The sequence below is a fragment of the Actinomyces minihominis genome (assembly GCF_900187855.1).
GTDB classification, from domain to species: Bacteria; Actinomycetota; Actinomycetes; order Actinomycetales; family Actinomycetaceae; genus Scrofimicrobium; species Scrofimicrobium minihominis.
Genome location: NZ_FYEG01000001.1, coordinates 57,672 through 173,014 on the forward strand (window position 1 = coordinate 57,672; position 115,343 = coordinate 173,014).

Genomic DNA, 115,343 nt, shown 5'->3' on the forward strand with positions numbered 1-115,343 from the left:
AGGTGGTCAACCGGTCCGTCAAAGAAGCCCTGAGCCTGCGCAGCGTGCAGGTCAACACTCATGACACGATCCGCACCAGCGGCCTTGTAGAGGTCCGCAACAAGCTTGGCTGAGACGGGTTCGCGTCCCTTGTGCTTCTTGTCCTGGCGTGCGTAGGGATAGAAGGGAGCCACCACTGTGATGCGCTTGGCGGATGCCCGCTTGGCAGCATCAATCATGATGAGCTGTTCCATGAGCCACTTGTTGATCGGTGACGTCATGGACTGGATGATGAAGACGTCCGCACCGCGAACCGACTCACCGAATCGGAAGTAGATTTCTCCGTTTGCGAAGTCGTATGCGGAAGTTGGTATGACATCGCACCCAAGAGCGCTTCCGACCTGATCTGCTAGTTCTGGATGTGCACGACCACTGGCGAGAACGAGGCGTTTCTCTCCAGTTGTGATGATCCCGCTCACTTGCTTTCCCCTTAGGTTGCGCGAATTAAGCACTTCGCTCCGCCCCCAGGACTCGAACCCGGACTAAGGACACCAAAAACCCCTGTGCTGCCATTACACCAGGGCGGAAAGCAATCGCCATTGTGTCACAGGCTCCGCAAAGTCGAAAACTCCAGCTGTGGGCTAACCTTGCCGCGTGGCCCACCTACTTGGCGTCGAAGACGCGACCGTTTCCTTCCCTACTCACACCGTCCTCGATCACGTGACCTTCGGCATCAGCGAGGGGCAGCGGATCGGTATCGTCGGGCGTAACGGCGATGGCAAAACCACGCTTCTACGGCTAATCGCCGGTGAACTCACCCCCGACAGCGGTGCCGTGGTCCCCCGCAAGGACCTCCGGATCGGCTATCTGAACCAGAGGGATACCCTCCCTGCCGAGATGACGGTCGCAGAGGCGATCGTCGGTGACACTCCGGAGCACATCTGGGCGAGCAATCCCACAGTGCGTCAGGTCATTGAGGGCCTGGTTTCCGACCTCGAATGGGAGGGGACTGTCGGCGGTCTCAGTGGTGGTCAGGCCCGTCGCGTCGCCCTCGCGGCCCTGCTGGTCAGTGAGTGGGACGTCCTTATCCTGGATGAACCAACCAACCACCTCGATCTTCAGGGCACCGCCTGGCTGGCAGAACACCTCAGGACAAGGTGGACCAAGAACGCCGGCGCCCTCGTCGTTGTTACTCACGACCGCTGGTTCCTCGACGAGATCTCCACCCACACCTGGGAGGTACACGACGGGATCGTCGAACCGTTCGAGGGCGGCTACGCCTCCTACGTCCTGCAGCGCGTCGAACGTGATCGCATCGCGAGCGTCACTGAAACCAAACGACAGAACCTCATGCGCAAGGAACTGGCGTGGCTGCGTCGTGGCGCACCGGCCCGCACCGCGAAACCCAAGTTCCGCATCGACGCGGCCAACGCCCTCATCGAAGACATCCCTGCCCCGCGCGACAGCGTCGAGTTGAGCCGCCTGGCAACCTCCCGCCTCGGCAAACTTGTGGTTGACCTCGAGGACGTGTCCTTCTCTTACGACCCCGAGTCGGCCTCGTCCCGAGAGATTGTCCGCGACGTGACCTGGCGGATAGCTCCGGGTGAAAGGATCGCGCTACTTGGCGCCAACGGGGCCGGTAAGTCGACGATGCTCGGCCTCATCTCGGGCGCCCTCAAACCCACTTCAGGTCGAGTCCGTCAGGGCAAAACCGTAGAGCTTGCGATCCTCGACCAGCAGTTCTCCGCCCTCACCGAGATCGAGGACGAGCGGGTCCGAGAGGTGCTTGGACGAACCAAGACCAGCTTCGAGGTGGATGGGAAGGAAATGACTCCCGCCCAACTCCTTGAGCGGCTCGGGTTCAAGCAGGCCCACCTTCAGTCCCGGGTTGGCGAGCTCTCGGGCGGCCAGAAGAGGCGCCTGCAACTGCTCCTCATACTTCTCAGTCAACCCAACGTCCTCATCCTTGATGAGCCCACCAACGATGTTGACACGGACATGCTCACCGCCATGGAAGACCTGCTTGACACCTGGCCCGGAACACTCATCGTTGTCTCTCACGACCGCTACCTCCTGGAGCGCGTCAGCGATGTTCAGTTCGCAATCATCGACGGCGGCCTACGTCACCTACCGGGAGGGGTTGACCAGTACCTGTCACTGATTGCCAGTGGAGGCACCCCGGTCGTCACCGACCTCTCCCCCGATGACGTACCCGCCCAGTCGGGCGCGGAGCGCCGGGCGCTTGAGAAGGAGCTGGCATCCATCGAGCGCAGGATGGCAAAGCTAACTGAGCGGGCGGCGGCTGACCGGGAGGCGCTGGCTACCCTGGACCAGTCCAACTTCGCCCTCCTGGCGGAGAAAATGCAGCAGATTACCGCCGTTGAGGACGAGGTCGAGGAACTCGAGTTGCGCTGGCTGGAGGTCTCGGAGCAGCTCGGCTAGTCCCCCCGCACCCGTGCGACCAGTTCAAGGGCCGCGGTGAACTGCGCGAACTGATCGATCTCGGTTTTCAAGGGGAGCAGGACAAAGACCTTTGCCCTGTCCAGGATCTGCCTGTCGAGGTGCTGGCGTACCCGAGCTTCCGTCCTTAATCGCCCTGCCTTGAGCGCGAAACGAGCCAAAACCGCGAAAAGCCAGCCCAGGGCCAGACCGCCGACCAGAAGGGCCGTCGGGACCGGGAGCGGCCCCCAGTGCGGAAGCGTCGGAAGGGCAATCTTCAGCAGGTCCGCCACCCAGTAGAGGGTCAGCCACACCAATCCGACGGCTGCTGCTGAAGCTGCTCCCAGCTGAATACCCTGAGCGACCGTCCACCAAAGGGGACGGCGGACAAGAGTCCGCGGAATGCGACTAAGGTCCGAGTCGACTGCATCAACAAGGTCGGCGACGCCGTCCTCGACCCGCCGCACCACCCCTCTTTTCCACCTGCTTGGCAGTGCTTCCGACTCAGCGGCAGCGAAGCGTCGCACCACGCTACGAACCGCGGCCGTCTGGGTTTCCGAACGCACGATCGAGGTCGCCGCAGGTACGGAGCTACTTTCGCCTTCGCTAATATGCAGCCGACGGAGCGGGTCGGGACGAAGCGAACGCACCCAGCGCGTCCACACCCATCCGACAGAGCCAATCCCACGGTGGAAGTACGCCTCCCCCGCCGCTCGCGCGACACCGTTGCCACCCAGGGCCCCGCTTAGGGCGCGCACCAGCGCGCGAGAGTCCTTCATCGGGCCCAAGTCTCTGGGATTGCCTCCGTCATCTTCAACCCAGCGTAGAAGCTCGGTCGATTTCTGACGCAGGTCTGCCGCCAAACGCCGCAGGACCGCCTGCTTTTTCGACGCGATTTGGAGAAGCTTCGACCGCAACTCCATCAAACCCGTTCCGTCTGTCGCAGATGTCGCAAGAACCTCGGCGTTGAAGCGACTCTGTACCAGCATCGACCGGAGGTGCTCGACAACTCGATGTCCGTCCTCATTCGAAAGGGTGTCCACCTTGTTCAAGGCCACCAGCATTCCCCCGGACTGCTCCCTGAGGTGCTGGAGAAACTCCAGGTGGAGGACACCGTCGGCGTACTTCTGTGGGTCCACCACCCAGACGATCACGTCGGCACGTTCGATGAGGTACTCGGCCACCGCCCGGTGGTGGGTCACAACCGAGTCGATGTCAGGCAGATCGATGAGGATGAGGTCCGAGCCCGCCATCCAGGGAACATCCCCCACCTCGGCACGGTGATCAACCCCGAGCCAGTCGAGCAGGTCGTTGAAGCCCCCGCCGGAGACTGCCAGAGCCTCCGAGGTCGTGGGCCGGATGGCAGCCGTCCGCGCTAGTTCACGACCCATGATCGCGTTGAAGAGGGATGACTTACCGGAGCCCGTCGCTCCGGCAAAGGCGACAATGGTTGCCTCACTGTCCAGGCCGCGTCGCTGTTTCGTTCGGCTCAGCAGCGCTCGGGCCCCTTCGAGCCGCTCTTCGGGGACGTGGCCCCGGCCCAGCGTTACAGCCTGCTCGAGGGCCGTCAGCGCATCTGCCACGGAGACGCGACTCACCTCTCCCCCTCCTCTTCCAGGGCGCGGCGAACCGCCGCGAAACTGTCCCGAACTACCCCGGGCGATTCAACGCCTACCCCCAGCTCAGCCATCACCTTCTCAAAGACGGCCGCATCAGCTGCGAGGAACCCGGTGGTTCGCTCCACCAGGTCTTCGCGGGCCCGGGTTGCCATCCGGCGTACGGCGTCGTCGCCAAAGATGGCTTCAAGAACTCTTTGGGCAGCCACCGCGGTCCCACCTGCAACTGCGATCTCCGCACCTGTCAGGCCCGCGGTCGAAGCGAAAATGACGATGATGAGAGCAGCCCCAAGAACATTGACTCCGACGGCGAGCACCCGGGCCATTGCCCTCTTGTCTCGACCGGTTGTCGACACCAGTTCAACCAGCTCACGCTGCCATTCTCTAATCAGGCGGGCAGCGGCCCCCTCCCTCTCAGCACCCGTGCGCAAGTGGGTCTCCACCGCGGTGAGAAGCTTTTCGGAGTCCGGGTGCATCGCCCACTGCGACTCGATTCCGGCAATCATCTCCTCGGAAGTTGCGACCAGCGAAACTAACAGGGAGTCCTCGAGGGCATCCTCGAACCCGGCCATTGCAGGCGCAGCGCCGCGGGCCCTGATCCATCCTGTGACCCGGTCACGAAGTGAGGAGATACCACGTTCCAGGCGCCGCATCCACTCGCCTGTTCCGACTATTTCCTGCCACCTGCTAATGACCTCGGCGCGAAGGAGTGTGCCGTCCGCTAGGGACGCCGAGAAGTTGTGCTCTGCAAGGGAGAGACCACCCTTGACCGCGCTCTCCATGCGCGCGATCGCGGCGGCCTGCTCCTGAAGAGCCGCAACGATCTCTTCCTCGTTCGACAGCAGGGCCGAGGTCGCACCCTCGAGGGTTTGGCGCGCCACCCCCTCCCGGATCGTCGCGTCGACGGCAATGCGGTTGATCCACTCGCCCAGGGGAAGCAGGGCGGGTTCCGGAATGAACCCCTCTGGATCAAGAGCCTCCGCAATGGGAAAGACTGGCGTGTCTCCCAGCCCTGCCTCACTCAGGCGAGCGCGCAGGTCAGGAACGACCTCGTCCTCGACACCGATGGGGATGCGGTTGAGGACAACAGCGAGGACTATGTTACGGGCAGCGGCCTCGTGGAGAAGATTCCACGGGATCGCATCTGAGTAGCGCGCGGCAGTCGTGACAAAGATCCACAGGTCAGCGGCAGCCAGGAGTTGTCCCGCCAGAACTCGGTTGTGCTCCACAACCGAGTCAATATCCGGGGAGTCGAGCAGGGCTAGTCCGCGCGGCAGGCGAACGTGGGGGGCCAGCTGCAGTTGCGAGGGGGTCGTGTCTCCACCAGGCTCAATCGAAGCAGCCTCCCTCGAGCCCTCCTGGGCAACCCTCGGCAGGCCGGGAAGGATCCTCGGTCCTTCAAACCACTCGCCCTCACCCCCGGCATGCAGCAGAAGCGGATGGCGGGTTGTGGGCCGAATAGCCGTTGAAAGGGCAACCTTCTCTCGAACCAAAGAGTTAATGATGAGGGACTTACCCGAGCCGGTTGACCCCCCAATGACTGCCAGGAGGGGCGCATCGAGACTGCGGTAGCGCGGAAGGATGTAGTCTTCCAGCTGCTGCGCGAGGTCGAAGCACAGGGAAGCTACGACCCCCGCCGATGGGGTCGCAACAGGGAGGCTCACCGTCCGCAGGGCGTTTTGCAGGCGCTCTAGTTCTCGTGCAACTTGGATCACATCCGAACACTACTTCCTTCGCGCCCCGCGGCCTAGTTACCCGGCGATCATTTCCATTGCGACCCAACCAAGGCCTGAGCCGGGTACGGTATCTACTTGAAAGTTGCGATTGGAGAACCATGGAAGCCGTGTACACAGCCATTGCAGAGATGTTTGAGCTGTTAGGAACCCTCACGATGGTTTTGGGTTTCATTTTGGCAGCCATTCTCGCCGTGCGAGCCCTCTACCGCCATGAAGGTGGTTCGAAGGCCTTCAGCACCCTGCGTGTCACCCTCGGGAGCGCCATCCTTCTCGGGCTGGAGATCCTCGTCGCCGCGGACCTGGTCCGAACGATCACATCGAAACCCTCTATTGAAGAGGCAGTCATCCTCGGCCTAATCGTCCTGATTCGAACCATTCTCTCCTGGTCGATTCAGATCGAGATCGAGGGCGTCCTGCCCTGGAAACGCGCCCTCCTCGAGAGTGGTGGAAGCCTGCTGGTGAAGCAGGTCAAGGATGATCACGAGAAGCAGCGCGCCTACTCTGAGAATGCCCTCAACTCAAAGAGTTAGCTCCGACACCAGGCTGGAATATCCTCTTCAAGTCGAGCCCCTTCACTGGGACCCCACATGACGGCCGTTCCGGATACGCCTGGCAGACCCTCTAGTTCGCGGGCGAGTTCCTTCGCCAACTGCCTGCTGTCCGCAAGCGCCACCAGGGTCGGTCCCGATCCGGACATCATCCAGGTAACCCCGGCCCTTTCGAGAAGTCGGGCGGTCTCAGCAAGATCAGGACGCAGCTCGAACGCCGGTGCTTGGAGATCATTGATGAGGGCGGACTTCACCCCGTCTCCGGGAGCCGAGAGGGTCTCTTTCAGCCCCTGATCAATGGACTGCCCGGCCACCACTGAGGGCAGGGACCTGGTGGGTTTTCGCCCGGGTGCCTGATCAAAGCGTTCAAAAACATCGGGCGTGGAGAGCCCCGTGGAGGAGAAGACTGCTACCCACCAGCGGGACTGGGCGGTCGGGACCTGGGAACCGCCACGCAGGAGCTCCATGTGGTCGCCGCGTCCCAGTCCGAGGGCGACCCCGCCCAGGAGGCAGGCTGGGACATCTGCTCCGAGCGTCCTCGCCATCTCCTCTAGTCTCGCGGGTGTCAGATTGGCCCCGCTGAGCCTGTTTCCGGCAACCAGTGCTGCTGCCGCGTCGGCGCTTCCCCCAGCCATCCCTCCGGCGACCGGAAGGGTCTTGTGCACGGTGATCCGCAAACCGGGGGCATCAAGGTCAAAGAGCTTTGCTGCCCTGAGTGCCAGGTGTCGAGAGGTGTCCATCCGGGCAAACCTGGCGGTTCCCTCCTCGTCGAAGAGTGGATTGCCGAACTCCGAACAGGCCCTGTAGAGCAGGGTCTCGACCCCAACTCCGGGGCCCTCAGTCTTCGCGAGCACAACGTACTCTCGAAGACTGATTCCCTCGAAGACCGTTGTCAGCGGGTGGTAACCAGAGCTGTCAAGAGGGCCGGCAAAAAGCGCCAGGTTGATCTTCCCGGGTGCGGAGGCTATCACCCGTTTCATCGGTTCAACCAGACCTTAGCGATACTGAGGAACTGCTCAACCCCCAGGGACTCGGGCCGCGCCTGCGGGTCAACTTCGGCCTGCGCCAGAATCGCAGTCATGTCATCGGGGTTGGAAATGACGGGTTTGAGGGAGGAGCGGATCATCTTGCGCCTCTGCTCAAAGGCCGCATCGATGAGGCGGAATGTTGCCGCCCGGAGCTCCTCACTTCCCCGTGGTACTTCGAATGCCGTGAAACGTACCAGTCCCGAGTCGATATTGGGTCGCGGCCAGAACACATCCGGCCCGATTGTCCCAGCGTGTTCCGAACGTCCGTACCAGGCCAGCTTCACGGTCGGGGCTCCGTAGGTTTTGGAACCTCGCTTTGCGACCAGGCGGTCGGCGACCTCTTTTTGAACCATGACGAGGGCGGAGCGCAGGGTCGGAAGATCACGCAGGAGAGTGAGCAGAATGGGGACGGCAACGTTGTAGGGAAGGTTTGCCACCAGGGCGGAAGGGAGTTCGGGAAGTTCCTCAACCTGAAGCTCGGTGGCATCCCTGTTGATCACGGACAGGCGCCCGGCCCACTCGGGGTCCTTTCGCAACACGGTTCCGGGCAGCGCTTCTGCCAGCGCTCCGTCAAGTTCGACAGCCACAACCCTGACCCCGGCCTCGAGCAATCCGAGCGTCAGTGATCCAAGCCCCGGTCCGACTTCGAGGACACTTTCACCTGGCTGCACCCCGGAGCGGCTCACGATGCGTCGCACCGTTCCCGCATCGTGAACGAAGTTTTGTCCCAGTTTTTTCGTGGGGGTTACTCCATGCTGGGCGGCCAGTTCCCGGATCTCTACCGGGCCGAGCAACCGGGATGAAGAGGGTTGATCAGCCATGTTTCTCGAAACCCCTACCCACTGTCTTTGTCATGGGTTCAGGGTACCGGTTTGGCCCGACTCCACCACATTCCTATGGCTTCATAACATTTAGGTAACTTCCTTTCCGGATTCACAAATTCGGCTTGCAGGCATTTAGTTCGTTTGCTTTACTAATAGTGTTCGCAGGTAACCAGCAACGACAATGCCGTCCCCCTCAGTACTTTTGCAATGCGAGTTCAGAACTATCTGGAAGGAGTTGCCCGGTGACATTTCAGACCCCAACGATGACCGCAGGGCCCTCCGCTTCTGACCGCAAAGCGCTGCCCCACCACGCCCGTGAGCACAACCGGGGTCTTCTGGCACGCACGCTGTACGAGGGCGGACCGCAGAGCAGGGCCGACCTCGCCCGTGCCACCGGACTGGCGAAGGTGACCGTCTCCGACCTAGTTCAGGACCTTCTCCAAACCGGACTCGTCCGTGAACTGGGGACCCGACCCACCCGGGGTCCCGGCAAACCCGGGGTGGTACTAGATCTCGCGCTGGATGCTTTCCTCGTCGCAGCACTCGACCTCTCTGAGCACGACCGGGTTCGCGGTGCCCTCGTTACCATGGACGCCACCGTCGTGGAAGAGATCGTTGTCGGACGTGAGAACGCGATTGGTGAGGACGCTCTGGAGCTGGTTTACTCGACGCTTGAGGCCCTCATTGAACGCGCTGACCGTCCAGTCTTCGGCGTCGGAATCGGCACCCCCGGCCTCATCGGTGACGACGGAGTGATCACCTACGCCCCGAACCTCGGTTGGACGGATGTTCCGCTCCGCTCCCTGGTTGAGGAGCGCCTGGGGATTCCAACCGTGGTGATGAACGATGCCAACCTGGCCCTCCTCGGGGAGCGCCTGTACGGAGAGGGGCAGGACGACCTGCTCCTCATCAAGTTCGGACACGGCCTGGGCGCCGGCCTGATGCTCGGTGGAAACCTGATCCGCGGTTCGCGCCAGGCAGTCGGAGAAATCGGCCATCTCATCTCCCCGAACGACACGTTGCCCGGGCAGCCCTACAGCGCAGATAACGTGCTTGAGCGTTGGCTCGCCGTTCCCGACCTACGCCGCCACCTCGAAGGGGCACCTGATTCTGAAAAGGATGCGATCCTTCGCCAGGCGGGGCGCCGCCTCGGTGAGGTGCTGGCACCAATCGCCGCCATGCTCGACCTCTCAGAAGTCGTGCTGTACGGCCCCGAAGATCTCCTGGCTGGTTCCCTGCCAGAGGAAGCAATGGAAGTCGTGCGGGAATGCACCCTTCCTCAAGCAAGTCAGGATCTCCGGATCCGCCTGTGCGGTCATGACAAGCAGTTGGTTTTGCTCGGTTGTGCCGCCCAGGTTGTGACGACGTTCCTTGGAATCGCCAGAGGAACACAGTTCAGTAGTAAAACACAATGAAAGGAATTTACGATGAATCGTAAGCTCGCCACATTTGGCGCTGCCTTTGCGGTTTCCGCGCTCGCCCTCGCTGGCTGCTCATCAGGCGGAACCACCGATCCAGGCACGGACTCGCAGTCTGAGACCGATTCGGGAGGAGCCACTCAAGAGGGTGCTTCCGGAGACGTCAAGCTCTGGCTGATCGGTGGCGACACCCCAGACGAGCTTCGGACCTGGCTGCAGGATGAGTACGCATCGCGTACCGATGGCACCCTGAAGATCGAAGAGCAGACCTGGGGCGACATCGTCACCAAGCTGACCACTTCGATGCCCGACCCCTCGCAGACCCCGGATGTCACAGAGGTCGGCAACACCCAGTCCCCGACGTTCACCAACGTTGGCGCCTTTATGGAAATCGATGAAGACTTCTACAAGGAACTCGGCGGCGATGACCTGCTCCAGTCATTCGTCAAGGTCGGCGAAGTAAACGGCAAGAAGTACACCCTGCCCTACTACTTCGGTTCACGCTACGCCTTCTATCGCAAGGATATCTGGTCGGCGGCTGGCAAGGACGTCCCCAAGACCCTTGAAGAGTTCAACAGCTCGGTCGTAGAGATCACCGAGGCCAACCCGATGAATATCGAGAACTTCTCGGGCTTCTTCCTGGGTGGTCAGGACTGGCGTAACGGCATCTCCTGGATCTTTGCCAACGGGGGCGAAATCGCCGTCGATGAGGGTGGCACCTGGAAGGGCGCCCTGGATTCGGATGCAACCGTAAAGGGTCTGGAGCAGCTCCAGAACATCTACCAGAACGCCTCAAAGGCACCGAAGGACCAGAAGGACGAAGCTCCCTGGACCTTCATCAACGATGAGGACGTTGAGGCCAGCGATGACGGCGAGAAGCCCATTTCGCTCTCGGCAGCCACCATCATGGCACCGGGTTGGGCCCACTGGTCCATTGGCGACCTCGTCAAGAACGACGCGGGTGACATGGTTCGTGAGTGGAACGACGAGACCTTCGGTGTCTTCGCTCTGCCAGGCGACGACGGCAAGCCCGCCCCTGTCTTCGCAGGTGGCTCCAACATCGGTATCTCGGCTCAGACCCAGAACCCCGAAGGCGCTAAGGAACTCATGCGCATCATCTTCTCGGAAGACTTCCAGAAGATGCTCGGAGCCAACGGTCTCGGCCCGGCCAACCAGAAGTACGTTGACAGCCTCGGCGATGACATCTTCGCTAAGGCTCTGATTGAGTCCGCTTCGAACTCGAAGCTCACCCCTGCAGCACCGGGTTGGGCAGCTGTTGAAGCAGCCGAGATCATGGAAGAGTTCTTCTCGAAGATCAAGGATTCGACCGATCTGAAGGCCCTTGGCGCTGAGTACAACGCCAAGATGGATCCGCTTCTCAACCAGTAGTAGCAACTGACTGGTGAAGGGGGGAGGGTCCAACCCTCCCCCCTTCATACAGGCCCAAGCAGCAGAGGTACTCATGTCAACATCCGAAGCGATGGAAGTTTCCGTCTCAGGAGACGTCGCTCCCCTTCCTATTCCCGAAAAGCCAGCGGCGAAGAAGCGACGCAAGCAGGGATCAATCGCTCCTTACCTTTTGATCCTCCCCGCGATCCTCATCCTTTTGCTGGCGCTGGGATACCCGCTCCTGTGGCAGTTCATCACTTCCATGCAGAAGTTCGGACTGGCTCAGCAGTTTGGAACCGCGGCCCCCGAATGGGTCTGGTTCGACAACTACATCACACTCTTCACCGACCGCTACATGTGGCAGGTCGTGTTCCGTTCCGTCCTGTTCTGCTTCACAGCCGCTCTCTTGACCATGTTCCTGGGCCTTATGATCGCCCTGCTCATGAATGCTGTGAACAAGGGTGTTCTCATCGTGTTGCAGGTTGCCCTGCTCCTGGCATGGGCGATGCCCGTTGTCGCCGCCATGACAATCTGGTCCTGGCTTTTCGACTGGCGCCGCGGCCTGGTTAACTACATTCTTGTCGGACTTGGGTTCGACAACATGGCGGGCCACAACTGGTTGGCAGAGCCCATTACCTTCTATGCGGTAGCGGTCATCATCGTTGTCTGGATGTCGGTCCCCTTCGTGGCTTTCTCTATCTTCGCCGGCCTGACCCAGGTTCCCGAAGAGGTCCTCGAAGCAGCCTCCATGGACGGTGCCACCCGTGCGCAACAGCTCCGCACCATCATCCTTCCGATGATCAAGCCCGTCCTCGGTATCGTCTTCCTCCTCCAGATCATCTGGGATCTCCGGGTCTTCACCCAGATCAAGATGCTGCAGGACCAGGGGTCAATCTCCTCTGAGACGAACCTGCTGGGCACCTACATCTACCAGCTGGGGGTTGGCGGCGGTAACTATGCCATGGCATCCGCAGTTTCAATCTTCGTCCTCCTCCTGACGATCGCCCTCTCCTGGGCCTACGTGCGTAACCTCATGAAGGAGGAAGCATAATGACCACGGCTGTTGCAACAGAGAAAAAGATCAAGGGCGGCAACCGCATCCGTCCGGGCAAGGTTGCACTCGGCTTCGTCGGCGTCATTGTCGCGATCGTCTGGGCCTTCCCGGTCTACTGGATGGTCAACTCGGCAATGCTCCCGAACGTGGTTCTTGAGCGCTCCACCCCCACCTGGGTGCCGTTCGGTGGTTCCTTCAAGAACTTCACCGCGGTTTTCGAGCGGGGAACCTTCACAAGCGCACTGGGTATTTCAGTCGCAGTAGCGATGATCACCGTGTTTTTCTGCCTGATCTTCGCGTTCCTCGCGGCACTCGCAATCAGCCGCTTCCGTTTCCGCGGTCGCAAGTCCTTCATCCTGGCCGTTCTGCTCATTCAGATGCTGCCTGCCGAAGGTCTCTTTATTGCTCAGTACCGCCTCATGGGCACCCTGGGAATGCTCAACTCAATCGTCGGCCTGTCAATCATCTACATCGCCGCTGTCGTTCCCTTCACGGTCTGGATGCTGCGCGGGTTCGTAGCCGGTATCCCCGCCGACCTTGAGGAAGCGGCCATGGTGGATGGTCTGTCCCGCACCCAGGCATTCCTGCGGATTACCTTCCCACTCCTGGCTCCCGGCCTGGTCGCCTCGGGGGTGTACGCCTTCCTCCAGGCATGGAACGAGTTCACCGTTGCCCTGGTCATCATGCAGGACCAGGACATGCAGACACTGCCCCTGTGGCTGCGCTCGTTCGTGCAGCAGTCTTCCTCTCGCGCTATCGACTGGGGAGAGGTGATGGCGGCCTCAACTCTCGTTGCAGTTCCAGTTATCATCTTCTTCATGTTCGTTCAGGGACGCATGACCTCCGGTCTGGTCTCGGGCGCAGTTAAGGGATAATCAAGAGAACGGGGACCGGTCCGCGCCGCGGTAACCGGTCCCCGTTCCATATCCACAGCCTTTTTCCAGTCCTCCCTCACCCTAGGTAGCGCGCGTTCCATGACCCCCCCCACAGTCCTCGACTAACAACCACTTCATTGGCCTTGATATAGGTGGCACCAAGATTCTCGGGGTGCTGGTTGGGGCCGACTCCGAAAACGGCCCGGTAACATTCAGCGAGCTTGCTACCGCAACCCGCCCCTCGCTTCAGGGCAATCAGGGAGTACTTGACTCAGCTCTCAAGGTGATTTCTGCCCTTCTTGATCAGGCTGACCTTCCCATGAACCGCATCGGCGGTATCGGTATTGGCATCCCGGGTGCCGTCAACGCCTCCACCGGTATGGTTTACAACGCCGTCAACCTCGGGCTTGAGCAGCTTGAACTGCGTCGTGAGCTAGAAGACCGACTCGGAGTTCCGGTCACCGTCAACAACGATGTCAAGATTGCCGCGATCGGAGCTGCCCATGACCTCGGCCTCGACGGTTCTGTCGTCTACCTCAACATCGGTACCGGAATGGCTGCCTGCCTGGTCGAGGACGGAGAGATCTTTACCGGATCCACAGGTGTTGCCGGCGAGATCGGCCACCTCCCCGTCGATCCCGGCGGAGATCCTTGCGGCTGCGGCCAGGTCGGCTGCCTTGAGACCATCGCCTCGGGTTCCGCAATAACCCGCCTCTGGCCCTCCGATGCTCCGCACCCCTCAGATGAACTTCTTGCCGAACACCTGGGCGGCAACCCGGAGGCCACGCGTATCTTCCGCAGCTTCGCCTCAGGAATTGCGCAGGCGGTGCGGGCCATCGTCCTCTCCTATGACCCTGAAATGGTCATTCTGGGCGGGGGAATGCGCAAACTGGGGGAACCGCTCTCCGACGAGATCACCTCGACATTCGAAGGGTGGAGCGCCTCCTCCCCCTTCATCGCTTCCCTGAACCTAGGGGCGCGTCTCTCGATTCTGCCCCACGATTCAAACGCGGGAGCAACCGGAGCCGCTCTGATGGCTCATCAAATCACCACTGCCCATAGATCCGGCGAGAGTTAGTCATCAGGATCTGACAGGCCTCTTCAACCGACGCATCCCACAACTCTGCCATAAACCTCACGGTGTACGGCATGGTGTAGGAGGCGTTGGGGTTTCCACGGTAGGGAACGGGGGTCAGATAGGGAGCGTCTGTTTCGACGAGGACGAGCTCACGAGGCATCTCGAGGAAAGCCATTCTGAGTGAGTCATTCGCCGGGTAGGTGAGCATCCCCGAGAAGGAGGCGTACCAACCATTTTCCGCTAGCTCGCGTGCCATGGCGGCGTCGCCTGAGTAGCTGTGGAAGACAACCGCCTGGCCGGGCCAGGCGTCCTCCTTCAACACCCTGATGCAGTCTGCGTGCGCCTCTCGGTCGTGGACCTGGACAGGGAGTCCGTGGACAGCAGCAATCTCAAGGTGGGCCGAGAATGACTCACGTTGGGCTTCACGGCCCGGGCCCGCCGTACGGAAGTAATCCAATCCGGTTTCTCCCACCGCAACCACCGCGGGATCCGACACCAGTTGGGACAGCCGACCCAAGGCGTCGATGAGGGGAATGTGGTGTTCTTCAGTCTCGTGGGTGTAGCCGTCAGGAGACTTGTCAACGAAACCGGCATGGAGAGCTGCCTCATTGGGGTGAATCGCGAGGGCCACTCGGACCTGCGGATAGGTGGCCGCGAGTCCCAGAGTGGGCTCCCAGTCAAGAATCTCGCAACCCACGCTAATCAGAGAGGTCACGTTGACCTGTTCCGCTCGCGTCAGTTGCTCTTCCAGCGGCAACCGCACTCCGTCGACCCTGGGGATCTCGCCCTCGTGAACTGGAAGATGGGTGTGGTTGTCCATCACCTGTAACGGAAGACGCTCCCCCGCCGGGGGCCAACTGCGGGACTTCTTAGCCAAGTTACGCCCCTACTCCCACTCGATGGTGGCCGGTGGCTTCGGGGTGATATCCAGGACCACGCGGTTCACACCGGGAACCTCGGCTGTGATTCGGTCTGAGATCTCCGAGAGAATATCGAAGGGAATGCGGACCCAGTCGGCGGTCATCCCATCGGTAGACATAATGGGGCGCAGCACAATGGGATGTCCGTAGGTACGCTCCCCATCAAAGACACCAACCGAGCGAACATCCGCAAGTAGCACCACCGGGCACTGCCAGATGTGTTCATCCATTCCCGACTCAGTCAGTTCCTCGCGGACGATGTAGTCAGCGGCACGAAGTGTGTCGAGGCGTTCCTTATCCAACGTTCCCACCACGCGGACGCCAAGTCCGGGCCCCGGGAAGGGCTGGCGTGACACGATCGACTCAGGTACGCCCAGAACCCGTCCGAGGTCGCGTACCTCGTCCTTGAAGAGGGTGCGGAGTGGTTCGACAAGCTCGAACTGCACGTCATCCGGCAGCCCGCCCACATTGTGGTGGCTCTTGATGTTATTGACGCCCTCGCCAACGCCGGACTCAATCACATCCGGATAGATGGTGCCCTGGGCAAGGAACCGGTACTCGTGTTCGGAGCCGTGCGCCGCGGCCTCCAAATCTCGCTGGGCGTCCTCGAAAACCCGAATAAACTCTTCGCCAATGATCTTGCGCTTACGTTCGGGCTCTGCCACACCCCTGAGCTTCTCGAGGAAGCGCTCCTCAGCATCGATGGTGACCAGGTTGATCCCAAGTGCAGCTGCGAACTCTTCTTCCACCTGTTCGCGCTCCCCCTGTCGCAGCAGCCCATGATCGACAAAGACGCACGTCAGCTGGTCTCCGACAGCCTCGTTGATCAGAGCCGCCACCACCGAGGAGTCGACGCCACCTGAGAGGCCGAGAATGACCCTGTCCTGGCCCACCTGCTCGCGAACCTCGGCGATAAGCTGCGCTGCAATCGCCTCGGCAGTCCAGGTGGCTTCAATCTCAGCATCCTCGAACAGAACCCGCTCGAGGGCGGCGCGGTCAAACTCTTCCACGGGGACCTCGCGGCGTTCCCCTGAGGTAATGGTCGTAACCACCTCGTCATCGGCACCGACGAGGACCACGGGGAACTCAGCGGCAAGGGCGGAGAGGTCAAACAAGCCCGGCTCCTCGGCGGTTGGTTCAAGGACGGAGAGGTCACCTGCAAATATCAGCGCAGCGGGCTTCCTACCCAGCAGCTCTGCGGTTGTGATGTTACGGGGAACCACTTCTGAGTACACTTCGGCATCACGCACACGCCGCGCCAGAGTCTGGGCGTAGGAGGAGCCAAAATCGACGACAAGGACCGTGGGGTGTTCGTTGGTGCTCACATACGCAATTCTAACCCCACGGTCCCTACCAGTGATATTTCGGACTAGCTCTTCTGCCAGGAGGCCCACAGGGAGGCGTACTCTCCCCCGCGATCCACCAGCTCCTCGTGGCTGCCCAACTCAGCCAGGTTGCCGTCGATCATCACCGCGACACGGTCGGCGTCCTGCGCCGTGTAGAGGCGGTGGGCGATCGCCACAACGGTGCGGCCGTCAAGGACGCGTCCGAGCGAGCGTTCCAATGAACGGGCGGCCGTCGGGTCCATCAGTGAGGTCGCCTCATCGAGTACCAGAGTGTGCGGGTCCATGAGGACAATTCGAGCCAGAGCCAGCTGCTGGGCCCGCCCCGGGGAGAGCGGATAACCGGCCACCCCCACCCTGGTCTCAAGCCCATCCTCAAGATCTTCAACCCACGTCATCGCCCCGACTGCAGCCAGCGCCTGACGCATTTCCTCATCGCTTGCATCCGCCTTGGCTAGACGCATGTTGTCCGCCAGGGTCCCAACGAAGACGTGGTGCTCCTGACTGACGAGGACGACCTGCTTCTGCAGTTCTTCCTCATCAAGCTTCACCAGGTCAACGCCACCGACGGTGACCCTGCCGGAGGTCGGCGGATGAATCCCGGCCAACATGCGGCCAAATGTCGATTTTCCCGCCCCGGAAGGACCCACTATGGCCAGCGTCTCCCCGGGTACTAGGTTGAGGTCCACCCCGTGAAGGACATTGCGTCCTTCCGTGTAGGCGTAGGTGACGTCCGTTGCCTCCATGTGGCTGTTAGGGGGCTTCTCCCCAGTGGGGACACGATCGGGTTCAACAAGTTTGACCCCGAAAATTCTTCCCAGCGATGCCTGCGCAAACTGCATTTCATCCACCCAGAACGTAAAGTTCCAGATCGGACCGCGCAGCTGGTAGGCATACATTGCCACCGAGGCGATCTGTCCGGCGGTGACCAGTCCGAGGGGCATGAACCATGCCCCCAGAAGGACGACCAGAACGATCGGCAGTGTCACGAAGAAGACCAAGCCAACCATCAGGTAGACACGCTGCCAAGCCGTGTAGCGCTCCAGGCGCCACGCCTCTCGAATCGCCTCATCAATTCGGCGGTTGCGCAGTGGTTCGAGGCCGAGGGCATCAACCGTCTCAGCATTGTCGATCGTCTCAACGATTGCCCCCGACATTCTTGCCCAGGCACTGGCCTGCGCCTTGTAGGCGGGGATGGTTCGGGGCAGGTACCACCGAACCACGAAGTAGGTGGGGATGATGGCGGCCAACAGCGCGACCGACAGCAGTGGAGACTTCCACACGGAGGCGACAATCGTGACCACAATCGCCATCACCAGTACCAGAATCGCGGAGACGCCCTGGCGCACCATGAACTGAACCTTCTCAATATCCCTGGTGGTGCGCCCCAGAAGGTCACCCGTTCCGGCCTCTTCAACCGTAGAGAGCGGAAGCGTGGTGACCGTCTCCACCAGTTCTTCACGCATCTCAGCAAAGATTGTCTCGCCGAAAACCCGGGCGTGATATTCGGCGTAGAAACCTGTGATGGCGCCGATCAAAACCAGCAGGACTGAGATCGCCACCATGGTTCCGACGTACTGGGAGGTCGTTCCCGCCCGGATGTTATCGATGATGTCACCGAGGATCCAGGGAAGCCCAACCGCCGCGGTGGCAGCCGTAATCTGCAGGAACAGGATCAGGATGAATGCGCCCCTGCGCCGGCGAATGAGCTTTGAGAGCTCACGAATGATCTGCCTGGTGTTAGCCACGGGAAGTTTCATCTGTCTCACCTGCCTCTCTGTCAACAATGGTGCGGTAAAGCAGTGCCCCGGGATCGCCTGCCGCAGCGGCGGCCTTAAGCTCACCGTGGGTGCCGCGGGCGCACTCCAGACCGTCTTCGTCGAGGACCACGACCTCGTCGCACTTTTCGAGCCAGAGCGGAGACGCACTGATAACAACGGTGGTCTTCCCTGCTCTTTCGTCACGAATGCCGGCCGAAATGCGCTCTTCCGTGTGTGAGTCGACAGCCGAGGTCGGTTCCACAGCCACCAGAATCGGGGCGTCGGCATAGATGGCACGTGCTAGGGCAACGCGTTGACGCTGCCCTCCGCTAAGGTTCCGGCCCCGCTCAGCAAGCCATCCGGCCATACCCCCGGACATGGAATCAAGGACGTCCCCCGCGTCGGCGACCCGCATCGACTCCCCCAGGCGAGGATCATCGGGAACCCGGTCCGGACGGAACAGGGTACCTTCCTTACGGGCGGCCTCCTCAAGGTGCTCGCGGTAAACCAGTTCGGTCACGCCGCGTTCATCGGGATCCCGTGCCACGACTCCGCGAAGTCCGGCGTGCAAGGTGCCGCGGAACAGCTGCGCGTCGTCCTCGGAAAGAAGGATGCCTTTCCGAACTGTCGTCAGGGGGAGCCTGCGCAGATCTGTTTCGCCGATGCGAACCTCGGCCTCGTCACTCACTCGGGCAAGGCGCTTAGCAAGCGCGGCTGAGAGGCTGGGAGATGGTGCCACCACCGCGGTGAGGACACCGGGTTGAATGGTCACTCCACTCGTGAGGTCGACCAGGGGCAGGGAGCCAAAGTTTATCTCGCCCATCTCAAGTAGTCCGGCATCATCCGTGAGTAACTCTTCGTTTGTCGGGGGTTCCACCGCGGAGAACTCCGTGAGTTTTTTGGCCCCCACCCAGGCGCGACTTCCCAGGTAGGCAGCCTGCCCCGCCACCGCAAATGGGGTCGAGAGAAACGCGGTCATGCCCGCGAAGGCCACCAGCTCTCCGACGCTGATAACTCCCTGGAAGGTCAGGAAGGCCCCGAGACCTGTCACTACTGCAATGAAGAGCTGAGGAACTGAAGTTCGAGTTATCGTCAGGGCGGCCTGGTTGCGCGCCACCTTGATACCGGCCGCCTTGACCCGCTGCGACTGCTCCCGATACTGGATGTTGTAGTAGGTCTCTCCACCCACTCCACGCAGAACCCGCAGCCCCATCACGGCATCGGTGGAGATAGTGGTGAGCTTGCCCTGCTCCTCGCGCATGTGCGCGAACTTCTTCTGCATCGGTTTGACCAGTAGTGCGATGGAGATGAGGGCGATCGGCAAGCCGATGACGACCACCGTGCCAAGAAGCGGCGACATATTGTACATAACGATGGTGACCACGATGATCGCCAACACGGAGGAAACGACCTCGGCGACAAACATCACCGCGGCACCGACCATGTCGGAGTCATTGATTATTCCCGTGACAACGTCACCCGCCGGTTTGTCCTGCTTGGCGGCGCGACCAGCGCGTGAAATGCGGTGTGCTACCGACCGAGCCGGGCCAAAACAGCCGTTGAGGAAGGTGGCAATTTCACCCATCTGGTTGGCCCCGTCACCCAGGGACATAACCAGGATCAAGCCGGTGAAAAGGCCCAACCAAGCCCATGTCGGTCCGGAGAGACCATTGTTGATCGCGGAATCGATCGAAGTTCCGAGGACGGCGGGAAGCAGCGCCCCAATCACCGTTCCGATACTCAAGGCGACTGTCTGCACCGCGATGGGACCGCGGCAGGCCTTCATCACCGAAAGGAGGTAGCCCCTCTGGGTGGTGCCGTAGAAAAGCGGGGTTCCCCGGGGGGCCTGAAGCATCTTGGGCCAGTGCCGAGGGGTGGTTCCGAGCGGAGGCAGAGTGACCTTGCTTTCCTTTGCACGGTCGTGGAGGAACTGAACGGCCGGGGAATCTTCTCCGTGGCGGGCACGACTACTGCGTGCTGAACTTTGCTTACTCAAGATATGCCTCTAATTGAAAGCTGTGCCTAATGGTCTTAGTTGACGTGCATATATGCCCTCGTAGGCCCGCATGGCAGGGCAAAAACCGAGGTGATACGTCTGTCCTGAACGCCCCTGTCGAATGCGACGGGCGGCGCGGACTACTGGAAGTTTTGAGACATGCTGACAAGATTACGCATGCCCCGGGGCGCCTGACAAATTTCGTCTGCGGGATACGATAGGAGGGCAAATACCTCACCTACAGGTAAGTCTCTTTGGTCGCTCCATTTTCAGTTCGGCCAGTAAGGAAGAATTGTGTCGTCACGATTGATCGTCGTCGGTAGTTCTGCAACTGCCACCGCAGACCAGGTCTTCGAAGACCTTCAGGCAGCGCTTGAAGGCGGCTCCCTCGGCGGAGATGTGGCAGTTCTCAACGCCACCGCCGGCCAGAATCTGGCCGATATCGTCAAGAACCCGTCGGCAAGCGTAACCACCGCGGTGATTTCTCTGCGATCGGCCCAGAATGATGCCCTGGTGGTCCGGGGGCTCTCAGCAGTTCCGGCCCCGTCGTTCGACGTCCTCGGTTGGAACCTGGATGTGGCTGCCAGTGCCAACCTGACCGTAATCTACGCCCTCGACGGGTCGGGAATGAACGCGGATCTCTTGGCTCAGGAAATCAACACTTTCACGGCTCGGGCCAAGGAGCACCACGCCACCGTCGCGGCAGTGGTGCTCGCGGGTGCCCGCGGCTCCGATGTCACTGGAGTGTCGGTGCCCGTGCTGCACTCCCCCGTCACCGAACCTGATCTTGCTGTGATCGCCGAGGCCCAGATCTCCGCCCTCACTCCGCTTGCATTCCAGGATGATCTCATGAAGCGCGCGGGCGCCTCGCCACAGCGCATCGTTCTTCCAGAGCCCGAGGACGACCGCATTCTCTACGCCACCGACGCACTTCTGAAGCAGCAGGTTGCGGACATTATTCTCATTGGCGATGAGGACGCAGTTCGCCGTCGCGCCCTCGAACTTGGACTGGACATCGCAGCCGCCCGGGTGGTTCCGACCTCGGACCCCACCCTCGCTGAGAAGTACGCGGAAGAGCTGGCTCGTCTGCGTGCCGCGAAGGGCATGACGGTTGAGGACGCCCGCAAGGTCGTAGCCGACACCACCTACTTTGCCACCATGATGGTGCAGATGGGGGATGCCGACGGAATGGTCTCCGGTGCAACACACACCACCGCGGACACCATCCGCCCCGCCTTCCAGATCATCAAGACCGCCCCGGGCACAAAACTGGTCTCCTCCTCATTCCTCATGCTGCTTGAGGATCAGGCCATGGTCTTCGGAGACTGTGCGGTGGTGATCTCACCGACCGCTGAGCAGATGGCACAGATCGCCATCTCATCAGCCCGGACAGCGCAGGCTTTCGGAATCGATCCTCGCGTGGCAATGCTCTCCTACTCGACGCTCGGGTCCGGTTCCGGGGCATCCCCCGACCTCGTCACCGAAGCCACTGAACTAGCCCGCGCCGAGGCGCCGGACCTGGCCATCGAAGGCCCCCTGCAGTTTGACGCAGCCATCGATGCCACCACCGGGAAGCAGAAGGCCCCCCAGTCCTCCGTTGCCGGCCGTGCCAATGTCCTCATCTTCCCGGATCTGAATGCAGGAAACATCGCCTACAAGGCCGTGCAGCGCACCGCCGGAGCGGTGGCGGTCGGACCGATCCTGCAGGGGCTGCGCAAGCCCATCAACGACCTCTCCCGCGGCGCCAAGGTTGAAGACATCATCAACACCGTCGCAATCACAGCCGTTCAGGCCCAAGCAGAAGGAAGCAAGTAATGCCCCAGACCGTTCTAGTCATCAACTCTGGTTCCTCGTCACTGAAGTACCAGCTGATTGATCCCGATTCGGGGCACTCTCTGGCCCAGGGCCTCGTCGAGCGAATCGGCGAGGATATCGGTCATATCCACCACCGCTACTCGGTGCACGATGTCGATATCAACGAGCCACTCCCCGATCACGCCACAGCCATGAAGCTGGTTCTCGATCTCTTCGAAGAGGTCGGCCCTCCCCTGGCTGAAGCCAACATCGTTGCCGTTGGTCACCGCATCGTTCAGGGCGGGCGCTACTTCAACGGCCCAGCCCTGGTGGATGACCGCGTTGAGCGTCTGATTGACGAGCTCTCGAGCCTGGCACCACTGCACAACCCGTCCGCGCTGGTTGGCATCAAGGTCGCCCAGGACCTGCTTCCTGAGATCCCCCAGGTCGCCGTATTTGACACAGCCTTCTTCCAGGATCTCCCCGCCGAATCGGCGCTCTACGCCCTCGACCGCGATGTCGCCGAACGCTACTCGATTCGTCGTTACGGTGCTCACGGCACCTCTCACCGCTATGTCTCCCACCGTGTCTCCGAAATCCTCGGAGGTCGCGATCTCAAGCAGATCGTCCTCCACCTCGGTAATGGCGCTTCTGCCTCGGCCATCATCGGCGACCGCGCCGTTGATACCTCCATGGGCATGACCCCACTCGAGGGCCTGGTAATGGGAACGCGCACCGGCGACATTGATCCCGCTGTCGTCCTCTACCTGCAGCGAGTGGCGGGAATGAGCGTTGATGAGGTCGATGAGCTGCTGAACCGCCGCTCCGGGATGAAGGGTCTCACCGGCGATAACGATATGCGCCAGGTGCGCGACATTGCTCGTTCCGGTGACCATAGCGCCCGCAAGCGGGCGCGCGAGGCCCTCGACGTGTACGTCAACCGCATCGTCAAGTACATCGGTGCCTACACCGCAGAGATGGGTGGCTTGGATGTCATCACCTTCACCGCGGGGATTGGCGAGAACGACATCGACCTGCGTCGTGAGGTCTGTGCCCGCCTGGAGCCGCTGGGAATCCTCATCGATGAAGAGGCCAACAACCAGCGTCCCCGCCACGCAGTGACGATCTCGCGCAAGGGTTCGGTTGCCCGCGTCATGGTCGTTCCGACCAATGAGGAACTTGCCATTGCCACCCAGGCCATGACGGTGGTCTAGAGCCGTGGCTAAACGAGGTTGTCTTTACGAGCATGGGATGGCTCGAGTCGCAGGTGTGACCCTTCCGGTTCACCTCGCTGATCCCGCGGCGAATGCGCGGGAGATTATCGCTGCAGCCCGGGAGTGCCATGAGGACTCCGTGGCCGTGGCTGTCTTCCCCGAGCTATCCCTGACGGGCTACTCCATTGATGACCTCGTGTTTGGTGAACCGCTTTTGCAGGCGGTTACGGAGGGGGTCGACGAGATCGTCAGATCGTCCGTCGACCTCTTCCCCATCCTGGTTTTCGGTGCTCCCCTGCAGCTAGGGGACCGACTGTTCAACTGCTCCGTGGTTGTCCACAGGGGGCGCATCCTCGGCATCACCCCCAAGTTCCACCTGCCGAACTACTCGGAGTTTTACGAGGGGCGTTACTTTTCTACCCTCGACAGCCTTGACGAGGTTCACCCGGTCATTTGGGTCGGGCGTCTAGTCGAGGCCAACCCGGCTGACGAAACTGCCTTCCCATTTGGATCATTCCAGGTACGGGCTGATGACCTTCCCGGCTTCCGCCTTGCCACCGAGATTTGTGAGGACGTCTGGGTTCCGGTCCCCCCGTCTTCCGTTGCCGCCCTGCAGGGGGCAACCATCATCGCCAACCTGTCGGCCTCGCCGTTCACGGCGGGGCGAGGGGATACGCGCCGCTCACTGATTGCCGGCCAGTCGATGAGTTCGGTGACGGCCTACATCTACAGTGCGGCCGGCTTTGGTGAATCCACCACCGACCTGGCCTGGGATGGGGAAACACTGATTGCCGAGGACGGAACCATCCTGGCCGAGTCCAAGAGTTTCGCTCCCCGAAGGAAAATCACAGTTGCCGACATCGACCTCGATCTGCTGGTTCACAAACGCAGGTCGCGCAACACCTTTGCGGGGAATGCCAAAATCAGCGCTGCCGGAGAGTCCCCGGCTGTCGTGAACATCCTGCTGGATATCCCGCACTCGGATATCGGACTGCACCGCACCGTGGCGCGGTTCCCCTTCCTGGGTCAGGCAGAGCGCGACGATCAGGCCGAGGAGGCGCTGGAGATCCAGGCCAGCTCCCTGGTTCGCCGCATGACCTCCATCGGTACCGAGAAGCTCATTATTGGCGTCTCCGGAGGACTCGACTCCACCGTGGCACTGCTGGTGGCGGCACGTGCCATGGATTGGCTGGGTCGTCCTCGTACCGATATCCTCGCCTACACCATGCCCGGGTTTGGAACCACAGAGCGTACCCGCAGCAATGCCGAACTGCTCTCCACCCAGCTGGGCGTGACCTTTACTGAACTGGACATTCGTCCGGCGGCCACGGCAATGCTGCAGGCCATGCACCACCCATTCGCCGCGGGTGAACCGGTCTACGATGTGACCTTTGAAAATGTCCAGGCCGGCCTGCGCACCGACTACCTCTTCCGGCTGGCTGGTCAGCACCACGGCATCGTGGTCGGCACCGGAGACCTCTCAGAACTTGCACTTGGTTGGTGTACCTTCGGTGTTGGTGACCAGATGAGTCACTACGGGGTCAATGCGGGTCTTCCGAAGACGATGATCCAGGAGATCCTGCGTTCCGTCATTGCCAGCAATGAGTTCGGAGAGGTAGCGACCGGGGTCCTGCAGAGCATTCTTGATACTGAAATCTCCCCCGAACTGGTTCCCGGAGTCGACGGGGATGGCCAACCTACCGAGCACTTTATCGGCCCCTACGAACTGCAGGACTTCACACTCTTCTACGTTCTTGGCTCCGGATACGGTCCGGCCAAGATTCTCTTCCTGCAGGAGGCCGCCTGGGGTGAGAAGTACTCGAGGTCGGAACTGGTGAAGTGGTTGGGGGTTTTCTTCAGACGCTTCTTCAGTAACCAGTACAAGCGCTCGACCCTTCCGAATGGTCCAAAGGTAATGAATGCCGGCTCATTGTCGCCGCGCGGTGATTGGCGCATGCCCTCGGATGCCGTAGCCGCTGCCTGGTTGAATGAAGTGGCTGCCCTCGAGGCAGAGAAACAGGGAAAGTAGGGGCCCGGTGGGTGTACTGGTTTTTGTCCTAGCACTGGTTTTCGCGGTCGCCGCTGGCGGCCTTTTCATGGTGGCGCGAGTCTCGCAGCCGCGTAAGCGCGCCTACTTTACGGGCGCGGCAGGAGTCGCCCTGATTCAAGCACTCACCTTCGGGGTCATGGCCACCTACCCGGCAATGCAGCTTCCCGGCTACATCATCATTGTTGCCCTTGTCGGTGTCGTCCTGGTTCTGGGGCTGGTCTACCTGGGGAGCAGGGTCTCCCGGTAAATCTCTGCGATAGCAGTGATGCCCCGCTGATTTCAGCGGGGCATCACTGCCTTCAAAACCCGGGGAACCTAGGCCTTCTTAGGGGCGGTCATCGAGTACACGTCGAGCGCAACATCAAGCTGCTCAGGTGTAACCTCTCCGCGTTCGACAAAGCCGAGGTCCTCTACAGCCTCTCGGACAGTCATGTCCTGCTTGACCGAGTGCTTGGCGATCTTAGCGGCGTTCTCATAGCCGATGAGTCGGTTCAGGGGGGTCACGATTGAGGGTGATGATTCCGCGTAACGACGGCAAGCCTCAACATTGGCGGTAATCCCGTCGACGCAGCGGTCCGCGAGGGTGCGGGTGACATTGCCCAGAATGTTGATCGACTGCAGGAGGTTGGACGCGATCACGGGCAGCATGACCAGCAGGTCGAAGTTACCCTGGGAGCCGGCAAAGGCTATGGCTGCATCATTACCGATCACCTGGGCGGCAACCATGACTGTTGCCTCCGGAAGAACCGGGTTCACCTTGCCGGGCATGATGGATGATCCGGGCTGCAGGTCCGGCAGGTTGATCTCACCGAGGCCGGTGCGCGGCCCCGAACCCATCCAGCGCAGGTCATTGGCAATCTTCACCAGTGAGACCGCCACGGTGCGCAGGGCACCTGAGAGCTCAACGAGGGAGTCCTGGGCGGCCTGGGCCTCAAAGTGGTTGTGAGCCTCGGTGAAGGGCAGTCCGGTGTTTTCCGCAATCAGCTCGATGACCCGGGCCGAGAAGCCAGCCGGGGTGTTAATTCCCGTTCCGACTGCCGTGCCGCCGAGTGGTAGCTCAGCCAGGCGAGGCAGGGTGGACTCGACACGCTGAACCCCGTACTTCATGGCCTGGGCGAAGCCCGAGAACTCCTGCCCCAGCATGATCGGAGTGGCATCCATGAGGTGGGTTCGTCCCGACTTGACGACATCCTTGAACTCAATGGCCTTGCGATCAAGGGACTCTTCCAGGGTCTTCAAACCTGGAAGAAGAACCTCAACTACCGCCTGGTAGGCGGCGATGTGGATCGATGAGGGGAAGACATCATTTGAGGACTGTGAAGCGTTGATGTGGTCGTTGGGGTGGACCGACTTACCAAGGATCGACGAGGCCAGGTTAGCAACGACCTCATTGGTGTTCATGTTCGACGAGGTACCCGACCCGGTCTGGAAAATATCAATGGGGAACTCTTTGTCGTGCTTACCTTCGATGACCTGGTCGGAGGCTTCAACGATTGCCTTCGCTACCTCATCATCGACCACACCCAACTCGGCGTTGGCGAGGGCGGCGGCACGCTTGATCTGTCCAAGGGCCGCGATGTGGTGCGGGTTGAGGGTCTCTCCTGAAATCGGGAAGTTCTCTACCGCGCGCTGGGTCTGAGCGCTGTAGAGGGCGTCCCTCGGGACCTTGACCTCACCCATGGTGTCGTGCTCGATACGGTACTCCGCCATTATTTTCTCTCCTTGAAGTTACTTCATCTTCTAGTTTGGGGGCCGCGTGGTGCGGCCGGTGTCTGTGTTCAACCCGGGTCTCAGGTCGGTCGGTATGGGCTCACTACCACCTCGACCCTCTGCAGGTCTTTGACTTCGGCGTATCCCGTGGTGGCCATGGCCCTTTTGAGGGCGCCGACAAAGTTGAGGAAACCGTCGTCGCGAACGGAGGGTCCGTAGAGGATCTGTTCAAAAGAGCCAACGGTTCCAACCCGGGCCCTGTGCCCCCTGGGGACCTCGGGGTGGGTTGCCTCTGAACCCCAGTGCCAGCCCCGTCCAGGAGCCTCGGTTGCGCGTGCCAGCGCTGCCCCGAGCATGACCGCGTCGGCTCCGCACGCGATTGCCTTGATCATGTCTCCGCTGCGCCCCATGCCCCCGTCTGCGATGACGTGGACATAGCGACCCCCGGACTCATCCAGGTAATCGCGACGAGCTGCCGCAACATCCGCAATGGCGGTTGCGTTCGGGGCGTGAATCCCCAGGGACTGACGCGTCGAATGGGCTGCTCCCCCACCGAATCCAACCAGCACACCTGCGGCACCCGTCCTCATCAAGTGGAGGGCGGCCGTGTACGTGGCAACCCCACCGACAACTACCGGTACATCCAGTTCATAGATAAAACGTTTCAGGTTGAGGGGTTCGGCGCGGCTGGAGACGTGTTCAGCAGATACCGTTGATCCGCGAATCACAAACAGTTCGATGCCCGCTTCAACGGCCGTGCGCCAGTAGCGCTGGGTGCGCTGCGGTGAGAGGCGTCCCGCAACCGTGACACCGGCTGCCCGGATCTCTTCCAATCGCTGGCCGATCAGGTCATCCTGGATGGGGGCGGAGTAGATCTGCTGCAGCCGCTCTGTAATCAGCTCGTCTGGGAGTTCTGCAATCTCCTGAAGAAGCGGCAACGGGTCCTCATACCGAGTCCAGAGCCCGTCAAGATCAAGGACCCCTACCCCGCCCAACCGACCGATCTCAATCGCGGTCTGCGGGCTCATTACCGAGTCCATTGGAGCCGCCAACACCGGAATATCCAGGTGGAAGGCATCCAGCTGCCACGAAACATTAACATCTTCAGGATCGCGGGTACGTCGAGCCGGAATGAGCGCAATGTCATCGAGACTGTACGCCCTGCGGCCCCGCTTACCCCGTCCGATTTCGACCTCATAGCTCACGGACTACAGTCTATGTTCTTCCTCATCCTTAATCGGGGGACCTAGGGCGGTTGTCGAACTTGTCGGATCCTTGGGCGACAATGGGGGTATGGAAGATCTAGAAATGCTGCTGACCCCCGGCGGGTCAACCCGGACCCTGCCCGATGCACCGTGGGCAGGCTTCGACACAGAGACTACGGGTATCAGTCCCCGCTCCGACCGGATCGTCACCGCGGCTGTCGTGACATCTGAACCTCAGCAGCGCTCATCATTTCGGTCTCGAACCTGGCTGGCGGATCCCGGGGTCCCGATTCCCCCCGCGGCCTCTCGGATCCATGGCATCACCACCCAGCATGCCCAAAGCTACGGCGTTCCGATAGCTGAGGCGGTGGATGAGATCTGTGAGGAGCTGGCGCGCCAGGTGGACTCCGGGGCGGTCATCGTCGTTTTCAACGCCGGCTACGATCTCCCCCTCCTAGAGGCAGAGGCCAGGCGGCACGGGGTGCAAACCCTGGCGCAGCGTCTAGGCGGAGAGATCATGCCCGTGGTTGACCCCCTCGTCCTCGACCGGGCACTCGACCGGTACCGCCGGGGCAAGCGAACCCTTTCTGACCTGGCAGCCGTTTACGGGGTGGGCGTACCCGATGACACCCACCAGGCACACGTTGATGCCGAGCTAACGCTGAACCTGCTCAACGCCATGGTTCACAAGTACACCCGGTTGCAAGAGATCACGATCTCTGAGGTTCATAGCTTTCAGCAGGAAAGTCATGCGGCTTGGGCAGAGAACTTTGAGCAGTATCTGCGCAAGCAGGGACGCACGTCCTCGATTAGCCGCAGCTGGTTCTAAAAGGTGTGTTGAGTCCTGTAGTTGGGAGCTTGAGCCGTGATGGCAATGTCATGGGGATGCGATTCCTTCAGACCTGCCGAGGTGATCTGCATCAGTCGCCCACGCTCCTGCAGCTGCGCCAGATTCGGGCACCCGGTGTAGAACATCGACTGAGAAAGTCCGCCCACCAGCTGGTTTACGTTGGCGGCAAGGGAACCGGCGTAGGGCACCTGCCCCTCGATTCCCTCGGGCACAATGTCATCGTCGCTGGCCACTTCGGCCTGGAAATAGCGGTCCTTTGAGAAGGACTTCCTTCCTCTTGAACTCATGGCAGCCATCGACCCCATGCCGCGGTAAACCTTGTACTGTTTGCCGCCACTGAAAATCAGGTCCCCCGGGGCTTCCTCACAGCCGGCCAGTAGAGAGCCAAGCATGACGGTTGAAGCCCCCGCCACAATCGCCTTCGCAATATCGCCCGAGTACTGCAGACCCCCGTCAGCGATAATCGGGACTCCGGCAGGTGCGCAGGCCCGCGAAGCCATGTCGATAGCGGTGATCTGTGGGACCCCAATGCCCGCAACGACACGGGTGGTGCAGATCGAACCCGGGCCCACCCCGACCTTGACCGCATCGACGCCGGCATCCACCAGCGCAGCCGCGCCTTCTTCGGTCGCGATGTTACCCCCGATCACGTCGATTCCCGAGAAACCCGAGTCGTTCTTAATGCGGCGAATCATCTCGAGGGCGAGTTCTGCTGCCCCATTGGCTGTATCAACGACTAGGACATCCACCCCGGACTCCGCAAGCGCCTCGGCGCGTTCTAGGGCGTCTCCCCAGTAGCCAACTGCCGCACCGACCAACAGGCGTCCCTGGCTGTCCTTGGAGGCAGCGGGGTACTGCTCGGTCTTCACGAAGTCTTTGACCGTGATCAAACCGGCAAGGCGGCCGTCCTCGTCAATCAGCGGTAGCTTCTCAACACGATGCTGGCGCAGAAGGGCTTTCGCATCCTCCCTGCTGATGTTAGCCGGGCCGGTAATCAGCGGCATCGGGGTCATGCACTCACCGACCGTCAGGGTGGCCCACGAAGAGTCAGGGATGAACCGTAGGTCCCGGTTGGTGATGATCCCGAGAAGGCGCCGCTTCTCATCGACTACGGGCAGTCCCGAAACCTTGTACTTTCCGCATAGGGCATCGAGCATCTCAATGGTGGCGCCAGGCGTGACTGTTACCGGATCTGCAACCATTCCTGATTCGCTACGTTTCACCAGGCGAACCTGATCGGCTTGGTCCGCAATGGACAGGTTGCGATGGATGATGCCCAGGCCGCCGAGCCTCGCCATGGCGATGGCCATTCGTGATTCTGTCACGGTGTCCATAGCAGCAGAAAGAAGCGGGATTCGAATTGAGAGGTTCCGGGTTACAGCCGCGGTGGTGTCAACTTCCGATGGGACTACCGCAGTCACCTCCGGAAGAAGCAGTACATCGTCGTAGGTCAACCCGGTTCCAGCAAATTTGTCTGTGCGGTAGCGTGCCATGGCCAGATTCTATCTGCGTCCCCTCCGAAACCCCCATCCCGGACGGGGAGAATGACCAAGTGAACAGTCTTGAAAGGTCCGTGTCATCGAGGCTTCATGGCCTCGATTAGATCCGGCCTGTCCGGCAGTTTTTGAAGGGTTTTCGCACTGCGTTATGCAGCAGGAGCGGAGTCATATACTGGCTGTTCACACCTTCTTTGGGCAAAAAATACGCCCTCAGCGCCAATTTCATGCCAGATACGACAACCTCCTTGTAATTCAGCGCCGTTATTCAATATGCTTTCAACCGTTACTGAACGTTCGAGGACGCACGGAAAGTGCCTGTCGACGAATAGTTGACTAGGGAAGTTGGCGTTAAATGGCTGAGATTGCACATCTACCGGGACCTCTCATTGACAAGTGGGAATGGCAGTACCGCGGAGCTTGTCGTGAGATGGACACAGAGATTTTCTTCCACCCCGAGGGTGAACGGGGACCGTCTCGCAGACGTCTTGCGGCTGAGGCCAAGAAGGTCTGTGCCACCTGCCAGGTGATTGAAGAGTGTCGCAACCACTCGATCCTCTCCCGCGAAGCCTATGGGGTCTGGGGGGGCTTGACCGAAGAGGAACGTCGCCGCATCATCCGAGCCTCTGACGAAAAGGCCCGTCTCAGCTCTTAGTCCGAAGGCTGCTCCCAGCAGGCTTAAGCAGGAAAGGTCCGACCGAATCTCTCGGTCGGACCTTTCCTTTTGCCCTGTTAGACCAGCTTGGCCAGAACATCACGGGCGGAAAGAATCAGGTAGTTCTCACCCGCAACTGTGACTTCGTTGCCCCCATAGCGGCTGTAGATCACGGTATCGCCCACCGCGATGTCCATGGCGACACGGTTGCCCGAATCATCAATGCGACCCGGTCCAGCGGCGACAACCTCACCCTGCTGGGGCTTCTCGGTTGCGCTGTCTGGAATGACAAGTCCTGAAGAAGTCGTCTTCTCCGCGTCTCCGGTCTTAATGACCACACGATCTTCTAGCGGCTGAATGGAGATCGACATCGTCGCACTCCCTTTCTCACTGTCGTTACGTACGTTCTCAGTCGGGCTCACGCCCCGGGGCCCTGCCGTCGCGGGGGTCAGGACCTCAAACTGATCGAAGAGGCCCTCTTAGACCTCTCCCATCGTCAGTTAGTCTAGGCGCGGCCTGGCACTCAAACAACCTGAGTGCCAACCATTTGAGCCGACTCCCCCAAGGGCGAACACCGGGGAGTCCGGCTGACAGATTTACCGGTCACCACGGCTGTGCATGGGGCAGACTTGGGTCCTGAGAGGAGCATCTCAGGATTCTCTCAAACAGTTGTCAACCGGCCCGGAGGTTCCTCGATGCCCCTCGAGTTCGCTGAGTCAGAGCGTTCTTCCATCGGAGTGGAGTGGGAACTCCAGCTGGTGGATAAAGACTCCAATGATCTCCGTCAAAGCGCTGACACCGTGATCGCTGAGGCTCGAAAGTACCCCGAGCTCTCACCGCATATTCACCGGGAAATGCTCCTCAACACCGTTGAGGTCACGTCCGGTAAGCGCAACACGGTCAATGAGTGCATGGAGGACCTTCGTTTCGGGGTGGCGTCACTGCGGGACTTCACGGACCCCCTGCGCATTGACCTCGCTACCGCCGGAACCCACCCCTTCGCGCGTCCCGCCTACCAGAGGGTCACCGACTCACGTCGCTATGCCGAGCTGGTTGATCGCACCCAGTACTGGGGTAGGCAGATGCTGCTTTACGGGGTGCACGTTCACGTCGGGATTGAGGATCGAAGCAAGGTTCTACCGATCATCAATGCCCTGGTCACGCGTGCCGGTGTCCTTCAGTCCCTCTCTGCTTCCTCCCCGTTCTGGGCGGGAGAGGACACCAGCTATGCCTCGAACAGGGCCATGATCTTCCAGCAGCTTCCCACCGCGGGGATGACACCCCAGTTTCACCGGTGGGAAGAGCTCGAGCGCTACCACGACGGAATGTTGAGGACCGGCGTCATTGACTCCTTTGATGAGTTGCGCTGGGATATTCGCCCCTCTATCGGCCTCGGGACAATCGAACTGCGCATATTCGACGCCTGCACCAACATCCTTGAGGTGGAAGCTCTCGCCTCCCTCTCCCACTGCCTTGTCGACTACTACTCGCAGATGATTGACGCCGGTGAGAAGCCGCCCGTGATCCCCCAGTGGTTTGCAGATGAGAACAAGTGGCGCTCAGCCAGATACGGAATGGAAGCCATCCTCATTTTGGATGAGGACGGCAACGAGGAACACATCCGGGACATCGTTGAGAAAATGCTGGTTGACCTAGCGCCCACCGCTGAGAAACTCGGCTGCTCCGACGGGCTCTCAAAAGTTCGTCAGATCCTCACCTTCGGGGCTTCTTACCAGCGTCAGCGCGCCGTGGCGGAAGCCAACCCTAAGCACGCATTCGATGACGTGGTCGAGCTGATGCGCGCCGAGATGGGCGCCGACTCTCCCCTCTCGCCACAGGCGTTCTCGGAAATCCGTCAGGCGAACACCCGCCACAAGGGAGCGGGGCGCAGGATCTAGGAAACGTAGATTTCCGAGAGGTCCATTGAAGAGTCTGGACCGAAGTTTGCGGGCGAGGGCGAAGCCCCCGCCTCAACCAAAAGGGCCCCAATGGCAGCGATCTGGGCTCCGTTATCCGTGCAGTAGCGCATGGGAGGGATGCGGACCTCAACCCCCTTCTTCGCAGCGCGCTCGGCAAGGAGCTGACGCAATCTCGAGTTGGCAGCGAACCCTCCCCCCACAACGATGGTGTTGCACCCCTGCTCAACCGCGGCGCGAACTGCCTTTGCTGACAGCGAGTCATTAATCGACTCGGAGAACGCGGCAGCCACCTCTGCGTGGTCGGCATCGGGATTCTGGGTCAGGTGTCGTGAGACTGCGGTCTTGAGGCCGGAGAAGGAGAAGTCGTACCGGTAGCGGTCCTTGTCCTTACCTGCCCCCAGCCCCCGGGGGAACCGCAATGCAGCCGGGTTCTCGGCTGAAGCTGCCAGTCGGTCCATGTGGGGACCCGCGGGATAGGGCAGTCCGAGCAGTCGCCCGACCTTATCAAAAGCCTCTCCGGCTGCATCGTCGAGGGTGCCGCCCAGCTCTGTCACAGAACGGGCAATGTTCTCGATGAGGAGCAGGTTGGAGTGCCCCCCGGAAGCCACCAGACCAATGAACCGGTCGGGAAGACGCCCGTGTTCGAACATGTCGATGGCCAGGTGTCCGATGACGTGATTGACGCCGTAGAGTGGCACGCCAAGTGAGGTCGCCAAACCCTTCGCGGAAGTGATGCCCACGGTCAGAGAACCAACCAGGCCGGGGCCGGCCGCACAGGCAATCGCGTCGACCTGGTTCAGGGTGACGCCCGCCTGGTCGAGGGCGGTGTCAAGAGCGGGCATGAAGCTCTCCAGGTGCGCTCGCGATGCAATCTCAGGAATAATCCCCCCAAAGCGGACGTGCTGATCCATCGAGGTGGCCGTAACGTCCGTGAGAAGTTCCGTGCCGCGGACGAGGGCGATCCCGGTCTCATCACAGGTGGATTCAATGCCAAGAATTAGGGGTGCAGAGTTCACGCCCAAATCCTACCGCTCCCGCACCCTGGAGAACCGAGGTGATAGCCACACCAAAGGTGAGATTGGCGTAGGTGCCGACAAGAAGTGGGTGGCAGAACCTTTCGGTTCCACCACCCACTAACTTCTATTGCGTCCGCCTGGGACAGCCGCTTTCTAGTAGCCCTTGAATGAGGCCTTGGTGAGCTGGCGGTTCAGCGTCGAAATGACATCCAGTGGGATTTCCTTCGGGCACACAGCACTGCACTCACCAATGTTGGTGCAGTTACCAAAGCCTTCGGCATCCATCTGGTTCAGCATGTTCACCACGCGGCTCAGGTTCTCAGGTTCACCCTGCGGGAGCAGGCCGAGGTGGGTGACCTTGGCCGCGGTGAACAGCATCGCCGAAGCGTTCGGGCAGGCCGCAACACAAGAGCCACAGCCAATGCAGGCCGCGGCCCCAAAGGCCAGGTCAGACTTAGGCTTGGGTACCAGAGTGACATTGGCATCGGGAGCTGCGCCAGTGTTCACCGAAATGTAACCGCCCGCCTGGATGATGCGGTCAAACGCGCTGCGGTTGACCACCAGGTCCTGAACGATGGGGAATGCTGTGGCGCGCCACGGCTCAATGGTGATGGTGTCACCGTCGTTGAAGGACCGCATATGCAGCTGACAGGTGGTGGTGACCTCGGGTCCGTTGGCGATACCGTCGATGACGATACCGCACTGACCACAGATGCCCTCACGGCAGTCAGAGTCAAATGCGACGGGATCTTCGCCGCGAGCAAAGAGCTCCTCATTGAGGATGTCAAGCATCTCGAGGAATGACGAATCCTCGGATACTCCCCGGACCTCATACTCGTGGATCGCGCCCTCTACGGTGGGGTTGGCCTGGCGCCAGATACGTAGTTTCAGGTTCACTTGTAGCTCCGCTGCTTCAGTTCAATGTTCTCGTAAACGAGGGCTTCCTTGTGGAGAATCGGCGGGTTGTTCTCGCCGGTGTACTCCCAGGCTGAGACGTGGAGGAAGTTCTCATCGTCTCGCTTTGCTTCGCCCTCTTCAGTCTGGTGCTCATCACGGAAATGACCACCCGCGGACTCCTCACGGTTCAGAGCATCTATACACATCAGCTCACCGAGGCCGAGGAAGTCAGCTACGCGACCCGCCTTCTCCAGTGACTGGTTCATCTCACCAATCGACTTTCCGGGAACACGCAGGTCGGTCCAGAACTCCTTGCGAAGTTCACGGATCAACCCGATTGCCTTGAGGAGCCCCTCACGGGTGCGGGACATACCGCAGTACTCCCACATGATGTGACCCAGTTCCTTGTGGAACGAGTCGGCAGAGCGAGTTCCATTGATGCTCATGAGGCGATCAATCTCTGCCTGAGCAGACTCCTTGGCTTCGACAACCGCCGGTGAGTTTTCGTCAATCTTCTCAAAGTAGGCCGCCTCAGCCAGGTAGTCACACATGACTGCTGGCAGTGCGAAGTATCCGTCGACCAGACCCTGTAGGAGGGCGGAGGCGCCAAGTCGGTTGGCACCATGGTCAGAGAAGTTCGCTTCACCGGCGACGTACAGGCCCGGAATCGTTGATTCGAGGTCGTAGTCGACCCAGGTACCACCCATGGTGAAGTGGACGGCCGGGTAGATGCGCATCGGAACCTCGTAGGGATCCTCTGCAGTAATGCGTTCGTACATGTCAAAGAGGTTGCCGTACTTAGCCGAAACCGCATCCTTGCCGAGGCGGTCGATCGCATCCTGGAAGTCCAGGTAGACGCCGCGGCGCTCACCGTTGACCTTCGGGCCAACACCAAGACCGGCATCGCACATGTTCTTCGCCTGGCGTGAGGCGATGTCACGGGGAACCAGGTTGCCGAACGCCGGGTAGATGCGTTCGAGGTAGTAGTCGCGATCCTCCTCTGGAATCTCGCGAGGGTCCTTGTCGCAGTCTTCGACGTTCTTGGGAACCCAGATGCGCCCGTCATTACGAAGTGACTCTGACATCAGGGTGAGCTTGGACTGCTGGTCACCGTGCTGCGGGATGCAAGTCGGGTGAATCTGCGTGTAGCAGGGGTTGCCGAAGAAGGCGCCCTTCTTGTAGGCCCTCCAGATTGCCGTGGCGTTGCACCCCATCGCGTTCGTCGACAGGAAGAAGACGTTGCCGTAACCGCCCGTGGCGAGGACGACTGCGTCAGCCGTGTAGGTCTCAAGTTCTCCGGTTTCCATGTTGCGGCAGACGATGCCACGAGCCCGACCGTCAGAGACAATCAGCTCAACCATCTCGTGGCGCGGGTGCTCACGAACGGTTCCGGCAGCAACCTGGCGCTCCAGTGCCTGGTAGGCGCCAATCAGAAGCTGCTGACCCGTCTGGCCACGAGCATAGAAGGTACGTGAGACCTGGACGCCACCAAATGAGCGGGTATCAAGGTAGCCACCGTACTCACGAGCAAACGGAACGCCCTGGGCCACTGCCTGGTCGATGACGTTCATCGAGCATTCTGCAAGTCGGTAGACATTGGATTCACGGGCGCGGTAGTCGCCGCCCTTTACCGTGTCGTAAAACAGCCGGTAGGTGCTGTCGTCATCGTTGCGGTAGTTCTTGGCCGCATTGATGCCGCCCTGTGCCGCGATGGAGTGCGCGCGCCTGGCCGAGTCCTGGTAGAAGAAGGCATCGACGTTGTAGCCCTGCTCACCCATCGAGGCGGCAGCCGAAGCACCTGCCAGACCGGTACCGACCACGATGATGCTGAGCTTGCGTCGGTTAGCCGGGTTGACCAGCTTGACCTCTGCCTTGCGGGCTTTCCACACCTCAGACAGAGGAACATTCCTCGGTGCCTTGGTGTCTTCGATGGGGTCACCTAGTCGGTAGAGACCATCAATAAGAGTTGCGTCAGTCATTTTCCTAAATCCTCTTTTGCGCCCTAGTTAATGACGCCAACGGCGATGAACAGCGGCGGAAGCATGAACATCACAAAGATGGCCGCTGCGACAAGGCCGGAGAGCCACAGCATGAACCTGCGGGTGTTCTTACGCACCCAGCCCATGGTCTGGAACGCCGACCAGAAGCCGTGTCCCACGTGTGCGGTCACCAGGGCCATAAAGACCAGGTAGAGCACAAACACCCAGGGCTGCTGGAACGATGCAACAACCATCTCGTAGGGGGTCGCCTCGCGGGTAAAGCCGGTGGTGATCGTGAGGGTGGTGAACTGCAGCAGGTGGAAGACAATCAAGAAGATCAGCAGAACACCCGAGATCCTCATCGTGCGGGCCGCGTAGGCGTCAACCGCACTCTTCTTCACCGCGTACTGGTGGCGTCGGGCCTTCTTCGACTTCGACCAAACGTGGAGCGCTGCGAAGATATGCACCAGGACCGCGAGGACCATCACGGCCCGGAAGACCCAGATAAATCCGCCCTTGGGGAAGATCGGGTAGAACGCATCTGACTTCAGCCAGTGCGCGTAGTGGTCATAGGCTTCAGGCCCAATGAAGAGCTTGAGGTTGCCATAGGCGTGGAACAACAGAAACAGAATGAGGAAGAGACCGGTGAGGGCCATCAACTGCTTTACGAATACAGTTGTGGTCCAAGCGCGCCGCCTCTTCGTTGCGACAGTATTAGTGGCCATGAATCAAACCATACGGAGCGGATCCACAGTTCACCCGGGACCTTTTGGTCACATGACTTCCCCCGGGATGTGATCCACGTCAAAACCGCTAGTTTGTGCGGAAATCTTGGGACGTTTCCCCTTTTTCGTAGCTCCCGGACACGCCCATACCCGGGCTCACCGAAGATCGATTCAGCCCTGTTTACGCAACATTGATTTAGGGAAAAAGAGTCCTGGCTCTCAAAGCTTGATCCCCATCCTCACCGCATCCTCGAGTGGCGCGCGGTAGTAATCTCGGATTAGTCCCAGGTCTCGGAACCCCAAACCCGTGTAGAGGCTCCGGGCTGGAAGGTTCGAAACCCTCACCTCAAGGAACACCTCCTCCATCCCGCTGTCCTTCGCGCGGGCAAGTAGGCCTTCCACTAGGTGGCGACCAACTCCCCTCCCTCGTTCTTCATCACGGACGGCCAGGGTCATGAGATCTCCCTCGACACCGCCCTTCACTCCCCCGTACCCGATTAGTTCATCAGCGCGAAAAGCCCCCAGGTAGTGGCTCCAGCGCCCCCCGATCTCAACTCGAAGGACCTCAAGCGACCATGCCTCCCGTGGAAACACAGACACTTCAATGTCGCGCACCGCCTCCGCGTCATCAACCGTGAGGGTGCGATAGATGATCTCCACTCAGGCGGTCCCACCGTGGATATCAGGGCGACGCAGGTAGAGGGGTTCCAGGGTCAACTCTTTACCAAGGCCCCGCTGCAGTCGGTCCTCTAGAATGTCCGCCAGCACGGCGGCATCCAAGTCGAGCGACTTGGCACCCACCGAAGCCAGCACTTCTTCAAGGTGGGCCGGGCGGGTCCCGGAAAAGTACACCTCAGCCTCGCTGTCACCGACGATGGACAGCGCATTCTCTAGGTTTCCAACCCGGGGTTCAACCACCGTCTGGATCCCGCTCTCCCCGAGGGCGAAGAGGGCCGAGTAGACCTCTTTCCTGCGGGCATCCGTGAGGACCAGGACCTGTCGACCCACTACCTCAGCTCCGCCGCCCAGCATCTGCCACGCCACTACCTCAAGGCTGGGGATGCCATACACGGGAACATCGAGACCCCGGGCAACAGCAGCCGCGAACGCAATCCCCGCTCGGAGTGCCGTGAACGGTCCGGGGCCAACTCCGACCGCTACCCGGTCAATCGCAGCCTCACGCACCCCGCCGTCGATACCGGCCTCTGCAACCACCTGCTCCAGCAGGACCCCGAGGCCCTCAGCCTGGTGCCGCGGATCGGTGTCGACGGCTCGCGCCAGCGCTGCTCCGTCCTCAACAAGAGCGATGGTGGCGTTGACCGAGGTGTCGATGCAGAGTGTGCGCATGGCGTCTCCCTAATCGTTGGGTTGTGGCAGCTAGTTGGCGGTCGCGGTCAGCCAGGTATCCAGGCGGTCCCTGGTCCCCGAACCCGTTGCGGACACGGTGATGAGGCGTCCGTCCTCGTCATCAAAGTTAATTTCGATAACGAAGCGATCCTCACTGAGGTGATCCACCTTTCCGCTTCCCCATTCGACCACCGTCACCGCGCTGTCAAGGGAGGTTTCGAGGTCGATAGTCTCCATGTCGAGGTCATCACCAACGCGATAGGCATCAACATGAATGAGGTCGGGTCCCCCACCGAGGGAACGGTGGACGCGGGAAACAATATAGGTCGGAGAGGTGATCCGTCCCCGCACCCCCAGGTGCTCACCAAGGCCCTGAACCAGGGTTGTCTTCCCCGCCCCAAGGTCACCGATGAGGACGACAAGGTCCCCCGCGGCGAATAGGTCTGCGAGACGAGTGCCAAAATCCCGCGTCTCCTCCGCGTCCCGTGCGTGGAAGGTTAGCGACTGTCCGCTCATGCTCCGGTCCCATCGTTGGTGGCTAGGAAGTCGTAGTTGATCTGCTCGGGCGGGTCGACGAAAACTCGGACAATGTGCTCTGGTAGGCGCGAAAGGATCTCATAGTGGATGGTGTCGCTGACACGCGCCCAGTCATCCACCGAAGTTTCTCCGCGGGCCGGGTCCCCGAAAAGAACAACGGGATCCCCCACCTGGGCCGGTGTGGTGGCAGCCGTCCCGAGATTGATCATGGCCTGGTCCATACAGACCCGACCGATGAGGGGGGCATCGATAACGCCCTCGGCTGTTTCAACCTGGACGCTGACCCTGTTCGAAATGCTGCGGGGAACACCGTCGGCATACCCCACCGGGAGCAGTCCGATCCAGGTCGGTTCCTGAGCCTCCCAGGTGCCACCATAAGAGACTCGCGTTCCCGGCTCTACAAGTTTGACCTGGGTAATAGTGGTGGTGAAGCGCCCGGCGGGGGTCAGACCAAGCTGCGCCGAGGAGGCCGCCTGCGGGTTCGGAGAGAAACCGTAGATTCCGATCCCGGGTCGGACCATATCGAAGCGCGCCTCCGGGTGCCACAGGGTGGCAGCCGTTGCACCCAGGTGACACACCTCGGGGTTGAGGCCCGCGGAAAGAACGGACTCCCGGTAGTCCGAGAAGCGCCTGATCTGGCCTTCGGTAACGGCTCTACCGGGCCCAGAGGGATCGTCGGCCTCGGGAAGGTGGGCAAGCAACCCCACCACCTCAATCTCCCCCCGATCCTGAGCCTTCCGAGCCAGTGCCGCCAGTTCTGGAAGCTCAACCTCGGTGGCACCGCCGCGGGACATGCCGACGTCAACATTGAGGTGGACCCGGTTCGGGCGCATTTTCACGCCCTCGTCCTGGGCCACGGCGTAGGCTGCGTCGACGGCCTGCTGAAGCTGTCCCACCGTGGAGACCGAAACATCGAGACCCGCCTCGTGGGCAGCCACCCAGTCCGTGTCAGGAGCACCGATCCAGGTGAGGATCCGGGACTCCTCCCTGGCGATTCCTGCAGAGTCGAAGTCCTTTCGCAATGCAAGCGCCTCGGGGATGCGCGAGACGGCAAACCAGTTGACGCCCTCATCAAATGCTGCGAAAGCCACCTCTGTACGGCCGAAACCATATCCATTTGACTTCACCACCGCGAGCAGCGGGACACCTCCGGCGTGCTCTCGCAACGCGCGAACATTAGCGCGCACTGCTCCAAGGTCAACGGTGATACAGGCTGGGTAGTGATCGGGTTCCAAGGTTTCCACCCGGCCCATTATTCCACCGCCTTTAGGCAACATCGAGCGTCTTTGCCACTCCGAGCAGAAGGGCACCCACGACCAGGACTGCCACCCCTATGGAGATCGTTACCATTTCCTTGCGGGTCCTCTTCTCTTTGAGGATGAGGATGCCTCCGAATGTGGCGATAATGACGCTCAGTTGCGAGAGCGAGAAGCCGACCGCGACCCCGACCTTTATCTGTGAAAACTGCATAATCACCACACCCACGCCCCAGATGATCCCCGGAATGAAGGCGCGAAGGGTGTACTTACTGAGCCTGGTATCGACCCTTCCCAGTTCCTTTGAGAAGAAGGGGAAGGTGAGGACGAAGCTGGCGAGGACGACACCTACGGTCTGGAAGAAAAACGAACGAAGGGGATCGACATCCCAGAAGCGAATGATGATGGGGAAGGCAATAAAGAGGCCGGTTGAGATCAGGGTGTCAATGATCCCAGAGAACCACTCTTCGGGGCGTCCCGCTGTCGGCTTCTTGGTCTCGGTCAGGGCGACGGGGTCCCGTGAGTCCACCACCGCCATCGGGAGATAGGGGGCAGCGACCACGTCGTCGTCAGTGTCAGCCCCGTCCTCCTCACTCTGTTCCCAGGAGGTGAGGACGGCGCCGAAGATAACCAAGGCCAGTCCCACAATGCCCACCGGAAGGGCCATGGTACCGAGCCATTCTCCGAAAAGAAGGATACCGAGCAGGGAGATTCCGAGCAGCTGCCCACCGGTGGTTAGGGGCATTACCCGAGAGACACCAATCTTGTGGAAGGCCCTGATCTGAAAGTACGTGGCCAGGCCAACCACCAGGCCGGCACCAAAAGAAACCAGAATGGTGGTGGCATCCGTGTTGAGCCCCATGAAGAGGGCGAGTATCGTTCCGACCACCAGCGAACCCGTGGCTAGACCGAGAGTCTGCTGCCTGCTGTCCCCACCCGATTTCATGAGCACGATACCCATGGAACCGTAGAGAAGGGCTGGGACCAGGGCGAGCAGGAAGTACAAGTTCAACAACCTTTCTGAAGGACGGAACCGAAGGTGGTCGGGACTGAGTTCGCGATCTGTGACGCCGTGATAGGCATTCCACCGCGGCCCGTGGGTAACCGCTCCGAGAACCCGGCTGCCTGAGCGGCGGCTAATCCATGCAATCCTACGGCGGCAGCCGCGGCCCCGCTCATGAGAGTGGGGGTGAGATGCGTGCCTTCCCGCTCAACCTGCTGGCTCAGCGCGGCGAGGAGGGCCGCGATAACGCCGGCCAGCACATCGCCCGATCCAGCAGTAGCGCCCCAGCCGCACGGGGCCGAGTAGGTGTAAGTGGGCCCACCGGGGACTGCGACGCAGGTGGTGGCACCTTTGAGGACCACGAGACAACCGGCAAGCTTCGCCAGGTCCCGCGCACCGGCGACCACGTTCCTGTCCAGCTCCTCCCTCGACCTCTCCTCCCCCAACTGCTTGAACATGGCGGCGCCCTCCCCGGTGTGCGGGGTCGCCACCACCAGGGGGTTTTGCCCCACCCACTGGCGGATCCCCAGAAGTGCTCCCGCGTCAACAACCAGGGGTCTTGGACCCTCGGCCCACTGCCCCGCCACCGCCTCCGCCTGAAGGACCATCGAGGAGTCCCAGCCGCTTCCGATAACCGCCACATCCGCCCGACCGGCTCCGACCACCACTTCGGGGAACGACTGAAGGACCAGGTTTTCACACCTTTCAGGGCCCGCGTAGCGGACGAGGCCGGCTCCCGCACCGAGCGCACCGTGCACCCCAAGCACCGCGGCTCCCGGATAGGTTGGGGATCCGGTTGCCAGCAGAACCGAACCGCGGCTGTACTTGTTATCGTTCGGGCCGGGAACCCGTAGCTGTTCCGCGATAAATGCCTGGTTGATCTCGATCATTTCGCCTCCGTAGTCCAAGGGTAGGCATATGCGGGATACTTGGGCCGTGATCAACGTTGACGTGGGCCATCACAGCCAGAGCCCCTTTGAGCATTTTAGTCGTGACCAGTGGTCGGCTCTCGCCTCGCAGAGCCCACTGCCACTTACGGAAGACGACGTAGAGGCCATCGCCTCACTGGGTGACCCCATCAACCTCTCTGAGATAAATGCAATTTACAGGCCGCTCTCCGCCCTCCTTCAGCTCTATGTCGATGGGACCTGGCGAACGAGGGCGGCCAGACGCTCCTTCCTCCACGAGGGATCCCACAACACCCCGTTCGTGATCGCCGTTGCTGGGTCCGTCGCAGTCGGTAAGTCAACTGTTGCGCGACTCCTACGCCTTCTTCTTTCGCGGTGGGCCCGCACCCCACGCGTCGACCTGGTTGCCACAGACGGCTTCCTCCTGCCGAATGCCGAGCTGAAGCGTCGCGGCCTCCTCGAACGCAAGGGATTTCCAGAGTCTTACGACAGGGTCGGCCTCATCGATTTCGTAGCTCGGATCAAGGCGGGTCATGAGAGCGTTACCGCCCCCGTCTACTCGCACGTCACCTACGACATTGTGGAGGGCGAGTTCGTGACCGTGAACCGCCCGGACATCCTCATCGTCGAGGGTCTCAATGTTCTTCAACCGGCTCGCATCGGTCCTGAAATACCCGGGGTCGCACTCTCTGACTACTTTGACTTCCAGCTCTACGTTGATGCCGACCCCGAGGATATTCGGGCCTGGTACGTGGACCGCTTCCTGCAGCTTCGCCACACCGCGTTCTCGGACCCGAGGTCGTACTTCCGCAACTACGCCAAGCTAACGGACCGACAGGCGCACGAAACGGCACTCCGGCTGTGGAACACGATCAACATGCCGAACCTGGTGGAGAACATTGAGCCCACCCGCCCTCGCGCCACAATGGTGCTGCGAAAAGCCGCTGACCACAGCATCCAGGATGTGTATCTCCGGAAGATGTAGCCAGCGGCTTCGCAACGCGGTTGGGACTAAAGCGTGAGGTGCTTCTTCACGGCATCTCCCAGCAGCTCGGCAAGACCATCGGCCTGCAGCTGGGTTGGTGCCTCCACCATGACTCGAACCAGAGGTTCGGTGCCTGAGGGTCGCATGAGGACCCGGCCCCCATCTCCCAGCAGACGCTCAACGAACCCGACGGCCTCGACAATCTCGGGGTGATCCAGCCCGTTGCGATCGATTCCCGAGACGTTCAGGAGGGTCTGGGGCAGACGCGGGATGTCCGACACAAGCGCAGAGAGCGACTTACCGGACATCTTGACCATGCGCGCAATCAGCATGGAGGTAAGGATGCCGTCTCCGGTGGTGGCGTACTCGGCAGCAATAACGTGACCGGACTGCTCACCGCCAAGGGAGAACCCGCCCTCACGCATGGCTTCGAGGACGTACCTATCGCCTACTGCGCTCTGAACGATGGTGATACCTTCGGCTTCCATCGATTTGACGAGGCCGAGGTTCGACATCACCGTCACCACCAGGGTGTCATTGTTCAGTTTGCCTTCGCTGCGGAACTGGCGAGCTAGAGCACCCATGATCTTGTCCCCGTCAACCAGGTTCCCTGAGCCATCGACGGCCAGGCAGCGGTCGGCATCGCCGTCATAGGCGACACCAAAGTCGGCGCGCGAGGCAACTGTGGCAGCTTGAAGTTGCTCCGGGTGGGTCGAACCACAGTTGTCATTGATGTTTCGACCATCGGGGGACGCATTTATAACCACCACGTCCGCACCACTGCGGCGCAGTGCCTCGGGGCCGAACACCGAAGCGGCACCGTTGGCGCAGTCAACGGCAATTCTTAGCCCGGTGAGGTCGGTTCCGCAGGACTCTACCAGGTGGTCAACATAGCTCTTTTCAGCCAGGTCGTCGTCGTACCAGACCTCACCCACAGCGGCGCCAATCGGGCGGTCCCAGGGCTTATCAAGAAGGGCCTCAATCTCATCTTCAATGGCATCTTCAAGTTTGAACCCACCGCGGGCAAAAAACTTGATGCCGTTGTCAGGCATCGGATTGTGGGAGGCCGAAATCATCACACCGAGGTCGATTCCCTCTGCCGTGGCGGTGACGTGAGCCACCGCGGGGGTGGGGACGACTCCCACGCGGATCACATCCATTCCAGCTGCCGCTAGACCGGCTGCTAGAGCGTGATCCAGGAACTCACCCGAGATACGGGTGTCGCGACCGATGATGGCCCGGGGGCGACGTGAGCCGCGCGCCTTCTTATCAGTCTTGCCGATTCGCCTTGCTGCCGCCTCACCAAGTGCGAGAGCCAGCTCCGCTGTGATATCGCGGTTTGCCAGCCCGCGGACACCATCGGTACCAAATAGTCTGCCCATCTTCAGCCCTTCTTCTGTTGGTCCCCTACGAGGCTACCCCCGGTGGACCGATCGTTTAAGTATAGAAAGTCCCCGACACACAGGGTGTCGGGGACTTTCCAAAGTGTCTCGAGTACTCGACTGTAACGATTAACGCTTCGAGTACTGGGGTGCCTTACGTGCCTTCTTGAGGCCTGCCTTCTTACGCTCTACAGCGCGGGCATCTCGCGTAAGGAATCCGGCCTTCTTCAGTGCGGGACGGTTGGCCTCACGGTCAATCTCGTTCAGCGCACGGGAAACACCAAGACGCACTGCGCCGGCCTGACCCGAGGGGCCACCGCCGTGAACACGAGCGATAACGTCAAAACGTCCCTCGAGGTCGAGCAGAGCGAACGGTGAGTTCACCAACTGCTGGTGCAGCTTGTTCGGGAAGTAGTTGTCGAGCTTACGACCATTGATGGTCCACTCGCCGGTGCCGGGAACCAGGCGCACACGGGCGACTGCTTCCTTACGGCGTCCAAGCCCTGCGCCCGGTGCGGTGATCGAAGCGCCAGCGCCGGGAGCTGAACTCTCAGATTCAGATGTGTACGAGCTGGGAACGACTTCCTCTTCCAGCTCCAAAACTTCGGTGGTCTCAGCCACGGTTCTCCTAAAAAGTCTCTGCCGTCGGCGCCCGAGTTACTGGGCGACCTGCTTCAGCTGGTAAGGGGTGGGCATCTGAGCGGCATGGGGGTGCTCAGGACCCGCGTAGACGTGCAGCTTCTTGATCTGCTGACGACCAAGAGAGTTGTGAGGAATCATGCCCCAAACAGCCTTCTCAATCGCGCGCTCAGGGTGCTTGTCCATGAGGGTGCGGTAGGACACCGTCTTCAGGCCGCCCGGGAAACCGGAGTGGCTGTATGCCATCTTCTGATCAAGCTTGTTGCCCGTGAGGACGATCTTGTCTGCGTTGATCACGATAACGTAGTCGCCCATGTCTGCATTGGGAGCAAACGTCGGCTTGTGCTTGCCACGGAGCAGCGTGGCGACCTGGGCGGAGAGACGTCCGAGGACGGCATCAGTTGCGTCGATGACGTACCACTTCTTGTCCGCATCGCCAGGTTTCGGTGAGTAAGTGCGCACCTGTCTAGCCTTCAATTCTTTTCATTTGGAACGGAGTCTCACACTGCCAGCGGGCGGCGGCCGGAGTCCCTGTTCACTTTAAAGTCACCGTTGCGTGGAGCAGACATAAGTCCGGATTTCACGGAGCGTCTGGCGTATAGAACGAGTGGGAGGTGTTCAGTACACGGACCACACAACAGCGTCCAGTGTATAGACCGGTGTTCACAACGGTCAAAGGTGCCCGAAAAATGTGCCTGACTCCTCAGTCGCCTCACCCACTTAGCAACCACAGTCTTCCGCCCCCGGGAGAGTGCGCAGACGGCGCGCCCGACCAGACTGAAGTGCCCATTCCGTCTCCGGCGGATAGCTCACACCTAGAAGTGTCAGTCCCCGGGCGGGAGCAACGGGAACACCGTGTCCTCGCGTGGGTTGGTCGACCAGGGACCGGGCCCACGCGGCGGTTTTCGCCCCGCGTCCGACCTCGACGAGGGCGCCGACAAGGGACCGCACCATCGAGTGACAGAACGCATCGGCCTCGACGTGGACTTCGACGGCACCGTCCGCCTTACGCTCAACATCTAGTCGACGCAGGGTACGGATTGTTGTCGCGCCCTCCCGCGGCTTGCAGAAGCTAAGGAAGTCGTGTTCACCAAGCAGTTGTTGGGCTGCATCCCGCATCTGATCGGTACTCAGGGGTCCGGTGCTAGTCCACCAGTGGTTGCGCCGAGTGAGCGGATCCCGCGACTCGGCGGCGTCAACAATGAGGTACTCATAGGAACGCTGCAACGCTGAGAATCGGGCATCAAAGTCCCCTGACACCTGGGAGACCCGGGTGAGAATGACATCCGACTCTCCCTTCGCGAGGATGCCGCGGGACAGCTCAGCGCCCTCAAGCACCCTTCGCCAGCGCTCCGAGTAGGACGCTCCCAGCAGCGCATTGAGGCGGTCACGAAAAGCTCTTAGGTCGCCCTCTGTAAAGTTCCCGAGCGCTCTCGGGAAGGTCGGCAACCCCTCGCCGTTGACCTGGCCCACGATGTCCAGGTGCGCCACCTGCGCCCTGGCGTGGACGCCGGCATCAGTGCGTCCCGCAACAGTCAGTCCTGCCGGTTGGCGCAGGATGGTGGCGAGGGCGGCTTCGACCTCACCCTGAACCGTACGCAGTCCATCCTGCTTGGCCCAGCCGTGAAAGTCAGTGCCGTCGTAGCGAAGATCAAGGCGAAGTCGTCGAGTCTGATCTATCATCACGCCCCCCTTCCCCTCCTAGGTGCGGCAGCTCCCAGGCCCGTACACCCCCGAAAATCCCCGCTTCGTTACGAACGAAGATGATGTTCTCTGAAAGGGAGTTTCGCGGGGGCATGATAATCCGGGAGGCATTTCCGCCCCCAACGTATAGGCGGTCCCACATGTAGACCGGACGGAAGCCATCGATAACCCGGCGGATTCGCCGAGACCAGTGGGCGTCGCCCAGTCGAAGCCGTTCGTGCTCTCCAATGTAGTCGTCATAGGTCAGTCCCCAGCGGACCAGACCCTGCGAGAGCTCAGCATGGGGGGCCAGGACCCCCGAGTTGAAGACTGCGTTCCCGAGGCCGGTTCCCAGGGTGATGATCATTTCGAGGCCGGTCCCTGTGATGACTCCGGCCCCCGCCACCTCAGCATCGTTGAGGACCAGGGCAGGAAGCCCAAAGGCCTCCTCAATAGCACCCTTCATATCGAAGCCCTGCCACAGGTCCCGCAGTTCTGGCAGCACCTTCGAACGGGGGCCGTCCCTGGTGATGTAGTGCGGGGTGGCTATGACACGTCCGTGGCGAATCATCCCCGGCATTCCCACCGTGACACGGTTGGCCGCGGGGAGAAGTTCAGCGATCTGGACGATCGTTGCAACCAGCAGCTCAGGCGACAGCGGATACGGCACTCGGCGGCGAACGGGGGTGCTCACAACGGTGCCGAACTCATCCACCACGGAGCCCTTGATGCCACCCCCACCGCAGTCAATGCAGAGGGTGAGAGAACGGTTGCTTGCCATGACACCAACCTACCTTCCCACCAAGCTAACTCTGACCCATGGGAGCACTGCCAAATGAAGATCGCCCGGATCCAAAGGAACCGGGCGATCAACTTGATACGTGAGTTACTTGTCGTCTTCTTCGACAGCTACCTCTTCGGTCGGGGCGACCTCGTCGACAACTACCTCTTCGACAACGGGCTCCTCAACGACAGCTTCGGCAACCGCTGCAGCAGCGATGTTCTCAGCAGTCTTGACCGTAGCCTTCTTGACGACTGGCTCAAGAACAACCTCGATGACGCACATGGGGGCGTTGTCGCCCTTGCGGTTGCCAACGTGGGTGATGCGGGTGTAACCGCCATTGCGAGCCGGGTCGATCTCAGGGGTCAGAACATCGAACAGTTCGTAAACTGCGTCGCGATCCTGGATCTTCTTGGCAACGATACGTCGATCGTGGATTGAACCTGACTTCGCCTTGGTAATCAGCTTCTCAAAGTAAGGCTGAAGAGTCTTCGCCTTAGCCTGAGTGGTCTTCAACGAACGGTTGTAGATCAGCTGGGTCGAAAGATTCGCCAGAATCTTCTTCTGGTGTGACGCGCTGGCGCCGAGCCGGGGGCCCTTCTTAGGAGTGGGCATGAATGCTCCTGAATAAACTTAAAGTTGGATCAAAAAGTGGTTGGGCTAGAGGCCCAGATCATCACTGAAGATGGACTCTCCGGCTTCGCCACCCTCACCGGGCAGTACCGAGTCCTTGAGGGCCATCCCGAGGCCCGCCAGGGCCTCCTTGATTTCCTCAATCGACTTGGTTCCGAAGTTACGGATGTCGAGCAGGTCAGCCTCGCTGTGAGCGACCAGTTCACCGACGGTGAGAATACCGCGGCGACGCAGGGCGTTGTACGAACGGGACTGCAGGTTCAGTGTTTCAATCGGCAGCGCCAGGTCCGCAGCCAGGGTCTCATCGGTGGCGGCAACGCCAATCTCGATTCCCTCGGCCTCGACGTTCAGGTCGCGTGCCAAACCGAACAGCTCAACAAGTGTCTTACCCGCCGATGCGACAGCATCACGAGCGGCGATAGACGGCTTCGTTTCCACGTCGAGGACGAGGCGGTCGAAGTCGGTTCGCTGCTCAACACGCGTCGCCTCAACACGGTACGTAACCTTGAGGACGGGCGAGTAGATGGAGTCCACGGGGATCTCGTCATAAGAAGCATCAAAGTGCTTGTTCTGAGCCGATGAAACGTAGCCACGGCCACGCTCCACAGTCAGCTCCGCCTCCAGCTTGCCGCGCTCATTCAAAGTCGCGATCAGCAGGTCCGGGTTGTGAATCTCAACGCCGGTCGGAGGGGTGATGTCTGAGGCAAGAACAACGCCGGGACCTGATTTACGCAGGTACATGACCACCGGCTCATCATTGTCCGAAGACAGAACCAGCTGCTTGATGTTCAGGATGATCTCAGAAACGTCTTCCTTCACACCCTCAATCGTCTCGAACTCGTGGGGTACGCCTTCGATACGGAGTGAGGTGACTGCAGCGCCCGGAATGGACGACAGCAGTGTGCGACGGAGAGAGTTGCCAAGCGTGTAGCCAAACCCAGGCTCAAGAGGCTCCAGGGTAAAGCGCGAACGATTATCGGAAATGACTTCTTCAGTGAGGATTGGTCGCTGTGCAATAAGCACGTTGATTCCTTTCTTCTCGGTGACCGCTATATGACACCGAGGGCGGATCCGCGCGGGGCGGGAAGTTACCTATGAGATGTTCCCGAGGGCGGCCGGAGCCGCCCACGGGAGGAAGTCAACTAGCCGCGTCGACGCTTGGGGGGACGGCAACCATTGAATGCCTGGGGGGTGACATCCTGAATGGTGCCAACCTCAAGCCCAGCTGCCTGAAGCGAACGAATTGCGGTCTCGCGGCCCGAACCCGGACCCTTGACGAAGACATCAACCTTCTTCATGCCCTGTTCCTGGGCACGGCGCGCAGCTGCTTCTGCAGCAAGCTGAGCGGCGAAAGGAGTCGACTTACGTGAACCCTTGAAGCCAACCTGGCCGGAGGAGCACTGTGCAATCACGGCACCGGTGGTGTCGGTGATGGAGATGATCGTGTTGTTGAACGTCGAACGGATGTGTGCCTGTCCGTTGGTTACGTTCCTACGCTCTTTACGACGCGGCTTACGCGCGGTCGTGGCGCGGGTCTTCTGTGCCATGTGTTCTACCTACCCGTCTACTTCTTCTTACCGGCGACAGTGCGCTTCGGTCCCTTGCGGGTACGTGCGTTGGTCTTGGTGCGCTGTCCGCGTACCGGCAGGCCACGACGGTGGCGCATGCCCTGGTAGCTACCGATCTCGATCTTGCGACGAATATCGGCCTGAACTTCGCGTCGCAGGTCGCCTTCAACTTCAAAGTTGGCGTCAATGTACTGACGAAGGGCAACCAGGTCTTCTTCCGAGGTGTCCTTCACGCGCAGGTCGGGGTTGATGCCCGTTGCCGCAAGCATTTCTTTCGAACGGGTACGGCCAATGCCGTAAATGTAGGTAAGCGCAACCTCAAGCCGCTTGTCGCGGGGGAGGTCAACGCCGGCGATACGTGCCATGTTCCTTTTGCTCCATTGTTTTCGAAGGTGTCACTTTCTCTACTGCGACATTGCTCTTACGCGCAGCCCCGGCCTTCGAACCGAGGGTCCCCGGACATTTGTCCGGTTCGAGAAAGCACTTCCATTGCCACCCGGTGACCCGGGCGCCATTCTGACCTAGGTCAGCCCTGGCGCTGCTTGTGGCGGGGGTTCTCGCAAATCACCATGACGATGCCGTGGCGACGAATCACCTTGCACTTGTCACAGATCTTCTTAACGCTTGGTTTAACTTTCATTGCTTTTCCTTTGTCGCTGACGCGACTGTCGAGGCCTCTTCCCCCGAAGCAATGCTCCGAACGAAGTTAACCAACCTGGCCTTACTTGTACCGGTAGACGATCCGTCCCCGGGTCAAGTCATATGGGCTGAGCTCTACAACTACGCGGTCATCCGGCAGTATTCGGATGTAGTGCTGACGCATCTTTCCAGAGATGTGCGCCAGAACGATGTGTCCGTTTTCGAGTTCGACACGAAACATCGCATTGGGAAGTGCCTCAACAACATTTCCTTCGACTTCGATCACGCCATCTTTTTTTGCCATAAAGTCCGCAAGTCCTTAACTTAGCCAGTGGCATCCAAAATGAGTATGCCCGACTGTTTAGCCTAGTCGAGTAATCCCAGTCGAGAAAAGAGCAGGGCCGTCCGAGTTAGCGAACTCACGAAAGTCGCTGGTGTCTAGACAGTGAAGTCTGTGATTGGGGTAATCCCGTAGGGCGCCAGGGCCGTGGCTCCGGCATCAGGGGATGTCAACACTGAAATTCCCTTAGTACCGATGGCGACCGTATGCTCCCAGTGGGCCGCATCCGTACCCTCAATCGTCACAACCGTCCAGTCATCGTCGAGGACTGTCGAGGACGAGTCCCCCGCGATTACCATCGGCTCAATGCAAAGTGCCATACCGGGAACGACCTTTGGGCTGCGACCGCGGGTGCGGTAGTTGTAGACGGTGGGATCCTCATGGAGGTTGTTCCCAATCCCGTGCCCGGTGTATCCCTCAATGATCTCCGGCGTCCACCCCTGCTCTGCCTTAATCCCGGGGGCTCGCTCATCAACGAAGTCCTCAATCGCGGCACCGATGTCATTGATCCGCCGGGCCTTCGCGACAGCTGCGATTCCCGCCCACATCGAACCCCGCGTCACCGCCGACAGGGCGCGGCGTCGTTCGAGGTCGACGGTACTGACACCGTCAACGATCTCGGTGGAGTGTTCGCCATTCACAAACCCCGCGTCGGTGATGTGGCGGTCCCCCACTATCACCGTTACCGCGGCGTCACCGTGCCACTTCTTGCCATCGCGAACCACGTAGGCGCCACAGTCGTATGACACGATGTCGCCCAGCTGCAAGGTGCGTGAGCCAGGGATCCCGTGAACGACCTCGTCATTCACCGAAATGCAGACAGTTGCTGGAAATCCCTGATAGTGGAGGAAGTTTGGCTTAGCGCCGGCGCGTGCCACAACCTGCGCCACGACCTGGTCAAGTTCCGCCGTGGTCTTTCCCGGCGCCGTGGCCTCGATTAGTGCCGAGTGAATGGCAGCGACAACCTGCCCGGCTTCACGCATGTACTCCAGCTCAACATTCGACATCACAGTCGGTCGCCTCACTTGCTGCACAGCCCCTTTGAGGACAGGACAGCCAGGATATCCTCGTGGATCTCCTCGCGTGTCTTAGCGGCATCCACGACCTCAAGAAGGTCCTGATCCGCATAGTAGGTGGCAATCGGCTCTGTGAGCTCGTGGTAGTCCTGCAGTCGCTGCACGAAAACCTCAACTCGATCATCCGAACGTTTTTCAATGCCGGCGCGCATCTGAAGTCTCTCGACAACGACTTCCTCAGGGGCCTCAAGTTCGATTACGACATCTAGTGAGACACCGCGCTTGGCAAGCAGATCACGCAGTGCGTGCGCCTGGTTCAGGTTGCGGGGAAAGCCGTCAAGGATGAAGCCGTCCTCGACATCCGGGGCGGAGAGTCGCGCATCAACCATCGGGACCGTAATTGAGTCGGGGACAAACTTACCGCGAGAGATGTAGCTGTCCGCGAGGCGACCCAACTCTGTCCCCTCATCGATGTTGCTGCGAAAAATCTGTCCGGTTGAGACGGTCGGAATACCGAGCTTCTCTGCCAGCCAGGTGGCCTGCGTTCCCTTGCCTACTGCAGGTGGTCCCAGAAAGATCACCCTGGTCACTTGAGGAACCCCTCATAGTGATGTTGCTGCAGCTGAGAGTTAATTTCTTTAACCGTTTGGAGGCCAACGCCAACCATGATCAGCAGGGTCGTGCCACCGAACGGCATCTGACCGGGACCAAGCCTCAGTGGAACCATCAGAATGGAAGGAAGGATCGCAATGATCGCCAGGTAGAGGGCACCCACCGTGGTGATTCGGTTGATGACATAGCGCAGGTAATCAGCGGTTGGCTTACCAGCGCGGTAGCCCGGGATGAACCCGCCGTAGCGTTTCATATTGTCCGCGACCTCATCCGGGTTGAACGTAATCGAGGTGTAGAAGAACGCGAAGGCGATGATAAGCAGTGCGTTCATCACCATGTACCAGCCGTCCTGGCCGGAGAAGTTACGACCGATCCACTGGACCCATGCCGAGTTCGGATCCCCGAACTGGGCGATCAGAGGCGGCAGACCAAGAATAGAGGTCGAGAAGATCACGGGGATAACACCCGCCATGTTGATCTTGAGAGGAATGTAGGTGGTCGTTCCACCGTAGGTTCGGCGTCCAACCATGCGCTTGGCGTACTGAACAGGGATCCGTCTCTGGGCCTGCTCCACGTATACAACCGCGACAGTGACGGCCAGAATAATCAGAAGGATGACCAAAACGGTGGTCCAACCACGGGTCAATCCGATGTCCCACAGCTGCATCGGCATCGTGGAAACAATCGAGGTGAAGATCAGCAGAGACATACCGTTGCCGACACCGCGTTCGGTAATTAGTTCACCGAACCACATGATGACGGACGTGCCTGCGGTCATGACCAGAACCATGAACAGGTAGGTCGTAAACGTCGCATTAGGAATAACGTCGCTGGCACAGTTCGGGAACATCTGGCCCGAAGCAGCCATAGAAATCATGGTGGTGGACTGTAGAACAGCCAAGAAGATCGTCAGGTAGCGGGTGTACTGTGTCAGCTTTGACTGACCCGACTGTCCTTCAAGATGAAGGTCCTGCAGTCGGGGAACAGCGACCCTCAGCACCTGGATGATGATCGAGGCCGTAATGTACGGCATGATCCCCAGCGCAAAGACTGAGAGCTGCATAAGCGCGCCACCGGAGAACAGGTTGAACATGTCCAGAAGGGACGTTGACTCCTGTTGCGCCAAGCAGGCGTTGACGTTAGAAGCTGACACTCCCGGAGTGGGAACGAACGTCCCAAGGCGGTACAGAGCCATGATCAACAGCGAGAAGAGGATTTTCCGTCGTAGATCAGGCGTGCGGAATGCCTGTGCGAAAGCCTTGAACACACGTCCTCCATGCCCCAAAAGGGGTGAATAGCCAAAATTGCGCAGTCGTCTAGTCATCAAGACTAACTGCAGAGCAGGTTCACGTTACCTGCTTCGACGAAACAGGCACAAATTATGTGGAAAAAGTGGAGGGCGTCAAACTTCTGACGCCCTCCACTCTCTACTAGCGAGCGACTAGGGAGCCGCCTGCTTCCTTGATTTTTGCCTCAGCGGAAGCCGACCACTTGTCGACCTCAACCTGAAGCGCTACGTTGAGCTCTCCCCCGCCCAGAACCTTTACAAGTTCGCCCTTGCGAACCAGGTTCTTTGCGACGAGATCCTCGACGGTAACGGTGCCACCCTCCGGGTATGCCTCAGCCAGGGTATCCAGGTTGACAACCTGGTACTCGACGCGGAACGGGTTCTTGAACCCGCGCAGCTTCGGCAGACGCATGTGAAGGGGCATCTGGCCACCCTCGAAACCGAGGGGAACCTGGTAGCGAGCCTTGGTACCCTTGGTACCGCGACCAGCGGTCTTACCCTTGGAGCCTTCACCACGACCCACACGAGTGCGAGCCTTCTTGGCGCCCGCAGCAGGGGCCAGGTGGTGCAGCTTCAGGACTTCACCCTCGGCGGGCAGGTTAGCGTTCTTCTTCTTAGTTGCCATACCTACTTCGCCTCCTCTACTTCAACCAGGTGCCTGATGGTGCGGATCTGACCGATGACAATCGGGGTGTCCTCACGTACAGTCTTCTGACCGATCTTCTTGAGACCCAGGGACTTTGCAGACTCCTGGATGTTCTTCTTCTGACCAGAAATGGACTTCTTAAGAGTGATCTCAAGTTTCGCCATTAGTTGCTCACCCCCGCAGCTGCCTTCTTGGCTTCTGCGTCTTCAGCAGCAGCCTTCTTCTCAGCAATTCCCTCGGCGCGTGCGCGAAGCATTGCGGCGGGAACGACGCGTTCCAGCGGCAAGCCACGGCGTGCGGCGACGGCTTCGGGCTCCTCTAGCTCCTTCAGTGCAGCAACAGTCGCCTTGACGATGTTGATGGCATTGGAGGAACCAAGGGACTTGGTGAGGACGTCGTGGATACCAGCGCACTCGAGTACTGCGCGGACCGGACCACCGGCGATAACACCGGTACCCGGAGCGGCAGGACGCAGCATGACGACGCCTGCGGCATCCTCACCCTGAACCTTGTGCGGGATCGAACGGCGAACCATCGGGACACGGAAGAAGTTCTTCTTTGCCTCTTCTACGCCCTTGGCAATAGCCGCGGGAACTTCCTTGGCCTTGCCGTAGCCGACGCCAACCATACCCTCGCCGTCACCGACGACCACGAGTGCGGTGAAGGAGAAACGACGTCCACCCTTCACAACCTTCGACACGCGGTTGATCGTTACGACGCGCTCCAGGTACTGGTTACGTTCCTGTTCACGGCGGTTGTCACGACGGCCTTCACCGCGGCCACCACGGCCCCGGCCCTGACCTGCTCCATCGCGGCTCTGGCGCGCGGAGCTGTCCTGATCGTTATTACCTCGCTGCTGTGCAGCCATCAGATACTCTCTCTTCCTTAACTCGCGCCTACAGCTTCAGGCCGCCCTCGCGGGCGCCTTCCGCTACTGCCGCAACTCGGCCGTGGTATGCGTTTCCGCCACGGTCAAATACGACCTCTTCGATGCCGGCTTCCTTGGCACGCTGAGCGATAAGCTCACCGACCTTGCGGGCTTTATCAGTCTTCTTGGCGTCATCGCCACGCAGTTCGGGCTCCATAGTGGAGGCCCAGACCAGCGTCTTGGCTTCGACGTCGTCGACTACCTGAACGAACATGTGACGGTTCGAGCGGGTAACAACGAGACGGGGACAAATGGCTGTGCCGCTGACCTTAGCGCGAACACGCTGGTGACGGCGCCTACGAGCAACGAACTTGCCCTTACCTTTAACCGCGTAAGCCATCACTTACCCGCCTTTCCGACCTTGCGACGTACAACTTCGCCCTCGTAACGAATGCCCTTGCCCTTGTAAGGCTCTGGCTTACGAAGCTTACGAATGCTTGCGGCAACCTCGCCGACCTGCTGCTTATCGATGCCCGATACAACGACCTTGGTCTGGGAGGGAACTGTAAGTTCGATTCCAGCAGCAGGCTCGATGATAACCGGGTGCGAGAAGCCCAGGGCGAACTCGACGTTGGCGCCCTTCTGGGTCGCACGGTAACCGGTACCGACGATCTCCAGGGTCTTGGAGTAACCATTGGTTACGCCTTCGACCATATTTGCAACCAGGGTGCGGTACAGACCGTGCAGCGATCGTGCATCGCGGCTATCAACCGCGCGCTCGATCAGGACTTCGCCACCCTCAACACGAGCGGTGATGGGCGAGCGCAGCTCCTGAGTAAGGGTTCCCTTGGGACCCTTAACCGTGACGATGTTTCCGTCAACATTTACTTCTACACCAGCGGCAATAGCCACCGGCTGCTTACCGATACGTGACATTCGCTTTCCCCTTACCAGACGTAGGCAACGACTTCGCCGCCCACGGCCTTGTCAGCCGCCTGGCGGTCGGTGAGCAGTCCGGACGAGGTCGACAGAATCGCCACGCCCAGGCCACCACGCACCTGCGGGAGGTTAGTGGACTTTGCGTAAACACGCAGACCCGGCTTGGAAACGCGCTTGAGGCCGGTGATGGCACGCTCACGCTTGTTTCCATACTTGAGGCTGAGAACCAGGGTCTTACCGACGCGGGCATCCTCAACCGAAACAGCCTTTATATAGCCCTCTTTCAGAAGAATCTGCGCGATGGCATTCTTCAGCTTCGAGTAGGGCATCGACACAGACTCGTGATGAGCCTGGTTCGCATTGCGCAGACGCGTCAGCATGTCTGCGATTGGATCAGTCATTGTCATTTTGGGGCGGACCCCTTCCTCGACGCGGTTTCCTTGAACGGGCTTTCAACCCGTGGACCTACGTCGTAAGTTTTACCAGCTGCTCTTCGTGACGCCCGGGAGATCACCCTTGAGGGCCAACTCACGCAGGCAGATGCGGCACAGGCCGAACTTGCGGTAGACCGATTGGGGACGGCCGCAACGGTTGCACCGGGTGTATGCGCGAACTGCAAACTTGGGCTTGCGGCGCGCCTTGATCTTGAGCGATGTCTTTGCCATCGTTTAGGCCTCCTTGAAGGGGAAACCGAGTTTACGCAGGAGCTCGCGCCCCTCCTCGTCGGTATCCGAGGACGTGACGATGGTGACGTCCATACCGCGAACACGGTCGATCTTGTCAACGTTGATTTCGTGGAACATGGACTGCTCGGTCAAACCAAAGGTGTAGTTACCGTGTCCGTCAAACTGCTTGGGTGACAGACCACGGAAGTCACGAATTCGGGGAAGCGAGACCGACATGAGGCGGTCGAGGAACTCCCACATACGGTCGCCACGAAGGGTGACCGAAGCGCCGATAGCCTGGCCTTCGCGCAGCTTGAACTGAGCGATCGACTTCTTGGCACGGTTGATGCGAGGCTTCTGTCCGGTGATGGCCTGAAGATCAGCGATTGCACCATCAAGTGCCTTCGCATCACGAGCAGCTTCACCGACACCCATGTTGACAACCACCTTGACGGGCTTGCCAACCATCATGACGTTCTCAAGCTTGAACTCTTCAATAAGTTCACCCTTGATCTGGTTCTCGTACTTTTCCTTCAAACGGGGGCTCATGCGTCAAGCTCCTTACCCGGGGTAATGCCACGACGGCTTCCGCCACGGGCGACACGAACACGAACGGTCTTCTTCTTACCGTCGCGCTCGATGACGTCCTCACGGAATCCAACGCGAACGGGCTTGCCGGTCGACGGATCTACGAGAGCAATCTTTGCGATCGAGATAGGTGCTTCAGAGCTGATAATTCCGCCCTGATCACCAGAGGCGCCCGGACGAACGTGACGGGTCTTCAGGTTGACACCTTCGACCAGTACGGTTCCTTCCGAAGGGAACACCTTGATGACGCGACCCTGCTTGCCCTTGTCACCGGGAGCGAGCGGCTCGAAGCCCTCAGCCTCACGGCGATCGTTGCGTGCCTGCATTTTCTTGGGGTCCGAGGTACGGCCCCGGACGACCTCTACCAGGTCACCCTTTTTGATCTTCGCGGCCATCAGATCACCTCCGGTGCGAGCGAAACGATGCGCATAAACTTCTTCTCGCGTAGTTCGCGACCAACTGGGCCGAAAATACGCGTGCCACGAGGTTCGGTGCCATCTGTCTTCAAGATGACTGCCGAGTTCTCGTCGAAACGGATGTACGAGCCATCCGAGCGACGTGACGATTTCTTCGTGCGGACGATAACCGCGCGGACTACCTCACCCTTTTTGACGTTTCCGCCGGGGATGGCGTCCTTAACGGAGGCGACAATCGTGTCGCCAATGCCCGCGTAGCGCCGACCTGAGCCGCCCAAAACACGGATGCAAAGAAGTTCCTTTGCTCCCGTGTTGTCAGCGACTTTAAGTCGTGACTCCTGCTGGATCATTCCTTATGACTCCTGTCGTCGTGCTGGTTCTCTCCGGTAAACCGGAGAGCCTGGCCGAACGGATTTGGTTGCTTGGAAAATGCTAGTGCAAGGTAGGGCCAAAGGAGACTTCCTTTGGCCCACCTCACTACTTTGCCTTTTCCAGGATCTCGACTACTCGCCAGTGTTTCGTGGCTGACAGCGGTCGGGTCTCCATGATGCGGACGAGGTCGCCCACGCCGCATTCGTTGTTTTCGTCGTGCGCCTTGACCTTGACGGTCTTGCGAAGCACCTTGCCGTACAGCGGGTGCTTGATGCGGTCCTCAAGGACCACAACGACGGTTTTGTCCATCTTGTCGCTCGAGACAATGCCTCGGCGAACCTTGCGCTGATTACGCTCAGCAGCAGTTGAATCTGCCATCTCTTCTAATCCTCGCTACCGGGCGCCGTGCGGAAACCAAGTTCACGCTCACGTGCAATGGTGTAAATGCGGGCGATGTTCTTGCGAACTGCCTTCATGCGACCGGAATCTTCTAGACCACCGACAGCCTGCGAGAAACGCAGGTTGAACAGTTCGGCCTTGGCGCGCTCGAGCTCCTTGCGAAGCGCGGCGTCATCCATGGCGTCCAGATCCGCTGTGGTCAATACGTTGTCAGCCATCAGTTCTCCACACCCTCACGGACTACGAAACGGGTCTTCATTGGAAGCTTGTGGCGCGCGCGACGCATTGCCTCGCGTGCCAGGGGCTCCGAAACACCACCCAGTTCGAAAATGATTCGACCGGGCTTGATCGGGGCAACCCACCATTCGGGTGAACCCTTACCGGAACCCATGCGGGTTTCAGCAGGCTTCTTGGTCAGGGGGCGATCCGGGAACACGTTGATCCAGACCTTGCCACCACGCTTGATGTGACGGGTCATGGCAATACGAGCTGCTTCAATCTGACGGTTGGTCAGGTAAGCGTGCTCGAGAGCCTGGATACCGAAGTCACCGAAGTGCAGCTCGGTGCCGCCCTTAGCCATACCCTTACGGTTTGGACGGTGCTGCTTGCGGTACTTTACTCGACGGGGAATCAGCATCTGCCTCAGGCCTCCGTAGCGGTCTCAGCGACCGGAGCCTGCATGTCCGCGTCAACGGATGCAACCTGGTCGGCAGCCTCGGTGTTCTGACCGGCGTTGCGAGGAGCGCGTTCTGCGCCTTCCCCACGTCCACCACGACGACCCGGGCCACGACGATCCCCGCGACGGTTACCACCGCGGTTAGCCTGCTCAGCCTGGGCACGAGCGAACTCACGTTCGGTCATGTCACCCTTGTAGATCCATACCTTCACGCCGATGCGGCCGAAGGTGGTGCGGGCTTCGAAGAAGCCGTAATCAATGTTGGCGCGCAGCGTCTGCAGGGGTACACGACCCTCGCGGTAGAACTCGCTGCGTGACATCTCAGCACCACCCAGACGACCGGAGCACTGGACACGAATGCCCTTGGCGCCGGCACGCTGTGCGGACTGGATTGCCTTACGCATGGCGCGTCGGAAAGACACGCGAGCCGCGAGCTGCTCGGCAACACCCTGGGCAACCAGCTGGGCATCGATCTCGGGGTTCTTGACCTCAAGAATGTTCAGCTGAACCTGCTTGCCGGTGAGCTTCTCGAGGTCCTGGCGGAGGCGATCAGCCTCGGCGCCACGACGCCCGATAACAATGCCCGGACGAGCGGTGTGCAAGTCAACACGGACACGGTCGCGAGTACGCTCGATCTCAACCTTGGAGATACCTGCGCGCTCGAGGCCATCGGAAAGAACCTCGCGGATCTTCACGTCCTCGTCAACATAGTCGCTGTAGCGCTGACCCTTGGTGGTCGAGTCCGAGAACCACCGCGAACGGTGTTCGGTGGTGATCCCCAGGCGGAAACCAGTGGGGTTTACCTTCTGGCCCATCTAGCGATCCCCTCTCTTCTCATCTTTAGTTCCAACAACCACGGTGATGTGGCTGGTGCGCTTCAGAATCGTTCCGGCGCGGCCCTGGGCACGCGGCTGGAAACGCTTCATAGTCGGGCCCTCATCGACATAGGTCTCGAGAACCCACAGGTCGGCATCCTGAATGCTTTCGCCGTTCTTGTCAGCAATGACCTTGGCATTGGCAACTGCCGAATGCAGGATCTTGTTGACATCGCGGGCTACACGCTGGGGTGCGAACTGCAGCATATCGGCTGCCGCCAGGAAGGACTTTCCACGGACCTCGTTAACGACCCGTCGTGCCTTCTGCGGCGTGACGCGAACGTAGCGCGCCTTCGCCTTGGCTTCCATCTTCTAGCTCCTTGCTTCCCCAGCGCCTAGCGGCGCCGGCCCTTACGGTCGTCCTTCACGTGGCTGCGGAAAGTACGCGTTGGCGCGAACTCTCCGAGTTTGTGTCCAACCATCGACTCCGTTACGTAAACCGGAACGTGACGACGGCCGTCATGGACTGCGAAGGTCAGACCCAAGAAATCCGGGGTGATCATCGAGCGGCGGGACCAGGTCTTGATGACCTGCTTGGTTCCCTTTTCTACCTGCTCGTCAACCTTCTTCTGCAAGCTCGGGTCTACGTAGGGACCCTTCTTCAAACTACGTGGCATGTGTCCAGCTCCCTATCAGCGCTTCTTGCCCGTGCGACGGCGGCGGACGATCAACTTGTCACTCGGCTTGTTCGGACGACGGGTACGACCCTCCGGCTTGCCCCACGGGCTAACCGGGTGACGACCACCCGAAGTACGGCCTTCGCCACCACCATGTGGGTGATCGACCGGGTTCATAGCAACACCACGAACCTTGGGACGCTGACCCTTCCAGCGAGCACGACCAGCCTTACCAAGCGAGATGTTTGCCTGCTCTGCGTTTCCGACGGAACCCACGGTTGCACGGCAATCCATGTCAACGTTGCGGATTTCACCGGAGGGAAGACGCAGCTGTGCAAAGCGACCTTCCTTAGCGACCAGCTGGATCGAAGAACCAGCTGAACGAGCGAGGCGAGCACCCTGGCCGGGGTTGAGCTCCACTGAGTGGATCACGGTACCGAGGGGGATGTTGCGCATCGGCAGGTTGTTACCAACCTTGATGTCGGCCTTCGGGCCGCTCTCGACAACCTGGCCAACCTTTACACCCTGAGGTGCAATGATGTAGCGCTTCTCGCCGTCTGCGTAGTGCAGCAGTGCGATGTTCGCAGTGCGGTTCGGGTCGTACTCAATGTGAGCAATGCGTGCCGGTACGCCGTCTTTGTCATTGCGCTTGAAGTCAATCAGACGGTAGGCCCTCTTGTGACCGCCACCGCGGTGACGTGAGGTGATACGACCGTATGAGTTGCGGCCACCACTCTTGCTCAGAGGGCGAACCAGCGACTTCTCGGGGTGCGAACGGGTGATCTCGGAGAAGTCCGAGACGCTGCCGTGGCGACGACCAGGAGTCGTCGGATTATATTTGCGAATTGCCATTTTCCTCTACCCCTGCGCCTTAGATCCCGGACTGACCGAAAATGTCGATGGAACCTTCGCGGACAGTGACGATTGCGCGCTTGACATCCTTGCGACGGCCAATACCATCACGACGGCGGAATGCCTTACCCTGGCGGTTCTGAGTAGCAACCTTCTCAACCTTGACGCCAAAGACCTCTTCGATCGCGTTCTTGATCTCAGTCTTGTTGGCTCGTGGGTCAACTTCGAAAGTGTACTTACCGATGTCCTGGAGAAGTGAGGACTTTTCGGTCACCACTGGCTTCAGGATGATATCGCGCGGATTCTTGGTTGATTCGAGGCTCACTTGTCGTCCTCCTTCTCAACGCCTGCACCAACACGGGCGCGAGCATTGTTGACGCGCTCCACGTAGGAGTTGAGCGCAGCTTCCGTGAACACAACGCGATCTGAATCAACCACGTCGTAGGTGTTCAGCTGGTCAGCCCACACGATGTGTACACCTTCAATGTTCTTGAAGGAACGTGCCGTGACCTCTGCCAGATCCTGGTCGCGATCAATGACGATCAGGACCTTCTTGGCGTCAGTGACTGCAGCCAGGGTTGCAATAGCAGCCTTGGTTGACGGTACATCTGAGGAAACCAGTGCCGAGAAGACGTAGATCGCGTCGGTACGGGCGCGATCCGACAGTGCGGAACGCAGTGCGCCTGCGATCATCTTCTTGGGGGTGCGCTGCGAGTAGTCACGGGGCTGCGGGCCGTGTACGACGCCACCACCCTTCCACTGCGGTGCGCGGATCGAACCCTGACGAGCCCGGCCGGTACCCTTCTGGCGCCACGGCTTCTTGCCGCCGCCAGAAACCTCTGCGCGGGTCTTGGTCGCGTGGGTGCCCTGGCGTGCTGCTGCACGCTGCGCCTCAACGACCTGGTGAATCAGGGGGATGTTCAACGCGACGTCAAAGATTGAACCCGGCAGGACAACAGTTGCCTTCGTCTTTGCGCCTTCGGCGTCAAATACCGGAAGAGTCCGGTCTTCACCTAGCTTGATGTTCTGTTCCATCGCTTAGGCCCCCTTTGCAGCGGTACGTACCATAACAACGGCCTTGCGAGGGCCGGGGATGGCGCCCTTGATCAGCAGGAGACCGCGGTCGGTGTCAACACCCTGAATAGTCAGGTTCTGAACCGTGCGCTTGTCGCCACCCATACGGCCGGCCATGCGCTGTCCCTTGAAGATTCGACCCGGTGTGGAGCATGCGCCGATTGAACCGGGCTTGCGGTGGATCTTGTGGGCACCGTGGGATGCAGGGCCACCGGCGAAGCCGTGACGCTTCATCACACCTGCGAAGCCCTTACCCTTGGTGTTGCCGGAAACGTCAACCTTGGCACCAACCTCAAAGGTATCCGCAGCCAGTTCGGAACCCAGAGCGAACTCTGTGGCACCCTTGGTGCGGAACTCAGCGAGGTGACGCTTAGGGGCGACTCCAGCCTTTTCAAAGTGGCCAAGCAGGGGCTTGGTCACGCGGCGAGGATCAATGTCCTCAAAGCCGATCTGGACGGCGTTGTATCCGTCGTTCTCTTCGGTACGCACCTGAGTAACGACGTTCTTGCCAACCTGCACGACCGTCAGGGGAACGACCTTGCCGTTCTCATCCCAGACCTGGGTCATGCCGAGCTTACGGCCGAGTAGGGCCGCAGTCTTGGTGTCAGTAGTCATTCCGATGTCCTCAGAGCTTGATTTCGATGTTCACGTCTGCAGGCAGATCGAGTCGCATGAGCGAGTCGACGGCCTTAGGCGTGGGATCAATGATGTCGATGAGCCGCTTGTGCGTGCGCATCTCGAACTGCTCGCGGCTGTCCTTGTACTTATGTGGCGACCGAATAACGACAAAAACGTTCTTCTCGGTCGGAAGCGGTACTGGCCCCACAACAGTGGCGCCGGCACGCTGCACAGTATCTACAATCTTGCGCGCAGAGCTATCGATGACCTCGTGGTCATACGACTTCAGCCGGATGCGGATCTTTTGTCCCGCCATGCCGTCTACCTCTTCTCGTACAGATTTTCTTCCACCGACCCCCGCATTCGGGCGTGTCCAAAATCGGACACACACTATTGCGGCACCCAGATTGGCTCTGGTTGGGCCAAGTGTCTTGTCTAAAGAACTCTGGCGCCGGGATCCGCTAAAGCCGACTTGTTTTTCCCACGTCTTGAACCCTGGTTTCTGTGAACAGCCGCAAGCGGCTGCACACTAAGAATGCTTCCTGTTGAAAGCTGGGTTGTGGAGTATTCCCGTCGGCCAGGCTCTGGTACCCGGGCCTTACCTTCCTGCTATTTTCCACTCTCGAGGGGGCTGTTGAACAGTCCCAACCGAGTGCGTAGATAACATTCCGGCGCACCCTACTTTCGCAGGGCAGCTTGGATAGTTTGGCACGGTTTTCCAGTCGGCGCCAACTTCCTGTTACGAGATTCACGCCACCGGAGACCCGCTTCGGCCCCAATGCTCCCGTCTCGGGCGTGTCGCGCAGTGCAATCTCGGTTGATGTCGAGTTATGCAGGCACCGGTGCCGCTGATGGCGCCAGCCTGCTTCCCACCCTTGTCGAGGACGCTATCGTACCCTCGGCGACCACTCTCGACCCCCGGTAGAGGACTAGCGACTGGCCCGGGGCGACCCCCCGAATCGGCTCCGCAAGCGTAACCACCAGGTGCTCCCCGGCGCCCTCGACCACCTGTACGGAGGTGATCACAGACGGTGTTCCGTGGGCTCGGATTTGGGCGGTCAGTACCTCGGAAGGCACTTCGTTCAGTCCCCGCCCCCCCATCGTCGCCCCAAAGGCAACCTGGGCTTCCTGGTTCACTTCCAGTTCGGATGGACCCGACTGCCACACCAGGTTGCGGGTGGTGATGGTGTCAACCGAGAGAAGCGTCGATTCACCCACCACAACCGTGTTGGTGGAGGGATCGGTCTCGAGGACGTACCTGGGCCGACCCGATTCCGAGGGGCGACCAATGCGCAGTCCCTTACGCTGACCAATAGTGAAGCGGTAGTACCCATCATGCTCACCGAGGACGTTGCCCTCGGTATCAACGATGTCGCCCGGGGCGGAGCCCAGGTGCCTCTCAAGGAACCCGCCCGTGTCACCGTCTGGGATAAAGCAAATGTCATAGGAATCCGGCTTGTTTGATACCCCCAGTCCACGAAGTTCCGCCTGCTCACGAACCCAGGCTTTGTCCGGAGCTTCACCGAGCGGGAGGAGCACGTGTGAGAGGTCCTCGCTACCCATCACCGCCAGGACATAGCTCTGATCCTTCAATTCATCGTTGCCCCGGTGCAGCTCCGGGCCCGATTCTCCGTGAATGAGCTTGGCGTAATGACCGGTGCAGACCGCATCGAAACCGAGGGCGAGACCTCGCTCTAGCAACTCTCTAAACTTAACGAACTCGTTGCAGCGCACACAGGGGTTCGGGGTGTGCCCGGCCCGGTACTCACTAAGAAAGTCGTCAATCACAGCGTCCTCAAACTGCTGTGAGAGATCCCAGACATAGTAGGGAATCCCCATGATTTCGGCTGCCCGCGCGGCATCCTGTGAGTCCTCGAGGGAACAGCAGCCCCGCGAACCCACGCGACATGCCTGCGGTTCGCTCGACAGTGCCATATGAACAGCTGTGACATCGTGGCCGGCCTCGACAGCCAGCGCGGCGGCAACCGCTGAATCCACCCCGCCTGAAAGAGCCGCGAGTACCCTCACCGCCCACCTCTTTTCTCTGTCTTTCTAAAGTTAACTGCAACCAGGTTGCGCAGACTACCTGCTGTCAAACCGATCCATGCGCTGGGCCTGTTCGAGGGCGTGCGGCAGCGCACCAAGGAACGCATCGATATCGCCCGTAGTAGTTGTTTTCCCCAGCGAGACCCGCAGGACCCCTCGCGCCTCGCGGTCGTCCCTTCCCATGGCCAGCAGAACCGAGGAGGGTCTGGTGACACCGGCGTGACAGGCGGAGCCGGCCGAGACATGAACCCCCTGGCGGTCCATTTCCAGGAGTAGAACCTCCGGGTGGGACGTCGGAAGGCTCAGGTGCACGATTGAGGGCACTGTGTTGGCGGAGGTGGTCAGCGTGACACCCCGTGGAAGATGGGAAACCAGGTAATCACGGTGCTGCTTCGCCTTTTCGGCGCGCTCAGCCACCTCTGCCACCGCCTCTTCCGCGGCAATGCTCAATGCAACCGCCCCTGCGACATCGGGGGTACCGGACCGTCTGCCACTTTCGTGTCCCCCACCGGGTCTGTCAGTAACCAGGTTGACCCCGCGCTTCACAAGCAGCGCCCCCGTACCGACCGGTGCCCCAAACTTGTGTCCACCGAGGGTGAGAAGGTCGAGATCAAGCTGCGCAAACGATAGTTGGAGGTTTCCGACGGCCTGGGTGGCATCGGAGTGGACCCGTGCGAGAGGCGCGAACTCTCGCACCCATGACACCAGTTCGGAAAGAGGTTGGACCACCCCGGTCTCCGAACAGACCAGACCCGCGGACGCCAGTGCTAGCCTGCGCTCACCGACAAGGCCCTCGAGCCCCTCCAGTTCAATGACACCTCGGCTATCGACAGGAATGACCTCCTGCGCTATCCCGAATGCCTGCAGGGCAACCTTCTGCTCCCGTACCGCCGGGTGCTCCACCGCCGAGGTCAGCCAGATCCACCTGCTAGTTCCCCCCGAACTCACGCCCTGATCACGGACCGAGCGGGCGCCGCCGGTTACTCCAAGCGCCGCAGACTCTGTAGCACCCGAGGTGAAAATCACCTCGGGTCGCTCGGCACCCAGGGCCACCGCAAGGCGCTCACGGGCATCCTCCAGGAGCAGCCGAGCAGCCCTACCCCCGGCATGTAGAGAACTGGGGTTACCGGGTGTGCTCGACAGCTTCTCCGCGGTCTCAAACCAGGCGAGCCGCGCAGACTCCCGCATCGGGGTGGTCGCAGCATGATCCAGGTAGACCGGCACCATCGGATATCTCGTTGATGCTCGGGTTTAGCCGAGCTGCTCGAAGGTCTCAAGAAGCTGCGGTACGACCTCGTTGAGGTCACCGACCACAGCGAAATCCGCCAGCTCTAGAATCGGGGCATCCGGGTCGTCAACCACGGCCACGATCACCTCGGATCCGAGCATGCCGCAGGTATGGTGAACGGCCCCCGACACACCCAGCCCGATGTAAAGCTTGGGCGCAACCGTAACGCCTGTCTGGCCAATCTGCGCGGAACGCTCCACCCAGCCCTCATCGCAGGCAACCCGTGTTGCACCAACCGCGCCACCGAGGGCATCAGCCAGCTGCTCCACCAGCGTGAAGTCACCGTCAACACCCCGGCCACCAACCACGACGACATCCGCGTCACCAAGACTGATGCGGGTCCCCTTAGGCTCACTCCGAGTTGAAACAACCTCAACCCCGAGGGCTCCTGGCGAAAGTTCAGCGGCGATTGGCACCACCACTCCCTCACCGGCCGGACCCTCATCAGGCCCAACACCGGAGTTCAGAGCAAGCACGGGGAACCCATGAGTGACATGGAAGGCAGTCGCCCACGATCCACCCAACGCCGACTTCTCAGCGACGATACGCCCGTCATCGACACGCAGGCTCGAAACATCAACGGCCCCACCCGCTGCCGAGGTGGCAGACAGCATGGCGGTTACAGCCCTACCCAGGTAGTTCGAGGTAGTGAGGACAGCGCCCGAGTTACCAAGCTGGGTGAGCGCTATCCGCGCTACATCAGCGACCGCCGCGGGAACCGCGGGCGAGTAGCCGCTTGCTTGCGGAACATAGACTGTTTGGGCTCCGCCAGCGCGGCATCCCTCTTCGTCGACCTCCGGGGAAACACTAAGTGCAACCACCGGCCCCTCGGTCAGGGTGGAGGCAAGGTGCAGCAGCTTCGAGGATGCCGCGGAAAGTGTGGGGACAGACTCGGTCCTGTCATTTTCAACCAGGACCAGAATGGGCTGGGTAATGAGTTCCATTGCGCTCCCCTACAGCTCTACTCGATCGGTAATGAACTCGGCAAGCAACCGTCCCGCGTCCCCCGAGTCCGTCACAACCACCCCGGCTTCACGAAGCTTCGGGTCGGCAGCGAGCACCTCGATGGAACTCAGCGTGATGCCATCCAGGTCAATCCCGGCCTCAGCAAGCTCATCTACCTCCCAGACATCAAGGGGCTTGGAGCGTGCGGCACGTAGCTCTTTAAATGACGGGTAGCGAGGCTCGTTAATCTGGTCGGTCACCGACACAACAACGGGGGTCGCGGACCGCAGGACATCTTCATTTCCGTCCGCCCTACGCTCAATCGTCACAGCCGCCGGCGAACCACCTTCGACCTGCATACTGTGTGCGAGGTCGAGCAGGGGCCAGCCCAGGTGGGTTGCCATCGCGGGGGCCACCATCGAGGTCATACCGTCGAGGCTGGCCATACCGGTGATCACCATGTCAACCGGTTCTTCACCCGCAAGCGCCGCCACTACAGCCGCGAGAACGCGAGCGGTCCCGAGTGCATCCGCACCCGCCAGAGCCTCATCCGTGACGAGGACGGCGCGATCAGCCCCCATCTGCAGGGCTCGTACCAGCGCATCCTCGGATTCTTCGGGCCCCATGGTCAGCGCGATGACCTCTCCGCCCAGCTCCTCTACCGTGGAAACAGCGGCCTCAATGGCATACTCATCAAGTTCATTGAGGACATCGTCCTCACCCCGAACCAGACGTCCCTCTTCGATACGCCGATCCGAGTCAGCGTCAGGAACGTGCTTCACGCACACAACGATTCTCATGACTCCAGTCTGCCACGCACGAATGTCTGATAGTTCGTGAGATCTGGCGCTTGAAGCGAAAAACTGGGGCAAGATTAGAGAGTTGAGCGCTGCGTCTTAGAATGGCAGTCCACCTGTACTTACCGAGCGGAATGACATGACACCAACCTTTGCCAACCGCCCCAACGAGACCGTAATACTGCCCTCGTCGACCCCGATTCCGGCGGCCAACCCGAACCCCAACCGGATCGGAGTCTGGGAAAACCCCTCGGGCGGCCTGGATATCTCGGTGGTTGCGCCACACGCATCAGCGGTTGACTTCTGTGTTATCTCCGGAGAGGGCGCGGAGCGCCGGGAGCAGCGCTGGACTCTGAGGGGCCCGGTTCAGGGCATCTGGCACGGTCACCTCGATGGCAAGGGGGCCGGAACGATCTATGGGTTCAGGGCATTCGGGACATGGGATCCCGATGCGGGCCTCTACTACAACCCCTCCAAGTTCCTCATTGATCCGTACGGACGGGCAGTTGTGGGCTCACCTGAGCTGAGCGCCGCCCTGCACGCCCACCACGTCGATCATGAGATGTATCCGACAACCTACCCGCTGGCTCAATCAAACCTGAACTCGGCTCTCTTTGCCCCGGCCTCCGCTGTTGTCAGTAGTAACTTCTCCGTTTCCCCCCGGCCCCGCATCGACGGGGACAAGGTCGTGCTTTACGAACTGCACGTCAAGGGGTTCACAAAGAACCTTCCCGGGCTTCCCGAGGAGCTGCGGGGCACGTACGCCGGCCTCGCCCACCCGGCAGCAATCGAGTACATCAAATCACTCGGCGTCACCACCCTTGAGCTGCTGCCCGTTCACGCCAAGATGGATGAGCCCTTCCTGACCGATCGGGGTCTAACCAACTACTGGGGCTACTCGACACTGGCTTTCTTCGCCCCCGAACCGTCGTTCGCCACCGCTGCGTCTCAGGCGGCCGGCCCACAGGCGGTTGTTGATGAGTTCCGCGGCATGGTCTCACTACTGCACAACGCCGGCCTTGAGGTCGTACTTGACGTGGTCTACAACCACACCTGTGAGGGCGGGGACTCCGGACCGACCCTGTGCTGGAGGGGTTTGGACTCTCTCATGTACTACCGCAGGGTTAAGGACCGCCCCCGCCACATGATTGATGACACCGGCTGTGGAAACACGCTGAACTTCTCCGAGGAGAAGGTTGTGCAGATGACACTGGACTCACTGCGCTACTGGGTTGAACACATGGGGGTGGATGGTTTCCGCTTCGATCTCGCGGTCAGCCTGGGACGCCTTGATACCGGCTACACGGATTTCCACCCCTTCCTGGTGGCGGCTGCCGCAGACCCCGTGTTGCGCGATGTCAAGCTGTTTGCCGAGCCGTGGGATCTGGGAATGGGTGGCTGGCAGACCGGCAACTTCCCCATTCCCTTCGGAGAGTGGAATGACCGCTACCGCGATTCCATCCGTAAGTTCTGGCTCACTGACTTCCAGCAGCAGTCAGCCGGTCGTCCCGTCTCAGGACCCAATGATCTCGCCACCCGACTGTCCGGTTCCGCGGATATGTTCGGCTGGCGCTCCGGTGCGAAGCGGGGACCACTCGCTTCGGTCAACTTCCTGACGGCGCACGATGGATTCACACTTGCCGACCTCACTGCCTACAACCACAAGCACAACATGGCAAACCTGGAGAATAACCAGGATGGCACCAACAACAACCACTCCTGGAACCACGGGGTTGAAGGCACCCCTGCCGCCTTCCTCATGAACCCCGACCTGGCGGATTCAACGGGTGTGGTTGAGGAGCTGTCTTATGTTCGTGAGAGGTCGAGGCGCAACCTGCTCACCACCCTGCTGGTTTCCGCAGGGACACCCATGATCACAGCCGGGGATGAGTTCGGTCGTACCCAGTACGGCAACAACAACGCCTACTGCCAGGACTCCCCTATCTCCTGGGTCGACTGGGAGCTTGATGAGTCGCAGGAGGACTTACTCTCCTGGTCCAAGTACCTCATTGCCCTTCGGAGGTTGCACCCCGTGATGCGCCCCACCACCTTCGCCCACGGCTCAGTCATCGCTGGCGACACGCTGCCCGATGTTTCCTGGTTCAACCGCAAGGGCGAGCCCATGAGTAATGACGGTTGGTCGCAGGCGAAGAACCGCATCTTCCAGATGCGTCGTTCGGGCCGGTTCCTGGGTGATGTGGACGCACTTGTCGTTGTCAATGGCACCCTGAACACTGCAAAAATCACCCTGCCTGAGAGCCACGGCAACGAGTGGGTACTGGTGGCTGACACATCCTGGCCAACCCCCGCTCACGGGGGAATCGAACAGGCCGAGAAGGCTCTGGAGCAGGGTGAAGTCATTGCCATTGGCGGCAAGGAGGCCATGGAACCTCAGTCGCTAGCTGTTTACTTCTCAAGAAGTAAGTAGTTTCCGACCACTACCTACTCGAGCCCCTGGAAGCCAAAGCGGAACTCCAGGGGCTCCGTGGTTCCCACCAGGTACTCGGGGTGGGGGCGAGCCCCCCACGTATCATCTCCGGCTACGCCCCTACGCTGAAGTGCGGGTCGCAGGTAGGTGTGACTGACCGGTGGCAACTCGTGGTGATGTGCCGCGTTCTCTACTTCAAACGGCGACCAGGGTAGGGCTGAGAGCTCCATGGGGGTCACACTGGAAAAGCGCAGTCCCGCACCCGTTGCTCCGGTGATTTCAGCCCAGCGCACCCCGGTGTGGTTGCCTGCTTCCTGAGGACGCAGGTAGGGCGTGAGTTGGGAGGTCACATCGGCCTCGTAAACCCCGAGAAATGCGCCACCCCGTCTGTCCTGCTGGCTCTCGGCTGCTCCCTCGCCGTACCAGCGCAGACTCTCCAGTTCAGGAGGGCATGTGAAGATCATCCCAAACTCCGGGAGGTCGCCCATTTCCCCGGCAGGATCGAGGCGCAAAACCACATCGATGTGCCCGTCCCCCGCCACCGAGTACTCAACCGTGCACGAAGTGGAGGGGAATGTAGGAAGAAGGTAGGTGTAGGTGACGCGGATAAGACCGTGGTCTTCAACCACCTCGGGGTTGGTCGGTCCCGGCACAAACTTGGCGTACCTGGAAGCCAGAAGCCACTGCCCGTCTTCGAACGGGGCGTGCCAGGCGCGCTCATTCGAGGTCGGAGCATGCCAGAAGTTGGGCATCGGGATCCGGTCCAGCAGCTCGGGGCGCGCCCCAGGTTCTGTTCCGTAACGGTAGGAAACCAGGCCGCCGTAGAGGCGTGAGAAGAGCGCATGGAACCTCTCTCCCTGCACCCCAATGTTGTGGATTCCATTGATCAGGGTCGGAACGGGCGCTGTTTTCTGTCGCCGGGAACCGTCCCCCACCAAGATGACTGCCTGCTCGCGCGCCACCTCAAAACCAGGTGCGCCCCAAACTGTCTTCTCTCGGAGACGGAAGGAGACATCCACCGTATACTCGCCCTCTTCAAAGGGAGCCCAGACGGGAAGTTGATAGGAAGCTGACGCCCCCGGTGCGACATCGGTTGGGAACTCGGCCTCGGCAATGACCCGCCCCTCTTCCGCGACCGTCACCACCGCATCAAAGGCGGAGGTCGAAGTGAAGTTGAATCGATTGGTCACTGTTACCGCGCCGTCCTCAATGGCGCAGTGGATCCCCTGGTACAGGTACTTGACCTCCTGTGTTCTGGGCGTCGGGCTGCGGTCTGCGAAGAAGATGCCGTTCCCGCAGAACTCAGCGTCGTGGGGCCGATCTCCGAAATCACCCCCGTACCCGAGGTAGGAGGTCCCACTGGACGAAACGGCAGGCAGTGCCTGGTCTGCGAAGTCCCAGATGAAACCACCCTGGAAGAGGGGTTCCCTATAGGCAAGGTCCATGTAGCGATCGACCGCCCCAAAAGAGTTACCCATGGCATGAGCGAACTCGCAGAGGATCATCGGCTTCTCGCGGTTCTCCCGGAGGTGTTCTTCAACTTCGGCCGCGGGCCTGTACATCTCGGAATGGACATCCGTGGACTGCGGATGGCGGTCGTCCCAAGCCACCCCCTCGTAGTGGATGGGACGACTGTCGAGTTTGCGAAGGTAATCTGCGGTCTTTAGGAAGTTCAACCCACCCAGGGACTCATTCCCGAGAGACCACATCACCACGCTGGGATGGTTCTTGTCCCTCTCGTACATGTTGGCGGCCCGGTCCAGCAGGGCCGGTAGCCAGTCGGGGTTATCCCCCGGGACCGCGTCCTCCAGGGCGCGCCCCCCAAACTTGATGTCCTCCCACAGGCCGTGCGTTTCCACGTTCATCTCATCGATGACGTAGAAGCCGTACTCATCGCACAGTTCATAGAAGAAGGAGTTGTTGGGATAGTGGCTGGTCCGGATGGCGTTGGCCCCCACCTGCTTCAGCAGACGCAGATCGACCTCGGTTTCCTCCCGCGTAAAAACGCGACCATTCTCGCCAAACTCGTGCCGATTGACGCCTCGGAAAACCACCCGCTGCCCGTTGATCTTGAGTAGACCGTCCTCGACTGCAAACCGGCGTACACCGACACGAAGCGGGATGAACTCAATGACCGTTTCGTCGGCGTCCAAGACCTCGAGATACCCCTCGTAGAGGTGGGGGTCCTCCGCGCTCCACATGCGGGGTTCGCGAAGGACGAGGGCAAAGTTTCCCTGGCCATCATCCTCCATTGGTGATCCCGCCAGGTGGGCCCGAACGAAACCTTCGCCCTCAACATCCACGGCAATGTCAACCCGCGCCGAACTTAGATCCTCACCGAGGTGAGTCCCGACGCGAACGTCACGGACATGAACCGCCGGGTAGGCCCGCAGGTGAACCGAACGGAAAAGTCCCGAAAAGCGAAAGAAATCCTGATCTTCAAGCCAGGATCCCGAGCACCACTTGTAGACCGTCACCGCGAGCAGATTCTCCCCCTCGACAAGCAGGTCGGAGATATCGAACTCAGAGGGGGTGAAGGAATCCTCGCCGTAGCCGACGTAGTGGCCGTTGAGCCAAACTTCCAGGGCACTCTCGGCCCCGTCGAAGGTAATCGTCACCCGGTTGCCGCGAACCCACTGGGCCGCAAGCGCAGGGTCAAGAGTAAAGGTCCTGCGGTAACAGGCGGTGGGGTTGAACCGGGGCGGGACCTGCGGGGGCCGAATGTCCTGGAGTCCGTCCCAGGGATACTGCACATTGACGTACTGGGGGCTGTCGTATCCAGCCAGTTGGATGTGCCCGGGAACCGCGATCTCATCCCAAAGGTGATCATCATGGTCGGGCAACTGGTAGCCGTTGGGCTTCCCCTCGGGGGTGGTGGCGTAGAAGAACCTCCACCGCCCGTCGAGCGACTGCTCGAAGCTACTCACCCCGGTTATCATCTCTTCTGCCGTGGCGAACCAGCGGTGATCAGAGTGCGGCTCCATCCGCCCCACGGCAACCACGGTTGGGTCTGACAGTTGTTCTAGTTCGAAGCTCACCTTTTTGTCCCTGCTACTAACCTTTTACCCTTCCGAGGTGCGGTGGGTTACCCCTTAACTGAACCTGCTGCCAAACCCGACTGCCAGAACTTCTGCAGACCTAGGAACAGGATGATCAGTGGGATCACGCCCAGCAGAGCGCCCATCATGACAGCACCCTTGGGAGGGGCAAAGTAGGACATCATTCCGTAAAGGCCCAGCGTGACCGGACGGATCTCCGAGGTCGCAACCATCATGAGGGGCAGCAGGAAGTTGTTCCAGGTCGCCACGAAGATGAAGAGGAAGATCGTCACCATCGCGGGGGCCAGAAGCCGCAGAACCATCGTGAAGAAGATCCTGGCCTCGGAGGCTCCGTCGATCCTGGCCGCCTCAATCAGTTCGGTGGGAACCGATGTCTCCGCGTAGACCCGTCCGAGGAAGACGCCGAACGGTGAGACACAGGACGGAATGATGATCGCCCACATTGTGTTGGTGATGCCCATGTTGTGGAAGACGATATAGAGGGGAATGGTCAGGAGAGCGACGGGCATGAGCAGTCCGCCCATGATGAACCCCATGGTGACCCCGCGGCCCGGGAAGGCGAACTTCGCCATTCCGTAGCCCGCGGCGACGGAGATAAGGGTTCCCACCACTCCGGCGAAGGTGGAGTAGAACAGCGAGTTGCCGACCCAGCGCCAGAAGAGCCCCTGGGTCCACTCCATCAGGGTGTTGTAGTTGGCGGCGATATTGATCTGGTCTCCAAACCAGAAACCTGAGCTGGTTAGAAGCTGCGAGTTGGTCTTGGTGGAGGCAAACATGACCCAGATGATGGGCATGAGGAAGTAAACCAGGGCAAAGATGAGGGCGGCCATGGTGATGATCTTGACCCACCTGGGGGGCCGCATCGAGCTTGGGATGTTATCCCACTCTTCGCTGCGCGCCGACTTTCTGGCCTTCTTCACAGGCTTGATGGGCTCTGTGACTTCATCTTCGCTGACGGAAACTGCAACGGGAGTGGTCATCGGGAAACCTTCCTCTGCGCCAGGGCGTAAACCGCCGCAAGTGAGCCGGCAATCAGGGCCATGACGATAGAGATGGCTGATGCGGGGCCGTCACCCGAGGGGGTGATCGATCCCATCATGGTGTTGTAAGCCATCGTCATCGGGGTGTAATCCATGCCCATCCACGAGTTGACGGTCTGCATCACCGTGGGCTCATTGAACAGCTGGATGGTGCCGATGATAGAGAGCAGGACCGCTAGGAGCGCCGCGCTTGAAACCATGGGGATCTTGACGTACCACGTCACCTGCCACCCGGTTGCACCGTCGAGGCGGGCGGCCTCATAAAGATCCTTGGGGATAGCCTGAAGGGCCGCCAGGAAGATGAGCATGTTGTAGCCGGTGTAGGTCCAGGTGGTCATGTTGGCCATCGAGAGCAGCATCATCGAGGGGGACATGAAGTCGGCGTTGATGCCGATGTCTGCAAGTCCCTTGACCAGGGGGGAGATCTCGGGAGTGTAGAGGTAGAGCCACACCATTGCGGCGACGATGCCGGGAATGGCGTAGGGAAGGAAGTTACCCAGGCGGAAAATGGCCACCCTCTTGATGACCAAGGAGTCAATGAGGAGGGCGAGGACGAGGGCCATGATGATCATGACGGGAATCTGGAACAGGGCGTAGAGCACTACGCGCCCGATGCCACTCCAGAACGAGTCGTTGGTGATGACGTAGGCGTAGTTCTCGAACCCTACGAAGGAGTCGACGGTCCCCCCACCCCCGAAGGCGCCACCACCGACGGGAACCTTTCGGGTGAAGGACTGTTTGATAGCCACCCCGATGGGGATGAGGAACACCAGTATAAATGCGAGTGTGAAGGGAGCTACGAACGCCCACCCTGCACGGGCCTGCCTGCGTGACACAGCCTTGGAACCTCTGTTGGCAGCGCGCTTTCCAGGCTTCGCTTCCCCTCCGGGGTCTTCCTGCGGCATCAGTGCCGGGTCAACCAGCGTGACTGTCTCTGGTATCGTCATGTCGCTCCATTGCGTAACTTCAAACGGTGGTCGTGGAGAAGGCCGGGGTGACGATCTGGGGATCCCACCCCAGCCTTCAAACTACTAGGTAGTTGTTGCTGCTACTCAGCGACAGGCAGGTTGCCATCCTTGAGAGCCTTGACCGAAGCGTCCTGAGCGGCGACGAAGATGTCAGCAACGGTTCCGGATCCTGAGCCAGCAGCTGCTGCGGCCTCGGTCATAGCAGGACCGACAGCCGAGAAGAACGGCATGTAGGCGAACTTATCCGAGAGGTTGGCGTTGGCCTTTGTCAGTTCAGCAAAGACGTCCTGGCCACCGTAGAACTCAGCGATGTACTCGGGGGTGGTCATGGTGCCCTTAGCGGCAACCACGAGTCCCTGCGAGACAAGCGCATCGATCTGGGTGTTCAGGTAGTTGTTGAATGCCATTGCCTGCTCGGGGTAGGCGCAGCCCTTCATGACTGCAACGCCGGAGCCACCATCGGGACCGGTGAGTGCACCCGCACCGAAGTCTGGGATCTGTGCCACGGCCCAGTTGCCAGCGTTTTCAGTGCCAGCCATGGTGTCGATGAGGAGCGGGGCTTCCCATGCAGCACCGATGTGGCCGATCAGTTCCTGGTCAGTCAGGGCCTTACCGAAGGCGTCACCCCAGCGCTCAAGAACCATAACGGACTTGTCGTCAAGCATCTTCTGCCAGAAGTCAGCTACAACCTTGGAGGCGTCAGAGTTGGCATCGACAACCCAGGCGTCGTTCTCAATGTTGTACCAGGAGCCACCGGCTGCAGCCGACTGTGCCGAGAGCCAGTACTGGGCCTCATCGGGCTGGAAGGCACCAATGTACTTGCCAGCTGCCGCAGCGGTGGCTGCCGTGGCCTCAAAGTCGGCAAGGTTGGTCGGAATATCAATCCCGAGCTCTTCGAAAGCCGCCTTGTTGTAGTAGTAGACAAGGGGTCCGGTGTCCTGGGGCAGACCAACAATGGTTTCGCCAACCTTCATCATGTTGAAGGCACCGGAGTAGTTCGACTCGTACTCCTTGGCGTACTCGGTGACGTCCTCGGTTAGGCCCTTGACGAACAGCTCGGGGACCTCTGCGTAGCCCAGCTGGGCAAGGCACGGTCCGCTGTTCGCATTGATATCAGTTTCAAGCTTCTTGATCATTTCGTGGGCCGCGCCATCGAACTTGACCGAGGTTACCTTGACGTCTGGGTTTTCAGCGTTCCACTGGTCAACGATCTCGCTGACTTTGGTCATGCCTTCACCGTCGGGAAGACGGTGCATGTACGTAATTTCTACTACCTCACCGCTTGGGGCTTCCTCGCCACCGGACTCCGCTGTCCCGTCGGTTGCTGTCCCGCCACCGCTCGAGCAAGCACCAAGGCCCAGGGCGAGCGCAGCGAGAACTGCGCCACCCGTAGCGGCGCGGCGCGTGTTGAAACGACGAATCATCTTTTCAACGCCTTTCGTTGATATTCTAGGGATGTGAGCGCGAACACGCTACTGGTAGAAACTATCATCTCGACGGAAATGTCTCTACAGTTAGCCCTGCCTAAGCCAGACCCGAGGCCCAATCGTGACCAATCTCGATCTTGGAGTAGACCGAGGTTTGATCATCCACAAAGGAGTGCAATGACAAGTAATTCCAGCGATATCAAGGCTTCCGGCGGCCGTCTTACCCTCCCGATTGAGAGGGGAATCGACGATCAGATCCATGCCCTGATGGAACGCCTCCAAGTCGATGCCGTACGTAACTCTGACGGCACTGAACTGCCCGACTGGGTGAGTGACGGACTGACCCGGGTATACGCCACCTACTTTCCCGCTCGAGGGGATGAAGAGTGGGCCCGATCAGTGCCTGAACAGCGCGTTCGCCAGTTCCTCATGTCACAACCGGTCACGGCAACCGACGCAAATCCACTGGTTTTTAATGTCATGACCGGGTACCTGGCCGCCCAGTTCACCCCGGACCTAAGTGCCGATCGTGACCACTACTGGCAGGTGATTAATCGCACAACTGGGGAAACGCTCCCCTCCGCGGCCTGGTCGGTAGAGGAAGCTGCACCCCTCCCCATGGTTTCGGGCACCGATGTGGTGGGCGATTACCCCGATGACGCCTTCTCCGCCCTCGTCACCATCCACAACCCCGAGCCCTTTCACGTCTACACCGTGAACTTCCTGGCCAAGCAGGTCTGGGACAGCACCCAGACCTACAACTACATCACCAACCGCTGGGCCGATGACCCAAGCCGACTGAAGGACCGCACCTACGACGTCGCCTACCCGGAGACCTGGGAGCACGTCCGTGAGTCACTGGGAGTTTGGCTGAAGGATCACCCCGAGGTTGACGTGGTGCGCTTTACGACCTTCTTCTACCACTTCACGCTGGCCTTCAACGATCACGCTAAAGAGAAGTACGTCGACTGGTTCGGCTACTCGGCAGCGGTGTCGATTCCGGCTTTGGAAGACTTCTACCGCGAACACGGCTACCGGATGACACCGGAGGACTTCATCGATGGTGGGCACTACAACACCCCGATTCGTGTTCCCAGTGAGAAGTTTAAGACCTGGATCGACTTCACCTCTCGCCGCGTCGCGAAGCAGGCTGGTGAACTGGTCAAGGCGACCCATGAGGCCGGCCGCGAGGCGATCATGTTCCTAGGTGACAACTGGATCGGTGTGGAACCCTACGGTCCATACTTCGCCCAGGTGGACATGGATGCGGTGGTCGGCTCGGTGGGCTCGGCCGCCACCTGCCGCATGATTTCGGATATCCCCCACGTCCGTTACACCGAGGGTCGCTTCCTCCCCTACTTCTTCCCGGACACCTTCAATCCCGAAGGTGACCCGGTTGGTGAGGCCGAGGTCGGTTGGGCCCAGGCCCGACGCGCAATCGTCCGCAAGCCCCTGGATCGGATCGGCTACGGCGGCTACCTCTCCCTCGCCCTTCAGTTCCCTGAGTTCATCGACAAGATGGAAGAGATCGTCACCGAGTTCCGCTCCCTGCACGACACCACGGGAGGCGAAGTTCCCGTCAAGGCCAAGCCCGTTGTCGCGGTGCTCAACTCCTGGGGCGCCCTGCGGACCTGGCAGACCTACATGGTTGCTCACGCGCTCTGGTACAAGCAGATCTACAGCTACACCGGGGTCCTTGAGTCCCTCGCTGGCCTCCCCCTTGACGTCCGCTTCATTTCGTTCGAGGACGTCCTTCGCAGCGAGGGCGCCGTCCTCGACGATATCGATGTCCTGATCAACGCGGGAGCCCGTGATACAGCCTTCTCGGGCGGAGTCGAGTGGAAGAACCCACAGCTGCAGGCTATGATTCGCCGCTACGTCTACAACGGAGGTGGCTTCGTTGGAGTCGGTGCCCCCACGGCTTACACCCCCGAGGCCGGCCCGGTGTTCCAGCTCGACGACGTCCTCGGTGTCGACATGGAGATTCACTGGACCCTGTCCACCACCCGCCACCCCGAACCCGTCGCTGAGGATCACTTCATCACCCGTGACCTAATCGGTGACCTTGATACCGGCGAAGACCCCGGCGACATCATCGCCGTCGGATCCGGTGTCAGTGTCCTCTCCGAGAAGGACGGTTCGGTAAAGCTGTCCGTCAATGACTTTGGAGCGGGACGTGCCGTCTACTTTGCCGGCCTGCCCTACTCCGCTACCAACTCGCGACTTCTGCTGCGCGCTCTGATGTTTGCCGCGCACGCAGAAGAGCAGTGGGAGGACGTCCTCATCACCACCAACCCTGAGGTCGAGGTGGCCTGGTACCCGAACGTCAACAGGGCGTTCGTCTACAACCAGTCCGCCCAGCCGGAAAGCACACGCGTCCTCGGGGGGCACGATTCCAATGGGGACCGTGTCGAGGTCGAGGTCGAGCTTCCCGGCTACGGCAGCAGCTGGATCAACCTGTAGGTAGTAGGACTAGAGGCGGCGCGCGGCTTCACTCGGCTTTGTCAGCAGGGTGGACGCGCGCTGTCTCGTCTCCGGGAACTCCGCGAGGTAGGCCTCAAGCCAGCGCTGCGCGAACTCCTCGGCTCCCTCGGCGGGCACCAGCGCCCAGACTGAGCCACCAAACCCGGCCCCAAAACCGGAGGCACCAACCGCGCCCAGCTCTAGGGCCAGACGCTGCAGGGCGTTTGTCTCGGGAACCTGGTTACCCAGGTTCCTGTCGGCATTCTGGTGCGACAGAATAGCAGCCCGACCAAACGCCTCAATGTCACCGGCTTCAAGAGCAGCTAGCGCCGCGGGAATAGCCTGCTCCATTTCGATGAGGAAAGCCTGCAACCTAGCGTTCAGAAGAGGGTCAGCTGAGGCGATCTCAAGCATCTTCTCCCGGCCCCCCTCCTCTGCCAGGGCCTGCGCCAACGTGGTGACCTGCGCTTCCTCAGACCGGTTCCACAGCTCCACCAGACGACTCACCTGAAGAGAGGCATTGTTGTAGGCCTCGAGGGCAGCCCCGGTCTTTTCAGCCAGCACCCCGGAGACAGCCACCACAAAGGTCCACTCCTTTGCAAGTGGAAGGGAGCCCTCAAAGACCGTGGGAGCAAACCTGAAGACTCCCAGTTCGCCCTCCGCGCAGTTCAACATGGCGGTGTGATCCTGGGACCCGCCGAAGGTGCCGACCCCACGGGTACCCGGAAGTTCTTTGAATGAAAGCCCGTTTTCGATGGTGGCAAGGTAGGCCGCCAGGTCGATGCGATCGGTGATGTTGGCCTGCCAGACAGGGTTTCTCCACAGATCATTGTGGTCTGCCAGCGCGAGAGCGACGGCGACAACCAGGGCAGACGATGAGCTCATCCCCGAGGCCAGCGGCAGCGTCGAATCGACCTCGATCACAGCTGGCTTCAGGGGACCGAAGTTCAGGGTGAGACGGTCAACGCAGGCCTGAATGTAGTTACCCCAGTGTCCGGAAGGTAGGTCATTCTCCTCATCCGCCACGATGGTTACCGGTCCCTCGGTGGCTGTCGACCAGGCGACAAAGATACCGTCTTCAGCCACAACATCAGGGTCGAGGACGCGGGCCGTCACCCCCTGGCTGGAGGAGAGAAGGATGGATCGTCCGCCCGCGTAGTCGGTGTGCTTACCAAACACCTCTACGCGGCCCGGAACGAACCAGCTCACAGCTTGACGTCCAGCTTTTCCATCGCCTCCGCTACCGACTGAATGTCGTCACGGTTGGACATGTCGAGGACGCCTGCTGCCAGGGGGACAATTGTGAATGGGTCTCCGCCTTCGATGGCTAGGCGAACGGCATCCTGCAGTTCGTACTCACCGCGCGGGGAAAGCTCGACCTTCTTGGCTGCCTCAAAGATGGCGGGGGTGAAACGCCACAGGTTCATCGAAACCATCGCGTCCTCACCGAGGCGCTCGATCGTTGCGGCGTCCGGCTTCTCGACAATCTCAGTCATGATGCCGTCCTCGTCTGCCACTGCAAACGCAAACGCGTTGACGCGGTCGCCAGGGATGTTGGACTGGGCGATCAGTGCTTCGGGATCGAAACCAATGAGGCCCGACCCCTCCAGCTCGTGCAGCGCACGGTAGGCCTCGATCGGGTAGTAGTTGTCAGAGTTGAGGACGACAACCGCGTCCTCACCCGCGAACTCTTCGGCGGCCAGGACTGCATTGGCCGTTCCGAGGGGCTCCTCCTGGATGGCGTAGGAGATCTTGACTCGCGACTTGGGGACCTCGTCGTAGTACTCACGAATCATGTCGTGCTCAGGTCCAATCACCAGGCAGACCTCGTCGTAACCGGCATCTGCCAGTCCGCTAATGACGTAGTCCAGGAAGGGGCGACCAAAGGAGATCATGGCCTTGACGCCGCTGTCCGCTGCAGCCTGCTGTTCGCTGGTGAGGCTGGCATCCTCGGACTGCTTCCTCATTCGGGAACCTAGGCCACGCGCCAGAATGACTGCTTTACCCGGCCTGAGACGATCGCTCATACTAACTCCTGTGTTTCATTGTTTGCGCTAACGCGCCCTGTTCGCCCCACAATCCTAACCCGCTCACCAGCTGGAATCGCCTCTGATTTGCCCGCGGTACAATCGTCCTCATGCCCACTACAGAAGATTCAGGAACGACCATGGCACCCACAGATATGACCCCCGTTCAGGAACCGGTGATTCCCGAGGGAGACAGCCAGGTCAGCACGGCTTCGGTTCGCAAGGCCATCGAACGTTCTCGAGAAATTGAAGAGCAGATCGATATCGATCCCTCCCGCTTCCGGGTACTCACGGGCGACCGCCCGACCGGCAAGCTTCACCTCGGCCACTACTTCGGCACCCTCAAGGGTCGCGTCGAGCTACAGAACCGTGGCGTTGACACCTGGATCCTGGTCGCCGACTACCAGGTCATCACCGACCGTGACGGTGTGGGACCGATTCGCGAGCGCGTCCTCGGTCTGCTCGCCGACTACCTGGCGGCCGGAATCGACCCGGAACGGTCGACAATCTTCGCTCACTCTGCCGTTCCCGCCCTCAACCAGCTGATGATCCCCTTCCTCTCACTGGTGACAGAATCTGAGCTGCACCGCAACCCCACCGTGAAGGCGGAGCTGCAGGCTACGGGCGGGCGCGCCATGACGGGCCTTCTCCTCACCTACCCGGTTCACCAGGCCGCGGACATCCTCTTCTGCAAAGCCAATCTCGTTCCAGTCGGACAGGATCAGCTGCCGCACATTGAGCTCACCCGACAGATTGCCAGCCGCTTTGACCGTCGCTATGGCCGGGACGCTGAGGGGAAGCCGGTTTTCCGCCGCCCCGACGCCCTGCTCTCCAAGGCCCCAGCCATCCTCGGCACCGATGGCACCAAGATGAGCAAGTCGCGTGGCAACACCATTGAGCTGGCCATGACGGCTGACGAAACGGCAAAGATCCTCAAGAAGGCCAAGACGGACTCAGACCGGGTCATCACCTTCGACCCCGTCACCCGCCCGGAGGTTTCCAACCTCCTTCTTCTGGCCTCGATGGCTTCCGGTGAGGAACCCGAGGTCATTGCCGAACGAATCGGCGATGGCGGCGGTGGCGTCCTCAAGAAGACGGTGACGGATGCGATCAACGACCATCTGGCCCCCCTGAGGGCGCGCCGCACCGAGCTTGAAAAGGATCCGGCCTACCTGCTCTCCGTCCTGGAGGCCGGGGTAGCTAAGGCCAACGAAGAGGCCGATCGGACCCTGCTTCAGGCCCGTGAAGCCATGGGCATGGTCTACTAGTCCGCACTCTCATCAAAGGTGCCCGGGGATCCAGATTGGTTCCCCGGGCACCTTTGATTTCCCAGCCGCTACTGTCCGAAACTGGTGGTGGTGTGCGCCGATACCACGGTGGGTTCCGCGTTAGTCACCAGGCCCAACTCCGCGTCAGAGGCGGTTAGTTCGCTATGGGGAACAACCCTGACGGCGAAGCCCACAGCACCGGAAACCGCCAGTTTCTCAGATGCCGCAAAACGGTACATCTCCTGCTCCTCACCACCCGCGACCCCCAGCTCAATCACCTGTCCCCCGACGATGGAGTCATCACTCCCGACCCTTCCGAGGACCATCTGGACCTGGACATCCCGGGGGCTCAGCCCGCCGAGGTTGACGTGCGCCTCAACCGCCACCTCGTCCCCCAGCTGCACCACATCGGGCAGCGTCGCTTCGACAAAACTGATCTGCACCCTGTGCCAGGCACCGATAACCCGCTTCTTCCATGCCGCCAGATCGCGGGCATTCCTGTACGGAGAGACATCAAGGACCCGTGAGGCAGCCGCTATCGGCGTGTACAACTCACGTACGTAATCCTTAACCATCCGTGTTGCCTGCACCTTCGGCCCGAGGGTGGCCAGAGTGTGGCGAATCATCTCAACCCAGCGACCGGGTACCCCGTTCTCATCCCGCTCATAGAACCTGGGGGCCACCGTGTTTTCGATGAGGTCGTACAGGGCGGCAGCCTCAATCTGATCGCGGCGGACGGGATCATCGACGCCGTCGGCTGTAGGAATGGCCCAGCCGTTCGAGCCGTCGTACATCTCATCCCACCAACCATCCAGGATTGACAGGTTGAGGGCCCCGTTGAGGGCACACTTCATGCCCGAGGTTCCGGAGGCCTCAAGCGGACGCAGCGGGTTGTTGAGCCAGACATCGCAACCAGGGACAAGGACGTGCGCCAAACCCATGTCGTAATTGGGCAGGAAGACAATGCGGTCCCGCACCCGTGGGTCATCAGAGAACTGCACCAGCCTCTGGATCAGCGAGACCCCCTGCTCGTCATCGGGGTGGGACTTTCCTGCGATGATGATCTGGATCGGCCTCTTCGGGTCTGTTAGAAGACGTACCAGCCGCTCCGGATCAGACAGCATCAGTGTGAGGCGCTTGTAGGTCGGAACGCGCCTGGCAAACCCGATGGTGAGGACGTCGGGGTCGAGAATCGTCTCAGTCCACCCCACCTCTGCCGGTGAGGCCCCCCTTTCAAGCCAGGACTGCCGCATCCGCTTTCGGGCCGCGTGCACCAGGTTACTCCGTAGTTGATGGCGGGTGTTCCAGATGACCGAGGACGGTACTCCCCCCTGGTCTTCAGTGCGTAGCCACGACGAGCCGTCCGCATCCTGTTCCGCCGTCATGTACTCAAGAGCCATCGACTGGAAGTGGGGATCGCGCCAAGTCGGTCCGTGGACACCGTTGGTGATCGATGTTATGGGCACGTCCTCAATATCGAAGCCCGGCCAGAGCTGGTGGAACATGGTGCGAGAAACATGCCCGTGGAGTCGGGCCACCCCGTTTGCCATCCGCGCCATCCGCAGGCCGAGGACCGCCATGTTGAAGACGTGGGGGTTACCTCCCTCGTAGGTCTCTTTACCGAGCCGAAGAATATCCTCTACATCAACACCCGCTATCGGCATGGCTGCCAGGTAGGGGCGCACGACATTCTTGTCGAACCTGTCGATTCCGGCTGGCACCGGGGTATGGGTTGTGAACAGTGTGGCCGAACGTACCGCTTCAACCGCCGAGTCGAAGTCCATGGTGGGATCGGTATCAAGGATCTCCCGCAGTCGTTCCACCGAGAGGAAACCCGCGTGACCCTCGTTGCAGTGGTAGACCTGTGGCCGAGGGCCGCCGGTCAGGCGTTCGAAGGCCCTGAGGGCTTTGACCCCACCGACGCCTAGCAGCAGTTCCTGCTCAAGGCGGTGCTCTGCAGATCCTCCGTAAAGGCGGTCGGTGACCTGCCGTGAAATCTCATCGTTCGCGGGAACGTTCGAGTCGAGCAGAAGGAGGGGAACGCGCCCCACCTGAGCCACCCAGACCTGGGCGTTGAGCACCCGGGCTCCCGGAAGTGGCAGCGAGATAACCGTGGGGGTTCCGTCTGTTTCGCGGAGGAGGATGAGCGGCAGGTTATTGGGGTCTAGAAGCGGATAGGTCTCTCTCTGCCACCCGTCTCGCGTCAGGGACTGGCGGAAGTACCCTGCACTGTAGAGCAGGCCGACCCCGATGATAGGAACACCGAGGTCAGAGGCAGACTTCAGGTGGTCACCGGCGAGAATGCCCAGGCCACCGGAGTACTGGGGCATCACCTCGGTAATCCCGAACTCCGCGGAGAAATAGGCGATGCCTTCGGGTTTGCCCTCAGCATCAAAAGACTCCTGATACCACTTGGAGCTACCGAGGTAGTCCCTTAGTTCCTCGTCAAGGAGCTGAGCTTCAAGAACCACACCCGCATCTGCGGCGAGCTGCCTAAAGCGTTCCGGAGAGATCTCTCCGAGCAGGGCAACTGGATCGTGACCCACACGCTCCCAGGCCTCCGGGTCAAGGGAGGCAAAGAACTGCACCGTGGGGAAGTGCCAGGACCAGTACAAGTTTCGTGCCAGGGCATCCAGAATCTGCAGTTCAGCCGGCAGGACAGTTCGGACAGTAAATCTACGTATCGCTTTCACAGCACCAGCATATGTCACACGCCACATTTTTCGACCGATGTGGCTTCGGCGCCGACGGTGAAAAAGGGGGCGCAATCCCAGCTCAACGGCGTCTCCTTCACCTTCCGGACACTGTTCTCGGTAAGATGGCCCCGTGAACACCAACAATGCTCGTCTGTTGAGCCGCATTCCGGCCATTGAAGTCTTTCCAGTCCTCGCTGAGGCCACGCTGCCCGCCAAAGCGACCGAGGGGGAAGCCTTCCCCGTCCGTGCCACCGTGTTCCGTGAGGGCCACGACCAGTTTGGTGCCGAGGTCGTCCTGATCACTCCTGATCGTCGTGAGTTCTCCAGGACGCGGATGTACGCCATCGCACCCGGAATGGACCGAATGGAAGCCTGGGTCATGGCCGACACCACCGGGGACTGGTCGTACCGTATCGACACCTGGTCTGACCCGTGGGCCACCTGGAAGCACGATGCGGCCATCAAGATTCGGGCCGGGGTCGATTCCGACCTCATGTGTGAAGAGGGCGCTCGCATTCTTGAACGGGCTGCGCTCGGGGACTTCAAGAGGGCGCAACGTGCCCCCAGCGTGCCTGCCTACCGCAAGGTAAAGCCTGATGCGGCGGCAGCTAAGCAGATGCTGCTGGGCGCTGAGACACTCCGTGACACCTCAATCTCAGCCACCACCCGCTTCGCAGCTGCTGTCTCCTCACGTGTCGATGCCGCAATGAGCAGGTATCCGCTGCGCGACCTCATCGAGTGCACCGTAAAGTACCCGGTCCGAGTCGATCGAAAGGCTGCTCTTTACGGCTCCTGGTACGAGGTGTTTCCCCGCTCCTTCGGGGCCTTTCAGCGCCCTGATGGAACCTGGAAATCAGGTACCCTCGCGGCACTTACCGAAGAGGTCAAGCACATTGCCGAGATGGGGTTCACCGTCCTCTATCTGACGCCAATCCACCCGATTGGCACCACCTTCCGCAAGGGACGAAACAACACGCTTGAGGCTTTGGACGGGGACCCCGGTTCCCCCTACGGCATTGGTTCCACTGAGGGCGGCCATGACGCCCTCCACCCCGAACTCGGTGATTTCGATGACTTCGACAGTCTCGTCGAAGAGTCGCACCGTCAGGGGATGGAAGTTGCCCTGGACCTTGCCCTTCAGGCCTCTCCGGACCACCCCTGGGTCAAGGAGCACCCGGAGTGGTTCACCACCCGGGCTGACGGTTCCATCGCCTACGCCGAGAACCCTCCCAAGAAGTACCAGGACATCTATCCCCTGAACTTCGACAATGATCCCGAGGGGATCTACCGGGCCATCATCGACGTTGTCGAGGTGTGGATTAGCCACGGGGTGCGCATCTTCCGGGTCGATAACCCACACACCAAGCCGATCCCGTTCTGGCAGCGTTTCCTGCGCTACATGCACATCAACCACCCGGGAGTAATTTTCTTGGCAGAGGCATTTACACGGCCCGCCATGATGCGCACCCTAGGCATGGTTGGTTTCCAGCAGTCCTACACCTACTTCACCTGGCGTCAGTCCAAGAAGGAACTCACGGACTACTTCAACGAGGTGGCTAAAGAGACCGCACATGTCAGCCGCCCCACATTCTGGCCGACAACCCACGATATTCTTACCCACCAGATGACCACCGGCGGCGCTTCGATCTTTGCCATACGCGCTATCCTGGCGGCCACCGGCTCCCCGACCTGGGGGATCTACTCGGGATACGAACTGGTAGAGAATGTCCAGCGCCCCGGTTTTGAAGAGCAGATCGATAATGAGAAGTACGAGTATCGTCCTCGTTCCTGGGATGCGATTAAAGAGGGCGGAATCGCCAATTTACTAACCCAGCTCAACCGGGCCCGGGCAAACCATCCCGCGCTTCAGCAGTTGCATCAGATCTCCTTCCACCACACTTCAAACGACAATGTCATCTGCTTCTCCAAGCATGTGCCCGCTCGTTTTTCCCCCACCGGCGAGGACGACACTGTCATCGTGGTGGTCAGCCTCGACCCCCACAGCGAGGTCGAGTCAACCGTCTACCTCAATAAGGCAGCCCTCTTCGAACCGGAGACCCGCACGCGTCTCGGTGTTGCCGAAGGCCATGTTGACCACGGCGAACCGATGGATCTTGAACTTGTGGATGAGCTCGGAGGCCAGGTTTACCACTGGGGTCGAGAGAACTACGTTCAACTCTCCCCCTGGACCCGCACCGGTCACGTCTTCTCAGTCCGCTCGGTTAGCACCCCGCAGTAGGTCGACGCGATGACAGCGGTGATCAACAACGAGGTTGAGGCACTGGGCGCAGAAAATGCGAACGAAGTGCTTCGAGCCGTCTGGCCCTGGGTGTGCAGGCAGCGCTGGTGCCCCACCCTGCCTGCAACTTCGGAGGCCGGAGGGAGCAGGGACGAAGTCCGTGTCTTGGCGGCCTGGTGGCTGGGAACCAAGATGGCCGAGCCGCCCGCGACCAGGGCCCTCCTCCTTGTCGTTGCCATGGGGCCTGCGGGGCCGATTCTCCAGGTCCCTCTCCTTGCTGGGGAGCGATCTCAGAGAGGACAGTCGGGCGAAGACAGCGCCACCATCGGAACCACAGAACTGTGGAACCTCCGGGACGGATCGGTTGAGCCGGTGTTCTGGAAGGGCTGGGCCAAAGCCGCCACGGTTCTCAAGGGAACCAGAGAGGAGCTGCTTCGGGCTGCCACGCGGGTGCGCCCCCTGGGTATGGAGCAGTCCAACACCTCCGTGATTCTTGCGGGCGGACCAACCCTGCTGATTGCCAAGGTCTTCCGTGTTCTCCACCCCGGCTCACACCCCGAGGTTGAACTTCCCGAAGCCCTCACCCGATCTCAGTTCGCGGGGGTTCCCACGATGTACGCGACCTGGTATCTGCCGCAGTTGGACTCCCACTCCGCTGGCAGCTACTGCTCGGCGGTGGTCTCAGAAATGCTCAGTGGCGCCACCGATGGGTTTGACCTCTTCGTTAAGTTCGCCTCCGAGGGCGCCGACCCAAGCGGGGAGGCCTACCGCCTCGGGATCCTCACCGCTGAGATGCACGACGGTTTGGCAAAGCAGCTGGGGCTTTCGGTTTCCCTATCTCCCACCACCCTTACCTCCCGGGTCGAAGAGGCACTTGAGGCCGTGACCCAAGAGGGCTATGGCGGCCTGGTCGTGGGCTCCGACCTAGCCGGGGATCTGGCCCGTATCCTCGACGACGCCTCGGAACATCAGGGGGCGCCGCTGGCTACCCAGCGCATCCACGGCGATCTGCACCTGGGACAGACCCTGCGTACTCCAGATGGATCCTGGTACGTCCTCGACTTCGAGGGGGAACCCCTCAAGGACATTGCTACCCGTTCGGTTCCAGACGTGGCCGTACGCGATGTTGCGGGGATGCTGCGGTCGTTTGACTACGCCTGGCGCAGAGCACAGGTTGACCCTGACATCGAGGGTTGGACCAGACGCGCGCAGCAGGCCTTCCTTGAGGGCTATGGTTCGTACAGGGAGCTCCTCGACACCGATGTCGCAGCCCTCGAGATCCTCCAGATCGAGAAGGCCCTCTACGAGGTTCAGTATGAGGCGCAGTTTCGACCCGACTACCTTCCGGTTCCCCTCGACGCACTGAAAGCACTTGCAGAATCACACGATAAGAAAGCCAAAATGAGAGACTTGAACCATGACTAAACAGCCTGTTTCCGTATCCCCCGACGTCTTGGATGCAGTCGCCCGGGGTGAGTACCACGCTCCCCACTCAGTTCTTGGTGGCCACCCCGAAGATGGATCGGTGACCATTCGTACCGTCCGTCACCTCGCCGATGAGGTCACGGTTGTCACAGCTGACGGTGAGTACGCGGCAGACCACGAACACAACGGCGTGTGGGTCGCAGTCCTCCCAGGTAACACGGTGCCCGACTACAGACTTCGTATCCGTTACGGCGAAACCTCGACTACGGTCGATGACCCCTACCGTTTCCTTCCCTTTGTGGGAGAGCTGGATCAGCACCTCTTCGCAGAGGGTCGCCTCGAAGAGCTGTGGCGCACCCTCGGGGCCCATCGCAAGCACCTCAACGGCTCTCTCGGGGAAGTCAACGGAGTCGCGTTTGCAGTGTGGGCACCCAACGCCCGTGCTGTTCGTGTGGTCGGTGACTTCAACTACTGGGATGGAGCCGGTTCCGCCATGCGCTCCCTGGGCTCCTCCGGCATCTGGGAACTGTTCATCCCCGAGGTGCAGATCGGGGCCCGCTACAAGTTCGAGATTCAAGGCCCCGAGGGGAACTGGTTCCAGAAGGCCGACCCCATGGCTCGAGCCACCGAGGTCCCGCCAGCTACCGCCTCTGTGATCACAGAGTCCAACTACGAGTGGGAGGATGAGGCCTGGCTTGAGAAGCGCGCCCGGACCAACTTCCACGAGGGACCGGTTTCGATTTACGAGTGCCACATTGGCTCCTGGAAGCAGGGCCTCTCCTACCGTGAGCTGGCAGACGAGATGGTTCCCTACCTCCTCGAAATGGGGTACACCCACGTCGAGTTCATGCCGGTTATGGAGCACCCGTTCGGTGGCTCATGGGGCTACCAGGTCACCTCCTACTATGCCCCCACAGCCCGCTTCGGTTACCCCGATGACTTCCGCTACCTTGTCGATCGGCTTCACCAGGCCGGCATCGGTGTCATCCTCGACTGGGTTCCCGCACACTTCCCCAAGGATTCCTGGGCCCTTGCTCGCTTCGATGGCACCCCCCTGTATGAGGACGGTGACCCGATGCGGGGCGAGCAGCCCGACTGGGGCACCCTGGTCTTCAACTTCGGCCGCAACGAGGTCCGCAACTTCCTGGTGGCGAACGCCAACTACTGGTTCGAAGAGTTCCACATTGATGGACTACGCGTAGATGCCGTTGCCTCGATGCTCTACTTGGACTACTCCCGTAAGGAGGGCGAGTGGCGCCCCAACCAGTTCGGTGGTCGGGAGAACCTGGAGGCGATCCAGTTCATCCAGGAGACTAACGCGACCGCATACCGCCGTTACCCCGGAGTGGTCATGATCGCGGAAGAATCGACTGCCTGGCCCGGGGTCACCGCGGTGACCTCGGGGGGCGGCCTCGGCTACGGCCTCAAGTGGAACATGGGATGGATGAACGACACCCTGCGTTACATGTCTGAGGATCCTGTCAACCGGCGCTGGCACCACGGTGAGCTGACATTCTCCCTGGTTTACGCCTTCTCAGAAAACTTTATTCTGCCGCTGTCTCACGATGAGGTCGTTCACGGTAAGGGTTCGATTATCGCCAAGATGCCGGGCGACAAGTGGCAGAAGCTTGCCAACACCCGCGCACTCTATGCCTACCAGTGGTCCCACCCCGGCAAGCAGCTCCTGTTCATGGGACAGGAGTTTGCTCAGGAAGGTGAGTGGAGCGAGTCCTACAGCCTTGACTGGTGGCTCCTCGACAACCCTGAGCACCAGGGAGTGGCCCGTCTGGTTCGGGACCTCAACCGCGTCTACACCTCCTCCCCCGCTATGTGGGATGACGACTACACGGGCTTCGAGTGGGTTGATGCAGGCGATGCTGACAACAACGTCATTTCCTACCTGCGCCAGGGCAAGAATGCTGAGGGCGAGACCGAGTACCTGGTCTGCGTGCTCAACTTCGCCGGTAACCCTCACGAGCACTATCGCGTGGGACTTCCATTCGGCGGAGAGTGGGAAGAGGTCCTCAACTCTGACGACCTGGCTTACGGCGGCTCCGGGGTCACCAACCCGAACCTTCTCCGCGCTGAAGAGTTGCACTGGAACAACCGCGACCATTCGGTCTCGCTGACGGTTCCTCCGCTCGGTGCAACCTTCCTGCGCCCGGTGAAAAAGTAGTTCTTCCACGAAGTAGGGGGTCTCGGCAACTAACTGCCGAGACCCCCTACTGTTCTACTCAGTTCTTTAGGCTAAACCATGAGGTGGGTGGCCAGGCGGGTTCGCGCCGAACCTAGGGCATCCTGGTCCGTGGCAATGGGGAACAGGCCGACCAGCTGCTTGCGTAGCTTCTCTTTTTCGTCCCCGTCAGTCGAGGCGGTCAGTGCCTCCAAGAGGATGTCGAAAGCCCCTGCTTCGTCACCGGCAGCGAAGAGGCGGTCGGCCGTCGCGGTGGGAGAACTTCCCTCCGAGTCTTTGCCCTCTGCCTGCGCGGCCTCAAACCTGCGTTCAAACTTGGCGCGTGCCAGCGCCAACTTGGCTTCCTTGTCCGCGGGGTTCTTGTCGAGGACCTTCTTCCAAGCCTTCACGGCTCCAGCCCAGTTTCCCTCCGCCTCGGCCTCGCGTGCAGCACGGTGTTCCTCTGGCATCGGTGTCTCAGCGGCCTCCTCAGAGACCGATAGACGTCCCGTCACGCCCATCTGCGGGGCAACTGCCAGCATTTCGGTAACAATCTCTGACGCCTGGGCCGGGGAAGCAGCCCCCTCGAAAAGGGGAATGGGACGGCGGCCAAGGATACCGAATGCCGCCGGAACCGTCTGCGCCTGGAACGCCGCTGCCAGCTGAGGGTTCTCTTCTACGTTCACCTTCGCCAACTGGAATGCACCGGCATCCCAGCGTGCAAGGTTCTCAAGAGCCTCAAGTGTTTGCTTCGATGCCAGCTGGCTCGGACTGTAAAGGACCAAAATGACCGGCACCTGCTGGGACAGGGCCATCTGGGTCTCAAAGGTCTCAGCATTGACCTCGACGACCAGGGGCGCTTCAACCCGGGTTGAGTCTGAGGTTTGCTGCGGAACCGCCGGGGGCAAACCACCGCCCTGAGTCGGCACCATGTGCGAAAGATCCACGCCGCCGAAATCACCTGACGCTGCGCTACTCACCGTGTCTCCTCACTTTGATTGTGCTGAAAAATCCTGACTGGGTTACTCGGTTGGTTCGGTGTCATCCCGGTCGACACCCGTGATGACCCGCTCGGAACCGACAACAGAAATCTTCGCATCCGAATCCTCGTCGGGAACCAGGAAGAAGATGCTCACTAGGTAGTTCACGGTCACCGAGCCGATGACATTCTTGTCGTCAAGGTAGGCCGCCGGGGTCCCCGCCATCTCGAAGGTCGAGCCCGGCACGGTTCGGTTGTAGGTCATGGAGTAGTTGAACGCAGCTGAGACCAGAGCCTGCCCCTGTTCGAGCGAAACGCCCATGATCGGGTAGTCGCCCTCTTTCGCCGTAGCAGCCACATTCCCTGCCACCTTGACCGCCTCGTTGACGGCCTTCAGTTCCTCACGGTAGCGAGGCCCAAACACATTGTCCTCAAACACCGAGTACTCTTCGTTGTCCGGGCTGTTGAGATGGTTGATGTAGGTGGTGAGGACGCTGGCGGGGGTCATGGTGAGCCCAGCCGCATCGGCCTCAAGGACCTTGGAGCCGTCGCGAACGCCGACCCCCCGCACCGAGGTACCCCCAACGAGGCGGGTCCAGTTCTCCAACTTGTACTGGGCTTTGGCTTCCTGTTGGGTAATGAAGTAAACCTCAGCCGGCTTATCGCCCGAGGCATTCGAAGCGACCAGGAGGATCCTCGGCCATGAGTTACCCACCGTGGCCGAGTGAAGCTCAGTTGGCAGCACCAGCTCCGGGATCGCGGTCTCTGTCTTAGCCGCTCTGACAAACTGTCCCTCACGCAGTTTGAGAGCAGGGTTCGTCACCCTGTTCTCAAGCACCGCCGTGTCCTTAGCTTCAACCGAGGCGTCGAGGTCGGCCTGGATTTCGGAAACAATGCGCTGGACCTGGTCCGCCGACAGTGTCAGGGTTCCCTCATCGACGGCTTCACCCGACTGACTTGCCCCCGACTGCGAGCCGGACTGGGCCCCTGAAGGGGGCCCCTCCACCTCGAGGACTGGCTGGGAGCAACCGGCCAGAACGAGGGCAGCTGCCGCGCCAAAGGTTAAGAATGCTGCTGTGGACCGCTTCATGACTTTCTCCGTTTCCAGATTGCGTTCGCGGTTGGCGAGGATGATGCCCCCACCTACTTGTCCTGCTGCCCCATGGCCTGGTTCCACTTCCCCGGGCGAAGCGAACGCTCACTGAGCACCTCGTCTGGGGTCGAAGACCTCTTGGCACGAGCATTTTCGGTCGAGAACTCTCTATCCCCAACCACCAGGCGGCTGACACCTCGCTTCTGCGCGTCACGAAGGGCGCGACGTGTTGGGAATGCGCCTCCCCCTGCCTGTAGTGCGGCAAGGTTCATCATCCCGGAGTCAGTGGTCACCGTCTCGGTTCGAAGGCCGTCACGAGTCTCATTGGACTCGCTCTTCGCATTCTCCGGCTGCTCCTCTACCTCGGGTTCCTCAAGCTGCTCGGGAGTTTCCACGGCCACTACTTCTCCGGCGATCGGATCCGTCTCGTCCTTAGCAACATCTTCGGCCTCAATAGGTTCGGCAACTTCGTCGCCCTCATCCGCTACATCAACCTCGACAGGCACTTCCTCAGCGGGTGTGCCTGCGCCGACTTGCTGCTCGACAACCTCAGCATTGGGATCGATCACCGCGATTTCGGTGGTTTCAGTTGAAGCCCGCTCATCAAGGGTGCGGATCTCCTCTGACCGCTGGACCCTGCGTCTGCGCGAACCAACCAGGGCAAGGGCAAGGATTAGCGCGACTACTGCCACCACCCCGGCGGCAATAAAGGCGATCGTGGCGGTGGTGTTGGGCTGGGGGGTCTCCCAGGTCAGTGTGATCGAGGGGGCGGCTCCTACACCATCCGTAGCGGCGAGGATGGACATACCCAGCTCATCCCCGGTGATGGTGAGGCTGACGCTTCCGCGACCGAACTTTTCGGCCACCCACATATCGGAGCTCAGGGGGCTTGTGGGAGAATCCCCCGACTGAGCCTGCTCGGCAACCTCTTCCTCGGCTTCGTCCTCGCCCCCCGACTGAACCTCTGTGTCGATGATGTGTGGAATCGTCTTCAAGGTTTGCAGGTCCGTCAGACCCACAATCTCGTCATACGGCTCATCTTGAAGCCAGGCGGTGACATCTTCGGGGAGGCCGAGAGCCACCCACACCTCCTGGTCTGGATCCGCCGTGGCCTTGATGTTGACCTTCTCCGCGTACAGCGGGAGCACGCCGGCGCGGGTCATTACCAGCGGCTGATTGCCCTCATAGGTAGCTTGAACCTGCTGGGCGGGCTTCCAGACAGTCAGTCCCAGGATGCCCACTACCGTCAGCGCGAGAGCAATAATGCCCAGTACGATCGGCAGGGAATAGCGCTTTATCTTGCTCACGACCGATAACCTCCCAAATCACTGGATTACTCAAGGGTAGACCAGGTTCACCCTGTCAGACCGAGCACTTTAACACAGTTAGCCTCAAATCTAACTTATGTAACAGTCGCAACGTGAGTCCCCGCCTCAACAGGGGCACCGAGTTTGCTCACTGCGGGCGTAGTTTGCGCCGCCAGCACTCGCGGTGCCAGTGCCGCCGGGCCTCCACACCCTGCGCGTGCCCAAATGCTGCCTCTTCCGGCCACACGACAACATGTTCGGTTCCGGGAGAGACCTGCTGCAGGCACCCGGGACAAACATAGGCTTTCTCACTGCCACGAACATACTGCACCTGGTAATCCCCGCCACCGGGCCCGGCCTCACTGCGCCGGACGCCGCGAAGGGCATCCAGGTTGAGCGGACGGTGCTCCCGACCCAACTGGGCTCGGCGAGATCCTCGTGACTTAGCCATACGACCGATACCCGTGATGGGCCCGCTACTCCCCGACCAGCTCGCCGCCGCGGTAGACAGCCACGACGTTGAAGTCCCGGTCAGCGAGAACAACATCGGCGCGAAGGCCTGGCGCAATCTCGCCTCGATCCGTCAGCCCGAGGACTCGGGCCCCTTGCTTCGAAGCCATGAACACGGCATCCACCAGGGGAATACCGCCCTCTTCCACCGCGGTGCGGACCTGATCGATTAGGCGCGAGGTTCCTCCGGCGAGGTTACCCCCGTGAGTCAAACGAGCTACGCCGTCAGCAACCGTCACTTCGTTCGGTCCGAGCACGTAGCTCCCATCAGCCATTCCGGCGGCAGCCATCGCATCTGTGACGAAGACCGCGTTGTCACGACCGACGATCTGGGCACTCTCTCGAACAAGGAGCGGGTCAATGTGGACCCCGTCGCAGATCATCTCGGCGATGATCCTCCCCTCCTGGGCAGCGGCCAGCATCGCGGGAATTGGGCCGGGCGCACGGTGATGCATGGGGGGCATGCCGTTGAAGAGGTGGGTGACAGTCGCCTTGCCACCCCGAATGGGAGCTGCGTGAAGTAACTTCTCTCCCATGTCAATGGCCTCATTAGCCTGCGAGATCGTGCAGTCAGAGTGACCCCAGGAGGGCAGGATACCCCCGTCAACCAGGATCTGCACAGCCTCCCGACCGTCCTCACCGAGGCACATTTCAGGGGCCAGGGTAATAGACACCGCGTACCCGCGAGCGGCCTCAACCAACTTCTGCGCCGCAGCGGGGGTCGCCGGGACCAGGTAGGCGGGGTTCTGTGCCCCACAGCGAGCTTCAGACAGGAAGGGTCCCTCGTAGTGAATGCCCGCGATGACACCCTGTTCAACCGCATCTGCCAGAAGACCGGCGCGCTCTTCAAGAACGGGAAGTGCAGCGGTCACCAGTGAGGCAATCAGGGTGGTGGTGCCGTTCTTCAGGTGCTCATTAGCCGCGGTGCGAACGTCCTCGATTGACGTCGAGTCCGGGAAAGAAGCGCCCCCTCCGCCATGGTTGTGAACATCGACGAAACCGGGCAGTAGGTAGCTGCTGTTACCTGAGTCTTCGGGTTTCAACGCTGCGTAGCGCTGCGGAAGATCGACCAGGGGTCCAACCCAGGCGATCAGTCCGTCCTCGATGGCGACGGCGCCCTGGGGGATGGTGTTATCTGAAAGAACAACGTGCCCGGTGAGCAGGTGGCTGTCACTCATGTGTATCTACCTTCTTGTGAGGCTTATCGAGTCTAACGTCGAGCTGATCCATATAGCTAGAAGAGTCGATCCTCTATGTTATCCAGTCCTCGCATGGCTGCGTAGTCGAGAACGAGGCACTCTATGCCCCTGTCTTCCGCCAGCGTACGGGCCTGGGGGGCTATCTCCTGGGCAGCAAAGATCCCTCGGATCCTGCGGTAGCGTTCTTCCCGACCGAGGAGGTCCAGGTACCTGGTGAGCTGCTCGACTCCGTCGATCCCCCCACGCCGCTTGACCTCGATCGCTACGGGTTTACCCGCAGGGTCATAAACCATGAGGTCGACCGGGCCAATCGGTGTCGGATGCTCACGGCTATGCAGGGTCCAGCCAAACCCTAGGATCGGCTCGACCTGCTCGGCTAGGAGAGCCTGAAGGTGAGCCTCTACCCCGTCTTTGCGCAGGCCCGGATCCTCCCCCAGCTCCTCATTGATCTCAGCAAACTTCTCAAAGATCCGAATCAGGAGCTGCCCGTCCGTCTTCGTGGGCTCAACCTGCCAGACGTGTCGGACCCCCATTTCGACTTCCTCGTCGTTCGGGTCACGTTCGGTGAGGACACAGGGTGCAGTCATCCAGTTGAGCGGTTTGTAGGAACCCCCGTCGGAGTGCACCAGGATGGATCCATCGGACTTCAGCATAAGAAGCCTCTTGGCCCTGGGAAGGTGAGCGTCAAGGCGCCCCGAGTAATCAACCGAGCAATCGGCAATTACCAGTCGCAAACCGATCTCCTTACCAGCTCAACCTGAATCTTACTTTCGAAGGGTCCCCGTCGATCGACTCATCCCCGGAGGAGCTGAGTTAACCCAGGAGATAAGTCCGGCTGCATCTCCCTCGGAGAGGGCAAAAGTATAGACACCCTCCGGTGAACGCAGTTTGATGACAATATAATTTTGATCTCGAGAACGGCTTGGGCCACCGAGAACTTCCAGTTGGGTCCGGTGCAGCAGCAGGTCAGCCTGTGTCTTCACACTGGCTAGCCTGAACCAGGCCAGGTTGACCTGCCCGTAGAGTGCAATCCCCCGAATCCACTGGTCCTCATCCGGTGAGATCACCCAGGCGCCGAACGATGCTTTGCGCCCCACGAGAATCGCCGCGCGCAAAGCAAGGTAGGCCACCAGCAAGAGAGCCAAACCGACCACCGAAGCCAGCACGAGAAGCAGAACCGTCGAGATGGACATCCCATACCTCCCGTGACTACGTGGCTCAGTGCTGGCTGGAAGTTACATCTCCGCCTTCGGCAACAATAGTCACAAAGTCTGAGTCAACCGACGCAAAACCACCGCTGATTGCAACCGTAACCTTGTTGCCGTTATCCGCATCAATCTCGACCGTGCCAGGTTCGAGCACGGCCAGGATGGGCTGGCGCCCCTTCAGTATGCCCAACCGCCCATCAACAGCGGGAATGGAAACATAGGTCGCCATTCCCTTCCAAAGCGGAGACAGCCGAGAGACAACTTCGACGCTAAGTTTAGCCTCACTCACCGGCCTGAATTTCCTTCCAACGACGCTCGAGGTCATCGATGCCGCCGATGTTGAAGAAAGCCTGCTCTGGAATGTGGTCGTAGTAGCCGTCGGCGATGCGCTTGAACGCCTCAATCGTCTCGGACAGCGGAACCGTCGATCCGGGAATTCCGGTGAACTTCTCTGCCATGTAGGTGTTCTGCGAGAGGAACTGCTGGATGCGGCGGGCCCGGGCAACCGTGACCTTATCCTCTTCAGAAAGCTCATCGACACCAAGGATGGCGATGATGTCCTGAAGTTCCTTGTTCTTCTGCAGGATCGACTTGACGCGAGTCGCCACATCGTAGTGTTCCTGGCCCACGTGCTTCGGGTCAAGGAGGCGCGAGGTCGATGTCAGCGGGTCCACGGCCGGGTAGAGACCACGGGAAGCAATCTCACGTGACAGCTCGGTGGTGGCGTCCAGGTGCGCAAACGTGGTGGCCGGAGCGGGGTCGGTGTAGTCATCCGCCGGGACGTAAATGGCCTGCAGCGAGGTGATCGAGTGGCCCCCCGCCGAGGTAATACGCTCCTGCAGCATGCCCATCTCATCGGCCAGGTTCGGCTGGTAACCCACAGCTGAAGGCATACGCCCCAGCAGGGTCGATACCTCTGAACCCGCCTGGGTGAAACGGAAGATGTTATCGATGAAGAGCAAAACGTCCTGGTGCTGCACATCGCGGAAGTACTCCGCCATCGTCAGGCCCGTCAGTGCCACACGAAGACGCGTGCCTGGTGGCTCATCCATCTGGCCGAAGACCAGTGCGGTCTTTTCCATGACGCCGGCCTCTTCCATCTCATGGATGAGGTCGTTACCCTCACGGGTACGCTCACCAACACCGGCGAAGACGGAAACACCACCGTGGTCGAGGGCCACCCGCTGAATCATCTCCTGGATGAGGACTGTCTTACCGACACCCGCACCGCCAAAGAGACCGATCTTTCCACCCTGAACGTACGGGGTCAGCAGGTCGATAACCTTGATCCCCGTCTCGAACATCTTCTCCTGGCCCTCGAGCTGGTCAAAGGAAGGAGCATCCCGGTGAATGGACCAGCGCTCTTTGATATCAAGAACCTCATCCTTCTCAAGGTTGAGGCACTCGCCGGTCACATTGAAAACGTGCCCCTTGGTGACCTCACCGACAGGAATCGTGATTGGGCTTCCGGTGTCGGTAACAGGTGCGCCTCGCACCAGGCCATCAGTCGGCTTTAGCGCAATGGTGCGAACCATGTTGTCGCCGAGGTGCTGGGCAACCTCTAGCGTCAGGGTCATGCGGCCTTCGCCCTCACCCTGACCACGCAGATCCAGGTCTACGAGCAGTGCGTTGTAGAGCGCGGGAACTGCGTCCGGGGGGAACTCAACGTCAACAACCGGGCCCACAACGCGAGCGACTCTACCCTCAGCGGGTTTGGTCATTTCGTCTGTCATCACTGTCTCTTTCCACGGCCACGGGGGCCAATCCGTGCTGTTTAGTTAGCCTGCGAAAGAGCGTCTGCACCCGAGACGATTTCGCTAATTTCCTGGGTGATCTCACCCTGTCGTGCAGCATTGGCAAGACGGGTGTAATCGGTGATCAAGTCTCCGGCGTTCTCTGTTGCCGTGTGCATTGCCTGCTGCCTGGCAGCCAGCTCCGAAGCAGCTGACTGAACCATTGCAGTGGCAATCCTGTTTGTGACGTAGCGGGGAAGGAGCATGTTGAGGACGCTCTCTACTCCGGGAATGAACTCATACTCAGGGAAACCCATGCCGTCTGGGCCAAATCCCAGCTCGCCCTCGTCGTCGCCCTCAGCAACTGGCGCATCGACGACTCGAAGGGGAACGACCTGCCGAATCTCTGGGACCTGGCGGACCATCGAGACAAACCTGGTAAAGACCACCTCAACTGCCGAAACCCCAACCTTGGGATCCGGGTCAAGGAAGTACTGCAGCAGGGTGTCCCCGATCTCGTACATCCGCTCTTCGGTCGGTCGATCGGAATCGCCCTCCCAGGCCTTCTCAATCGGCACGCCCCTAAATCGGAAGTACTGGGCGGCACGCTTACCGGAGGTGAAGAGCACCGGTTCCTTACCCGCCTCATGGAGCTCTTCGATCAGGCGCGAAGTCTCTCGGAGGATGGTCGCGGAGTAGGAGCCTGCCAGACCACGATCAGAGGAGATCGCAAGAACCGCGACGCGGTGGGTATCCGTGCGTTCCCGGGTCAGAGGGTGACGAATATCAGAGTGAACGGCCACCGCGGCGACAGCCTTGGTGAGGGCGCGCGTGTAAGGATCCGCCTCAACGGCGCGCGCACGCGCCGCCCCGATACGGGAAGCAGCAATCATCTCCATCGCCCTAAAGACCTTTTCGAGGGTCTCAGTGGCGCGGATCTTCTGCTTGTAAATCCTCTGCTGGCCACCCATACCTAGTCCCTCTTAGCGCCGGCGCGAGGACGAACAATCTCTTCCTGCGTGCGCTCAGCCTCAACATCACCGACATCGGTGCCACGTTCAGAAACAACGAACAGCCTGTGGTACTCCTCAACCGCCCTCTTCAGATCGCCCTCAAGTGCATCATCAAGGACACCTGTGGTGGCGATCTTCGTGAGGATCTCCGTGTGGGCCTTCAGGTGATCGAGCAGGCCGTTCTGGAACGGGAAGACCTCGGAAAGCTCCAGGTCATCAAGGTAACCGTTAGTGCCGGCCCAGATGACAGCAACCTGGTCCTCAACGTTCATCGGGGAGCTCTGGGACTGCTTGAGCAGCTCCATCATGTGCTCACCTCGTGTCAGCTGCTGACGGGTCGTTGCATCGAGGTCCGAAGCGAACATGGCAAACGAAGCCATGGAGCGATACTGCGCCAGTGTCAGCTTTAGTGTGCCCGCCACCTTCTTCATGGCCTTGATCTGCGCGTCACCACCGACACGGGACACCGACACGCCCACGTCAACTGCGGGACGCTGGTTGGAGTTGAAGAGGTCGGACTGTAGGAAGATCTGCCCGTCAGTGATCGAAATGACGTTCGTCGGAATGTACGCCGAGACGTCGTTAGCCTTGGTCTCAATGATCGGAAGGCCGGTCATTGAGCCACCTCCGAGCTCATCCGAGAGCTTGGCGCAGCGCTCCAGAAGACGGGAGTGCAGGTAGAAGACATCGCCCGGGTATGCCTCACGGCCCGGCGGGCGACGCAGCAGGAGGGAGACAGCGCGGTAGGCCTCAGCCTGCTTGGAAAGGTCATCAAAGACGATGAGGACGTGCTTTCCGTCGTACATCCAGTGCTGTCCAATAGCGGAACCCGTGTAGGGCGCAAGGTACTTGAAGCCAGCGGGGTCTGAGGCCGGCGAGGCGACTATCGTCGTGTACTCCATGGCACCCGCGTCAGACAGGGTCTTCTTGACAGCTGCGATGGTTGAAGCCTTCTGTCCGACCGCGACGTAGATGCAGCGAACCTGCTTCTTGACGTCTCCACTCTCCCAGTTGGCCTTCTGGTTCAGGATGGTGTCGATCGCAATGGCTGTCTTGCCGGTCTGACGGTCGCCAATGATCAACTGTCGCTGGCCCCGACCAATCGGGATCATTGAGTCGATTGCCTTCAGGCCCGTCTGCAGGGGTTCGTGAACCGACTTGCGCGCCATGACGCCCGGTGCCTGCAGTTCAAGGGCACGTCGGCCCACCAGGTCCGTGATCTCCCCAAGACCGTCGATTGGCTGACCCATCGGGTCAACGACTCTTCCCAGGTAGCCATCACCGACAGCCACGGAGAGAACCTCTCCGGTGCGGCGCACTTCCTGGCCCTCTTCGATGCCCGAGAAGTCACCGAGGATAACGGTACCTATCTTGGTCGGCTCCAGGTTCATCGCAAGGCCGAGCGTTCCATCCTGGAACTTCAGAAGTTCGTTAGCCATTGCGCCGGGCAGGCCCTCAACCTGTGCGATGCCGTCAGCGGTTTCGGTAACGTGACCGACCTCTTCAGTGCTGGCATCCACCGGTGTAAAAGACTCAATGTATGAGTCCAGTGCGGCCCGAATATCTTCCGGACGAATCCCAAGATCAGTCATTGATCATTCCTACTCGCTTAGTTATCCAAGTCATGTGTCAGAGGCGGGCTTACTTTGTGAGTGCCAACCGTGCCAGGCGGATGTCACTGCGGATGGAGGTGTCGATTGCCTCCTGGCCAGAATCAAGGCGGAAACCCCCCACGAGGTCCGGATTGACAATCTGAGCCAGGTCGACCGGCCGTCCCCACTTTCTCTCAGCAAGAGAAGCCATCCTGGTTGCCTGTGCCTTAGTGAGGGGCTTCGCGGTCGTGCAGACCACGAGCATTCGACCGTTCATATCGGAGGCACGCGCAGCCATGCGCCGGAGCAACTGCACAAGGTGGCCGTAGCGCACATCGTGTGCGGCTCGCTTGATCAGCTTGGTCGCAATAGGGCTGACGTGTCCCTCAAAGATCCGCTCAGCCAGCTCGGCGCGCTCCCTCGGATCTCCCTGACCGATATCAGAGAGTTCAATGCGCAGATCCCGATTGCCCGCGATGAGCGCGTAGGCATCCACCAGCTGCTGGCTGAGTTCAGGGAGTCCTTCGTAGTCTTCAGCGAGGACATAGGCGTCCATCCCCAGCTCCCGGACCGTGGAGGTGAGCTCCTCTGGGTGGCCCCAGTGCTGACGCGCCATCAGCTCTATAACGTGCGCTGCAGTGGGGCAGACCTTGCCGGCGAAAACCTTGGCTGCAAGCCCAGCTCGAGCTTCCGCGCCGCGGCCGGGATCTGTTAGACCACGCAGAAGTTGCTTGTTGGCACTCAGCACGTCATAGACCCCGAAGAGGTCACGGCCAACTTCTTCACCCTGAGGACCCTTGCTGATCTCCTGGCTGAGAAGCCCGCGCGCGGCTTTAAGGTTTGACTGCTGTTCAGCGCCCATCAGGCATCTACTCCAATGGTGTTGGTGTTCAGGTCCGCCTCAACATCATTCATGAAGCGGTCGATGACACGCTGAGAAAGCGCCTCATCCGTCAACTGTTCACCGACGATGCGTTCGGCCAACTGTGTTGCGAGAGTACCGACATCCTGGCGCAGAGCCACTGCCGCAGCAGTGCGTTCCGCTGCGATCTGGCGCTTGGCAGCATCGGTGATTCTCTGGGCGTCCACCTGTGCCTCGTGGCGCGCCTGGGCGACGATACGTCCGGCATCCTTCTGTGCGTCATCGCGGATTCCCTTGGCTTCTTCCTGGGCAAGGCGCAGAACTTCTTCACGCTCTCGCTTCGCCAGGGAGGCATCCTCGTGTGCCCTATCGGCGGCATCGAGGCCGGCATCAATCTGCTCCCGACGCTCATCAAGCATCGCGTAGATCTTGGGAAGTGCCTTTCCAAGCACGAGCCAAAGCCCAAGGATGATCAGCGCAGACCAGAAGATCTCATATACCGGTGGTATCAAGACATCAAGGCCACCCACGACGGGCACGTCTGGGTTCTGTGCTGGAACGGAGAAAGCGAACAGCATTAGACGATGAACGCCAGAACGAAGCCGATCAGGGCCAGAGCCTCAACAAGGGATGCACCGATGATCATGTTGGTGAACAGGCGACCTGCAACCTCGGGCTGGCGTGCTGTTGCATCCTGAGTGTGTGCGACAAGCAGCCCAATACCGAGGGCGGGGCCGAGGGTTGCGAGGCCGTAGCCGAGGATTGTGATAGAACCGGTCATCGTTTCTTCCTTTGGGTTAATTACTGGCAGTTTTACCTGCGGGACAAACTAGTGGGCTTCTACGGACATCTTGATGTAGACGGCGGTAAGAACGGTGAAAACATAGGCCTGAAGGACGGCCACAAAGATCTCAAACAACGTGACCACCACCGAGGAGGCGAGGGTCAGAACCGAGAGGGGGGCCATCGCTGCAACACCGAGCAGCAGCACCTGGGTGCCGAAGTAGGTCAGCGCCAGGAGCATGTGTCCGGCGATCATGTTGGCTAGAAGACGGATGGCTAGGGTCACAGGACGAACCACAAAGGTTGAGATGACCTCGATAGGTGTCAGCAGGAAGTACACCGGCCAGGGGATCCCCGGGGGGAACAGCTGTTCACGGAAGAACTTCACACCCCCGCGCGCCTTGATTCCGGCACCGACGAAGGTGACATAGGAGATCACAGCGAACACAAGCGGGACCGACATAACCGAGGACGCCGCGATGTTGACACCCGGAAGGATGCCTGTGAGGTTCATTCCCAGAACGCCGAAGAAAATGAAGGCGAGGACTGCTCCGTAGCGCTTACCACGGCGCGTTCCCAGTAGTTCAATGCCTATGTTGTCACGAACGAAAGACACGCCCATTTCGATGAGGACCTGCCCGCGCGAAGGTCGCAACTTCAAGCCGATGGCCGTAATCGTGAAGATCAGGGCGACAACCAGGGCTGCGATGATCCTGGCTAGCACCAGGCGATTGAGCTCAAACGCAGTCCCCTCCCAGATGACTGCCTCTGGGAAGAAATCAGCCATTCCTGGACTGTGCACATCTGGATTTGCATCACCAAACGGCGCAAGAACACCCGGGTAGATCGTTACTGCTACAACAGCGACGAGTAGAACGAGGCCAACCCACCACCAAACCGGACGACCAGCCCTGCTGGGTTCCTTGTGGGTGGGTGTAACATCGGACGCTTTTTCACGCGCCTGCGCGGCCACAGTTGACGTGGTCAGAGCGTACCTCCAGTTAGTCGCGCCTTCACCAGTGAAGGCTGTACCTTTTCAGTCGGGTGACGGTGCATCACGACGAACCTCATGCTATCAGTCCGATTCAGAATCTGGGACCTGAAAAGAAGTCGTGATAGAACTCTCTAATACAACTGTTTCCCGCAGTGGCATGGAACATCTGGTGCTGCAGGTGACCGAGTCAACAGGAGAACATGTGAGCCAACAGGCAGATAGCAAAGCTACGAACCAGCCTGACGTCGCTGCTGGAACCGCGGAGGGCGAAGAGGATTCTGAAAGACGAGACCCCTGGTTCGCCCCGGCGAGCGAGGTGGGTCTTACCGCCGGTCTGGTGACCCTGCTGATTTTCCTGCGGATCTTTGCTGTGGCCTGGTGGGACTGGAGTGTCGCCGCGGCTCTCGCCGAGTCATTCGAGTTCAACGATTCTGTTTCGATCCTGGTGGGCACCCTTTTCGAGCGTCCCACCCTCACCGGGCTGCTCATCATCGTGGCACTGCCGCTGGCACTGTTCCGCGACTACTGGCTGGCCTCCCACAAGGTGACGCGGAGCCGCATCAAAAATGCCTTCCTTATCGTCGCCCTCATCGCCATGGTCTATGTTCTGGTTCGAACCATGGGAATGTGGTGGGTGGCCATTGCCGCAGCAACCGCGTCAATTGTGCTTGTAATCTTTTCCAAAGTTGTCAAGCACGTCGGTTGGAACCGGGACATAGCCAGGTTTGGCGCACACGTCGGAGGCGCACTAGCACTCGCCCTCGTCTCTATCGCCGCCACAATTGACACTCCGTGGGTCAGCGAAGAATACATTGAAACCACCGACGGGATCATCAACGGTTACGTCCTTGAAACCGAACCGGGCTTCGTCAAGATCTTGTCAGAGCAAAGGGAAATCCTCTTCATTCCCGATGAGGACGTCATTTCCAGAACCCTTGCAGACTAGTTTTCAGTCTCTGTGGGGACCGCCTGCCGTTTCCTCGGGGCAAAGGCCAGCACCTGAACGATGGAACTGATGGCGATCGCGGCGATCAGAAGGATCGCCACAACAGTCACGTCCAGCTGTTCAAAGTTCTTTGCCGCCACCAGCGCCACCACCGTCACGACAACCTTGATTCCAAAGTCGAGGGCGATCCACACCACGGAGGGCTCCACTGCGGCAACCGTCTTCGATGTGGTGAACCACGAGGTCGCAAGCATCACGGCTCCGATCACAACCCCGATGATTACCGACAGCCAGGGGGACCCGGGCATGAGCAAGCCGAGGCCCACCCCGAGCACAACCAGTCCACCGGCTCCGTAGATCAGGCCGGTCTTCAGTCGTTCTACTCCCCGGCGCACCTGCAGCGAACGTGTCATTCTTTCCTTCTTTCATCCTGGCGCCCCGGCGCCAGTGGAAGCCAGCGAGAGTCAAGGTTCGGCCTCGCAATAACCGTCTGCCCGTCGTCCGTCGCAACCGTGCCCCCCGGCACTCCGGCCCCTCGAACACGTCTGCGGGAACGGCTGGATCCAGGGAACTGGAAGGCGGTGGCAAGAATGACGAGGACCGCGAGTGGTATCGCCCAGGCCAGAACGATCACAGCCGGCAGGAGTACAAAGGAAACCGCAACCACGCAGGCCCAGGTTGTCCACGCGTAGAGGATCAACACAACGCCGCGGTGAGAATGCCCGTGTTGGAGCAGGCGGTCGTGGAGGTGGGTGCGATCGGCTGTCATGGGGCTCTTGCCGTGGACCATTCGCAGCAAAGGTGTGATGACAAGGTCGGAAATGGGAATGAGAAGCACCGCGAGCGGCAGAATCACCGGAACCCAGGGGGTGACCACAGACTGCTCAGCAAGCAGGCCCGGGTTCACCTGGCCGGTGACGATGATGGTCGCCGAACCCAGCATGAGGCCGAGCACCATCGCACCGGAATCCCCCATGAAAATCGAGGCCGGGTGCCAGTTAAACCAGAGAAAAGCAATACACGCCCCCGCGAGAGCCACTGTGACGACCGCCGCCGCTGTGGCATAGGAGGTCGCCCCCATCAGTCGAGTCAGGGTGTAGGAGTAGGCAAAGAACGACAGGGAACCGATGGCAATTACCCCGGCGGCCAAGCCGTCGAGTCCGTCGACGAAGTTCACGGCATTGATGATGGCCACCAGAATCAGCGTTGAGACAAGAACCGACAGCCACGCCGAACCGACCGTAACCCCGAAGATGGGAATGCTGATCAGCTGCACTCCCCCGATTGCCATGCCCCCGGCAATGAGGATCTGGCCCGTCAGTTTGGTGAGCCAGTCCAGCTCCCAGATGTCATCCACGGCACCTAGAAGGGCGATTGCTATTGCCCCCAGGGCAACGGACCAGAGTGTGGGGGAGGAATCATAGATGGGTCGCAGGTAGGGAATGGAGTAGCCGAGGACAAAGGCTGCGAGGATCCCGCCCGTCATTGCGAGACCGCCGAGCCTGGGGATGGGGTGCGCGTGAACGTCGCGGGCCCGAAGCGGGGTGAGGATGTTCAGGCTGAGGGCGAGCCTGCGCACCACGGGGGTGAGGATGAGTGTCACCGCGAGGGCGGTCAGAAGAACCAGCAGGTAAACGCGCACTACCAGACCCCACCCTCTCCACTGATATGGGTACCCGAGCAACCACGGTCGCCCGGACTTAGATTGACTTTAACAGCTCTTGTATCTGCTTCAGGGTAATCGCACCCGCGCGAATCAAACGCGGAGTTGCACCGGTGCAGTCAACGATGGTGGAAGCCTGCCCCAGCGGAGAGGGTCCCCCATCGACGTAGACGGCAACTTCGCTACCAAAGTACTCGTGGGCCTCCTCAACAGTTTCCGAGGGTGGGAACCCCGTCCGGTTAGCTGAGGTGACAGCCAGGGGTCCTGTCATCTGGAGGGCGGAGAGCGCAAGCTCTGACTGGGGCATGCGGACGGCGATCGTATCCCCCACAGAGCTGCCATCCCAGCCGAACTGAACAGCCGCGGGAGCAATGATGGTTAGGGGCCCGGGCCAGAAGGCATCCGCAAGTGCTGTCACCACATCACGCTGCTCGAGCGAGGTGAACTTACAGAGCCCAAGAAGCTCCTCGGTAAAGGCTCCCAAAACCGGGGGCGGCATGCTGTTATCGCGGCCCTTTGCTCCGAGGAGGCGCATGACGGCAAGGGAGGAGAACGGGTCCGCGCCAATGCCATAGACCGTGTCGGTAGGTAGCACAACTAGCTCTCCACGCCCCACGGCATCGAGCAGCCGCGAGGCGACCTCTTCCGGAAGGTCGTTTTCACCCCGGTTGAACAGTGGTGCAACGTCCCTGTAAACGGCCATGTCTCCCCCTTCTATGCTTTGGTCGCCTTGAGGAACCTTGGCTTCCCGGCCAGATCATTAATGGTTATCGAGTCGATGAAACCAACGCTTGAAGCCTGGTCCGTGAGTGCAGGTCCCTGTCCCTCACCATGTTCCATAAGCAGCGTTCCCCCCTGCTTGAGCAGAGCGAACGCCCTGTTGACAATGCCGCGGGGTGTCACCAGACCATCTTCCCCTCCACCATAAAGCGCGATCTCTGGGTCCACCTGGGCTTCAGGCTGTGTTGGGGCATCTGCCACACCCACGTAGGGTGGGTTTGAGGCGATGAGGTCAAACGTGCCCTCCTCACCAACGAGGGCGCGGGTCGCATCACCAATCTCGACACGGATCGAAGATCCTCTGAGGAGAGTGGCAGTGACACGGACATTTGCGTTCAGGAACCTGGCCGCACCGGGATCGAGTTCGACCAGGGTCACATTGGTCTGACTGCGCTCACTGGCTAGAGCCAACCCAATAGCGCCGGAGCCTGAGCAAAGATCCGCCACGACGCGTTCGCCCTCACCGAGGGCATCCAGGGCAAGGTCAACGATCATCTCCGTCTCAGGACGGACCACAAACACCCCGGGACCAGCCTTCAGGGTGAGGTAGCGAAAATGCATCTGCCCCGTAATGTGCTGAAACGGAACCCTGGCCCTACGTTGAGCGATGGCGCTGCGGTACTTTTCTGCAGCACGTATCCCCGCCTCAGGGGGTGCGGTGATCAGCGTGTCAACGCCAAGGGCCCACTCAAGGAGCCAGCGTGCCTCAACCGGAGGCAGCCCCACCCTCGTCAGCTCTTGGCTCCCCCACTTCATCAGTGTCTCGACCGGAACACTTGCAGTCCCCCGGCCGGCAACTCGACTAACGAAGAATGAGAACTCCGGGTCCCTATCGGCGGGTGTCAAAGATACTACTGACCCGCAGACTCAAGGCGCACGGCCTCATCGGCAGCGATCGCAGAGTCGATAACATCATCCAGGTTCCCCTCGAGAACATGGTCAAGGTTGTAGGCCTTGAAACCGGTGCGGTGGTCCGCAATGCGGTTCTCAGGGAAGTTGTAGGTACGGATTCTCTCAGATCGGTCCATGCTGCGGACCTGGCTGAGGCGCTTCTCCGAGGCCTCGGCCTCACGCTGAGCGCGAGCTTCCGCAATCAGTCGTGCCCTAAGGACCCGCAGAGCCGCATCCTTGTTCTGAAGCTGCGACTTTTCATTCTGCATGGACACCACGATGCCCGTGGGAAGGTGGGTGATACGAACGGCAGAATCGGTGGTGTTCACGGACTGCCCACCGGGGCCGGAGGAACGATAGACGTCAATGCGCAGATCATTCATATCGATCTCTACGGTGTCATCCTCTTCGACCTCAGGCATAACCATGACGCCGACCGCGGAGGTATGGATACGCCCCTGCGACTCGGTGACAGGAACTCGCTGCACCCGGTGTACTCCACCCTCGTACTTAAGAAAGTTCCACACCCCTTCATCTGGGGTCGGGTTGCCTTTGGCGCGAATCGCCAGTGTGATTTCCTTGTACCCTCCGAGGCCCGTATGGGTCGTGGACAGCTCGGTTGAAGTCCATCCCTTGTTATCGGCGAAGCGCATGTACATGCGTGCGAGGTCGGCGGCGAATAGTGCGGCCTCATCCCCTCCTTCACCGGCCTTGATCTCAATGATGACATCGGAGGCGTCGTCGGGGTCCCTGGGAGCCAGAACGGCCACCAGGTCCTTCAGCGCTGCTTCACGCTGCTCAGAGAGTGCCGTCACCTCTTCGGCAAAGTCGGGATCCTCCTCTGCCAGGTCCTGAGCAGTTTCGAGATCTTCATCAAGGGCGGCAAGCGCGTTAGCAAGTTTGACGATGCGTCCCAGCTCTGCGTAGCGGCGTCCCACTTGACGAGCACGGGCCTGGTTCGAATGCAGGGCCGGATCTGACAGTTGCTTCTCGAGGTCGTGGTACTCCTCAATAAGGGGGGCAACTGCCTCTAGGCTCGGGTGTGTTGACACGGGGTTCTCCGTTGTTAGAAGTGAAGTGAGTATGAGTGAGCGCCGACGAACCAGTTCGCCGGCGCTCTACACATCCGCTACTTCTTGTCGGCCTTCTTGCCGTAACGTGCTTCGAAGCGGGCAACGCGCCCACCGGAGTCCAGAATCTTCTGCTTACCCGTGTAGAACGGGTGGCACTCTGAACACACATCGACACGCATGGTGCCGTCGGCCACCGTGGAGCGAGTCGTGAACTCATTGCCACAGGTGCAGGTCACCGTGGTCTCCACGTATTCGGGGTGAATACCCTGCTTCATGATGTCTCCTCAAGTTTTCCGCCCCGGGTCCACGACATTCCCTTGCGAATATCACGGTGAACCGGAACCAGTAGGTAAGTCTGTCACCTTAATCCCTCCGTGGTCTACCCCGCAGCCCCTGTTGGGGCCGTGAGATCACGCACGCAGGGACGCAGGGTAGCTAATCGCCGGAAGTTGTCCTTGAAACAAGCATGAGGAACTCGGCGTTCGACGAGGTCTCTTTCAGCTTGCCAAGCACCGTCTCCAGTGCCTGAGCCTGATCCAGGCTGCCGAGCGCACGACGCAGCTTCCACATGATCGCCAGCTCCTCAGGCTTGAGCAGCAGCTCTTCGCGCCTGGTGCCCGAAGCGTTGATGTCAATGGCCGGGAAGATACGGCGATCAGCCAGCTGACGTGAAAGGCGAAGCTCCATGTTGCCGGTGCCCTTGAACTCTTCGAAGATGACCTCATCCATCTTCGAGCCGGTCTCTACCAGCGCGGAGGCAATGATCGTCAGCGAACCGCCCTCACGCAGGTTCCGCGCCGCACCAAAGAACTTCTTGGGCGGGTAGAGAGCTGCGGCGTCAACGCCACCGGAAAGGATTCGCCCCGAAGCAGGGGCAGCGAGGTTGTAGGCCCGCGACAGGCGCGTGATCGAGTCCAGCAGGACGACAACATCCTGCCCCAGCTCAACCAGGCGCTTAGCGCGCTCAATGGCCAGCTCGGCAACCGTGGTGTGATCAGACGCGGGTCGATCGAAGGTCGAGGCAATAACCTCACCCTTGACGATCGAACGCATATCGGTGACCTCTTCTGGACGCTCATCAACCAGAACCACCATCAGGTGAACATTCGGGTTGTTAATCTCAATCGCCTTGGCGATCTGCTGGATGATCATCGTCTTACCGGCCTTGGGCGGTGAAACGATGAGGCCTCGCTGGCCCTTACCGATCGGGGCAACCATGTCGATCATCCGCGAGGTCAGAGCCTTCGGCGTGGTCTCCATCCGCAGCTGCTCACGCGGGTACTCGGGGGTCAGTTTGCCAAACTCACGACGCTCCATAGCCTGCTCAATGGTCATTCCATTGACGGAATCAACCCGAACAAGGGCGTTGTGCTTCTGGTTCTGGTTGCCACGGCCACCACGATCAGAGGTCTGACGTGCCGGACGAACAGCTCCGACAACAGCATCGCCCCTGCGCAGGCCCCAGCGACGGGCGTTACCCAGGGTGACGTAGACATCATTCGGACCGGGAAGGTATCCGGAGGTACGGACGAAGGCGTGGTTTGACTGAATGTCAACGATGCCGGCAATCGGGATCAGCGCTGTGTCATCACCGGTCTCTGGCGCCTCTTCTCGGGCCTGGCTGCGTTCGTTTCGATCCTGACGCTGCTGGCCCTGTCCCTGGGACGGACCCTGGTTTCGGTCGCGACCGCGGCGGCGTGAGTTACGGTCCCGCCGGTTCCTGTTGCGACCCGCTTCTCCGCCCTCGGGAAGTGCGATCTCATCCAGGGAACCTACGGCGTGATCCGAGCCTGATGCCGGGACCTCACGATCCGACGAAGAGGTGTCCTGACGTCCGCCGTCACGACGCTGCTGACCGTCTTGCCCCTGACGTCCGCGACGACCTCGGGTCTCAGCGAGGTCCTCAGCTACTGCTGCTCGCACATCAAGTGCCGCATTCACCGCGTCGGTAACCGACTCGGCAGGCTTCTGGGACCGCTCTGCACGACGGGGAGAGCGAGTCTGCGCCGGGGTTTCATCCGCGCTGCGCGGTGCTGACTTCGGCTGCGACTCCGCGGCCGGAGCGCTTTTCTCTGCGGGAGCGGACTGTGATGCGGTTGATCCCGAGATGGCCTCGATGATCTGGGCCTTGCGCATACGCGAAGTGCCCTTGATGCCGCGCTGAGCCGCTAGGGCCTGAAGTTCGGCGAGCTTCATTTTTCCGAGCGAAGCTGCGCTCGCTTCCGAGTTGTGATCCATGTGGAAGAAGATTCCTAACTGTGGGTACCGGCGCTTCACACACGTACTGAAGTGGTGAGTTTTGCGGTGGCAATGCGCGAAAGCAGTAGTTACAAAAGTCTGCGGTCTTCGAAGAAAACCCGCATGGCACGCTTGCAGCTCCATACTACTCACATAGTTGGGACCTTTGGGTCTTTTCTGCGAGTAGTTTAACCATTTCTACGGCACAGATCACACGTCGAGGACGAGACCCTCTGAACTAACTCCCAGACCTAACACGGTCCAGCCAGACTGCTCCACGGCCTCCCTAACCTCCTTGCTTAGGGGCCAGAGACAGATAACAGCGGGTCCGGCACCGGAGAGAAAAGTAGCGTAGCCACGACTGCGTAGCCAGTGGATCAACGCGACCGAAGCCGGAGAAAAAGACTCGCGGTGGTCTTCGAGCACCTCGTCTGTTGTGACCCTCACCATCATCGATTGCCAAGTGGTGCTCGCCTCGTCCTCAGACGGGTACTCCCCACCCGCCTCGGGAGCGCCGTGCCCCCCTATCCCACTGTCTGTCAGCAGGGGGATGATCGCGCTGGCTCGGGCGGCATTGGCCATTGAGCGGCGGAACGATGTTCCGCGAGGAAGAAGCTCTGGACTGTGGGTTTCGCTGGCCGTAAAACCGGGGACGAGGGCGACCGGGTCAACCCTGGGCCCAACTGCAAAGGTCAGGTAGCTCTCCGGGTAGTCCGGATCTGCGACGCCCGGTGTGGTGGGTAGTTTGAGGACGAGCTGGGCCTCGAGAGCTGCCAGGAGACGCGCCTCATCTCCCCCTCTCTTCACCGCAAGCGCGACTAGGGCTGCCTCTGTCAAGCGCTGCGGTTTACCGAGGATCGTCCAAGCGCCGTAGATGCCCGCAAGAGTTTGCGCCTCGAGATCACCCAGTCCAACCCCGACAGGAATCTTCTGTCTATAGGTGAGGTGGATGCCGATCTGTGGCGCCCCCACGGCATCAAGTACAGCGCGAATCGCCGCGATCGTCGGGTGGGCCTCCACCTCGTGGTCGGCGAGCCAGTACTCAGGGGTATCGGTCGGAGTCTGATCGATGATACGGACCCGACTGGTACCGGCAACCGCTCGGATTGTCACGACGTCCGCGGTACCAAGCGCCATCGCGAGTGCGCCGTGGGTCGGCCCGAAGTCCACGGTTGTGGCTGGAACCATTACCTTGACACGGTCAGCACGAATCCTCATTACCCCTCCCGGTCTCTACTTCCCCTATGGGCACCGCGCCCACGCCTTAGTTTGTCAGCAAGGGAAGACAGGAAGGAGAGGAACACGATTGCTGCTGTCACGATTGACGCAGCGGCCATTGCTTTTCCAGACTGGTCAGGGGACTCAACGGTGTTGAGGGTGCGGAAGTAGATGCTGGAAACGACGGCAAGTCCAACTGCGGCACCGAGCCTCTGGAAGGTCTGTAGCAGTGCCGCGGCAATACCGGCAACCTCGCCGGGCACATCCTCGAGGGTGAGGGTCTGGTTCGGTGATATCAGAAGACCGGAACCACATCCGGCCACAGACATGAAGAGAATGACTGCAAATGGCTGAACCGGGAGCGGAACCCACTGGGCACTGGCCGCCAGCAAAGCAATGGAGATGGAGACAATCAGTGCTCCGGCGATGGGAATGTTTCGGCCGTGAACCGTGACCAGACGCCCGGAGAGCCCCGACGCAAATCCTGAGATGATCGCGAACGGCATGGCAGCCAGGCCCGCGTACCAGGGTGACCAACCCATTCCCTGCTGCAGGTACATGGTGCTGGTAAGGAATATTGACGAGAACCCTGCGAAGTAGAAGGAGGAGGTGAGGACTCCGAGGACGAAGGAGGGGTTGTGGGCCAGACGGGGGTCGAGCAGCACGGTTCCCCCACGGCTGTAGGACCATCTCTCCCAGAGGTAGGTGGCGAGGGCGGCTAGCGCTGCCACGCCCAGCAGCCAGTACCGGCTAGCACCACTCGCAGAATCTCCACTTCCCTCGGAGTCGAGGAAGGTCACCATGACCGCTAGCACTGTCACGGAAACAAGCAGGATACCAATGGGATCAAGCATTCGGAACAGTGACCGTCCCTCTCCCTTATGGCCGGGAAGGTTTGGAAGGTACTTGGCTGCGAGCGGTAGAACGACGAGACCGATCGGGAGGTTGATCAGGAAAACCAGACGCCAACCGATGTCAACAGGGGCCAGAGACACCAGCGCACCACCCAGCACCGGGCCGATGGCGGTGGAGACACCGACGATGACACCGAACGCACCGAAAGCTTTGGCTCGAGCTGCCCCGCGGAACATGTCCTGCATCATCCCTAGGACCTGCGGGTTGAGGATGCCTGCAAAGACACCCTGAACAAGTCGCATGACGGCAAGCATGGTGTCGTCGGTAGCGAAACCAGCCCCTGCTGAAGCTGCGATGAATCCCGCCAGACCAATCATGAAGA

115 protein-coding genes and 1 tRNA gene (2 of these 116 cut by a window edge) are annotated in these 115,343 nt (G+C 60.4%); 22 read left to right on the forward strand and 94 right to left on the reverse strand.

What is annotated here, in order from left to right; translation table 11 throughout:
- Both CS903_RS00255 and CS903_RS00260 read right to left on the reverse strand, forming a co-directional pair.
- Positions 1-458: the beginning of a ribose-phosphate diphosphokinase gene (locus tag CS903_RS00255; RefSeq protein ID WP_099331552.1), read on the reverse strand. Its footprint begins 523 nt before the window's first position; the window shows 458 of its 981 coding nt (coding positions 1-458); the start codon lies at positions 456-458; its stop codon lies off the left edge, out of view.
- Positions 459-495: 37 nt separating this feature from the next.
- Positions 496-566 (reverse strand) — tRNA-Gln (locus CS903_RS00260).
- A 67-nt stretch (positions 567-633) separates the two neighbouring features.
- Here CS903_RS00260 and CS903_RS00265 point away from each other — a divergent pair.
- Positions 634-2,421, forward strand: coding sequence for an ABC-F family ATP-binding cassette domain-containing protein (locus CS903_RS00265; RefSeq protein WP_099331553.1), 1,788 nt, complete (start codon positions 634-636; stop codon positions 2,419-2,421).
- Here the strand turns inward: CS903_RS00265 and CS903_RS00270 are convergent.
- Together CS903_RS00270 and CS903_RS00275 are read right to left on the reverse strand one after the other, a co-directional pair.
- On the reverse strand, positions 2,418-4,016 hold the full coding sequence (locus CS903_RS00270; RefSeq protein ID WP_164996622.1) for a GTPase family protein: 1,599 nt from the start codon (positions 4,014-4,016) through the stop codon (positions 2,418-2,420). The two genes, CS903_RS00265 and CS903_RS00270, sit on opposite strands and share 4 nt — an antisense overlap.
- Positions 4,013-5,749 carry a GTPase domain-containing protein gene (locus CS903_RS00275; protein WP_099331555.1) on the reverse strand — a complete coding sequence of 579 codons (1,737 nt, stop codon included), beginning with the start codon at positions 5,747-5,749 and terminating at the stop codon, positions 4,013-4,015. Before CS903_RS00275 ends, CS903_RS00270 begins: the two co-directional genes overlap by 4 nt.
- Positions 5,750-5,868: 119 nt before the next feature.
- On the opposite strand from CS903_RS00275, the gene CS903_RS00280 reads away from it, so the two are divergent.
- Positions 5,869-6,300, forward strand: coding sequence for a DUF1622 domain-containing protein (locus CS903_RS00280; RefSeq protein ID WP_099331556.1), 432 nt, complete (start codon positions 5,869-5,871; stop codon positions 6,298-6,300).
- Here the strand turns inward: CS903_RS00280 and CS903_RS00285 are convergent.
- Together CS903_RS00285 and rsmA are read right to left on the reverse strand one after the other, a co-directional pair.
- Positions 6,297-7,298 carry a 4-(cytidine 5'-diphospho)-2-C-methyl-D-erythritol kinase gene (locus tag CS903_RS00285; RefSeq protein ID WP_099331557.1) on the reverse strand — a complete coding sequence of 334 codons (1,002 nt, stop codon included), beginning with the start codon at positions 7,296-7,298 and terminating at the stop codon, positions 6,297-6,299. The two genes, CS903_RS00280 and CS903_RS00285, sit on opposite strands and share 4 nt — an antisense overlap.
- A complete protein-coding gene (rsmA, locus tag CS903_RS00290) occupies positions 7,295-8,167 on the reverse strand; it encodes a 16S rRNA (adenine(1518)-N(6)/adenine(1519)-N(6))-dimethyltransferase RsmA (protein WP_099331558.1) in 873 nt (290 codons plus the stop codon). The genes CS903_RS00285 and rsmA overlap by 4 nt, the downstream gene beginning before the upstream one ends.
- A gap of 245 nt (positions 8,168-8,412) precedes the next feature.
- Here rsmA and CS903_RS00295 point away from each other — a divergent pair, with 245 nt between their 5' ends.
- From CS903_RS00295 to CS903_RS00315, 5 genes are all read left to right on the forward strand, one after another.
- Positions 8,413-9,585, forward strand: a complete 1,173-nt coding sequence (locus CS903_RS00295) for an ROK family transcriptional regulator (RefSeq protein ID WP_099331559.1) — start codon at positions 8,413-8,415, stop codon at positions 9,583-9,585.
- Positions 9,586-9,597: 12 nt separating this feature from the next.
- Positions 9,598-10,977: an extracellular solute-binding protein gene (locus tag CS903_RS00300; RefSeq protein WP_099331560.1), complete on the forward strand. Its 1,380-nt coding sequence runs from the start codon at positions 9,598-9,600 to the stop codon at positions 10,975-10,977.
- Positions 10,978-11,050: 73 nt separating this feature from the next.
- Positions 11,051-12,028, forward strand: a complete 978-nt coding sequence (locus CS903_RS00305) for a carbohydrate ABC transporter permease (RefSeq protein WP_242491676.1) — start codon at positions 11,051-11,053, stop codon at positions 12,026-12,028.
- Positions 12,028-12,906: a carbohydrate ABC transporter permease gene (locus CS903_RS00310; protein WP_099331561.1), complete on the forward strand. Its 879-nt coding sequence runs from the start codon at positions 12,028-12,030 to the stop codon at positions 12,904-12,906. Before CS903_RS00305 ends, CS903_RS00310 begins: the two co-directional genes overlap by 1 nt.
- Positions 12,907-13,054: 148 nt before the next feature.
- On the forward strand, positions 13,055-13,984 hold the full coding sequence (locus CS903_RS00315; RefSeq protein ID WP_277984862.1) for an ROK family protein: 930 nt from the start codon (positions 13,055-13,057) through the stop codon (positions 13,982-13,984).
- Here CS903_RS00315 and CS903_RS00320 read toward each other — a convergent pair.
- The 4 genes from CS903_RS00320 to CS903_RS00335 form a co-directional block, all read right to left on the reverse strand.
- Positions 13,953-14,804, reverse strand: a complete 852-nt coding sequence (locus CS903_RS00320; RefSeq protein ID WP_099331563.1) for a TatD family hydrolase — start codon at positions 14,802-14,804, stop codon at positions 13,953-13,955. The two genes, CS903_RS00315 and CS903_RS00320, sit on opposite strands and share 32 nt — an antisense overlap.
- 66 nt (positions 14,805-14,870) lie before the next feature.
- Complete coding sequence (gene guaA / locus CS903_RS00325; RefSeq protein WP_099331869.1) at positions 14,871-16,229, reverse strand: glutamine-hydrolyzing GMP synthase; 1,359 nt, start codon at positions 16,227-16,229, stop codon at positions 14,871-14,873.
- A gap of 44 nt (positions 16,230-16,273) precedes the next feature.
- Positions 16,274-18,007, reverse strand: a complete 1,734-nt coding sequence (locus tag CS903_RS00330) for an ABC transporter ATP-binding protein (RefSeq protein WP_099331564.1) — start codon at positions 18,005-18,007, stop codon at positions 16,274-16,276.
- The gene (locus CS903_RS00335) at positions 17,988-20,003 is read right to left on the reverse strand and encodes an ABC transporter ATP-binding protein (RefSeq protein WP_099331565.1); all 2,016 of its coding nucleotides are present in this window, start codon (positions 20,001-20,003) and stop codon (positions 17,988-17,990) included. The genes CS903_RS00330 and CS903_RS00335 overlap by 20 nt, the downstream gene beginning before the upstream one ends.
- Positions 20,004-20,297: 294 nt before the next feature.
- Between CS903_RS00335 and pta the strand changes: the two genes are divergently transcribed.
- The 4 genes from pta to CS903_RS00355 are packed head-to-tail and all read left to right on the forward strand — an operon-like array spanning position 20,298 to position 25,308.
- Entirely contained in the window at positions 20,298-21,818 is a 1,521-nt protein-coding gene (gene pta / locus CS903_RS00340; RefSeq protein ID WP_099331566.1) for a phosphate acetyltransferase, read from the forward strand.
- Complete coding sequence (locus tag CS903_RS00345) at positions 21,818-23,011, forward strand: acetate/propionate family kinase (RefSeq protein ID WP_099331567.1); 1,194 nt, start codon at positions 21,818-21,820, stop codon at positions 23,009-23,011. The genes pta and CS903_RS00345 overlap by 1 nt, the downstream gene beginning before the upstream one ends.
- 4 nt (positions 23,012-23,015) lie before the next feature.
- The gene (locus CS903_RS00350; protein ID WP_277984858.1) at positions 23,016-25,040 is read left to right on the forward strand and encodes an NAD(+) synthase; all 2,025 of its coding nucleotides are present in this window, start codon (positions 23,016-23,018) and stop codon (positions 25,038-25,040) included.
- 7 nt (positions 25,041-25,047) lie between these two features.
- Entirely contained in the window at positions 25,048-25,308 is a 261-nt protein-coding gene (locus CS903_RS00355; protein WP_099331569.1) for a hypothetical protein, read from the forward strand.
- A 68-nt stretch (positions 25,309-25,376) separates the two neighbouring features.
- Here CS903_RS00355 and CS903_RS00360 read toward each other — a convergent pair whose 3' ends face one another.
- A complete protein-coding gene (locus CS903_RS00360) occupies positions 25,377-26,771 on the reverse strand; it encodes a class II fumarate hydratase (RefSeq protein ID WP_099331570.1) in 1,395 nt (464 codons plus the stop codon).
- Between the two features lie 80 nt (positions 26,772-26,851).
- Positions 26,852-27,976, reverse strand: a complete 1,125-nt coding sequence (locus tag CS903_RS00365) for a GuaB3 family IMP dehydrogenase-related protein (protein ID WP_099331571.1) — start codon at positions 27,974-27,976, stop codon at positions 26,852-26,854.
- Between the two features lie 88 nt (positions 27,977-28,064).
- Between CS903_RS00365 and CS903_RS00370 the strand changes: the two genes are divergently transcribed.
- On the forward strand, positions 28,065-28,805 hold the full coding sequence (locus CS903_RS00370) for an exonuclease domain-containing protein (protein WP_242491677.1): 741 nt from the start codon (positions 28,065-28,067) through the stop codon (positions 28,803-28,805).
- On the opposite strand, the gene guaB is transcribed toward CS903_RS00370, so the two are convergent.
- Positions 28,802-30,319 carry an IMP dehydrogenase gene (gene guaB / locus CS903_RS00375; RefSeq protein ID WP_099331572.1) on the reverse strand — a complete coding sequence of 506 codons (1,518 nt, stop codon included), beginning with the start codon at positions 30,317-30,319 and terminating at the stop codon, positions 28,802-28,804. The genes CS903_RS00370 and guaB overlap by 4 nt on opposite strands.
- Positions 30,320-30,677: 358 nt before the next feature.
- Between guaB and CS903_RS00380 the strand changes: the two genes are divergently transcribed.
- The gene (locus CS903_RS00380; protein ID WP_099331573.1) at positions 30,678-30,977 is read left to right on the forward strand and encodes a WhiB family transcriptional regulator; all 300 of its coding nucleotides are present in this window, start codon (positions 30,678-30,680) and stop codon (positions 30,975-30,977) included.
- A gap of 77 nt (positions 30,978-31,054) precedes the next feature.
- On the opposite strand, the gene groES is transcribed toward CS903_RS00380, so the two are convergent.
- Positions 31,055-31,348, reverse strand: a complete 294-nt coding sequence (gene groES / locus CS903_RS00385; RefSeq protein WP_099331574.1) for a co-chaperone GroES — start codon at positions 31,346-31,348, stop codon at positions 31,055-31,057.
- A 324-nt stretch (positions 31,349-31,672) separates the two neighbouring features.
- Between groES and CS903_RS00390 the strand changes: the two genes are divergently transcribed.
- Positions 31,673-32,875, forward strand: coding sequence for a glutamate--cysteine ligase (locus CS903_RS00390; RefSeq protein ID WP_099331575.1), 1,203 nt, complete (start codon positions 31,673-31,675; stop codon positions 32,873-32,875).
- On the opposite strand, the gene tsaD is transcribed toward CS903_RS00390, so the two are convergent.
- From tsaD to CS903_RS00440, 10 genes are all read right to left on the reverse strand, one after another.
- Positions 32,872-33,912 (reverse strand): tRNA (adenosine(37)-N6)-threonylcarbamoyltransferase complex transferase subunit TsaD, encoded by a 1,041-nt coding sequence (gene tsaD, locus CS903_RS00395; protein WP_099331576.1) that lies wholly within the window; start codon positions 33,910-33,912, stop codon positions 32,872-32,874. The genes CS903_RS00390 and tsaD overlap by 4 nt on opposite strands.
- Positions 33,913-34,065: 153 nt before the next feature.
- Positions 34,066-34,809: a succinate dehydrogenase/fumarate reductase iron-sulfur subunit gene (locus tag CS903_RS00400; protein ID WP_099331577.1), complete on the reverse strand. Its 744-nt coding sequence runs from the start codon at positions 34,807-34,809 to the stop codon at positions 34,066-34,068.
- The gene (locus tag CS903_RS00405; protein WP_099331578.1) at positions 34,806-36,788 is read right to left on the reverse strand and encodes a fumarate reductase/succinate dehydrogenase flavoprotein subunit; all 1,983 of its coding nucleotides are present in this window, start codon (positions 36,786-36,788) and stop codon (positions 34,806-34,808) included. Before CS903_RS00405 ends, CS903_RS00400 begins: the two co-directional genes overlap by 4 nt.
- A gap of 23 nt (positions 36,789-36,811) precedes the next feature.
- Positions 36,812-37,513 (reverse strand): succinate dehydrogenase cytochrome b subunit, encoded by a 702-nt coding sequence (locus CS903_RS00410; protein WP_099331579.1) that lies wholly within the window; start codon positions 37,511-37,513, stop codon positions 36,812-36,814.
- 219 nt (positions 37,514-37,732) lie between these two features.
- Entirely contained in the window at positions 37,733-38,173 is a 441-nt protein-coding gene (gene rimI, locus CS903_RS00415) for a ribosomal protein S18-alanine N-acetyltransferase (protein ID WP_099331580.1), read from the reverse strand.
- On the reverse strand, positions 38,174-38,860 hold the full coding sequence (gene tsaB, locus CS903_RS00420; protein ID WP_099331581.1) for a tRNA (adenosine(37)-N6)-threonylcarbamoyltransferase complex dimerization subunit type 1 TsaB: 687 nt from the start codon (positions 38,858-38,860) through the stop codon (positions 38,174-38,176).
- 30 nt (positions 38,861-38,890) lie between these two features.
- The gene (tsaE, locus tag CS903_RS00425) at positions 38,891-39,376 is read right to left on the reverse strand and encodes a tRNA (adenosine(37)-N6)-threonylcarbamoyltransferase complex ATPase subunit type 1 TsaE (RefSeq protein ID WP_099331582.1); all 486 of its coding nucleotides are present in this window, start codon (positions 39,374-39,376) and stop codon (positions 38,891-38,893) included.
- A complete protein-coding gene (gene alr / locus CS903_RS00430; RefSeq protein WP_164996624.1) occupies positions 39,373-40,641 on the reverse strand; it encodes an alanine racemase in 1,269 nt (422 codons plus the stop codon). The genes tsaE and alr overlap by 4 nt, the downstream gene beginning before the upstream one ends.
- A 22-nt stretch (positions 40,642-40,663) precedes the next feature.
- Positions 40,664-41,665: a GRP family sugar transporter gene (locus CS903_RS00435; protein ID WP_129587546.1), complete on the reverse strand. Its 1,002-nt coding sequence runs from the start codon at positions 41,663-41,665 to the stop codon at positions 40,664-40,666.
- On the reverse strand, positions 41,662-42,546 hold the full coding sequence (locus CS903_RS00440) for an ADP-dependent NAD(P)H-hydrate dehydratase (protein WP_099331585.1): 885 nt from the start codon (positions 42,544-42,546) through the stop codon (positions 41,662-41,664). The genes CS903_RS00435 and CS903_RS00440 overlap by 4 nt, the downstream gene beginning before the upstream one ends.
- 28 nt (positions 42,547-42,574) lie before the next feature.
- Here CS903_RS00440 and coaA point away from each other — a divergent pair, with 28 nt between their 5' ends.
- On the forward strand, positions 42,575-43,549 hold the full coding sequence (coaA, locus tag CS903_RS00445; protein ID WP_099331586.1) for a type I pantothenate kinase: 975 nt from the start codon (positions 42,575-42,577) through the stop codon (positions 43,547-43,549).
- Positions 43,550-43,575: 26 nt separating this feature from the next.
- Here the strand turns inward: coaA and glmM are convergent, their stop codons facing one another.
- From glmM to CS903_RS00640, 39 genes are all read right to left on the reverse strand, one after another.
- Positions 43,576-44,931: a phosphoglucosamine mutase gene (glmM, locus tag CS903_RS00450; protein ID WP_099331587.1), complete on the reverse strand. Its 1,356-nt coding sequence runs from the start codon at positions 44,929-44,931 to the stop codon at positions 43,576-43,578.
- Positions 44,932-45,060: 129 nt separating this feature from the next.
- Positions 45,061-45,552, reverse strand: coding sequence for a 30S ribosomal protein S9 (gene rpsI / locus CS903_RS00455; RefSeq protein ID WP_099331588.1), 492 nt, complete (start codon positions 45,550-45,552; stop codon positions 45,061-45,063).
- 36 nt (positions 45,553-45,588) lie between these two features.
- Positions 45,589-46,032: a 50S ribosomal protein L13 gene (gene rplM / locus CS903_RS00460; RefSeq protein WP_099331589.1), complete on the reverse strand. Its 444-nt coding sequence runs from the start codon at positions 46,030-46,032 to the stop codon at positions 45,589-45,591.
- Between the two features lie 258 nt (positions 46,033-46,290).
- Positions 46,291-47,253, reverse strand: a complete 963-nt coding sequence (gene truA, locus CS903_RS00465; protein WP_099331590.1) for a tRNA pseudouridine(38-40) synthase TruA — start codon at positions 47,251-47,253, stop codon at positions 46,291-46,293.
- Positions 47,222-48,034 carry an ROK family protein gene (locus CS903_RS00470; protein WP_099331591.1) on the reverse strand — a complete coding sequence of 271 codons (813 nt, stop codon included), beginning with the start codon at positions 48,032-48,034 and terminating at the stop codon, positions 47,222-47,224. The genes truA and CS903_RS00470 overlap by 32 nt, the downstream gene beginning before the upstream one ends.
- 105 nt (positions 48,035-48,139) lie before the next feature.
- Positions 48,140-48,649, reverse strand: coding sequence for a 50S ribosomal protein L17 (rplQ, locus tag CS903_RS00475; RefSeq protein ID WP_099331592.1), 510 nt, complete (start codon positions 48,647-48,649; stop codon positions 48,140-48,142).
- Positions 48,650-48,694: 45 nt separating this feature from the next.
- Positions 48,695-49,690 carry a DNA-directed RNA polymerase subunit alpha gene (locus CS903_RS00480; protein WP_099331593.1) on the reverse strand — a complete coding sequence of 332 codons (996 nt, stop codon included), beginning with the start codon at positions 49,688-49,690 and terminating at the stop codon, positions 48,695-48,697.
- A 119-nt stretch (positions 49,691-49,809) separates the two neighbouring features.
- Positions 49,810-50,214 carry a 30S ribosomal protein S11 gene (gene rpsK / locus CS903_RS00485; RefSeq protein ID WP_099331594.1) on the reverse strand — a complete coding sequence of 135 codons (405 nt, stop codon included), beginning with the start codon at positions 50,212-50,214 and terminating at the stop codon, positions 49,810-49,812.
- Between the two features lie 17 nt (positions 50,215-50,231).
- The gene (gene rpsM, locus CS903_RS00490; RefSeq protein ID WP_099331595.1) at positions 50,232-50,600 is read right to left on the reverse strand and encodes a 30S ribosomal protein S13; all 369 of its coding nucleotides are present in this window, start codon (positions 50,598-50,600) and stop codon (positions 50,232-50,234) included.
- Positions 50,601-50,761: 161 nt separating this feature from the next.
- Positions 50,762-50,875, reverse strand: a complete 114-nt coding sequence (rpmJ, locus tag CS903_RS00495) for a 50S ribosomal protein L36 (protein WP_099331596.1) — start codon at positions 50,873-50,875, stop codon at positions 50,762-50,764.
- Positions 50,876-50,956: 81 nt separating this feature from the next.
- A complete protein-coding gene (infA, locus tag CS903_RS00500; RefSeq protein ID WP_099331597.1) occupies positions 50,957-51,178 on the reverse strand; it encodes a translation initiation factor IF-1 in 222 nt (73 codons plus the stop codon).
- 134 nt (positions 51,179-51,312) lie between these two features.
- Complete coding sequence (locus tag CS903_RS00505) at positions 51,313-52,221, reverse strand: type I methionyl aminopeptidase (protein WP_099331598.1); 909 nt, start codon at positions 52,219-52,221, stop codon at positions 51,313-51,315.
- A 14-nt stretch (positions 52,222-52,235) separates the two neighbouring features.
- Positions 52,236-52,820 carry an adenylate kinase gene (locus tag CS903_RS00510; RefSeq protein ID WP_099331599.1) on the reverse strand — a complete coding sequence of 195 codons (585 nt, stop codon included), beginning with the start codon at positions 52,818-52,820 and terminating at the stop codon, positions 52,236-52,238.
- The gene (gene secY, locus CS903_RS00515) at positions 52,817-54,109 is read right to left on the reverse strand and encodes a preprotein translocase subunit SecY (protein WP_099331600.1); all 1,293 of its coding nucleotides are present in this window, start codon (positions 54,107-54,109) and stop codon (positions 52,817-52,819) included. Before secY ends, CS903_RS00510 begins: the two co-directional genes overlap by 4 nt.
- 163 nt (positions 54,110-54,272) lie before the next feature.
- Positions 54,273-54,755 carry a 50S ribosomal protein L15 gene (gene rplO / locus CS903_RS00520; protein ID WP_099331601.1) on the reverse strand — a complete coding sequence of 161 codons (483 nt, stop codon included), beginning with the start codon at positions 54,753-54,755 and terminating at the stop codon, positions 54,273-54,275.
- A gap of 2 nt (positions 54,756-54,757) precedes the next feature.
- A complete protein-coding gene (rpmD, locus tag CS903_RS00525; RefSeq protein WP_099331602.1) occupies positions 54,758-54,940 on the reverse strand; it encodes a 50S ribosomal protein L30 in 183 nt (60 codons plus the stop codon).
- Positions 54,940-55,644, reverse strand: coding sequence for a 30S ribosomal protein S5 (rpsE, locus tag CS903_RS00530; RefSeq protein WP_099331603.1), 705 nt, complete (start codon positions 55,642-55,644; stop codon positions 54,940-54,942). Before rpsE ends, rpmD begins: the two co-directional genes overlap by 1 nt.
- 28 nt (positions 55,645-55,672) lie before the next feature.
- Complete coding sequence (gene rplR, locus CS903_RS00535; protein ID WP_099331871.1) at positions 55,673-56,044, reverse strand: 50S ribosomal protein L18; 372 nt, start codon at positions 56,042-56,044, stop codon at positions 55,673-55,675.
- Positions 56,044-56,580, reverse strand: coding sequence for a 50S ribosomal protein L6 (rplF, locus tag CS903_RS00540; RefSeq protein WP_099331604.1), 537 nt, complete (start codon positions 56,578-56,580; stop codon positions 56,044-56,046). The genes rplR and rplF overlap by 1 nt, the downstream gene beginning before the upstream one ends.
- A gap of 11 nt (positions 56,581-56,591) precedes the next feature.
- On the reverse strand, positions 56,592-56,990 hold the full coding sequence (rpsH, locus tag CS903_RS00545) for a 30S ribosomal protein S8 (protein WP_099331605.1): 399 nt from the start codon (positions 56,988-56,990) through the stop codon (positions 56,592-56,594).
- A gap of 72 nt (positions 56,991-57,062) precedes the next feature.
- A complete protein-coding gene (locus CS903_RS00550; RefSeq protein ID WP_099331606.1) occupies positions 57,063-57,248 on the reverse strand; it encodes a type Z 30S ribosomal protein S14 in 186 nt (61 codons plus the stop codon).
- A gap of 3 nt (positions 57,249-57,251) precedes the next feature.
- Complete coding sequence (gene rplE, locus CS903_RS00555) at positions 57,252-57,797, reverse strand: 50S ribosomal protein L5 (RefSeq protein WP_099331607.1); 546 nt, start codon at positions 57,795-57,797, stop codon at positions 57,252-57,254.
- A complete protein-coding gene (rplX, locus tag CS903_RS00560; protein WP_099331608.1) occupies positions 57,794-58,231 on the reverse strand; it encodes a 50S ribosomal protein L24 in 438 nt (145 codons plus the stop codon). The genes rplE and rplX overlap by 4 nt, the downstream gene beginning before the upstream one ends.
- Positions 58,231-58,602, reverse strand: a complete 372-nt coding sequence (rplN, locus tag CS903_RS00565) for a 50S ribosomal protein L14 (RefSeq protein WP_099331609.1) — start codon at positions 58,600-58,602, stop codon at positions 58,231-58,233. The genes rplX and rplN overlap by 1 nt, the downstream gene beginning before the upstream one ends.
- A 127-nt stretch (positions 58,603-58,729) precedes the next feature.
- The gene (gene rpsQ, locus CS903_RS00570) at positions 58,730-59,002 is read right to left on the reverse strand and encodes a 30S ribosomal protein S17 (RefSeq protein WP_099331610.1); all 273 of its coding nucleotides are present in this window, start codon (positions 59,000-59,002) and stop codon (positions 58,730-58,732) included.
- A gap of 5 nt (positions 59,003-59,007) precedes the next feature.
- Positions 59,008-59,241 carry a 50S ribosomal protein L29 gene (gene rpmC, locus CS903_RS00575; RefSeq protein ID WP_099331611.1) on the reverse strand — a complete coding sequence of 78 codons (234 nt, stop codon included), beginning with the start codon at positions 59,239-59,241 and terminating at the stop codon, positions 59,008-59,010.
- Complete coding sequence (rplP, locus tag CS903_RS00580; protein ID WP_099331612.1) at positions 59,241-59,660, reverse strand: 50S ribosomal protein L16; 420 nt, start codon at positions 59,658-59,660, stop codon at positions 59,241-59,243. Before rplP ends, rpmC begins: the two co-directional genes overlap by 1 nt.
- A 5-nt stretch (positions 59,661-59,665) precedes the next feature.
- The gene (gene rpsC, locus CS903_RS00585; RefSeq protein ID WP_099331613.1) at positions 59,666-60,514 is read right to left on the reverse strand and encodes a 30S ribosomal protein S3; all 849 of its coding nucleotides are present in this window, start codon (positions 60,512-60,514) and stop codon (positions 59,666-59,668) included.
- The gene (gene rplV / locus CS903_RS00590) at positions 60,515-60,883 is read right to left on the reverse strand and encodes a 50S ribosomal protein L22 (RefSeq protein WP_099331614.1); all 369 of its coding nucleotides are present in this window, start codon (positions 60,881-60,883) and stop codon (positions 60,515-60,517) included.
- A 26-nt stretch (positions 60,884-60,909) separates the two neighbouring features.
- Positions 60,910-61,191: a 30S ribosomal protein S19 gene (gene rpsS / locus CS903_RS00595; protein WP_099331615.1), complete on the reverse strand. Its 282-nt coding sequence runs from the start codon at positions 61,189-61,191 to the stop codon at positions 60,910-60,912.
- Between the two features lie 15 nt (positions 61,192-61,206).
- On the reverse strand, positions 61,207-62,043 hold the full coding sequence (gene rplB, locus CS903_RS00600; RefSeq protein WP_099331616.1) for a 50S ribosomal protein L2: 837 nt from the start codon (positions 62,041-62,043) through the stop codon (positions 61,207-61,209).
- A gap of 19 nt (positions 62,044-62,062) precedes the next feature.
- On the reverse strand, positions 62,063-62,368 hold the full coding sequence (rplW, locus tag CS903_RS00605) for a 50S ribosomal protein L23 (RefSeq protein ID WP_099331617.1): 306 nt from the start codon (positions 62,366-62,368) through the stop codon (positions 62,063-62,065).
- Positions 62,365-63,078: a 50S ribosomal protein L4 gene (gene rplD / locus CS903_RS00610; RefSeq protein ID WP_099331618.1), complete on the reverse strand. Its 714-nt coding sequence runs from the start codon at positions 63,076-63,078 to the stop codon at positions 62,365-62,367. The genes rplW and rplD overlap by 4 nt, the downstream gene beginning before the upstream one ends.
- 3 nt (positions 63,079-63,081) lie before the next feature.
- Positions 63,082-63,732, reverse strand: a complete 651-nt coding sequence (rplC, locus tag CS903_RS00615) for a 50S ribosomal protein L3 (protein ID WP_099331619.1) — start codon at positions 63,730-63,732, stop codon at positions 63,082-63,084.
- Between the two features lie 10 nt (positions 63,733-63,742).
- Positions 63,743-64,051, reverse strand: coding sequence for a 30S ribosomal protein S10 (gene rpsJ, locus CS903_RS00620; protein ID WP_009408775.1), 309 nt, complete (start codon positions 64,049-64,051; stop codon positions 63,743-63,745).
- 512 nt (positions 64,052-64,563) lie between these two features.
- Positions 64,564-65,763, reverse strand: coding sequence for a tRNA 2-thiouridine(34) synthase MnmA (mnmA, locus tag CS903_RS00625; RefSeq protein WP_099331620.1), 1,200 nt, complete (start codon positions 65,761-65,763; stop codon positions 64,564-64,566).
- Between the two features lie 54 nt (positions 65,764-65,817).
- Positions 65,818-67,008 carry a cysteine desulfurase family protein gene (locus tag CS903_RS00630; protein ID WP_242491678.1) on the reverse strand — a complete coding sequence of 397 codons (1,191 nt, stop codon included), beginning with the start codon at positions 67,006-67,008 and terminating at the stop codon, positions 65,818-65,820.
- 24 nt (positions 67,009-67,032) lie between these two features.
- On the reverse strand, positions 67,033-68,013 hold the full coding sequence (locus tag CS903_RS00635) for an electron transfer flavoprotein subunit alpha/FixB family protein (protein WP_099331621.1): 981 nt from the start codon (positions 68,011-68,013) through the stop codon (positions 67,033-67,035).
- A 9-nt stretch (positions 68,014-68,022) separates the two neighbouring features.
- On the reverse strand, positions 68,023-68,814 hold the full coding sequence (locus CS903_RS00640) for an electron transfer flavoprotein subunit beta/FixA family protein (RefSeq protein ID WP_099331622.1): 792 nt from the start codon (positions 68,812-68,814) through the stop codon (positions 68,023-68,025).
- Between the two features lie 136 nt (positions 68,815-68,950).
- Here CS903_RS00640 and glgX point away from each other — a divergent pair, with 136 nt between their 5' ends.
- The gene (gene glgX / locus CS903_RS00645) at positions 68,951-71,239 is read left to right on the forward strand and encodes a glycogen debranching protein GlgX (RefSeq protein ID WP_099331623.1); all 2,289 of its coding nucleotides are present in this window, start codon (positions 68,951-68,953) and stop codon (positions 71,237-71,239) included.
- Positions 71,240-71,253: 14 nt separating this feature from the next.
- Here the strand turns inward: glgX and lacZ are convergent, their stop codons facing one another.
- From lacZ to CS903_RS00665, 4 genes are all read right to left on the reverse strand, one after another.
- Entirely contained in the window at positions 71,254-74,277 is a 3,024-nt protein-coding gene (lacZ, locus tag CS903_RS00650) for a beta-galactosidase, LacZ type (protein WP_099331624.1), read from the reverse strand.
- A gap of 47 nt (positions 74,278-74,324) precedes the next feature.
- The gene (locus CS903_RS00655) at positions 74,325-75,161 is read right to left on the reverse strand and encodes a carbohydrate ABC transporter permease (RefSeq protein WP_242491703.1); all 837 of its coding nucleotides are present in this window, start codon (positions 75,159-75,161) and stop codon (positions 74,325-74,327) included.
- Positions 75,162-75,274: 113 nt separating this feature from the next.
- Positions 75,275-76,243, reverse strand: coding sequence for a carbohydrate ABC transporter permease (locus tag CS903_RS00660; RefSeq protein ID WP_099331873.1), 969 nt, complete (start codon positions 76,241-76,243; stop codon positions 75,275-75,277).
- Positions 76,244-76,386: 143 nt separating this feature from the next.
- The gene (locus CS903_RS00665) at positions 76,387-77,730 is read right to left on the reverse strand and encodes an ABC transporter substrate-binding protein (RefSeq protein WP_099331626.1); all 1,344 of its coding nucleotides are present in this window, start codon (positions 77,728-77,730) and stop codon (positions 76,387-76,389) included.
- A 180-nt stretch (positions 77,731-77,910) separates the two neighbouring features.
- Here CS903_RS00665 and gnpA point away from each other — a divergent pair, with 180 nt between their 5' ends.
- Positions 77,911-80,196 carry a 1,3-beta-galactosyl-N-acetylhexosamine phosphorylase gene (gene gnpA / locus CS903_RS00670; RefSeq protein ID WP_099331627.1) on the forward strand — a complete coding sequence of 762 codons (2,286 nt, stop codon included), beginning with the start codon at positions 77,911-77,913 and terminating at the stop codon, positions 80,194-80,196.
- A gap of 9 nt (positions 80,197-80,205) precedes the next feature.
- Here the strand turns inward: gnpA and CS903_RS00675 are convergent, their stop codons facing one another.
- Together CS903_RS00675 and CS903_RS00680 are read right to left on the reverse strand one after the other, a co-directional pair.
- Positions 80,206-81,405 (reverse strand): GHMP family kinase ATP-binding protein, encoded by a 1,200-nt coding sequence (locus CS903_RS00675; protein ID WP_099331628.1) that lies wholly within the window; start codon positions 81,403-81,405, stop codon positions 80,206-80,208.
- Positions 81,402-82,223, reverse strand: a complete 822-nt coding sequence (locus tag CS903_RS00680) for a nucleotidyltransferase family protein (RefSeq protein ID WP_099331629.1) — start codon at positions 82,221-82,223, stop codon at positions 81,402-81,404. The genes CS903_RS00675 and CS903_RS00680 overlap by 4 nt, the downstream gene beginning before the upstream one ends.
- Positions 82,224-82,378: 155 nt before the next feature.
- On the opposite strand from CS903_RS00680, the gene trpS reads away from it, so the two are divergent.
- Positions 82,379-83,491, forward strand: coding sequence for a tryptophan--tRNA ligase (trpS, locus tag CS903_RS00685; protein WP_099331874.1), 1,113 nt, complete (start codon positions 82,379-82,381; stop codon positions 83,489-83,491).
- A 68-nt stretch (positions 83,492-83,559) separates the two neighbouring features.
- Here trpS and glgP read toward each other — a convergent pair whose 3' ends face one another.
- Positions 83,560-86,202 (reverse strand): alpha-glucan family phosphorylase, encoded by a 2,643-nt coding sequence (glgP, locus tag CS903_RS00690; protein WP_242491680.1) that lies wholly within the window; start codon positions 86,200-86,202, stop codon positions 83,560-83,562.
- Positions 86,203-86,317: 115 nt separating this feature from the next.
- Here glgP and CS903_RS00695 point away from each other — a divergent pair, with 115 nt between their 5' ends.
- From CS903_RS00695 to glgB, 3 genes are read left to right on the forward strand one after another with little or no spacing between them, the layout of a single operon-like run.
- Positions 86,318-88,426, forward strand: coding sequence for a maltotransferase domain-containing protein (locus CS903_RS00695; RefSeq protein WP_099331630.1), 2,109 nt, complete (start codon positions 86,318-86,320; stop codon positions 88,424-88,426).
- Positions 88,427-88,435: 9 nt separating this feature from the next.
- The gene (locus tag CS903_RS00700) at positions 88,436-89,851 is read left to right on the forward strand and encodes a phosphotransferase (protein ID WP_099331631.1); all 1,416 of its coding nucleotides are present in this window, start codon (positions 88,436-88,438) and stop codon (positions 89,849-89,851) included.
- A complete protein-coding gene (gene glgB / locus CS903_RS00705) occupies positions 89,844-92,027 on the forward strand; it encodes a 1,4-alpha-glucan branching protein GlgB (RefSeq protein ID WP_099331632.1) in 2,184 nt (727 codons plus the stop codon). Before CS903_RS00700 ends, glgB begins: the two co-directional genes overlap by 8 nt.
- 71 nt (positions 92,028-92,098) lie before the next feature.
- On the opposite strand, the gene CS903_RS00710 is transcribed toward glgB, so the two are convergent.
- The 15 genes from CS903_RS00710 to atpB form a co-directional block, all read right to left on the reverse strand.
- Positions 92,099-93,004: a tetratricopeptide repeat protein gene (locus CS903_RS00710; RefSeq protein ID WP_099331633.1), complete on the reverse strand. Its 906-nt coding sequence runs from the start codon at positions 93,002-93,004 to the stop codon at positions 92,099-92,101.
- A gap of 42 nt (positions 93,005-93,046) precedes the next feature.
- Entirely contained in the window at positions 93,047-94,093 is a 1,047-nt protein-coding gene (locus CS903_RS00715; RefSeq protein WP_099331634.1) for a hypothetical protein, read from the reverse strand.
- A 53-nt stretch (positions 94,094-94,146) separates the two neighbouring features.
- A complete protein-coding gene (locus CS903_RS00720; RefSeq protein ID WP_099331635.1) occupies positions 94,147-95,403 on the reverse strand; it encodes a hypothetical protein in 1,257 nt (418 codons plus the stop codon).
- A 148-nt stretch (positions 95,404-95,551) separates the two neighbouring features.
- Positions 95,552-95,854, reverse strand: coding sequence for an Rv1322 family protein (locus tag CS903_RS00725; protein WP_306345665.1), 303 nt, complete (start codon positions 95,852-95,854; stop codon positions 95,552-95,554).
- Positions 95,855-95,879: 25 nt separating this feature from the next.
- Entirely contained in the window at positions 95,880-97,091 is a 1,212-nt protein-coding gene (nagA, locus tag CS903_RS00730; protein WP_099331636.1) for an N-acetylglucosamine-6-phosphate deacetylase, read from the reverse strand.
- Between the two features lie 56 nt (positions 97,092-97,147).
- On the reverse strand, positions 97,148-97,846 hold the full coding sequence (gene nucS, locus CS903_RS00735) for an endonuclease NucS (protein WP_099331637.1): 699 nt from the start codon (positions 97,844-97,846) through the stop codon (positions 97,148-97,150).
- A gap of 30 nt (positions 97,847-97,876) precedes the next feature.
- On the reverse strand, positions 97,877-98,305 hold the full coding sequence (locus tag CS903_RS00740; RefSeq protein WP_099331638.1) for a DUF2550 family protein: 429 nt from the start codon (positions 98,303-98,305) through the stop codon (positions 97,877-97,879).
- A gap of 25 nt (positions 98,306-98,330) precedes the next feature.
- Positions 98,331-98,609, reverse strand: a complete 279-nt coding sequence (locus tag CS903_RS00745; protein WP_242491681.1) for a F0F1 ATP synthase subunit epsilon — start codon at positions 98,607-98,609, stop codon at positions 98,331-98,333.
- Positions 98,602-100,053, reverse strand: coding sequence for a F0F1 ATP synthase subunit beta (gene atpD / locus CS903_RS00750; RefSeq protein ID WP_099331640.1), 1,452 nt, complete (start codon positions 100,051-100,053; stop codon positions 98,602-98,604). The genes CS903_RS00745 and atpD overlap by 8 nt, the downstream gene beginning before the upstream one ends.
- A gap of 41 nt (positions 100,054-100,094) precedes the next feature.
- Positions 100,095-101,024, reverse strand: a complete 930-nt coding sequence (locus CS903_RS00755) for a F0F1 ATP synthase subunit gamma (RefSeq protein WP_099331641.1) — start codon at positions 101,022-101,024, stop codon at positions 100,095-100,097.
- A 2-nt stretch (positions 101,025-101,026) separates the two neighbouring features.
- Positions 101,027-102,658: a F0F1 ATP synthase subunit alpha gene (atpA, locus tag CS903_RS00760; RefSeq protein WP_099331642.1), complete on the reverse strand. Its 1,632-nt coding sequence runs from the start codon at positions 102,656-102,658 to the stop codon at positions 101,027-101,029.
- A gap of 49 nt (positions 102,659-102,707) precedes the next feature.
- Positions 102,708-103,520 (reverse strand): F0F1 ATP synthase subunit delta, encoded by an 813-nt coding sequence (locus tag CS903_RS00765; RefSeq protein WP_099331643.1) that lies wholly within the window; start codon positions 103,518-103,520, stop codon positions 102,708-102,710.
- Positions 103,520-104,098: a F0F1 ATP synthase subunit B gene (locus tag CS903_RS00770; RefSeq protein WP_099331644.1), complete on the reverse strand. Its 579-nt coding sequence runs from the start codon at positions 104,096-104,098 to the stop codon at positions 103,520-103,522. The genes CS903_RS00765 and CS903_RS00770 overlap by 1 nt, the downstream gene beginning before the upstream one ends.
- On the reverse strand, positions 104,098-104,301 hold the full coding sequence (atpE, locus tag CS903_RS00775; RefSeq protein WP_099331645.1) for an ATP synthase F0 subunit C: 204 nt from the start codon (positions 104,299-104,301) through the stop codon (positions 104,098-104,100). Before atpE ends, CS903_RS00770 begins: the two co-directional genes overlap by 1 nt.
- A 48-nt stretch (positions 104,302-104,349) precedes the next feature.
- Positions 104,350-105,090, reverse strand: a complete 741-nt coding sequence (gene atpB / locus CS903_RS00780; RefSeq protein WP_242491682.1) for a F0F1 ATP synthase subunit A — start codon at positions 105,088-105,090, stop codon at positions 104,350-104,352.
- 409 nt (positions 105,091-105,499) lie between these two features.
- Here atpB and CS903_RS00785 point away from each other — a divergent pair, with 409 nt between their 5' ends.
- Positions 105,500-106,243, forward strand: a complete 744-nt coding sequence (locus tag CS903_RS00785) for a hypothetical protein (RefSeq protein ID WP_129587547.1) — start codon at positions 105,500-105,502, stop codon at positions 106,241-106,243.
- On the opposite strand, the gene CS903_RS00790 is transcribed toward CS903_RS00785, so the two are convergent.
- The 9 genes from CS903_RS00790 to CS903_RS00830 form a co-directional block, all read right to left on the reverse strand.
- Complete coding sequence (locus tag CS903_RS00790; protein WP_099331648.1) at positions 106,240-106,656, reverse strand: hypothetical protein; 417 nt, start codon at positions 106,654-106,656, stop codon at positions 106,240-106,242. The genes CS903_RS00785 and CS903_RS00790 overlap by 4 nt on opposite strands.
- Positions 106,653-107,885 carry an MraY family glycosyltransferase gene (locus tag CS903_RS00795; RefSeq protein WP_099331649.1) on the reverse strand — a complete coding sequence of 411 codons (1,233 nt, stop codon included), beginning with the start codon at positions 107,883-107,885 and terminating at the stop codon, positions 106,653-106,655. Before CS903_RS00795 ends, CS903_RS00790 begins: the two co-directional genes overlap by 4 nt.
- Positions 107,886-107,943: 58 nt before the next feature.
- A complete protein-coding gene (locus CS903_RS00800) occupies positions 107,944-108,609 on the reverse strand; it encodes an L-threonylcarbamoyladenylate synthase (RefSeq protein WP_099331650.1) in 666 nt (221 codons plus the stop codon).
- Positions 108,610-108,620: 11 nt separating this feature from the next.
- Complete coding sequence (locus CS903_RS00805) at positions 108,621-109,532, reverse strand: N5-glutamine methyltransferase family protein (RefSeq protein WP_129587548.1); 912 nt, start codon at positions 109,530-109,532, stop codon at positions 108,621-108,623.
- A 5-nt stretch (positions 109,533-109,537) separates the two neighbouring features.
- Positions 109,538-110,629, reverse strand: coding sequence for a peptide chain release factor 1 (prfA, locus tag CS903_RS00810; RefSeq protein WP_099331652.1), 1,092 nt, complete (start codon positions 110,627-110,629; stop codon positions 109,538-109,540).
- A gap of 77 nt (positions 110,630-110,706) precedes the next feature.
- Positions 110,707-110,925, reverse strand: coding sequence for a 50S ribosomal protein L31 (gene rpmE, locus CS903_RS00815; RefSeq protein ID WP_099331653.1), 219 nt, complete (start codon positions 110,923-110,925; stop codon positions 110,707-110,709).
- A 160-nt stretch (positions 110,926-111,085) separates the two neighbouring features.
- Positions 111,086-112,846 carry a transcription termination factor Rho gene (rho, locus tag CS903_RS00820; RefSeq protein ID WP_370737633.1) on the reverse strand — a complete coding sequence of 587 codons (1,761 nt, stop codon included), beginning with the start codon at positions 112,844-112,846 and terminating at the stop codon, positions 111,086-111,088.
- Positions 112,847-113,098: 252 nt separating this feature from the next.
- Positions 113,099-114,106: a homoserine kinase gene (locus CS903_RS00825; RefSeq protein ID WP_099331655.1), complete on the reverse strand. Its 1,008-nt coding sequence runs from the start codon at positions 114,104-114,106 to the stop codon at positions 113,099-113,101.
- On the reverse strand, positions 114,106-115,343 hold the 3' portion of the coding sequence (locus CS903_RS00830) for an MFS transporter (protein WP_164996626.1). It continues 238 nt past the right edge of the window; only the last 1,238 of its 1,476 coding nucleotides appear in the window; its start codon lies beyond the right edge, outside the window; it ends in the stop codon at positions 114,106-114,108. The genes CS903_RS00825 and CS903_RS00830 overlap by 1 nt, the downstream gene beginning before the upstream one ends.

Bases quoted from the DNA above. Each gene is read 5' to 3' on its own strand.
- CS903_RS00280 (WP_099331556.1), top strand. From the start codon at position 5,869: ATGGAAGCCGTGTACACAGCCATTGCAGAGATGTTTGAGCTGTTAGGA.
- CS903_RS00285 (WP_099331557.1), bottom strand. From the start codon at position 7,298: ATGAAACGGGTGATAGCCTCCGCACCCGGGAAGATCAACCTGGCGCTT.
- rsmA (WP_099331558.1), bottom strand. From the start codon at position 8,167: ATGGCTGATCAACCCTCTTCATCCCGGTTGCTCGGCCCGGTAGAGATC.
- CS903_RS00300 (WP_099331560.1), top strand. From the start codon at position 9,598: ATGAATCGTAAGCTCGCCACATTTGGCGCTGCCTTTGCGGTTTCCGCG.
- CS903_RS00305 (WP_242491676.1), top strand. From the start codon at position 11,051: ATGTCAACATCCGAAGCGATGGAAGTTTCCGTCTCAGGAGACGTCGCT.
- CS903_RS00310 (WP_099331561.1), top strand. From the start codon at position 12,028: ATGACCACGGCTGTTGCAACAGAGAAAAAGATCAAGGGCGGCAACCGC.
- CS903_RS00320 (WP_099331563.1), bottom strand. From the start codon at position 14,804: ATGGACAACCACACCCATCTTCCAGTTCACGAGGGCGAGATCCCCAGG.
- CS903_RS00330 (WP_099331564.1), bottom strand. From the start codon at position 18,007: ATGAAACTTCCCGTGGCTAACACCAGGCAGATCATTCGTGAGCTCTCA.
- CS903_RS00345 (WP_099331567.1), top strand. From the start codon at position 21,818: ATGCCCCAGACCGTTCTAGTCATCAACTCTGGTTCCTCGTCACTGAAG.
- CS903_RS00360 (WP_099331570.1), bottom strand. From the start codon at position 26,771: ATGGCGGAGTACCGTATCGAGCACGACACCATGGGTGAGGTCAAGGTC.
- CS903_RS00370 (WP_242491677.1), top strand. From the start codon at position 28,065: ATGGAAGATCTAGAAATGCTGCTGACCCCCGGCGGGTCAACCCGGACC.
- guaB (WP_099331572.1), bottom strand. From the start codon at position 30,319: ATGGCACGCTACCGCACAGACAAATTTGCTGGAACCGGGTTGACCTAC.
- CS903_RS00380 (WP_099331573.1), top strand. From the start codon at position 30,678: ATGGCTGAGATTGCACATCTACCGGGACCTCTCATTGACAAGTGGGAA.
- groES (WP_099331574.1), bottom strand. From the start codon at position 31,348: ATGTCGATCTCCATTCAGCCGCTAGAAGATCGTGTGGTCATTAAGACC.
- CS903_RS00390 (WP_099331575.1), top strand. From the start codon at position 31,673: ATGCCCCTCGAGTTCGCTGAGTCAGAGCGTTCTTCCATCGGAGTGGAG.
- CS903_RS00405 (WP_099331578.1), bottom strand. From the start codon at position 36,788: ATGACTGACGCAACTCTTATTGATGGTCTCTACCGACTAGGTGACCCC.
- CS903_RS00410 (WP_099331579.1), bottom strand. From the start codon at position 37,513: ATGGCCACTAATACTGTCGCAACGAAGAGGCGGCGCGCTTGGACCACA.
- tsaB (WP_099331581.1), bottom strand. From the start codon at position 38,860: ATGCGCACACTCTGCATCGACACCTCGGTCAACGCCACCATCGCTCTT.
- tsaE (WP_099331582.1), bottom strand. From the start codon at position 39,376: ATGAGCGGACAGTCGCTAACCTTCCACGCACGGGACGCGGAGGAGACG.
- CS903_RS00440 (WP_099331585.1), bottom strand. From the start codon at position 42,546: ATGATCGAGATCAACCAGGCATTTATCGCGGAACAGCTACGGGTTCCC.
- coaA (WP_099331586.1), top strand. From the start codon at position 42,575: ATGCGGGATACTTGGGCCGTGATCAACGTTGACGTGGGCCATCACAGC.
- glmM (WP_099331587.1), bottom strand. From the start codon at position 44,931: ATGGGCAGACTATTTGGTACCGATGGTGTCCGCGGGCTGGCAAACCGC.
- truA (WP_099331590.1), bottom strand. From the start codon at position 47,253: ATGATAGATCAGACTCGACGACTTCGCCTTGATCTTCGCTACGACGGC.
- CS903_RS00470 (WP_099331591.1), bottom strand. From the start codon at position 48,034: ATGGCAAGCAACCGTTCTCTCACCCTCTGCATTGACTGCGGTGGGGGT.
- rplQ (WP_099331592.1), bottom strand. From the start codon at position 48,649: ATGCCCACTCCTAAGAAGGGCCCCCGGCTCGGCGCCAGCGCGTCACAC.
- rpsK (WP_099331594.1), bottom strand. From the start codon at position 50,214: ATGGCACAGAAGACCCGCGCCACGACCGCGCGTAAGCCGCGTCGTAAA.
- rpsM (WP_099331595.1), bottom strand. From the start codon at position 50,600: ATGGCACGTATCGCCGGCGTTGACCTCCCCCGCGACAAGCGGCTTGAG.
- rpmJ (WP_099331596.1), bottom strand. From the start codon at position 50,875: ATGAAAGTTAAACCAAGCGTTAAGAAGATCTGTGACAAGTGCAAGGTG.
- infA (WP_099331597.1), bottom strand. From the start codon at position 51,178: ATGGCAAAAAAAGATGGCGTGATCGAAGTCGAAGGAAATGTTGTTGAG.
- CS903_RS00505 (WP_099331598.1), bottom strand. From the start codon at position 52,221: ATGTCGAATGTTGAGCTGGAGTACATGCGTGAAGCCGGGCAGGTTGTC.
- rplO (WP_099331601.1), bottom strand. From the start codon at position 54,755: ATGGCAACTAAGAAGAAGAACGCTAACCTGCCCGCCGAGGGTGAAGTC.
- rpmD (WP_099331602.1), bottom strand. From the start codon at position 54,940: ATGGCGAAACTTGAGATCACTCTTAAGAAGTCCATTTCTGGTCAGAAG.
- rpsE (WP_099331603.1), bottom strand. From the start codon at position 55,644: ATGGCTGCACAGCAGCGAGGTAATAACGATCAGGACAGCTCCGCGCGC.
- rplR (WP_099331871.1), bottom strand. From the start codon at position 56,044: ATGGCTTACGCGGTTAAAGGTAAGGGCAAGTTCGTTGCTCGTAGGCGC.
- rplF (WP_099331604.1), bottom strand. From the start codon at position 56,580: ATGTCACGTATCGGTAAGCAGCCGGTGGCTATTGCCGCTGGTGTAGAA.
- rpsH (WP_099331605.1), bottom strand. From the start codon at position 56,990: ATGACAATGACTGATCCAATCGCAGACATGCTGACGCGTCTGCGCAAT.
- CS903_RS00550 (WP_099331606.1), bottom strand. From the start codon at position 57,248: ATGGCAAAGACATCGCTCAAGATCAAGGCGCGCCGCAAGCCCAAGTTT.
- rplE (WP_099331607.1), bottom strand. From the start codon at position 57,797: ATGAGCCCCCGTTTGAAGGAAAAGTACGAGAACCAGATCAAGGGTGAA.
- rplX (WP_099331608.1), bottom strand. From the start codon at position 58,231: ATGGCCGCGAAGATCAAAAAGGGTGACCTGGTAGAGGTCGTCCGGGGC.
- rplN (WP_099331609.1), bottom strand. From the start codon at position 58,602: ATGATCCAGCAGGAGTCACGACTTAAAGTCGCTGACAACACGGGAGCA.
- rpsQ (WP_099331610.1), bottom strand. From the start codon at position 59,002: ATGGCAGATTCAACTGCTGCTGAGCGTAATCAGCGCAAGGTTCGCCGA.
- rpmC (WP_099331611.1), bottom strand. From the start codon at position 59,241: ATGGCTGACAACGTATTGACCACAGCGGATCTGGACGCCATGGATGAC.
- rplP (WP_099331612.1), bottom strand. From the start codon at position 59,660: ATGCTGATTCCCCGTCGAGTAAAGTACCGCAAGCAGCACCGTCCAAAC.
- rpsC (WP_099331613.1), bottom strand. From the start codon at position 60,514: ATGGGCCAGAAGGTAAACCCCACTGGTTTCCGCCTGGGGATCACCACC.
- rplV (WP_099331614.1), bottom strand. From the start codon at position 60,883: ATGGAAGCCAAGGCGAAGGCGCGCTACGTTCGCGTCACGCCGCAGAAG.
- rpsS (WP_099331615.1), bottom strand. From the start codon at position 61,191: ATGCCACGTAGTTTGAAGAAGGGTCCCTACGTAGACCCGAGCTTGCAG.
- rplB (WP_099331616.1), bottom strand. From the start codon at position 62,043: ATGGCAATTCGCAAATATAATCCGACGACTCCTGGTCGTCGCCACGGC.
- rplD (WP_099331618.1), bottom strand. From the start codon at position 63,078: ATGGAACAGAACATCAAGCTAGGTGAAGACCGGACTCTTCCGGTATTT.
- rplC (WP_099331619.1), bottom strand. From the start codon at position 63,732: ATGACTACTGACACCAAGACTGCGGCCCTACTCGGCCGTAAGCTCGGC.
- rpsJ (WP_009408775.1), bottom strand. From the start codon at position 64,051: ATGGCGGGACAAAAGATCCGCATCCGGCTGAAGTCGTATGACCACGAG.
- CS903_RS00630 (WP_242491678.1), bottom strand. From the start codon at position 67,008: ATGGTGCCGGTCTACCTGGATCATGCTGCGACCACCCCGATGCGGGAG.
- CS903_RS00635 (WP_099331621.1), bottom strand. From the start codon at position 68,013: ATGGAACTCATTACCCAGCCCATTCTGGTCCTGGTTGAAAATGACAGG.
- CS903_RS00640 (WP_099331622.1), bottom strand. From the start codon at position 68,814: ATGAGAATCGTTGTGTGCGTGAAGCACGTTCCTGACGCTGACTCGGAT.
- glgX (WP_099331623.1), top strand. From the start codon at position 68,951: ATGACACCAACCTTTGCCAACCGCCCCAACGAGACCGTAATACTGCCC.
- CS903_RS00655 (WP_242491703.1), bottom strand. From the start codon at position 75,161: ATGCGGCCCCCCAGGTGGGTCAAGATCATCACCATGGCCGCCCTCATC.
- CS903_RS00660 (WP_099331873.1), bottom strand. From the start codon at position 76,243: ATGCCGCAGGAAGACCCCGGAGGGGAAGCGAAGCCTGGAAAGCGCGCT.
- CS903_RS00665 (WP_099331626.1), bottom strand. From the start codon at position 77,730: ATGATTCGTCGTTTCAACACGCGCCGCGCCGCTACGGGTGGCGCAGTT.
- gnpA (WP_099331627.1), top strand. From the start codon at position 77,911: ATGACAAGTAATTCCAGCGATATCAAGGCTTCCGGCGGCCGTCTTACC.
- CS903_RS00680 (WP_099331629.1), bottom strand. From the start codon at position 82,223: ATGAGCGATCGTCTCAGGCCGGGTAAAGCAGTCATTCTGGCGCGTGGC.
- trpS (WP_099331874.1), top strand. From the start codon at position 82,379: ATGACCCCCGTTCAGGAACCGGTGATTCCCGAGGGAGACAGCCAGGTC.
- CS903_RS00700 (WP_099331631.1), top strand. From the start codon at position 88,436: ATGACAGCGGTGATCAACAACGAGGTTGAGGCACTGGGCGCAGAAAAT.
- glgB (WP_099331632.1), top strand. From the start codon at position 89,844: ATGACTAAACAGCCTGTTTCCGTATCCCCCGACGTCTTGGATGCAGTC.
- CS903_RS00715 (WP_099331634.1), bottom strand. From the start codon at position 94,093: ATGAAGCGGTCCACAGCAGCATTCTTAACCTTTGGCGCGGCAGCTGCC.
- CS903_RS00725 (WP_306345665.1), bottom strand. From the start codon at position 95,854: ATGGCTAAGTCACGAGGATCTCGCCGAGCCCAGTTGGGTCGGGAGCAC.
- nagA (WP_099331636.1), bottom strand. From the start codon at position 97,091: ATGAGTGACAGCCACCTGCTCACCGGGCACGTTGTTCTTTCAGATAAC.
- CS903_RS00740 (WP_099331638.1), bottom strand. From the start codon at position 98,305: ATGTCCATCTCGACGGTTCTGCTTCTCGTGCTGGCTTCGGTGGTCGGT.
- atpD (WP_099331640.1), bottom strand. From the start codon at position 100,053: ATGACAGACGAAATGACCAAACCCGCTGAGGGTAGAGTCGCTCGCGTT.
- CS903_RS00755 (WP_099331641.1), bottom strand. From the start codon at position 101,024: ATGGGTGGCCAGCAGAGGATTTACAAGCAGAAGATCCGCGCCACTGAG.
- atpA (WP_099331642.1), bottom strand. From the start codon at position 102,658: ATGACTGATCTTGGGATTCGTCCGGAAGATATTCGGGCCGCACTGGAC.
- CS903_RS00765 (WP_099331643.1), bottom strand. From the start codon at position 103,520: ATGGGCGCTGAACAGCAGTCAAACCTTAAAGCCGCGCGCGGGCTTCTC.
- CS903_RS00770 (WP_099331644.1), bottom strand. From the start codon at position 104,098: ATGCTGTTCGCTTTCTCCGTTCCAGCACAGAACCCAGACGTGCCCGTC.
- atpE (WP_099331645.1), bottom strand. From the start codon at position 104,301: ATGACCGGTTCTATCACAATCCTCGGCTACGGCCTCGCAACCCTCGGC.
- atpB (WP_242491682.1), bottom strand. From the start codon at position 105,090: ATGGCTGATTTCTTCCCAGAGGCAGTCATCTGGGAGGGGACTGCGTTT.
- CS903_RS00790 (WP_099331648.1), bottom strand. From the start codon at position 106,656: ATGACACGTTCGCTGCAGGTGCGCCGGGGAGTAGAACGACTGAAGACC.
- CS903_RS00800 (WP_099331650.1), bottom strand. From the start codon at position 108,609: ATGGCCGTTTACAGGGACGTTGCACCACTGTTCAACCGGGGTGAAAAC.
- rpmE (WP_099331653.1), bottom strand. From the start codon at position 110,925: ATGAAGCAGGGTATTCACCCCGAATACGTGGAGACCACGGTGACCTGC.
- rho (WP_370737633.1), bottom strand. From the start codon at position 112,846: ATGAAGCTCGCCGAACTTCAGGCCCTAGCGGCTCAGCGCGGCATCAAG.
- CS903_RS00825 (WP_099331655.1), bottom strand. From the start codon at position 114,106: ATGAGGATTCGTGCTGACCGTGTCAAGGTAATGGTTCCAGCCACAACC.